The organism is Falsochrobactrum shanghaiense (assembly GCF_003149535.1).
Classification (GTDB): Bacteria; Pseudomonadota; Alphaproteobacteria; order Rhizobiales; family Rhizobiaceae; genus Brucella; species Brucella shanghaiense.
Map to the genome: position 1 here is coordinate 227,425 of NZ_QGDB01000004.1, position 115,343 is coordinate 342,767.

The window sequence follows — 115,343 nt, forward strand, 5'->3', positions numbered from 1 at the left end:
GCGTCTTGATGCGGATCTTCTCATCGGCATTTTCGCGTTTGGTATCGAGAAAACGCATGATGTCGGGATGATGCGCATGCAGATAAACCGCTCCCGCCCCCTGACGCGCGCCAAGTTGATTGGCGTAGGAGAATGAATCTTCAAGCAGCTTCATCACCGGGATGATGCCCGAGGACTGGTTCTGGATCTGCTTGATCGGTGCGCCCGATTCGCGAATATTGGTGAGGCTCAGCGCCACGCCGCCGCCGCGCTTGGAAAGTTGCAGCGCCGAATTGATGGAGCGGCCAATCGATTCCATATTGTCCTCGACGCGCAACAGGAAGCACGAGACGAGTTCGCCGCGCTGCTTTTTACCCGCATTGAGGAAGGTCGGCGTTGCCGGCTGATAGCGGCCCGAAATCACCTCTTCGACGATTTCGCGCGCCAGTTGCTCATTGCCGCGCGCAAGCGTCAGCGCAACCATGCAGACACGGTCTTCATAACGTTCCAGATAGCGCTGGCCGTCGAAGGTCTTCAGCGTGTAGCTGGTGTAATATTTGAATGCACCGAGGAAGGTGGGAAAGCGGAATTTCTTCGCATAGGCCTCATCGAACAGGTCGCGCACGAAATTGAAGGAATACTGGTCGAGAACCTCTGTCTCATAATAGCCTTCCGTCACCAGATAATCGAGCTTCTCCCGCAAATTATGGAAGAAGACGGTATTCTGGTTCACATGCTGGAGAAAATATTGCCGTGCGGCCTGCCGGTCTCTTTCGAGCTGGATATTGCCCTCGTCGTCATAGAGATTCAGCATCGCGTTGAGCGCGTGATAATCCAGCGACGTTTCGGCCAATTTTGTCTGGCCGCTTGCCGCCGATACCAATGGCTGCTGCTTTTCCGCTGAGGCGACAGTTTCGCGCTCGCGGATCAGGGTTGTGTCTGCCGTGTCCAAAATCGTTCCATCCCGTCTGTAACCTTGCCAATGTCTTCCGCGGTTCCCAAAAGTTCGAAGCGGTAGAGATAGGGAACCTGACATTTGGCGGAAATGATGTTGCCTGCGAGGCCGAAGGCTTCGCCGAAATTAGAATTGCCCGCAGCAATCACGCCGCGAATGAGGGAGCGGTTATCTGCATTGTTGAGAAAACGGATAACCGGCTTGGGGACCGCGCCTTTGTGGCCCCCCGCACCATAGGTGGGCGTCACCAGCACGAAGGGCTGATGCACACGCAACATGCCGGAACCGTCTTCATAGCTTTCCAGCGGAATGCGGGATGCCTGCATTCCAAGCCGCATCACGAAACGGTGCGTATTCTCCGAACGGCTGGAAAAATAGACGATCTGTCCCATGACAGGCTCCGCAAAACCGGGTTTTCGTGATGGGGTTCAGGCGAGCGCGCCGATCATGTCGGGACGAAATCCCGCCCAGTGGGTTTCGCCCGCAACGACAACCGGAACCTGCCGGTAGCCCATACCCTGAACCAGATCGAAAGCCTGCGTGTCGGCGGAAATATCGATGAGTTTATATTCGATACCCTGACGGTCGAGCGCGCGGGTCGTGGCCGTGCATTGCACGCATGCAGGCTTGCTATAGACGGTAATGGTCATTTTATCCTCACCAAGAGTTAGCCAACTAATTATGCGGTTTAAAGGGCGCAGAAAGTCGATGCGCATTTACATCTGCGCCCTATCGGGAATTGTATTGTGGAGGGCCGGATCAGCCGCGCTTGCGGCGGACAGACCGGCGGTTTCGCTCAAACAAAAAGCACAATGAACTAGACTGACTGGACATGCTCTTCACCCCGAAGCTTGTGGTGGGATATTCGGGGGCAGCAAACAGGCACGGCATATGATCGCCATGCTCGATTGCGCGCCATCCGGACACCCCGCCCGTGGACGTTCACGTTCAAGGCAGGTCTCCTGGCTTGCGGATCACCGCCCCGTATCCGCCTTCCCGGCAACGCCGGTGGCATATAGGATAAGGACTAACCGCTTACAGTTGCGGGGGCAGCTCCGGCATTGCGCTATCTGGACCAGACAGCCCGCACCGGATTCCCATCTTCGCTTTCGGCCCTTACGAATCGAAAGCACCTTGAACACAAGATATGGTATAGGAAGTTAAATAAGGGTCAACAGCTAGATATGAAAATACTCAAGGACCCACAACTCGATGCAGGCTGTGCTATCCGCGCGAGCGGCGGTGCCTGAGCAGCATGGGGGCATATTCCGCAATATAAAGGCTGAAAGCCGCCATCCATAACAAGGCCGATGCGGCAAGCAACGTATGGAAGAAGTCTGGTATCATTTCCGCAAAGGGACGGGTAAGTGCGGAGGCGACGATACACAGATAAATCAGCTGCGTCGTCGGCGAAGCGGTGAGCTCACGGCCGGTATGGCCACGGGTTGCACGGGTCATCACCGCCAGCATCATGCAGCCCATGACGCCGACCGTCATGACATGCAGGGCAGAATAGGGATTGAGCCAGCCAAGCGCGGAACAGGCAACGGCGATAAAGCCAAGGGGCACGAAAGCATAGGCGACATGCAGGATAAGCACTAGCTTTTCAGGCGTCGTGCTCCAGCCGCGCCAGCGATAAAGCCGTATCGCATGCAAGGCCCCGGCGATCAGGGCGAACACGACGGTCGGTGAGCTTTCAGGGGCCGCGATCCAGCCCAGGCAGGCGATTGCACCGATAAAAACACTCAACGCGTCATAGCGGTTGAACGGTACGGGAAAACGCGTTTCGCCTGCGCGATTGAGCCAGTTGCGGGTGAAGCTGGGGATGATCCGTCCGCCCATCAGCATGACCAGCAGCACGAAGGCGCTTACCCCGAAGCGGCTGGCCAGCGCCACGTCGCCATTGGTCAGCACCATATAATGAAAGACGAGATTGGCGATCATGACGAGAGCGACGCCGGACAGCACCTTGAGATTGCGCCATTGCTTTCCTGCAACGATCTCGCGCGCTGCAATGAAAAGCAGCAGGGGCAGAAACAGGCTCTCAACGATAATGCTTATGGAAATATGCATCAGGTCGGGCGCCAGAAAGACCAGTCTTCCGGCAAGCCACACCCCCACGAGGATCGCAAGCGGCGTTCCGGCAACCGGCAGCCTGCCGGTCCAGTTCGGCACGGCGGTCAGCAGAAAGCCTGCCAGTACCGCTGGCGCGAAGCCGAACACCATTTCATGCGCATGCCAGTTGACGCCGCCATAAGAACCGCCGATCGACAGCCCGAAGGTAAGCGACAGGATCCATAAAAGCATGGCCAGAATCGCCCAGATGGCCCCGCCAAAAAAGAACGGGCGGAAACCATAGCCTAAAATTGCCGGACCCGTCGTCTTCAGCCCGCGTGCGATGGCACCCCGGCGTATGAAGGGCGTTGCGTCCGGGCTGGCGGAGGCGGCTGGTGTGCCTTCCTGTGTGGTCATGGCTTCCTCATCATGCAGCCGACTCCGGGTAGGGTTCATAGCGCGGCCAGCAACGGGTCATTGTGCGCTGGCGAGAGCCTTTTCCAGCCGCGTCTGCACCACTTTCGGCTTCTTGGCCGCGATGATTGCATCGAGATTGGCGGGGTTTTCGCCCACTTCGATGAGCGCAATCATACCCATGGCATAATGCGGTGTACATTTGACAAGATAAGCGCCGGGCTGGGTGACGGTCAGCGTATAATTCTCATTGATCTTGCTTTTGAACTTTTCAGCACCTTCCGGGATCATGCCCTTGATCGACTCGACATTATGCCCCTTGTCCACGGGTATGAATGTGATCGTATCTCCGGGATTGGCCTTGATCAGCGCGGGTTCGAAAACCATGACGCCTTCTGCGCCCTTATTGAGCATCTGGACTTCAAAATTCTCGGCCAGAGCGGGGGTGGCCATCAGAAGGGAAAGTCCGGCAGCGGCGGCGAAGGGAATGGCAATATTACGCATTTGAGCTCGATCTCCATGTCTAGAGCGTTACCAGTTCAAGCAGAACCGTCGGAGCCGCTCTATTTGTTTTATGCATTTCCGGGCGCAAAACCGTTTTACACTTTTGCTGGAAATGCTTCAGGTCCCGGCATCGCAACGTGCCGGGCGGGCCGTACAAGTTGCAGACTAGAGCTGAAGGGGAACTGTTTCTTTGACCCGGATCAAATAGTCCGGCTATTGATCAGATTTCCGGGTCGGCAATCTGTCGCAGGCGACAAAGATCGCGAACGAACAGCGATTTACGCCCGCCTTCAACCCAGCCCTTGCTCTGCCATTGGCTGATGATACGTGAAACCGTATGCAGTGTCGTGCCGGTCAATTCCGCTATATCCTGCCGGGAAACCGGAAAATCGATCCGAATACCGCCCTTTTCCTTCACGCCCGCCTCGCCGAGCAACCGGATGATGGCATGCGCCACGCGCTGCTCTACTTCTTCCGTCGAAATTTCGCGGATGCGTGAATGGGCGGCATCGAGGCGGCTTCCGATCATCTGCATCGTATTGACCGCAAGCACCGGATTGCGCGCCATGAAGCCGCTCATCATCTCCATGGGCCAGGCAAGCACGCTGCTGTCCACCAGCGCGGACGGAGTGCCGGGATAATCCGTGCGCCCCAGCGCCATGGCAAAACCGAACAAGTCACCGGGATTGACGACGCGGACGATGATCTGCTGGCCATCCGCCGTCACCTGCGTGACCTTGAGCCTGCCCTGGATCAGAAGATAGAAAAGGCGGGCTTCTTCGCCCTGCTGAAAAACGGCACTGTTCTTTGGAACAATCCGGTGCGTGGCCTGGCTCATAAGCTGACTGAAGGCCGCTGCCTCCATGCCGGAGAAAACGGGCAGTTTTCTGACCAGCGTATGTATGATCGGTTCCATGACCCTCACGCTCTCCGCTATGCAGGAGAGGGTTAGCAGACCTTCCCGTGAAAGAAAACCAAATTTCGGAACAGGTAAAATAACGCTGTTTTATCCGCGAATTATCCCCGGTAATATGGCATCGCCGACAAACAGACCGGTAACGCCGGTCATCGCCCCCACAAGCTCGAAATCATTCAAACCGAAATCTGTTTTGATACCCTGATCTTCTATGATTTTCCGAATGCGGTGCAATATTTCAGTGCTGTCAATGCCAAGAGCGCGTGCAAGGCAATAGTCAGCCATCATGCCGTGGCAAAGACCAATTGAAGGACGTGCTTCACCCAGCCGTGCCGTGACGATTGCCATATCCGCAGCATAGGCTTCTTCCGGAATGTAAGGGCGGCACAGTAATCGCGAATAACCGATCCCCACGGAGCCATGGCACCAGGACGTACCGCAAATGTCATCTTTTCCAAGACGCGGCCAGCCCCGGCTTGTCCGGTATCTGGTTTCCCGTTCGATATTAGATCCAATAATTGCAATCGCCTCCCTGTCCTCTTGCCGAAAGCAGGTCATATATTCGGCCAGCGAAGCGGAAACCCCTGCGGTTCCATGTGCAAAGCCCAGCAATGTTGTTTTTTCATCAAGAAGCGCATTCGACATATGTTTCAAGAGCATGAATGCAGTATCGGCAAGCCTCCTGATCTTTTCGGCTATCGGATAATTGCGATAGAGCCCATGTAACCTTGACAACATGCTTAAAGTGCCACTGACGCCCCCCAGAAAGTCGAGCTGTTGATATTGTTCAAATTTCTCCGTTAGCAATTGGTAAGAAATTTTTGCCAATTCACGATCCAGCAGGGAAAGGCATCGCGTCAGCCGTGCCTGTTCGATAAGGCTCAAGCTCCATAAGGTCCCCGCCGTTCCGTTTAGCGCCCCCAGTTGCGCAGCCGGCATGTTCTCCAACTGCGCGGTGATCTGGCCGGCAAGCCTATGCGCAAACCCCATAAAACGGCTATTGGACAAACCTTGTCCGACAATGTGAAAGGCCAGAGCAATACCAGAAACGCCCTGATAAAGATCAAGGCCCGTTAAATCAGCACGGATTGTATCATCCATTACAGAAATGTTGCGCCAATAGATTTTTCCGTCCGCGTGCTGCGCGCGATCCATGACACTGTTCATGACGCTATGCGCCAACGCATCAAGCCACCGGTCATCGGATATTGCAGTGAGGTTTGCATAATTTTGCGGTTTTCCGGCACAAACGGTTTTCGTTCGCAGGCGATACACAAGGAATGCATATCGGGCATCTTCTAGGGTCTGCTCAATGAATGCTGGCGTTAGCCGTAAAAACTGGCTCTCCAGTTTGTTGAGAGGCGACTGAAAAACTCTCGTTGCAAGCGGTTGCCCAAGACTATTGGTCAGAATGTCTGCATCGAACGACATCTGAAAATACGGAATATCGCCGCGTTCCAAATCAGCAATTTCCGATTCCATAATATCGGCATCACGGGCAGGATCACAAAGAGCCCGCAAATCGCGGGCAGTAGTCCCCCTTATGAGAGATTCAGGATGGCGGCAATTATAGAGTATTTTTGCGTATTCTTCCGTCGCCTGTTTGACAATGCGCACCTGAGCGTGACGCATGGCGCCTTTTATCACGTCGAGAACATCGCGCCGGTTATCATGCAGAAACAAAAGTGTTTCCCGCATTCCATCCAGAATTTCCTGCTCATAGTGAAGAAAATCGACCGTATCGCCGTTGAGTATTACCCCGCTGGGGTAATTTCCGGTCACCAGTTTTTGCTTTTCCATTTTCAGTGAGGAGCGGCGTTGTTGCGGGTTGACCAGAATATCAATGGCTGTCTGCATTTGTGCACGGGCACTCAGCGGACTGATCTCTATCTCGTCATACATAGTTTCTGTAGGCAACAGAAGAGAAGCATATAGATGGTTGTTGGCCGGGATATGTTTTTCCGTTTCCAGCGTGCAGGAGAAAACAGTCTCCAGGTCAACAATGACCGGATATTCACCGTGGGCAACAATGTTTTCCATATGAAGATCTGTTGCAGAACATAAATGGGCGAGTGCTATGAGCGAGCCATAACGGCGGTAAAATGCACGCACCTGCTCTGGCGTTTCACACTCGCTCTGCAAGACGGCTTCCGCCCAGCCATAATCTCCCCGGTTAAGAACGCGCGGAACAGCATGATCGATTAAAAAATGACGGTTCCACCACCCAATGAGGTTATAAAAGCCTTCGTCAATCGTCATATCTCGCGGCTTGTAATAAAGAACACGCGAGCACCCTTCCTGATTGATATATTCCACCCGTGCAGTCTGCTGCATGCCTCTGTGCGGATCACCAATCATATGAATGTCGCTTATTCGGCTGACCGCGCTATCCCCATGAAAATAATCAGCCGCCATGCGGATGTCCAAAGCAATGCGATCAAGAAAGACTTTCAGGGAATTTGAATAGATCGTTATATCCCGCTGCCATGTTTCCCATAAGCGTGGATATTTTTTGCAAAGCGCCGTCAGATTTTCTTGCTTGCGGACCTCGCGAACAAAAAATAAAAACCGTTCAGCGTCAGATTGCCCTTGCAGCAATCCGCCCTGATCCGCGAAATTCATCTCCAGGATCAGCAATCTTTCCCATATCTTTTTGAGAACCGGGAAGCAGGCACGCTCAAAAAATCGCCTGAGCTCCGTTTCAGAAGCGGGCAAATCCCGCACATGCAGAACATAATCATAATGATCAGCCAGAAGATGACGATAAACATCAGCGAAAATATCATCGTCTAATGATAGACCCGTCATCGGCAAACCTTATCATGCTTGATGAAGCGCATTTTACCGGCTTTATTACTCTGCCTGAACGAAGCAGCCCGGCGGACAAAATATATGATGTAATAAAAAATACCCCTTATTGAACTTGCAATTTGCAAGCTCAATAAGGTTATTCTATAAATTAACTAACATGCTTTATTAAAGCAACTCTCGTAATTATCCACATACTGGTGAATAATAAATAGAACACGCAATAGATAATGTTTTACCATTACTAATGTTCACATTTAAACGATTGCCAATGACTTTTAAAGCAGTATTGTTATCATATTTTTCAGAGATCATATGAGCACCTATTTTGATTTTAACATGACTTCCAAGCTTCGCCTATCTCTTCATATTGCAGAGATAGTTTGCCATGTAGCCTCGTAATTAGCTGCACTTTTTTCAATAACCGGCCAGAAAGCCAGAAATACTTTACAACCGGCAAGTGAAAAACAGATTTTATAACAAAAATACTCTGTACGACGGACTAATTTAGATACCTCTTTCGAGGAACATTCAATTCCTAATAATTGCCCGCAAGGTCACGACCGATGATCGGTGGCGGCAGGTCGAACGCTGACGCGTAGATCTGCCGGCATGAAAGCAGATGGTTGCATAAAAGTGATCGAGATTTGTGTTGACTATTAACATTGTGTTAACCACAGTTTGTTGCAATGTGTTACAAAGCGTTACGACGCCCACATTACAGCGCCATATGAAAGGAGAACGGATTGAACATGCAGCGGCGGACCGGTCAGCATTTTTTGCCTGCAAAGGATGGATCTGCCGTGTCCTCCATGACTTCGTTCTGGGGGCTGATGCGCGCCTACTGGATTTCGGAGCGCTGGAAAGAAGCCTGGGGCCTTACGCTCGCGATTTTCCTTTTCACCGCCTTCATCAGCAAGACCACGGTCTGGGTGGCAGAAGCTTCAGGCCATCTGATGAATTCCATCGTCAATGTGAATTCCGCACCTGTGCAGAACCCGCTCATGGTGATTGCCGCCAATGCGGGCATTCTGGTCGTGTTGATGCTGGCCAAGGATGTATGCCTGGTCGGTTTCCGCCACCTGCTTTCCACGACCCTGCATCGCAAATGGCGCAAATGGCTCAACGACCGCTTTTCCGACGCGCTGCTCGACCGCAACCACACGCATTATCACCTCCAACAGGGCAAGGGCGACGCGCTGCCCGACAATGTCGACCAGCGCCTGCAGGAATCCATCAAGGGCATGACCGGCGGGGCCATCGGTCTCGTCATGGGCGTTGTCGGCGTGCTGCTCTCCGCCTTCTTTGTCGGCCAGAAGCTGCTTGAAATCTCCACCGAGGTCAGCGGCCTGGAGTTTCTCGGCTCCTATGGCGGTGCGATTCTCGCTTTTGCGGCGATCATCATCTATGTGCCGCTGGGAACGCTGGTTGCAATCAAGATCGGCCGCAGGCTGGAACGTCTCAATCTGGGCATGCAAAAGGCCGAAGGCTCCTATCGTGGCGAATGGACCACGCTGCTGCGCCGCAGCTTCCAGATTTCCGCGTCCGAAGGCGAAAGCGTGCAGCGCAGCGTCAACAGGCGTCTTTACAGCGATGTCGATAATACATGGAACCGCCTCAATCGGTTTGATGCCGCCTATCTCGCCTTTTCGCAGGCCTATGGCTTCATGTCGAACCGGATCGTCGCCTATATTCCGGGCCTGCTGCCCTATATGAGCGGGGCTGTCAGCTTCCGCAATTATGTGACGGGCGCGGAACTCGTCGCAGCCATGATCAATGATTGCTCGTGGTTCATTCAGGTCATGCCGGCCATTGCCAACCTGCGCGCCAATGCGGGCCGTGTCACTGGACTGGCACGGGCAATCGACAATGTGCAGGACCCGGCAGAATTCTACGGCCGCAGCGGCGTCAACCGTTTCAGCTTCACCCGGCAGCATCCGCGGTTCGGATTGTCGGTGCGCAATCTGACCCTGATGCATGGTGCGGACAGTGAAGCGCCCTTCCTTCGTTCCGGTGTCATCAATATCCATCCGGGCGACTGGGTCTATATGCGCGGTCCATCCGGCTCCGGAAAGACCTCTTTCATCAAGGCGCTCAACGGCCTCTGGCCTTTTGGCACCGGTGACATCATCTATCCGCAGGGCGCGACATCCATCTATGTGCCGCAGGAAGCAAAGTTTCCGTCAGTGAGCCTGAAACAGCTCGTCTGCCTGCCCGACAGTGAAGCAGATTTCGACGATCTGGCCGTGGCCGCCGTCCTGCATGAAGCAGGACTTGGGGAATTCATCGCACGCATGAAAGATGCCGATGCGGACGGCTCGCCCTGGGACATGGTGCTATCGGGCGGACAAAAGCAGAAGGTGATGCTGGCGCGAATCCTGCTGCACAAGCCTTCCATCCTCTTTCTTGACGAAGCCACCGGCGCTCTCGATCCGGCAGCGAAACTGCTTTTCCATACCGCGCTCAAGAACCATTGCCCCAAAGCCATCGTCATCAGCATCATGCATGAGGAAAAGCTGCCCACGCTCGAAAACGGCGCGGATGTTTATTCGCATGTTCTTGAAATACATAATGGCTATGCAGCCCTGCGTCCGATCCATTTCCCGGTTGTAAGCGAAGCACCGCTGATTGCCGCCGAATGAAGCGGGGCCTGCCACGAATGCGGCTTTGAAGCCGGGACCGCTTTTGATTGACAAGCCCCTTCGGGTCATTCAGTTTCCCTGAAATTCACAGGATCAGGCGGGGGCGGGTTGACCAGTTCGGTTTCATCTTTAGCAGACAGGCGGCCAGTATTTATCCGGCTGCTTCGCGCGCCTTTGTTCTGGCTTGTCTTCTCCCTCGTCATCCTTGGCACCCTGCTGATCTTCCCGATCGTCATTCCCATAGGGCCGATGTATTGGGATACCTATCTCTATCTGGATGCCGCGCAGCGCATCAGGACCGGCCAGATTCCGGCTGTGGACTTTCTCACACCCGTCGGACCATTGGGCTATTATCTTTTCGCGTGGGGGCTGGATATGCTCCCCCATGCACAGCCATTGTTGCTGGCGCAATGGTCCCTGCTTGCCGTCGCAGTACCGCTGATGGCCGTGGTGCTTGCGGAACCGGGACCGCAGAACCGCACCCTCGCCTTCGCCCTGCTGATCCCGTTTCTGGTATTTGCCATTTTCCCGGCCAATGTACAGTCTTTCCATTCCTATCCGGGTCTGGACGGTTTCGGCATTTATAACCGCCAGAGTTCGCTGCTTTTATATGTGCTGATGTGCGGGCTGATGTTTATGCGCGACGGGCGCAGGCTTGCGATCTTCTGCGCGCTCACCATGCTGAGCCTGTTTCTCATCAAGATCACCGGCTTTCTGGTGGGTGGTCTGTTCGGCCTGACAGCGCTGCTCGCGGGCCGCATTTCGGTCAAAAGCATCATAATCGCCGCCGTCATAGCCATAGCCGGATTGCTCGTTCTGGAAATGAACGGACAGATGATTTCCGCCTATATTGACAGCATCATCCAGCTTGTCGCAGCCAATGATGATGTGCTGCTGCCGCGTTTTCTCACTGTCATGTCCGGGAAGCTGGATGTCATTCTGCCCGCATCCCTCCTGGTGCTGGCACTGTTCTGGATTGAAACCGGCGGCATAATCCATGCAGGTCGTTTTCTCGATCGCGGCTCTGTCTGGCTGGCGATCACCCTGCTGGGCGGCATCATTCTTGAAACGCAGAATACCGGCAGTCAGGAATTCATCTTCCTGTGGCCTGTGTTGCTGATGATCTACCAGCGCCTCAAACATCTCCAAGCAAAGCCGCAGCTTGCATTCCTCATACTGGCCGCTTTTTGCACGATCCCGACTTTCGCTCAGGTTACCCACAAGACATTGCGCGCGATTGCCGTGGCCCCGACCTATGTGCAGCCGCCCGTCACAGAGGTTAAAAATCTGGCGCAGGTTTCCACGAAAAAAGAAATCATGGAACGCACGCTGCTGCTCAAGCAGCATTATGCCGACTATCCGCAGCCATACAAGGCGCTGGCCAGACAAGGGCAACTGGCAAGCTGGCGGCTTTATTCCGAACTCGATTATCAGATGTTCTGGATCATCGAAGCAGACGAGGTGGTCAAGGCCATCAAACAATTCGAAGCGCAGAACGGCATTCATCTCAACAGCCTGATGGCGCTCGATTTCGCCGATCCTTTTCCATGGCTTCTCGACCGCGAGGCAACCCGCGAAATCCAGATCGGTGCCGATCCCTTCCGCACCGTAACCGCAATGACACCCGAAATAAAAGCCGCAGTCGAAACCACCGATGGCGTCTTGCAGCCTACATGCCCGGCAACCTCTGCCCGGCTTGCCTTGCGCGAGATTTATGATGACGCATTGCAAGACCGGGAAGTCGTGCAACTCGATCCCTGCTGGAACCTGCTCCTGCGTCCCGGCCTTCTCAAGAAATAATGATGAAACGGACGCTTACGCGCCCGCTTCCTTACTTGATCTGCGCCTTCACGAAATCCTTGACGATGCGAACTATGCCGCGTCCGAGAACCTCATCAAGCGCCGCAATAAATTCGTCAACATGGGCCCGCTCGCAAATGAGCGGCGGCTCAAGACGGATCACATTGCGATTATATTCGGTGAAGGCCACCAGCACGCCATGATCGCGCAAAAGATGACTACCGATGAAGCCGGGTAACGAACCCTTGAGCTTGTCATCGAGCATTCCAAGCACTGGTCGTAGCACCAAGGGCATGGTCTGCGAAAAATCGTGGAATTCCAGCCCCACCATCATGCCCCGCCCGCGCACATCTTTCAAAAGTGCGGGATAGCGTGCCTGCAGCTCTTTGAGCTGCGCGATAAGATAATCGCCCGTTTCCGCCGAATTATCGATCAGATGCTCGTCATAAAGCACGTTGAGCGTTTCAATGGCGGTGATGCAGGCTTCGCCGATCCCGCCAAATGTCGCCATGGCATGGATCATTGCGGTTTTAGGCGTGCCATAGGCTTTCATGTAAATATCGCGCCGCGCGATCATTGCTGCCATGGCGGTCTTGCCGCCGCCGAGCGATTTCGCCAGCGCCGTCACATCGGGGATGACGCCATAATGCTCGAAAGCATAGAACTTGCCCGTCCGGCCCAAGCCGCACTGCACTTCATCGGCCACCCAGAGGACGCCATACTGGTCGCAAAGCTGGCGCAGCTTCTGCCAGAATTCCGCATCCGCCTGAATGATGCCGCCGCCACCCTGAACCGTTTCCAGCACGATGGTGCCGATTTCGGGGTCCGAACGGAAAGCATTTTCAACGGCTTCAATATCGCCGAACGGCACGCGGACGGTATTGTCCACAAGCTTGAACTCGCCACGATAAAGACCGCCATCGGTGATGGAGAGAACGCCCTTGGTTTTGCCGTGAAAGGAATTCTCGGCATAGACGATCTTCGGTTTTTTTGGTCCCGCCGCGCGTTCGGCAACTTTGATAGCCGCTTCCATGGCTTCCGAACCCGAAGACCCCAGAAACACCATATCCAGATCACCGGGTGAGCAGGCGGCTATGTCATAGGCCAGCGCCGCCGCATATTGCGACATGAAGGCAATGGCGATTTCATGGCGCATTTCTTCCTGAAATTTCCGGCGTGCCTCAAGGATGCGCGGGTGATTATGACCAAGCGCCAGCGAGCCGAAACCACCGAAGAAATCGAGTATCCTGCGGCCGGTCTGATCGTAATAATACATGCCTTCGGCGCGCTCGACCTTGACTTTGTGGAAGCCGAGCAGCTTCATGAAATGCAACTGCCCCGGATTGAGATGCGTGGTGAAAAGCTCCGTCATGCGCGGCAGGTCGAGCGCCTTGGCATCCTCGACGCTCAACAGGGCTGGCTTCGGTGTGTAATTGGCGGTATCGCGCAGATTTTGCGGTGTAACTGTCTTTGTCATAACCTGTCCCTCACGCTGCCTTCAATGCGCCGGAACGGCCATCGGCAAGCTTCTTGCGATATTCGCTATAGGCGGCGATCAGCATGTCCTCATCGCGATATTGCGGAATCCAGCCCAGTTCGCGCTCGCCCTTCGACACATCGAGCACGCACATTTCATCGGCAATCAGATATTGTTCCGGGTCCATCAACGGCATGTTGAGCCAATCGAGGAAATCCAGCGTCCGCTTGACTGCCCATGCGGGCGTCGGCACCAGAATAGATTTCGATCCCGCATGCTTGACCAGATCGCCCAGCAATTTGCGCACCGGCGGCGGATTGAGCGAGCCGAGATTATAGACCTCGTTGGGCACCCCTGCCTTATAGGCGGCATAGGCTGCGGAAGCGCAATCGAAGACGGAAATGAACTGATAGGGGTTCTTGCCCGAACCGATCATCGGCACCGGCAGATTGCTGTCGATCAGCTTGAACAGTTTTTCCAGAATGCCCAAGCGTCCCGGCCCGATGATGAGGCGCGGACGAAACAGCGAGATATTCATGCCGCGCGTGCGCCAGTCGGCAGCCAGTTCTTCGGTTTTCAGCTTGGAAAGCCCATATTCACCAAGCGGATTGCAGGGATGATCTTCCTTCTGCGGCCACGAATAAGTATGGCCATAAACCATGTCCGTGGTGAAATGGACCAGCGATTTCGCGCCTGCTGCATCCATCGCCTTGATGATATTTTCCGTGCCGTAATAATTGACCGGAAAGAAGAAATCATGCCGCTTGGCGCGCACCTGAATGGGTGAGAGCATCTTGGCCGAGAGATTATAGACCATATCATCGGCGCGAATGCCCAGAGCCTGTATCGATTCCGGCTTCGTCACATCCGTATGAATGAAAGCCGCGTCGCGATAATGTGCAAGGTCGCTCTTGACAATATCGGCGACGATCACCTCATGCCCATCCGCCAGAAGCGATGGCGCCAGATAGCGCCCGACAAAGCCGTCACCGCCAAAAATAATATGTCTCATAATCCAGCCCCAACTCTATATCTATATCGATGAACGTTCATGAACCGCAGCCGTTTGCCCGGCATCGGGTGCCTTGCTGCCGCTCTGGGCGATCAGCACGGTTCCGATGCAGATGAAGGCAATCCCCGCAATCTTGTAAGCACCCAGTTCCTCCTTGAACAAAAGCCATGCGAAAAGTGCGACCGCCACATAGGCAAGGCTGAGAAACGGATAGGCGAAGGAAAGATCGACCTTCGAGAGCACATAAAGATGCGACGCCATGGAAATTACGAAAGTGAACAGGCCCGCAAACACCCACGGGTTGAAGACGATCTGGAAGATACGCTGGACCAGCGTGTCCGCCGAGAAGCTGACTGGCCCGAGCGTGATCATGCCGTGTTTGAGCATAAGCTGCGCCGCCGCATTGGTCATCACCGTGAAAAGGATGAAAGGAATATATTTCATTTTCTGCCCTGCCTGATTTATTTTGCCCGCTAATCAATTATCCCGATGCCAGCGCTGTGCGCCGCCAGAAATCCGAACAAAAGCGCTCATCGCGCCATTGCTCAAACTGTTGCCATTGCGCAAAGCCCGCCTTGAACGTGGCCGCGCTCATGCGCTGATCCTTGTAGGGATTGACCCGTCCGCCTGCTTCGATGGTCATCCGGTCCAGAAGGGCAAGGAGATCAAGCGTCCTTTGCCCACGATTGGGAAAATCCATGGTCAGAGTGTAGCCCGGCTGGGGAAAGGATAGCAGCCCCGGCGAGCGCATATCGCCAAAGCGCTTCAGCACCGTGAGAAATGACGCCTGCCCGGCATCGCGGCTTGCAGCAAGCATGGCCGGGACCACATGCGGCGCCGCCTCTAAAGGCACGACGCTCTGGTGCTGATAAAGCCCGCGCGGCCCATAAAGCCGGTTCCAGTTACGTACACCGTCAAGCGGATAGAAAAAGCTGTCAAAACCGGTGAGATGAGGTTCCTTCTTGCGGGATTTCGCACGGAAATAAAGACTGTTGAATATGGTCAGGCTTGGCCGGTTCAGCATCGAAAACGGCAGATCGAACGGTACGGCAAGCTGCGTTTCGCTGCCCTGCGCATCACGATTGCCATTGGACGCGTGATTGCCGGTAATCAGAACGCCGCGCCCTTCCGAGCGCCCGCTTGCCAACTGGTCCACCCATGCAACCGCATATTCGTTCACCCGGTCCGCCGCCTCGGCAATAGCGAAATATTCGGACAGGTTGCCAAACGGCGTGATGCGCTGTTCGATGTCGAGAGAACCCACCGCCATCAGCCGGATACGCGCGCTCAATATCAGGCCCGTCAGGCCCATGCCGCCAACCGTTGCCGCGAATAATTGCGCATTTTCAGCATTGGAGCAATGATGGATCATGCCATCGGAGCGCAGCAGTTTCAGACTTTCGATATGACAGCCGAATGTCCCGCGTAAATGATGGTTCTTGCCGTGCACATCATTGGCGATGGCCCCGCCAAGCGTCACGAAACGCGTTCCGGGCGTCACGGGCAGAAAATAGCCGTGCGGCGCAGCCGTTTCGATGATTTCGCTCAGCAGAGCTCCGGCCTGCGCTTCCAGAATTCCGCTCTCTTCATCAAAGCCGAGAATCCGATTATGGGAGCGCATCGGCACCAGAAGCCCCGCATCATTGTGACAGCTATCGCCATAGGAGCGCCCATTGCCAAAGGCGAGCAGGCTTACGCCATCCAACGCCGCGCGGCCAAACATAGCTTTGGCATTTTCAAGCGCAATCGAACTGCGATCATGCCGGGCGATCCGCCCGAAACTGTCGAAAGACCATTCCATCACCGCATTCCGGCGGTAAACAGAAGTATTGCACCAATCACGATGACCAACTGGCTGCGCCAGTCATTGGCGATGAAAACGACCGGATCGTCGTCCATTTCCTTGCGGTGCGCCAATATCCACACACGGATAACGATATAAAGCACGATCGGCACCAGCGGCCAGATCAGCCAGGGATAGGTGTAGAGCGTGCGCACCGCATCGCTGTTGATATAAAGCGCAAGAACCAGAACGGCGGTAAAGGCCGAGGCCACGCCGCTCTGCCCGACAATATCAATATCTTCGGGGCGATAACCGCGACCCGCAATCTTGTCTTTCTCGGTCACGGTCGAATGCTGCAACTCGACATAGCGTTTGACCAGTGCCAGCGACAGGAAGAAAAACATCGCAAACGCCATCAGCCAGAAGGAAAGCGGGATATGGGTCGCCGCCATGCCCCCCAGAAGCCGCAGACTGTATAGAGCGGCAAGGCAGATCACATCAACCAGCAGCATACGTTTCAACACCAGCGAATAGGCCGTGGTCGCAGCCAGATAGGTCGCTATGACGAGCAAAAAGGCAAGGGGCAGATACAGGCTTATGATCCCCGCTGCGAGCAGAAGGAGAGCCGATACCGTCAGCCCGAACGGAATGCTCAGCACCCCGCTTGCGAAAGGCCGGTTCCGCTTTCTTTTATGCTGGCGGTCAAGCGGAAGATCGATGATATCGTTGATGATATAAATGGCCGATGCGGCTGCGGAAAAGGCAATGAAGGCCAGACAGGCAGCCATGAAAATGTCAGGCTCGGAAATATCGTGGGCAAGAAACGCTGGCACGAAGACCAGCAGGTTCTTGAGCCATTGATGCACACGCAGCATTTTCAGATAGGGCTTGATCCCGCGGGATTTGTTTGCAAACAGACGCCCGCCATTTGCCTTTTGAAAGCGCGCGGCGGTGCGGTCGGGCGCGACGATGATCGCTTCGCGCGCAGCCTGAAAGACAGCTATGTCCGCCCGGTCGTTTCCGGCATAGTCAAAACCGTTTGCGCCGTAATGCTCGGTCAGCGCGCGCGCCTTGCGGTGCGACGACAGATTATTCGTCTGCGTCGCATGAACCGCATCGAAAATGCCAAGTTCCGCGGCGACTGCCTGCGCCAAAGGCTCTGCCGCAGCGGTTGCCAGCACAAGCTTGCGCCCCCGGCTGTGTTCTTTGCGCAGAAACTCAAGAAAATCCTGACGATAGGGCAGCAGGGAGGCATCGATAGTGATACGGCGTGCAATCTCGCGCTTGAGATGTGCCTTGCCGGACAGAAGCCAGACAGGCAGCAGAAAAGCAAAGAAGATATTCTTTTTGAGAAGAACGAACAGGCTTTCCCACAGCAGATCGGTTGCAACCAAAGTGCCATCGAGATCTACTGCCAATGGCACATGTGTACCCTGTATCCGCTCGTTCATATGCACTCCCCGCCCATATATATATCTGGCCCGGCAGGCCCCGCTTCCTGCGCCGTTATGCAACGCATAAAACAAGAAACCAAATGAAGAATGAATATTTCTGCAATCGGTAATTGTTATTCAAAAAAGCGCCTTAACAAATGCACTCAATCATAAATATATAACGGCTTTGTCCCTGATGGCGCGAAAATCTCTTTAAGATCAGTCGTCAAACTTGATGACAGTCTTTCCGCGCGTAATATCCATTGCAAGACGCGACAGTTCCTCCCGGACGGCAATGGGCATGATGCCCGCCATTTCAACACCGTCTGCCGTAAAATTCTCCTGTTTGATCATGACATTATCCACCGCCGCGAGACGCACCTTTAATAATGCATGATCGGAGAAATCGCAGGCAAGCGAAAAGCCCACCACCGGGATCACTTCCGTCTTTTCCGCCTGCCGCAGACATGTAGCGGCAGTGCCGCCATAAGCGCGCATCAGACCGCCGCTGCCCAGAAGAATACCACCGAACCAGCGCGTCACCACCACCACGATATTATCGAGCTTCTGGCCATCGATGGCTTGCAGGATCGGCTTGCCCGCAGTGCCGGTCGGCTCGCCATCATCGCTGAAACGGTAATTCTGTCCCATGCGCCAGGCCCAGCAATTATGCGTTGCTGCAAGATCGGAATGCTGCGTCAGAAATTCCTTTGCCGCCTGCTCGTTCGTCACCGGGCCGGCGATCGCCAGAAAACGACTCTTCCTGATTTCCTGATCGAAGGTTTCGATGCGGCTGATGGTGAACATGACGCCCCTGTGACTATTTTCCCTGCGGCCTAACATTTTACGTTGCGGATGACGACCCCTTGACGTTTACACGGCATTGCGCGGGAAGATCGGACGGTATAAGCCAATCTGGAAATGAGCCGCTATTTCATGCTCATATCCAGATGAGTTATCAGGAGATTCGCCGATGTTCGACTTGATCGTGAGAAATGCAAATCTGCCGGACGGGCGCGAAAAGCAGGACATTCTGGTCAAGGACGGCAAGATCGCCGACATCGTTGCATCAAATGGCGAGCATCAGGCACCCCGTGAAATCGACGCGACCGACCGGCTGGTGACGCCGCCTTTTGTCGATCCGCATTTTCATATGGATTCAACCCTCTCGCTCGGTATGCCGCGCCTCAATATGTCCGGAACGCTTCTGGAAGGCATCGCGGTCTGGGGCGAATTGAAGCCATTGCTCACCCGCGAGGCCATGGTCGAGCGCGCGCTGCGCTATTGCGATCTCGCCGTCAGCCAGGGCCTGCTTGCCATCCGCAGCCATGTGGATGTCAGCGATCCGCGCCTTCTGACCGCCGAAGCGATGATCGAGGTGCGCGAAAAGGTCAAACCCTATATCGATCTGCAACTGGTCGCCTTTCCGCAGGACGGTTATTACCGCTCGCCCGGCGCCATCGATCTGGTCAATCGTTCTCTGGATATGGGCCTTGATATTGTCGGCGGTATTCCGCATTTCGAACGCACGATGGCGGATGGCGCGGCGTCGCTGGAAGCACTGTGCCGCATTGCCGCCGAGCGCGGCCTGCCGGTCGATATTCATTGCGACGAATCCGACGACCCCATGTCGCGCCACGTCGAATCTCTCGCGGCGGAGACAGTGCGTTTCGGCCTGCAGGGCCGCGTTTCGGGGTCGCATCTCACCTCCATGCATTCCATGGACAATTATTACGCGACCAAGCTGATTGCGCTGATTGCAGAAGCGCAGATGAACGCAATCCCCAATCCGCTCATCAACATCACCCTTCAGGGCCGCGCCGACACCTATCCCAAGCGCCGCGGCATGACGCGCGTTCCAGAACTCATGGCGGCAGGCGTCAATGTCGCTTTCGGCCATGACTGCGTGATGGACCCCTGGTATTCGATGGGTTCAGCAGACATGCTGGAAGTGGGCCATATGGCGCTGCATGTCGCACAAATGACCACGATCGAGGGCAAGCGTCAGGTTTTCGATGCGCTCACCGTCAATTCCGCCAAGGCGCTGGGGCTTGAAGGCTACGGGCTGGCAAAGGGCTGCAATGCCGATTTCGTCGTCTTGCAGGCGCGCGATCCGCTCGAAGCGCTGCGCCTGAAGGCGAACCGTCTGGCGGTGGTGCGGCGCGGCAAGGTGATAGCCGAAAATCCGCAACGAGCCGCCACGCTGCATATTGAAGGGCGCCCAACGCTGATTGACGCCGCCGATTATGCGCCGGTGAACTGATCGAAACAACTTGAATTCAGGTGCATTTGGGCAAGAATGCAATTGTTGCCTGTGAAGCCTCGTGCTCAAATGCGAAGCCTTGGGTTCAGAAAGAAGCAACCGGACGCATGAGTATGCGCACCGACAAATCATAAGAGGGGTCCACATGACCGATAGAACCAGAAAATCCGCATTCACCCGGCGCGACATTCTCGCCATATCAGCCGCTATTGGCGCAACCGCTTTCACTTCCCGCGTCCTTGCCGCCGACGAAAAGCTCAAAGTCGCTGGCCTGCACGCTTCGCCGGTCGAAAATGCCTGGAACTCGCGCCTGCATGAAGCGCTCCAGCAGGCTAATGATGAAGGCGCAATCGAATATGTCTTTTCGGAAGGGATTTCAGCGAGCGATTATCCCCGCGCCATGCGCGAATATGCCGAACAGGGCATCAAGCTCATCGTCGGCGAATCCTATGCCGTCGAACGCGAAGCCCGGCAGGTAGCGGGCGATTATCCGCAAACCACCTTCATCATGGGGTCTTCCGGCAAGCCGCATGGCGAAAACTTCGGCGTCTTCGGCACCTGGAATCTGGAGTCCGTCTATCTTGCAGGAATGCTTGCAGGTTCGGTGAGCAAGACCGGGACCTTCGGCGCGGTCGGTGCTGTGCCGATCCCGGAAGTCAATATGCTTATCAACGCTTTCAGGGAAGGCATCAAGGAAACCCGCCCGGATGCCAAATTCATGGCCTCCTTCATCGGCACTTTCTTTGATCCGCCAAAGGCGCGTGAAGCGGGGCTTGCCCAGATCGACGCGGGCGCCGATGTCCTTCTGGGTGAGCGTATCGGGACGGCAGACGCTGCCAAGGAGCGCGGCATCAAGGCTGTCGGCTCGCTGCTCGACTACACGCCGCGCTATCCCGATACGGTCTTTGCCAATGCCATGTGGTATTTCCGCCCGATCCTCAATGCAGCGATTGCCGATGTGAAGGCCGGACAGCCGACCGGCAAGGACTACACCGACTTCAGCAAGATGAAGGAAGGCGGCAACGACATCGTCTATGTCAAGGGCGTCGCCACGGAGGACGCCGAAGCCAAAATGGAAGCGCGCCGCGCCGAGATCAAGGCCGGCACCTTCACTGTGGAGCCGAACACGGCAGAGCCCAGCTAAACAGCAACGGCATGGGGCGGCACAGATATGGCGAATGATATGAAGCAGCAGGACGCGACCGCGCTCGCCCAGGCGATTGGCAATGGCGACCTGACTGCCGGTGAAGCCATGGAAGCCGCCCTTGCCGCCGCAGAAAAATGGCAATCGCTGGGCGCGATTGCCCATCTTGATGCAGAACTGGGCCGCGCCAATGCGGCCCGCTCTCATGCACGAAATGCCCCCTTCGCAGGCGTTCCCGCGCTGTTCAAGGATCTGGGTGGCCCCTGTGCGGGCCTGCCGATCCGGCTTGGCTCGCGCGCATTTGCAAATGCCTCGCCGCAACTCGATTCAGAACTTGCCCATCGGCTGCGCGAAGCGGGGCTGAATTTCTTTGGCACAACGACCGTGCCGGAATTTGGCCTTGCGCTGGCCAGCGAACCGGCAAGCGGCCCGATTGCGCGCCACCCCTTTGACGAAACACTCTCGCCCGCAGGCTCTTCCGGTGGTGCGGCATCCGCCGTAGCGCGCGGCATCGTCGCCATAGCCCATGCGACCGATGCAGGTGGCTCCATCCGCGTGCCTGCTGCAACTTGCGGCCTTGTCGGCCTCAAACCCAGCCGTGGCGCCATGCCGTCGGGTCCGCATTTTGGCAATTATCTGGCGGGAATTGCCAGCGAATTCGCGCTTTGCCGCTCGGTTCGCGATGCCGCCACCCTTTTTCCGCTGCTTGCAGGCAAGGCGGAAGGTTTTCTTCCTGATCCCGAACTGGCCGCAGGCAAACTGCCGCAACATCTTCGCATTGGCATCATCACCGGCGATCTGGCCGACTGGCCTATTGCGTCCGAACGCATGCAGACCGTTGCCGGTGCGGCGCGCTTTCTGGAGGCGCAGGGACACACCATCAGCGAAATCGATGCAGAGAGCTTAGCGCCGCTGGTCGCTGCCAGTGCGCTTGCTTTCGACCGCATCATTTCGGTCAATCTCGCTTGCGCGGTCGCGGCACTCGCGCTTGATGAAGACAAGCTCGAACCGTTAACGTATGCCGTGGCCGAGCGGGGTCGCAACTTCAATGCAACGACACTTTACGAGGCGATGAATGGTGCAGTCGCCGCCACCCATAGCCTCTGGCAGATTTTCCACGACATTGATGTGCTGATAATGCCGATGCTTGGCCGCGCGCCGCTTCCGCTTGGTTCTTTCCCGATGGACCACAATGACGTGGAAGCGCATTGGCGCAAAATGACCGCCTTTGCGCCCTATGCGAGCTTAGGCAATATTTCCGGCTTTCCGGCGCTTTCACTTCCCTTTGGCGAGGATGCGGCGGGCCTGCCGCTTGCCATCCAGCTTATGGCCCCGATGGGTGCCGACAGGATGCTTCTAGCACTGGGCGGACGGCTGGAGGAAGACCAACGCTGGCAGCACAAATTTCCCGTAGCGGGGTTGAACCAATGAGCAGCACAGTTCTCGAACTGCAAAACATCACCAAGCGCTTTGGCGCACTGACCGCCAATGATGATATTTCGCTCAAGCTCGAACGCGGCGAAATCCTCGCTTTCCTTGGCGAAAACGGCGCTGGCAAGACCACACTGATGAATATTCTCTTCGGCCATTATGTGCCCGATGAAGGCCGCGTCTTTGTGAAGGGAGCGGAAATTCCGCAAGGCAAACCGCGCGCGGCCATCGATGCAGGTGTGGGCATGGTGCACCAGCATTTCACGCTTGCGCCCAATCTCACCGTTCTGGAAAACATCATCACCGGGACGGAAAGCCTGTGGAAGCTGAAATCTGACCGCGCCGGAGCGCACGCGAAAATTGCCCGGATTGCCGAGCGTTTCGGCCTCAAGGTCGATCCCGATGCGCGACTGGGCGACCTTTCTGTCGGCGAGCAGCAGCGCGTCGAAATTCTCAAGGCGCTTTATAATGACGCCGATATTCTGATCCTCGATGAACCGACCGCCGTTCTCACCACGCAGGAAGCCGAAGGGCTGTTCGCGACGCTGAAGGAAATGGCGCGGCAGGGGCTTTCGCTCATCTTCATTTCGCACAAGCTGCATGAAGTCATGTCGGCGGCGGACCGCATCGTCGTGCTGCGCGGCGGCAGGCTGGTGGCGGAGCGAAAAGCGCATGAAACCTCCAAGGAGGAACTGGCCGAACTCATGGTCGGACGCCGCGTATCGCGCCCCGCACGCGCCGCAGCAATGCCAGGGGAAATCCTGCTCGAAGGCCGCAACGTTACCCTTATCGAAGAGGGTATCGCCCGACTGTCCGAGCTCAATTTTCACGTTCGCGCAGGCGAGACGCTGGGTATTATCGGGGTTTCCGGCAATGGGCAGGCAGCGCTTGGGCGTCTTGTTTCCGGCCTGAGCCAGCCTGCCAGCGGAGCGCTATCCCTGTTCGGGCAGGAAGTCGCGCAATTCGACCCACGCCGCTTCGTAGCCCAAGGGGTTGGGCGCATCCCCGAAGACCGCAATGCGGAAGGCACGATCGGCGATCTGACATTATGGGAAAATGCCGTACTGGAGCGCATACGCGACCCGCAATTTTCCAATGGCCTGCTGGTCAATCGAAATGCAGCCCGCGAATTTACCGATCGTATCATCAAGGGTTTCGATGTGCGCGGCGGCACGCCCGACAGCCGCATCCGCCTGCTTTCGGGCGGCAATATGCAAAAGCTCATTTTAGGCCGCAATCTTGAAACCGCACCGCATATTCTGATTGCCGCGCAGCCCACGCGCGGTCTTGATGAGGGGGCGGTCGCAGCCATCCACCAGCGAATATTGGAGGCGCGCGCCAAAGGAACGGCGGTCCTTCTCATTTCCGAAGATCTCGATGAAATCATCGGCCTTGCCGACCGGGTGCAGGCCATCGTCAAAGGCCGCCTGTCGCCGCCCATCGATGCGGAAATGGCAAACGCGCAAAGGCTGGGGCTGATGATGGCTGGTGAGTGGCAAGGAGCTGAATTAAATGACGCGAAAGGGCTGAATTGATGCGCATCGAACGACGCGAAACAAGGCCCGTGATTTTGGTGACGACAGCGCCGGTCATCGCCGTTCTGACTGCTTTCGTCCTCGCCGGATTGCTGATTGCGAGCGCTGGCGCGCCGGTTTTCGAATCCTTCCGCCAGATCGCTATCGGCGCTTTCGGCAACCGCCTTTCGATCAGCGAAACGCTGACCCGCGCGACACCTTTGATGTTGACCGGACTTGCCGCTGCCGTTGCCTTCCGCTCGCGGCTGTGGAATATCGGGGCCGAGGGACAACTCTATATGGGTGCGCTCGCGGTCGTGGCTGTGGGTATGCAATTGCAACTCCCCACCCCCCTGCTGATCCCGATGCTGCTTCTTGCCGGTGCTGTTGCGGGAATGGTGTTCCTGCTCATCCCGCTTGGGCTGCGCTTGCGTTTCGGTGTCGATGAAGTGGTCACGACCCTGCTGTTGAATTTCGTCGCCGTGCTGTTCGTCTCAATGATGATCGAAGGGCCGATGAAAGACCCGCTGGCCTTCGGCTGGCCGCAATCAGAACCCGTGCCCGATGCCGCTGTGCTGCCCAAGATCATGTCAGGCATGCGCCTGCATATCGGCCTGCTGATCGCTATCGCGCTGGCCATCATTCTCTCCTATGTGCAAAAATATACGGTGTTCGGCCTCGAAACGAAAGCTGCGGGGCTTAACCCTCAAGCGGCCCGTTTTGCGGGCATTCCGCTGGGGCGCACCTTGATCAAGGTTGCCTGCATCTCCGGTGGTCTGGCCGGTCTTGCGGGCGCAGTGCAGGTGATGGGCGTCAAAGGCTATGTCACCACCGATCTGTCGCCCGGTTTCGGCTATTCGGGCATCATTGTTGCCATGCTCGCCAATCTCAATCCGATTGGTGCAATCTTCTCCGCGCTTTTTGCCGCCGCCATGTTTGTCGGCGCTGACGGCATGAGCCGCGCCATCGGTATTCCCTCTTTCATCGCCGATGTCACCGTGGCGCTGTCACTTCTCACCATGCTGGTCGCGCTGTTCTTCACCCAATACAGGATCGCCCGATGAACGAATTGATGGATATTCTGCTCTCGGCGGGCCTATGGGTTTCGGTTCTGCGCATTGCAACACCGCTGATTTTCGGCACACTTGGCGCGCTTTTTTGCGAACGGGCGGGCGTGCTCAATCTCGGCATCGAAGGCATCATGACCTTCGGCGCGATGATCGGCTGGCTGACCGTCTATAACGGCGCTGATTTGTGGGTGGGCGTGCTGGCGGCGGCGGCATCGGGCGCGCTGTTTGGCCTGCTCCATGCCGCCCTCACCGTTCCGCTCGGCCTGTCGCAGCATGTGGTGGGGCTTGGCATCACGCTTCTTGCATCGAGCCTCTCCTATTTTCTGTTCCGCCTTCTGGTGCCGCTATCCTCGACGCCGCCGACCATCGTGCCGTTTCAGCCGGTCAATCCGTCATGGCTTGCGGAGATTCCCTTTATCGGGCAGGTACTGGGAACGCAGACAGCGCTGACATGGATTGCAATTCCGCTTGCCCTTTTGCTTGGGTATATGTTGTTTCGCACACCGCTCGGCCTTGCCATCCGCATGACCGGCGAAAACCCGCATGCCGCCGAAGCGCAGGGCGTCAACCCGATCCGGGTGCGCATCTTCACCATCATGTTCGGCAGTGCGCTGATGGCGGTCGGCGGGGCGTTTCTTACGCTTTCAGCCTTCAACAGTTTCTTCCCGACCATGATGCAGGGGCGCGGCTGGGTTTGTATCGCGCTGGTGGTCTTTGCCTCATGGCGACCAGCGCGTGCGCTTTTCGGCGCATTGCTGTTTGCTCTTTTCGACGCGTTCCAGCTTCGTCTGCAAACCGTCTATGGCAAGGCGGTGCCCTATCAGCTTTTCCTGATGATCCCCTATATCATGTCGATTGTGGCGCTGGCCGTCATGGCGCGGCGAGCGCGCGTTCCGCAGGCGCTCATGCAGCCCTACAGGCGTGGCGAACGCTAAAGCGCGTCGCGATCTTTCAGATTCACTCCTTGCGCTTCAAGTTGTTGTTTTTACGCATGTCGTTATCCCGAAACCGGTTCCCACTTTCGGGCGACATGCTCTAACCCACAAAAGAAACGGCGCCCGAAGGCGCCGTTTTATTTTAGAGTGGTTCCTGTTTATACGAAATCGCCGGAACCACTCTAAGCTTTTATTTATCGCATTATCCGACGCAAAACCGCTTCACACTTTTGCTGGAAATGCTCTGATTTATGCCGCGTTGGAGCGGGACTTTTCGAAGCGCTTGCGGTCGTTCGGGTCGAGGTAGAGCTTGCGCAGGCGGATCGACTTGGGCGTCACTTCCATCAGTTCATCGTCCTGAATCCACGACAGCGCACGCTCCAGCGTCATGCGGATCGGCGGCGTCAGCTTGACTGCCTCATCCTTGCCGGATGCGCGCATATTCGTCAGCTTCTTGCCTTTGAGAACGTTCACTTCCAGATCGTTATCACGGGTATGAATGCCAACGATCATGCCCTGATAGACCTTCGTGCCCGCGTCGATGATCATCGGGCCGCGATCTTCCAGATTGAACATGGCGTAAGCGACCGCCTCGCCCTGATCGTTGGAAATCAGCACGCCATTGTTGCGTCCGCCGATCTCGCCCTTATGCGGCTGATATTCGTGGAACAGGCGGTTCATGATCGCGGTTCCGCGCGTATCGGTCATCAGTTCGGACTGATAGCCGATCAGGCCGCGCGTCGGTGCATAAAACACCAGACGAACCCGGTTGCCGCCGGACGGACGCAACTCAACCATTTCTGCCTTGCGTTCAGACATTTTCTGAACAACGGTGCCGGAATATTCTTCATCGACGTCGATGACGACTTCTTCAACGGGCTCAAGCATCGTGCCGTCTTCAGCTTTCTGCAACACGACGCGCGGACGCGAAATGCTAAGCTCAAAGCCTTCGCGGCGCATGTTTTCGATCAGAACCGCAAGCTGCAATTCACCGCGACCGGAAACATAGAACGAATCCTTGTCTTCCGATTCCTCGATCTTGAGGGCAACCGAGCCTTCCGCTTCCTTGAGCAGCCGATCACGAATGACGCGGCTCGTCACCTTATCGCCTTCCGTGCCAGCCAGCGGGCTGTCATTGACGATAAAGGACATGGTCACGGTCGGCGGATCGATCGGCTGCGCCTTCATCGGCACATTGATCGAAGGATCACAGAACGTATCGGCAACAGTGCCTTTGGAAAGACCGGCAATGGCAACAATGTCGCCTGCCATGCCTTCTTCAATCGCTGTACGCTCCAGACCACGGAAAGCAAGAATCTTGGAAACACGGCCGGTTTCAAGCACTTTGCCTTCCTGATTGAGAACCTTGACAGCCTGGTTCGGCTTCAATGTGCCCGAATGAATACGACCAGTGATAACGCGACCGAGGAACGGATCGGCTTCCAGAATGGTGCCGATCATCGAGAACGGGCCTTCGGCAACGGTCGGTGCCGGAACATGCTTGATGATCAGCTCAAAAAGCGGAGCCAGCCCGCGATCGGACGGGCCTTCGGGATTTTCGGCCATCCAGCCGTTGCGGCCCGAACCATAAAGGATGGGGAAGTCGAGCTGTTCGTCATTGGCATCGAGCGCTGCGAACATATCAAAGACTTCGTTGACCACTTCCTGATGACGCGCATCGGCGCGGTCAATCTTGTTGATGGCCACGATGGGGCGCAGGCCGAGCTTGAGCGCCTTGCCGACGACGAATTTCGTCTGCGGCATCGGCCCTTCGGCGGAGTCGACGAGAACGACAACGCCGTCGACCATGCTCAGGATACGCTCGACCTCACCGCCGAAATCGGCGTGACCCGGCGTATCCACGATATTGATACGCGTATCTTTCCAGACCGCCGATGTCGCCTTGGCCAGAATCGTGATGCCGCGTTCACGTTCGATGTCACCCGAATCCATCATGCGTTCAGCAACGCGCTGGTTCTCACGGAACGAACCGCCTTGTTTGAGGAGTTCATCGACCAATGTGGTTTTGCCATGATCGACGTGTGCGATAATGGCGATATTACGCAATTCCATATCAGGATCACTTCTGTATGAGTTGGGAGCCGCGCCTGTGTGTTCGCGCGGAAAAGCAATGCGGCGCTCTTACAGGTTTTTTTGCCTTTTAGAAAGGGGCAGCGTCAAACCGCCCCTTATTTCTATGGCAAATAGCCTGTTAATGGCGTTTTATCCTGTCAATCTGACAGTTTTTTGTCAGATCCGCCTATAAGAGCGTTCCAGACAGGATCAGCATCGCCACGCTGAAATAAATCACCAGTCCGGTGACATCAACCAGCGTCGCAACAAATGGTGCGGATGCGCTTGCCGGGTCGAAGCCCAGCCTTTGCAGGATGAAAGGCAGCATCGATCCCGTAACCGAGCCGAAAGTGACGATACAGACCAGCGCCATGCCGATAGTTGCCGCAACGAGCACCCAGTGCTCGCCATAATCGTAAATGCCCAGCACCTGCCAGGCAAAGATACGGATTACGCCGATCAGGCCAAGAAAACTGCCCAGCACGAGACCAGAGGGCACTTCACGCAGCGCGACACGCCACCAGTCCCTGAGCTTTACTTCCTGCAAGGCGAGCGCGCGGATGATCAGCGATGTCGCCTGCGAGCCGGAGTTGCCGCCCGAAGACATGATCAGCGGAATGAACAAGGTCAGCACCAGCGCCTTTTCGAGCTGTAGTTCGAAATGCTGCATGGCGCTCGCGGTCAGCATTTCGCCGAGGAAAAGAATACCCAGCCAGCCCGCGCGCTTCCTGATCATCTCGCCAAAGCCGATGCGCATATAAGGCTTGTCGAGTGCTTCCATACCGCCGAAACGATAGGCATCCTCACTGGCTTCCTCGGTCATGGCGTCGAGCACATCGTCAACGGTCACGATACCGATAAGGTGCCGGTTGCTGTCCACCACCGGAACCGCCAGCAGGTCGTGCTTGCGAAACAGCCGCGCAACATCCTCGCGGCTCGTCTGCGCCGAAATGGTGATCGGCTCATCGTCGCGCGCAATCGACAGGATCGGCTCGGACGGCTCACGGATGATCAGGCGGCGCAGGCTTACCACGCCCAGCAGAACCCGGGTCTTGGGATCGAGCACATAGATGGCATAGACCGTCTCGCGCGTGCGTTCCACCTTGCGGATATGCTCAAGCGTCTGGCCGACATTCCAGTTCGAGGGCACGGCGATGAATTCGATGGTCATGAGGCTACCGGCCGTATTTGGCGGGTAGTCCATGAGTTTTTTCAGCGCTGTGCGGGTTTCGGGCGCCAGCAGCGGAAACAGATAGGCGCGCTGTTCGTCGTCCATTTCCTGGAAAACGTCGGTAGCGCGGTCGGCCGACATGCCGTCCAGCAATTTGCAGGCAAGGTCGGGGGAAAGGGTCGTGATGATTTCGGCTGCATGTTCCAGTTCGGGCTGGTCAAGCAGACGAACCGCATCATCATGCGAGAGCTGGCCGATAACAGCGATTGCATCATCGGCATCCAGTTCATTGACGATCTCGACTGCATCGCCGGTGCGAATATCAGCGAGACGGCTTGCAATCGCAGCCGCAGGGAGATTGGCCACATCAAGAACTTCCGGGGAGAAGTCGGTGTTGGTCATAGGCTTGCCTTTCTGTCGATCCGCCGTCGAAGGCAGACCGTGCAAACCGACCACAAGCGGTCAGATCACGATTTGCCTTGACGGCTGAAACAATCGACTATGACTGTCGCTTGGCATAAGAAGTTGAAACTCCGGTTGAAGATTGCAGTTGCGGCAAAATCCGGCTGCGGGGTTGATGTGCGCTGGCTGGTCCTCAAAGTCAACCCCCGGCCATAGCAGGCATCAATTTTTTTGCCCTCAGAACACGAAGCAATTCTCATACCCTTGCCCGTCGGGCGCTGAAATCCTAAGTCTGGAGCAATGATATTCCAGCGGAGTTTGCGCATGCCCGAAAAACCTTCCTGTAATCACGCCCTGACCGAATGGAACGGACCGCTCGGCCTGCCGGATTTCACCAAATTCAAGGATACGGATTTCGGCCCCGCCTTCGATGCGGCGCTGGCGCAGGATCTGGCGGAAGTCGAGGCAATCGCACAGACGACAAGCGAACCGACCATCAACAATACATTGAAAAGCCTGCAGCTTTCAGGAAAGGCGCTCGACCGCCTGTCCTCGGTTTTCTGGCTGCGTGCAGGCGCGCATACCAATGAGGCCATTCAGGCGCTGGAGCGCGAAATCGCGCCCAAACTTTCGCGGCATTATTCGCGCGTCGTGATGGACCCGGCGCTTTTTGCCCGCATCGATGCGCTTTACGAAAACCGCGATATGCTCGATCTCGATCATGAGACGAAGCGGGTGCTGGAAAAGACATGGAAAGGCTTTGTCCGCTCCGGCGCAAAACTCGATGAGACCGGAAAGGCGGAACTTGCAGCCATCAACGAAAAGCTCGCCGGGCTGGGGGCGCGCTTTGGCCAGAACGTGCTCAAGGATGAAGCAGGCTGGGCGCTTTTCATCACCGATGAGGCGGAACTTGCCGGATTGCCGGATTTTCTGCGTGCTGCCATGCGCAGCGCCGCTGCACAACGCGGCCAGCCCGATGCCTATGCGGTCACGCTCTCGCGTTCCATCGTTGAGCCTTTCCTCGCATTCTCGGAAAATCGCAATCTGCGCGAACGCGCTTTTCAGGCATGGGCAAAACGCGGCGAGAATGGCGGCGAGACCGACAATCGCGAGATTGTGCGCGAAATGGTCGAATTGCGCGAGCGCAAAGCGCATCTGCTGGGCTATGCCAATTTTGCCGCCTATAAGCTCGACGACACCATGGCCAAAACGCCCAAGGCCGTAATGGAATTGCTGGAGCCGGTCTGGGACAAGGCCCGCGCGAAGGCTGCGGAGGAAGAAGCCGAGCTTGAACGGCTGATCATAGCCGAAGGCGGCAATCACAAGGTCGCGCCATGGGACTGGCGTTTTTATGCCGAAAAACTGCGCTCGGAACGCTTCGCTTTCGATGAGGCGGAACTAAAGCCCTATCTGCAACTTGAAAAGATCATTGAAGCCGCCTTCGATGTGGCCAACCGCCTGTTCGGCATCCGCTTTGAAGAGCAAAAGGGCATCACAGCCTGGCACCCCGATGTGCTTGTATTTCAGGTTTTCAATGAAGATGGCAGCAAGCGCGGCCTGTTTCTGGGGGATTATTTCGCCCGCACGTCGAAACGCTCGGGCGCATGGATGAGTTCGCTGCAATCGGGTCATAAGCTCGATGGCGGGCAACAGCCGATCATCTATAATGTGATGAATTTCGCCAAGCCCGCAGCCGGCGAACCGGCGCTGCTCTCGCTCGATGATGCGCGCACGCTGTTTCACGAATTCGGCCATGCGCTGCATGGTTTGCTTTCGGACATCACATGGCCTGCCGTCGCGGGAACCGCCGTTTCGCGCGATTTCGTGGAATTGCCGTCACAACTTTATGAACACTGGCTGACCGTGCCGGAAGTGCTCGAAAAATATGCCGTGCATTATCGCAGCGGCGAAGCAATGCCGAAAGCGCTGCTCGACAAGGTGCTGGCGGCGCAGACCTTCAATGCCGGTTTCAACACGGTGGAATTCACCGCGTCCGCGCTGGTCGACATGGCCTTCCATACCGGCAAGGAGAAGATCGCCGATCCACTCGCCTTTGAAGCGGCGACGCTGCAAAAGCTTTCCATGCCCGATGCCATCATCATGCGCCACCGCACGCCGCATTTCACCCATGTCTTCTCGGGTGATGGTTATTCAGCCGGCTATTATTCCTATATGTGGTCGGAAGTGCTCGATGCCGATGCTTTCGCGGCCTTCGAGGAGACGGGCGACGCGTTCAATCCGGAACTGGCTGCAAAGCTGCGCCAGTATATTTATGCCGCTGGCGGCAGCCGCGACCCGGAAGAGCTTTACAAGGCGTTTCGTGGTAAGATGCCGACACCCGACGCGATGATCGAAAAGCGCGGGTTGAGTGAGAGCACATCCCGAAAAGTGTGAAGCGTTTTTCGGATAAGATGTGCAGCAAAAACAATGAAAGGCCGGGCAACCGGCCTTTTCCAATTTTCGATCAATATTCGCCGAGCTTGATGTCGGGCGTATAATCCACGCCGTCCACTTCCTTCACCACCGGCTGACCACACTGCATCACGCCGGTGGCTGCATTGAAGGCATAGGTGGGCGAGCCGTAAAGCTGCCAGCCCTTGTTGAGCGCCGCCGTGACCCGATGGCAAAAGGCGGAGTCGTCGGGTCCGGTAATGAATCGATAAAGCTTCATGGTGTTCTTTCCCTTGTTGTGAGTCCCGCCTTTGCAAGCAGGCGTTCGGCCATTTCCAGATGCAGTCGCTCGACCATCTGGCCATCGAGCGAAACCACACCTTTGCCGGAGTTTTCCGGGCGAGCAAAAAGATCGATCACGGCGCGGGCATGGGCCAGTTCTGCCTCGGTAGGTGAAAAGGCATGGTTTGCAGCCTCGATCTGCCCCGGATGGATTAGCGTCTTGCCGTCAAACCCCATGGCCGCACCCTGCTCGCATTCGGCCTTAAAACCGGCATGGTCGCGAAAATCATTATAGACCCCGTCGAGCACTGCCAGTCCGCCAGCGCGCGCAGCCAGAATGATCTGCATGAGCCACGGCACCAAATAAGGTCTTCCTGCCTGCGACCGCACGCCGGTTTCGCGCGCTATATCGTTTGGCCCGACAACAAAGCAGGCAAGCCTTGCCGCCGAACGATGGCCAAGAACCGCGATCTCATCGGCATTAAGAATTCCGCGCGCGGTTTCAATCATCGCCCAGATACCTATAGCCGGATCGGCATCGTTGCGATCAAGCCCTCTGGCTGCATCGATCACATCCTGCGGGCGTTCTACCTTTGGCAGCAACACGCCATCGATATGCATTTCTGCTGCCGCCGCCAGATCGTCCCCGCCCCATGGCGTTTCCGCCCCATTGACCCGCACGATGCGCTCGAATGCCACTTGCGGATTTGCCGCCAGGTGGGCTGCCAGTGTCGCGCGGGCCGCAGATTTGGCTTCAGGTGCGATGGAATCCTCCAGATCGTAAATGATGCAATCGGCGGAAAGCGTCAGGGATTTTTCAAGCGCGCGCTGGTTGGCGGCTGGTACGAAGAGGACGGAACGGCGGGGGCGGATCTGCGTTTTCATGAGAGATTTGTGCACTGAATAATGGCGCGGCGCAAGCAGGCAGGTATTGCTATCATGTGCCTTTCAGGTTGCGACCTATTCGGCACTTGTGGTCACAAAGATTGACTCTGTGCCATGCTGATGTAAACCAGTTCTAACTTGTAAATACGAAACTGACAGGCTCCGGACATGGAAAAGTTCACCAAGCTCACGGGCGTTGCCGCCCCCCTGCCGATCGTCAATGTCGATACGGACATGATTATTCCGAAAGATTATCTCAAGACGATCAAGCGCACGGGTCTGAGCAAGGGACTGTTCGCTGAAATGCGTTTCAATGAAGACGGGAGCGAAAACCCGGACTTCGTGCTCAACAAGCCCGGCTATCGCAATGCGCAGATTCTGGTCGCCGGCGACAATTTCGGCTGCGGTTCCTCGCGTGAGCACGCACCATGGGCTTTGCTCGATTTCGGCATTCGCTGCGTGATTTCGACTTCCTTTGCCGACATCTTCTATAATAACTGCTTCAAGAACGGCATTCTGCCGATCAAGGTCAGCCCGGAAGATCTCGAAAAGCTGATGGATGATGCTTCGCGCGGCGCCAATGCGACGCTGACCATCGATCTGGAAACCATGGAAATTCACGGGCCCGATGGCGGCACGATTTCCTTTGACGTCGATGATTTCAAGCGTCACTGCCTGCTCAACGGCCTCGACGATATTGGCCTGACCATGGAAAAGGCCGATAATATCGATACGTTTGAAGCGAAAAACGCTCAAGAGCGTCCCTGGGCATAATGGTTTATCCCGTTCCTGACCATTGGCCTGAAGCCCGGCGACCGAACCATTGATAAGCACCCGGTTGGCTGAAATGGCCCATGAAGATCAAAGCCGCGACTGGGGAGAGCGTCTCTCTCCGTCGCTTGATGCAATCGAATCCATCGCGATCGAAGCGCTTGCGCATCTTCCGCAGGAATTTCGTGTGCTGTGCGGCGATATTATCATCCAGATTGCCGATTTCCCCGAAGAACAGATCCTTGAGGATATGGGGCTGGAAACACCGTTCGATCTTCTGGGACTTTTCGAGGGCAACGGCATAGGCGAGCGTTTCAGCCTGCAAACCGGCGACGGCCCGAACCGGATAACGCTTTATCGCCGTGCAATTCTCGATTACTGGGCCGAACATGAAGAGACGCTGGGCGACATCATCACCCATGTCCTCATTCATGAGATCGGCCATCATTTCGGTCTCTCCGATGACGATATGGAAGCCATCGAAGCGCAAGCAGAATAATCACATTGCAAAAAAGCGCCGGAGTTCCCGGCGCTTTTGTTTTGTGATGGCTCAGGCTGCCAGAGCCTTTGGCGTGATCAGACCGCGCGCGATCAGAAGTTCCGCAATCTGGATCGTGTTGAGTGCAGCACCCTTGCGAAGATTGTCCGAGACAACCCAAAGCGCCAGCCCGTTCTCGACCGTAATGTCCTCGCGGATACGGCTGATATAGGTCGCATCTTCACCAGCGGATTCATAAGGCGTGATATAGCCGCCATCTTCCTGCTTATCGATGACGAGGCAGCCGGGAGCTTCGCGCAGGATTTCACGCGCTTCATCCGCCGAAATCGGCTTTTCAAACTCGATATTCACCGCCTCGGAATGGCCGATGAAGACCGGCACGCGCACAGCCGTCGCCGTCAGCTTGATCTTGGGATCAAGCATCTTCTTGGTTTCGGCCATCACCTTCCATTCTTCCTTGGTGTAGCCATCTTCCATGAAGCTGTCGATATGCGGAATGACGTTGAAGGCGATGCGCTTGGTGAACTTCTTCGTGGAGATCGGATCGGCGACAAAAACAGCGCGCGACTGCTCGAACAGCTCGTCCATGCCTTCCTTGCCCGCGCCCGAAACCGACTGATAGGTGGAGACGACGACGCGCTTGATCGTAGCTGCATCGTGCAGCGGCTTGAGCGCCACGACGAGCTGCGCGGTCGAGCAGTTCGGATTGGCGATGATGTTCTTCTTGCGGAAACCTTCGATGGCGTCGGGGTTTACTTCCGGCACGATCAGCGGAATATCGGCATCATAGCGCCAAGCCGAAGAATTATCGATGACGACGCAGCCCTGCGCGCCGATCTTCGGCGACCATTCCTTCGAGATCGAACCGCCAGCGGACATGAGGCAGATGTCGGTATCGGAGAAGTCGTAATTATCGAGCGCCTTCACCTTGAGCGTCTTGTCGCCATAGGAAACTTCGGTGCCCTGACTGCGGCGCGAAGCAAGCGCTACCACCTCATCGGCGGGGAAGCCGCGTTCTTCAAGAATATTGAGCATTTCGCGCCCGACATTTCCGGTGGCGCCGACGATTGCTACCTTAAAACCCATCTGTCTTCTCCTGTCTCTCCGCTTCCATAAACCCGCCGACCAGCGGGCCTTTTCCCAGGGCCAGACCCGGGGAGAGAGGGCGAGCAGGCCAAGGGATCAGACCGTTTTCGTGGTCGTTTTAATGCAAGTGGCCGTGGTGGTTTTGGAAACGGTCGCCAAGGAACAATGAATGGCGGCGAGGCCATTTATTCCCAACTGGCTGTGTGATGCGCGGACAGCGTTCACGAGAGAGTCTCCTTTTCCGTCTGCGCTTTTAAGCCCTTTAGAAAAAGAGTCAATAATTTCTCCCCATTTTATGCGCAGCCCGCCCAAGATCGGCGCAAAAAGGCCCACGCGGCAGGAAAACCGCCGAGGAAATCACATGGGCCAATCCCTTTCGTCAGTAAAGCAAACGCGTGCGGATGGTTCCGGGTATCTCGCGCAATGCCTGCAGCACATCATCGCTGAAATCATCCATGGCGTCGGCCTCGATCACGACATAGCCCACTTCACCGTCCGTCTGCAGAAACTGGCTGACAATATTGATATTGTTCGACGAGAAAATATTGACCAGCGAATTGAGAATGCCGGGGCGGTTTTCATGCACATGCATGAAGCGCGTGCCGGTCGGACGCGGCGGCAATTGCACCTGCGGGAAATTGACCGCGCCAAGCGTGGAGCCGACATCGGAATATTCCACCAGCTTGCGGGCGACTTCCGTGCCGATGCGCTCCTGCGCCTCTTCGGTCGAGCCGCCGATATGCGGCGTGAGGATGACATTCTCCACCCCCTGCAAGGGTGTCGAGAACGGGTCCTTGTTCGAAGCAGGCTCTGTCGGGAAGACGTCGATGGCCGCACCGGCCAGATGGCCGTCATTGAGCGCGCGGGCCAGAGCATCCAGATCCACCACCGAGCCGCGCGCATTGTTGATGAGGAAGGCCCCCTTCTTCATCTTGCGCAGCCGGGCTTCCGTAATCATCTTGGCCGTCGATTTGTTTGAAGGCACATGCAGGCTCACCACATCGGAAATGGCAAGCAGCTCATCGAGCGTTTCGGTCGGGATGACATTGCCATATTGCAGCTTGTCGGTGGTGTCGTAATAACGCACGTTCATGCCCAGGCTTTCGGCGAGATTGCCTACCTGCGAGCCGATATTGCCATAGCCGACGATGCCGAGCGTCTTGCCGCGCACCTCGCGGCTGCCAATGGCCGACTTCTCCCACCCGCCCGCATGAGCCTTGACGGAACGCGGGAAAATGCGCCGCATCAGCATGATGATCTCGCCGATCACCAGCTCCGCGACCGAACGCGTATTGGAGAAAGGCGCATTGAACACGGGAATGCCGCGTTTGCGCGCCGCTTTCAGATCGACCTGATTGGTTCCCACCGAATAGCAACCGACGGCGATGAGCCGCTGTGCGGCTTCGAACACTTCATCGGTCAGCTGCGTACGCGAACGAATGCCGATGATATGCGCGGACGCAATCGCCTCGATCAGTTCCGCCTTGTCCAGAGCTTTTGGCATGTGAACGATATTCGTATAGCCCGCCGACTTGAAATAATCGACAGCCGACTGATTGATGCCTTCGAGAAGAAGAACGTTAATGCGCTCACGCGCGAAGGAAAGACGTGTGGTCATGGTGGGGGCTTTCGAGATGAGTCTCAATGTTCACATAGCGACATAAATCAATCGGCCCATGTCGTCACTGCGATATTTTAAGCTTTTGCAACGAAAAGACCGGACAGGGCCATAAAATCTGCTTAACTTTCATTTCCGGGCGGGATTTATGCATGTTCACGACATGTAAACGGTTTTCGGCAAGGATATTCATTCCGGGCAGATTATAGGTGCAATTTGGCTTCCAGTGTCGATGCCGCAATCAGCTTTGCCGATTCCTTCTCTCATATGAGAATTATCAACGGCATGGGTATCAGCCTTTGCCTGTCGCGGCTGCTCATCTTTGCATCCAAATTCGTGCAGCATCCCACCCGGCATACGATTTCTTCTATGCATATCGGATGGGTTCTCGTCGTTTTTCTATGGATAATCCAGTTCTGGTGGAACTATCTTCTGGAAAGCGGCGCCAAGCAATATGATGTTTATACCTATATTCTTGATCTTCTTTACGTATTCGGCCTGTTCTTTGTCTGCGTGACGCTGACGCCGGATGAGGTCAAGGAATATGGCGGCTATGAGAGATATTTCCTCTCACGAAAAGCCTGGTTCTTTTCGCTTTTCATCTTTCTCAATCTGATCGAGTTTTTAAGCCAGATAAAAATCGATCTGGTTGCGCGCGACTACACGGAAATGAAGAGCGACGCCTTATTGTTCTCCGTGGAAACGGTCGGCATAATATTCGCCATATGCATAAAGCAGCGCGGCTTTCAGTTCTTCCTGATCGCGCTGCTTCTTTTTGGCATATTGGTCGATTTCGTAACGGCGTAAAGCGGCTCACTTCCTGATGAGATGAACCGCTTCTCTTGAACAAAAGCTTGGAGCGCCGATCTGATCCTATCAGATCGAAACGCATTCTAAGCCGCCAATGCCTTGAACTTCGCAAGGATCGCATCGCCCATTTCCGACGTGCTGATGCGGGTCGTGCCTTCCGACCAGATGTCCGCCGTGCGCAGGCCGTCATCGAGCACCGCCGCAATCGCCTTGTCCAGACGGTCGGCTTCATCGACCAGATTGAACGAATAGCGCAGGCACATGCCCAGCGATGCAATCATGGCGATCGGATTGGCAATGCCCTTGCCGGCAATATCGGGAGCGGAGCCATGCACAGGCTCGTAAAGCGCCTTGCGCTTGCCGGTCAATGCATCCGCAGCCCCCAGCGAGGCGGACGGCAGCATGCCCAGCGAGCCGGTCAGCATGGCGGCAACGTCGGAAAGCATGTCGCCAAACAGATTGTCAGTTACGATCACGTCGAACTGCTTGGGCCAGCGCACAAGCTGCATGCCACCGGCATCGGCCAGCATGTGCTCAAGCTCGACGTCCGAATGTTTTTCCTTGTGGCGGGCAGTGACGACCTGATTCCACAACACTCCCGATTTCATGACATTGCGCTTTTCCATCGACGTGACCTTATTGCGGCGCGTGCGCGCAAGTTCAAAAGCCACATCGGCGATACGTTCGATTTCGTAGGTGTCATAAACCTGCGTATCGATGCCGCGTTTTTGTCCATTGCCCAGATCGATGATTTCCTTGGGCTCACCGAAATAGACGCCGCCGGTGAGTTCGCGCAGGATGAGAATATCCAGACCCTCGATCACTTCGGGCTTGAGCGAGGAAGAATGCGCCAGCGCCGGATAGCAGATCGCCGGACGCAGATTGGCATAGAGTTCCATATCCTTGCGCAGGCGCAGAAGCCCTGCTTCCGGGCGCACTTCATAGGGCACATCGTCCCATTTGGGTCCGCCGACGGCACCGAAAAGAACAGCGTCCGAGACCAGCGCCTTTTCCATATCGGCATCGGAAATGGCCTGCCCATGCGCGTCATAGGCGCATCCGCCTACCAGACCTTCATCGGTTTCAAATCCGAGATTGAGATCCGAATTGAGGAAAGCGATGATCTTGCGGACCTCAGCCATCGCTTCAGGACCGATGCCATCGCCGGGCAGGAGGAAGAGTTTTCTGGATGCCATAATGCCAAGCCTCTGTTTTTCTTACGCAATAAAGCGCGTCGCGATCTTTCAGATTCGCTCCTTACGCTTTCAGTTTTTGTTTTAACGCGCATCTTTTCCGAAAACCGTTTCACACTTTTCGGAATGCGCTTCAAGTTTTCACGAGGGTTATAGAACCGCCCTGCCCGGCAGGCAACAACCAGCGCGCTGAAATTTATGAAAAAGAATGGCTTTCAATCCGAAATTATATAACGCCATGACCGAATGCCGCTAAAGCAGCATCCTTCAGTCCAGCGCCCTTGCTTCCGAGGGCAGCATGATCGGAATTCCCCCGCGAATGGGGTAAGCCAGCCGCGCCTTTTTGGAAATCAGCTCGTGATGTTCCGCATCATATTCGAGCGGCCCCTTGGTCAGTGGACACACCAGCAGTTCGAGCAGTTTCACATCGAGATTGTCACTTTTTTCGCTTTCAGCCATTTTTCATTTCCCGAGCATCATTGCAGGCGCGAACTATAATCGTCCCTGACCTTGGCCAGCATCATTTCCGTAATCGCAATCAACGTCGCCGCCCGCGTTTTAAGGTCTGCCGCCTCCAGCAGCGCCTGCTTTTCCGCAGGCCCGAACGGCGACATCATCGACAGGGCGTTGACCAGCGTTTCATTGCCCGCGCGCGCAATGCTGTCCCAGTCCGCTTCCAGATTATGGGCTTCAAGATATTCACGGAAAGTGCGCAGAAGGGCTTCGCGGTCGATATTGGCACCATCGCGCGCGTCTTCAAGATCGGCAAGGAAGGGCGCGATGCGGCACTGGCGATAGGGGCGGCGACACTGGATCTCTTCAAGCATGCGAAAGCGGCAAATACCGTCCAGCGTAATCAGAATGCGCCCGTCGCCGGTCTCGGAAAAAGTGGTTATGCGCCCCATGCAGCCGACCTTGCTCAAGGCAGGCTTCGCCGCCTCGTCAAACTCGTCGCTTTCCTCGTCATCCGGGCGGATTTGCGGCTGGATCATGCCGATGATCCGGTTGCCCGACATGGCATCGTCCACCATTTCAAGATAGCGCGGCTCGAATATGTTCAGTGGCAGCTGCCCGCCCGGTAAAAGCAAGGCACCGCGCAACGGAAAAACCGATACTACAGCCGGTATGTCTTCACCCGTCCGGTAACGGGCATTGCCCACTTGCATGGCTATCTCCCTTGTAATCCCGCCACCGACCCATTCCCGGCCCGTCCTGCGGCCTTTCCGGTCAGGAGAAGAGCAGTGACGAGAGTTTGCGGCGAGCGCTGATCGTTGCCGGGTCGCTGTTGCCCCAGGCTTCGAAGAACTGCAAAAGCTGCATGCGCGCGCCATCGTCGCTCCATGTGCGATCGGCTCGCATGATCGCCAGCAATTCATCGGCGGCTTCATCGCGCCGACCCTGCGCATTGCGCACCTGCGCCAGATCAAAACGCGCCTGATAATCCTTACCATCCGCCTGAACGCGGCGCTCCAGCTCTATCGGATCGCCAATGAGCTTGACCTGATCGGCCAGCGCCAGCCTGGCTTCAAGCCCGCGCACCGCTGGCGTATCTTTCTTGTCGGCAGGCAGGCTGTCGAGCATTTCGCGCGCTTTTTCCGCGTCTCCCGATTCCAGCACGCATGTGGCAAGGCCAACGACCGCTTCGACATTGTCGGGCGCGACCTGAAGGATCGAGGAAAAGATTTTACCCGCCTGCACATAATCCCCGCTCTCAAGCAGTTCGGTGGCCGCCTTCATGGCCTCGCCGAGCGCTGCTTCCTGATCGCTGGGACCGCCGATCTTGGCGATGAATTCCTTCACCTGCGATTCGGGCAATGCGCCCATGAAGCCATCGGCGGGCTGGCCATTGACGAAGGCTATGACGGCGGGAATCGACTGGATGCCCAATTGACCGGCAATGGCCGGATGGTCATCGATATTCATCTTGACCAGCTTCACCGCGCCACCTGCCTGACGCACGGCATTTTCAAGCACGGGCGTCAATTGCTTGCACGGACCACACCAAGGCGCCCAGAAATCGACAAGCACCGGCTGTTTACGCGATTCGGTCAGAACATCCGCCTGAAAACCCGCAGTGGTCGTGTCCTTGATCAGATCCGCCCCTGCCGGCGCAGCGCTCGCACCGCCGAAAGTAACATTGGCCGACATTTGCCCACTGGCGCTCGAATAGGGATTGTTCTGGCTCGTCATCGGATTTCCTCATATCTGCCGGCCCACATGAAAGCAGGCGTGACCGGTTTTGGTATTTCAGGTCGTGGTTATGCTTCCCGATTTCAAGTCAGCCGGGCGAACAAACATTCCGCATATAGTCTATACCGAAGCGGCCGACTTCGCATCCTCCGAAACGGGGAGAATACGCGGCTTGTGGCCGGTTTCTTCCAGAAAACGTATCAGGTCGTCGCGCGCAATCGAGGTCGTGGCTTCATTGCTCAGCGGATGGCCGTTGATGATATCGTAGCGCATCAGGGCTTCATCGAGAATGATCTCGACATTATGCCCCTTGTCATTGACCGCGCCGAATACCGTCACCGCTCCGGGAATGACGCCAAGATATTCGAGCAACTTTTCCGGCTTGCCGAAAGACACCCGGCTGGCCGCACCGATGACGTGGTGGATTGATTTGAGATCGACCATTGCGTCTTCTTCCACGGTAACCAAAAAGAAATTGTCTTTCTTGTCCTTGAGAAAAAGATTCTTGGTGTGACCGCCGGGAATTTCTCCGCGCAGGCTCTGCGAATCAGCCACCGTGAACAGGGGCGGATGCTCGACCGTTTTCACCTCGATGTGAAGGTCGCGCAGATAATCGTGCAAATCTTGTGGCGTTAAAGGCATATCTGTTCCTTCTCCCCCGGCAGCAGTTGGCCGTCTTGATGTCATTGATCGGCAATCCTCGATAGGGCTCACCCTCCTATATCACCACCTTGGCAAAACCTATATCAGCCCCGGATAAAAGGCGAATAAGGCAACAGGCGCTTTCTTTGCGGGTAACGGTATTTTCCTGCAATTTCCCTGTTGCAATCAGCCGATGGTTGGTCCATATAGCGCCTGCCTGACGGAATCGCTGGCGCGAGCGGGTGTAGCTCAGGGGTAGAGCACAACCTTGCCAAGGTTGGGGTCGAGGGTTCGAATCCCTTCGCCCGCTCCAGTTTTCCGTTAAGTCTCAGGCAACAAAATCCCGGTTTCGTCCGGGATTTTTGCTTTCTGGAAAAGCGCAGCGCCTATATTTTCAAAGCTTGCTTTATCCCCGGTCAATCCGGGAGACGGGCAATTTTGCTCCGGCCAGATGACGCTCGGAGAGCGCGCGTTCTTCAACGATGGAATAGCGGAAACGGAACAGTTTTGCCGGGCGGCCACCAGTTTCACTGTCGCTTTCGCCGGTTTCTTCAACCAGATCCTGCTGCTCGACCAGACGGCGGAAATTCTGCTTGTGCAGGCGCAGACCCGCCAGCGCCTCAATCGAACGCTGGAGCTGCAAGAGTGTAAAACTTTCCGGCATCAATTCGAAAATAACCGGGCGATATTTGATCTTGCCGCGCAGCCGGGCGATGGCGGTTGCAAGAATGCGGCGGTGATCGGCAAACATGTGCAGGCCGTTCCCCTCGTCTCCCCTGCCCGCCTCACGCACAAGCCCCGCCTCGTAGAGAAGTTCATAGCGCTGAAGCGTCAGGTCTTCGTTCCAGCGTTCGCCGTTGAGGCCGAAAGCAAAAGCAATGCGGCGCAGGCGCTGTTCTCTTGTCCCGGCGCTTGCGGCCTGATGCGCCCATCCATGCAGGCCGTCGCTTAAAGGCCCGAGGATTTCCGGCACACCGCCACGATGATCTTCCCATGGCAGATAGTCATACCAGCCGCACCAGCCAGCCTGTTCGACGGTTGCCTGATTCTCGCGCACCAATCCCAGATAGCTGATGGAAATGATTCGCTCCCCCTGCGCGTGACGATCGCGGTCAGCAAATGTGTAAAGCTGTTCGAGGTAGCCCACCGGATGTGCGGTCTCCGCCTGCACCCAGGCGCGCAAGCCCATTTGCAGCGAGCGATGTTCCGTTTCAAATGGCCCCGAAGGCAAGGCGTAGCCCTGTCGCACAGTCATGACGCGCGGCTGCTCACGGGTAATGGCGACAAGCACGGCGATAAGTTCGGTATGGGCAATATCGTCAGTCAAGAGCAATTTCTTCCGTAAGGCAGCAGTCACAACGGCAAGGAAAACAAGCCACGAAAAGAATTACAACGCGCTATCATTTCCAGAAAGCTTTATGCCAGAAACGCATTCCTCCCAACGAAATAACATCCATCTATAAACAGAATTCCTGTCGGCATTTTGTGATTTACGCACCTCGCCACTACCCCTATGTTTGAACTCCATATTGTCCATTGGTCGACCAGCGCCCCGCCTGCCAGACCGGAACGGAGTTGCTATGTATCTTGGCCTCGATCTTGGAACATCCGGCGTCAAGGCGCTGCTGATTGACGATGCGCAAAAGCCCATTGGCTCGGGGCATGGCGCACTGGATGTTTCGCGACCGCAGCAAGGCTGGAGCGAACAGGACCCGGCGCAATGGGTGAAGGCCTGCGAAACGGCCATCGATGAGCTCAGATCCTCCTTTCCAAAGGAATTTGCGGCAATCGTCGGCATCGGCCTTTCTGGCCAGATGCATGGGGCGACCTTGCTCGATACAAATGACGAGGTCCTGCGTCCCTGCATTTTGTGGAACGATACGCGCAGCTATCAGGAAGCAGCCGAACTTGACGCCGATCCGGCCTTCCGCGCCATTTCCGGCAATATCGTCTTTCCCGGCTTTACCGCGCCCAAGCTTGTGTGGGTGGCTCGCAACGAGCCTGATATTTTTGCGCGCATCAGCAAGGTTCTGCTGCCAAAGGATTATCTGCGTCTCTGGCTGAGCGGCGAATATGTCTCTGACATGTCGGATTCCGCAGGAACGAGCTGGCTTGATACGGGCGCACGGCGCTGGTCGCCGGAACTGTTGGCAAAAACCGGCCTTGCTGAAAGCCATATGCCCAGCCTTGCTGAAGGCTGCGATGTGACAGGACGATTGCGAGCGGAACTGGCCTCCAGATGGGGACTGGCCAATCGCCCCGTTATCGCTGGCGGTGCGGGTGACAATGCGGCCTCCGCCTGCGGTATGGGAACAGTGAGACCGGGACATGCCTTCATCTCGCTTGGCACGTCGGGGGTGCTATTTGCCGCCACCGCCTCTTATCAGCCCAAACCGGAAAGTGCCGTACATACATTCTGTCACGCATTGCCCGATACCTGGCATCAGATGGGTGTTATTCTGTCTGCGGCAAGTGCGTTCGAATGGTATTCGGGTATTGTCGGTTCTACGCCGCGCGAACTCGATCGGGCACTGGGCGAGCATTTGAAAGCACCCGGCTCGCTTACTTTCCTGCCCTATTTGTCCGGCGAGCGCACACCTTATAATGATGCGAAAATTCGCGGAGCCTTCACCGGTCTTGAGCATGAGATGGATCGCAACGCCATGACACAGGCCGTTCTTGAAGGCGTAGCTTTTGCCATTCGCGACAATCTCGCAGCATTGCAATCAGCCGGCGCAGAAATCAGCGCCCTCACTGCAGTCGGCGGCGGATCCCGGTCGTCGTATTGGCTTAAAGCAATCGCGACTGCACTCGATCTTCCAATCCTGCTGCCTGCGGAAAGTGAACTTGGTGCAGCCTTCGGTGCAGCGCGTCTTGGGCTGATAGCCGCAACCGGCGCCGATCCTCTGGCGATTTGCAGCGCGCCTTCCACAGCCCGCGCAATAGAGCCTGAACAGGCTTTGCTTGCCTCTTATGATGAAGCCTATCGGCGCTATCATGCCCTCTATCCCGCCTTGCAGGGACTTGCATAATCAGGCTCCCATTCATTGCAGACTTCGGTTCTGCCCATATCTCGTCTGCTTATGTCTGGCGCTAATCAGCAAGGCTTTGGCGCAAAAGGCCCCTTCGGCAGCTTTTTGCGTAAGGATGCGCAGATAGCCGCTGGTCGAGCGAATAGTCTCATAGCGTTCAAGAAGACAGGCGATCACAATGGCCGTATTCAACGATCCAAGCACTTTCAAAGCATTTTCGTAAAGCTTCGTGTCGATGCCTATGAAGCCGCGAATTTTCTCCGTGGTTTCGAGTAAGTCCTGCCAGTGTCGGATAGGACCAGATGCATAATTGGCTAGTTCCGGACAGGATCGAAGAACGAAATCGAGTGAAATTGTATGTTCGGCATCCGGCAAGGGTTTTGACGCGCGTTGGCTGTTATCCGTTTCTGCTAGATTTCTATCAAAATATGAATCTGGTTCTGATTCATTTAGCTGCCGCTCAATATGAGATTCATTGCCGCTCATTTTCTCTGTTTTATATTGATTATTCAATAGCTTACCCACAGAGACGTGGATATCGCGCAATGCTTCGACCAGCGCGCTGAGTTCTTCGTATTCCGCCCGGCGAGGAATGGAGTCGACGATTGTTCTGTAACGGGCTTTCAGATCAACCCATGGACCGGGCAGTTCTTCCTCAAGCCCATATTCGAGCATCTTTGCAATGTCGCGGCGCAGCAGGGTGAGTTGCTCGCGTATTTCACGCAAAGCGGCTTTTTGCTCCTTTACCTGTTCTGCGGCGGTTTCGATTTCCTGGGCACGGGCCAGAAGCGGTGCAAGGGAAAAACCGAAAGCAATCTTGAGTTCGCCGGATTTTGTGCGACGGGCATAACGCTTGCCATTTGGGCTATCCTGGCGGCTGATAAGACCTGTTTCGACGAGCGCAGCCAGATGTCGGCGCAAGGTTGCATCCGCCATGCCGTGGGCACGCAGCGCCAGTTGCTTGTTTGATGGGAAAACCACAAGACCGCCAGTTTCATTGAGAACGGCCTCGGGATGAAAGGACAGCAAGGCTGACAGCACCGCAAGCGTACGGTCGCTGATGCCGATAATGCTCTTGCCTTCACACAGCCAGCGATAAAGCTGCCACTTGTCAACAGTGGCACCCTGCGCGACTTCTCTGGTTTTTCGATGCGCTGCCAGCAAGGCATGCGTCATCCTTTGACTGCCAAACGGCGTCAAGCCAAATTGAGACTCCATTTTCTTTCACCTTCCACAAGGCAAAAGATATCCACCCGCCAAAATGACGCTAATTACACTTGACACTGATTCGTGGATTTGCGATTCTCTAGCTGCTAAACCAATGAGAAGGGCTTCCACGCGGCGACGTTTGGGGGCCTTTTTCTTTTGCTCTGTTTGCCTTTCTTCAAATTCTGCAAGCGACCATCGCCTGCCTCCTTTGCCTTTATACGCTTGAGCGTGTCGCGTTTAACCTGACGCATTACGCTCGCTCCAGATTACTCAAGTGGCGCATATTCGCGAAGGCTAAACGAAGCCGTCTAGCCGCGATATGCTTTAGGCTGAAAAGGAGGAGACAAGTCCCCTCGCCTTTCTACTCATACTCATTTCTCGTCATCTTTGAACGACGCATAAAGCGTATCCAGATTGCGAGAAATCCATTGCGCAAAACGATGCCCATTTGCAGCACTCATGGCCAAAGTGGCCGTTTTGCTATTTTGCCTGATAACGACATTCACGCTTTTATCCGTCGCAACCCAGGTCGCTCCGCTGCGTGAATCGGCTTTGGTTACAGGCCGTTTTTGCCTGCTGCCCTTGAGATAGGCGTAAAGTTGCTCGAAGCGGTCGCTGGACTGCGCCTCTTTGAATGGCGCACTGGCGATCAGCTCGCGCGCCGCATCCGCCTTGCCCGGCATTTCGATCAGCTTGCGCAATTCAAGCCAGCGGTCACGCCCGATGCCTTTTGCCGGACCGATGGCCATCAGCATGTCTTCAGGGATTGCACGCGGTATGGTCAGCATCTTGGAAAGTGTTTGATAATCGACAGACAAGGCAGCCTGTATCGCTTCGCGGTCGAACTGTAATGCTTCCAGGCGCGCTGCAAAGAGCACACGCTCGATAAAACTGAGATTTGCACGGGCGGAGTTTTCCTGCCCCTGGCTAAGAATATGTTCCAGATCGGCGAGGGGCTTGATAACCGCCTTGACCTTTATGCCCAGTTCCTGCGCCACGCGCACCCGGCGATGGCCGAAGACGATCATATAGCGGCCGTTGTCCTGCGGATGCGGGCGAACCAGAATGGGGCTATCCTGTCCGCGTTCGCGAATGGCCGTCAGAAGCTCAAGATATTCCTGATCATCGGCCTGGGGCAGGCGGTCCGCGACGAAGGAAACATCGAGATCGGCCGGATCAAGCTCGACGACCGCTTCGCCATCCAGCTGTTGCGCGGCCTGTCTGGCAAGCTCGTCAATAGAAGCCGAAAGCGACTTGGCGGCACCGAACCGACGCGTCACGGTTTCTGCCGGCGCGCTGGCGTCGGTTCCGGTCGGTTCCGTTTGCATTACGCTTCTAAAGATGTTCTTCCGTGCCATTTTTTCGTCCTCAAACCAGCCATAGGACTGATTTCACTTCATATTTCCTATATTAGACCGCCGTCTAACGCCCCCAGGCCGTATGAATAAGCCCTCTTATCTCTGAATTGACGGCTTCCATGGAATCCATGGCGCGATCATAGGTTGCCCTGTTCATCGAAGAGCGATCAACCTCGTAAAGCGTCTGCTTGGTAAGTCCTGCATCCGAAATAGCGGTTGATTTGAGCATCTGGTTCTTGAGCATATGCGAAGCAAGCATGCTCTGCATGAAGCCGACCATTTGCGCCTGTGGTATGTCCATCGGCTCATAGCGTGTGACCAGGTATCTGAACCAGTCGAGATGAACGGCTCCGCCTGCCTGCCGCACGGTTTTGAGAATATCTCCCAGCATGAGCAGGAATTGCGACATGGACATCAGGTCGAGCATTTGCGGATGCACGGTGATGAGAACCGCCGTTGCCGCGGATAAGGCGGTGAGCGTCAGATAGCCAAGCTGCGGTGGGCAGTCGATGACGACAATATCGTAATCCTGATCGACCTCCGCCAGAACGCGCGCAATGCGATTCCAGAAGCTGCGGCCTTCGCCGCCATTCTGCATCGCCAGGGGCGTGTCATATTCATATTCCTGCAATTCCAGCATGGCCGGGATAATATCGAGGCCGGGGAAGTTCGTGTGGCGGATGACTTCACGAATTGGCTTGCGTTCGGAATCATAACGGATGGCTTCATAAAGGGAGGGGAACTCGTCGAGCTCCGGCTGAATGCCATGCAGCGCCGATAAGGAAGCCTGCGGATCGAGATCAATCGCCAGAACCCTGTGTCCTGTGAGGGCGAGATGCTGCGCAAGATGGGCTGCGGTCGTCGTCTTGCCCGACCCGCCCTTGAAGTTCACCACGCCGACGACCTGCAATTTTTCATCGCCGCGCCGATGCGGGACATAGCGTTTGACTTCCGCCCGGCCATTCTGGTCGAGCCAGTGCCGCAATTCCTGTATCTGTTCGATCGTATAGGCTCTGCGTCCTCCCGAAAGAATGATAGGCTCGACGGACTTGCCTTCGAGATGCAGCTTCTTGAGGTTGCTCGGAGACACGCCGAGGAAATAAGCCGCTTCAGCCATGGAGAATTGCCGCAAGCTCTTGCGGGCATCGGGGGGGAAGTTCTCATGGCGCAGCAAATTGAGCTTGCGAGAAATCTCTCGCCCTTGCATCAATATCGTGTCATCAAACGACAACGGAGCTGCCGGGTTCGCGGTATTCATCGGTTTCAATCCCCAAGTGACGGCACTGAAACTAATACCGCCAGAATACCGTCATTATGTCCGATTCTTATTTTGCTGCAAGTGCCCTCTCTTAACAAAAGGTTAGCATCAACGGCGATGCGTTGTAATCGGCTTTCATTACGAATCTGTATTATCTTATCATGCTGATTTTGAAGGGGCTTTTTGAAAATAGACGGCAGTCTATAATTTGCGGCGACGAATCCAGATATTTTTGCGTGGCGTATCCGGTCTATTTGCCTCGCCATTGACGCTGGGCGCGAGGTAGAATCAATCTGGTCTTTCCCCGAAGGCTGACAGATAGGTCAGATATTCCGTTTCCGAAACGATATGACCAAAACGCCGCCCTGATGAGAGGCGATGGATTGTTTGCGCGGCATTCTTTCAGATAAGAGCGTTCGCTTTCAGATAAGGGCGTTGGATATACCGCGCACTTCCCGTTGCAGGCAGTTGCATCCTTGCGTTCAATATTGCCGAAGCCTGGTGTGATTGAGCGGGGAGGGGTCGGCATATGCATCACTTTATAGGCGCAGCTTTTAAGGTCGCTATGGCATATGAGGGTTCTCGGTATGGCCTTTAGCAAAGAGGGTGGACTTTTTTAACCAAATCATCCTATATTGGCTCACGCAGCCTTCTAAGAGGGCGGTCGTGATTTCGAGAGAGCGCAGAAGCCGAATTTGGCAATTAAAGACCGTCGCTCCAACAAAACAAAATCACCAGATAGCTTTCGCCAAGCAAAATAACGCAATTATTTTCAGGTCTATAGATGATCAGCTTAATTAGCTGGAAAGCCTATGGATCGTAACCGGGGCAAATCGGTTGGCACTGCCTTCAAAGCAGGCACTTTGATGCTGTTTTGTCGGTCAAGCCCTTGGGGGCGGCGGGTAATGGCGTGGACCAGGTGCAGAGACGTTGCCGGTTCGTTTCGGTGCAGGCTTTTCTAATGTAATGCGAGCGGGGGGCATCGCGTCGGTTCGCGAAGTACCTTGTTGCAAATCAGGCGAACAGACCCGCTTGCTGCAGGCTCAGCGGCAGATAGACACCAGGGAGAAAGAGGATAGAAGGCTAGGTTGGCTCAGGCTTTCGCCAGCACCAGTGCAGCCAGCGGCGGGACAGCTTTGTCGGCAATGCCCAGCCGGTCACCCAGAAAGTGGTAGAAGGAAACGCCAAGCTTCCGGCAGGTTTTGAGCAAGCCCAGCATGGTGTCACGTGCCATGCGGCCATCCCGGCTCATCGTGCCGCCGGAGATCTTGCGCTTGGTGACGAAAGTGCGCAGATCGTTCTCCGACGCGTTGGTGTGCAGCGGCGTTTCCGGTCGTTCCAGCACTTTAAGCAACTCGTGCTTGCGCCGGTAGAGGCGTGCCAGAAGCCGATCCAGTTCATTATAGCCGGTGCGTATGGCAAAGATGCGATCGAAACGTTTGTGGAATGCGGCAATGCTGCCAGGCGAGGGCTTTTGCGGGAACGCCTTCAAAGCCTTGTAAAACCGCCAGATCAGATCGCGCATCGTCTCCACCCAACGAGCTTGCCTGGGTGTGGCGGGCATCAGCTTTTGCAATAAACGCTCGGCATGAACCCAGCAAAGCGCGTGATTGCCAACCCGGAACTGGCCGGCATCGTCGGAGACAATGACCGTATTGCCCAGCAAACCATGGTGACGGATCGAGCCCCATATGCCAGCTTCCCCCAGCATGCGGATCAGCGGTTTGTCAAAGACATCGATCTTTCGGCCCACCAGGTGCTTGAGGAACTGCGACTGATTGGAGAACAACTGCAGCTCAAGCGTTTTAAGCCTGGCCACAAGAGCAGGGTCAGCCTTGCGGCTTTGCAGATACTCAAAAGCGGCATCGTTTAGCACATAATCCCGGTAACTGCCGCGCAGCAGCGACAGGAAGTTCAGCCGCGACTTTGTCGATGTGGTGCGGAAGGCGGTAAAATGTTCGCCGCCGATCTGCGTCGTATAGCCATTGCCATGGGCATGGCTGGCGCCGGTATCATCAACCGTCACATAAGGTGCTGACACCAGACCAGCATGCAGCACGGCTGCATCTTCAGCGATAAAGCCATCCAGGTTCATGGTCAGCAGACGAACAATCTGTCGTTTCGAGATATCCACGCCGATATCGTTCAACAGCGTCGATAGTCGTTCCATCGTCACCTGGCCCTGTGCGTGCAGCATTAAACAGAGCCGCCGCAAATTGGGGCCGTAGCTACCGACAATGCCTGCGGGTAGGGGCGCAAGAACGGTCTTGCCCACAGGTGTTACCCAGCACACGCGCCGGTAATGAATAACCTCAGTGCGCAAAACCACATCCCTCACGTAACAGCTTTTGTAGCCCTTGAAGCGTGATCCAGCCGGAGCATCGGCATTAAGAACAACATCACGTTCAACGCGTTTGACATCCAGTTTTGCTCCACGAGGTTTCTTCTTGCTTGCCTGCTTATCCTGAGCCTTCGCGTCGGTTGCTTTGTCCATGCCCGATGGTTTGAAAGGTGGCCGCGGCGGCAGGTTTTTCAGCCGCGCAATTTCATTGCGAAGGAGTTGGTTCTCAACTTTAAGCTGGGTGTTTTCCAGACGAAGCTCGGCATTCTCCTTACGGAGTGCTGCATTCTCAGCTTCCAGCTTCTCAAGGCGAACTTCTGCAAATTCTGCTTTCTCAACCAGACCTGTGACCAGACTGCGCAACGCATTTAGTGAAAGCGTGTCAGCATGCTTGGGCGAGGGAAGCGTTCTCTTCGGCATCTCAACACAGAATCATGATTTGCCAAAATCAGGAATCCCATATCCATGAAATATCGATGCGAAACTCGCAATATGCACAGTGTTTAATATTTCTGACTTCGACGCAAAACAAAAAACGCCAACAAATATGCCCCGATTGCGGGTATCGGGTATCGGGTAACCGGGTGAACCGGAACCGACCGCTGCGCGTCAGTGCACCCTTATCGACCAGATCTTGCAGATCGCTGGTGGCCGTAGCGCGCGAGGTTTTTGTAATGGCCAGATAATTGTCGGCGCTCAAGCCGCCGACAAAGCCTTCGGGCCCGGCTTCAAACAACCGTGCTACGACTTTTTCCTGGCGTGGATTGAGGACACCGCGAAACCGATCATAAAAATGCGCTTTAGCGATATAGAAGCCAACGCGATCCAGTGTTACCTGTTGTGCCGGAGGCGTCGCCTTAATCTGGGACCGGACGCACTTCTCTCCGCAGGCCGTCTTTCATGCACTGATCGACATGGCGATGTCTTGCCATGTTGCGATAACGTGGGAGCGAAGTTTTCGATGATCTGCGGCGAAGAGATGTTTGAGGTGAAGAAGGAAGAGATTGGCGATCTGGCCATGGACTGAGACGAAACGCTGGCATTGCCGGGCCGATTTGAAGCGCATCATACGCCGTTCCCGTCGTTGCACGGGAAGATGTGAATTCTCTGCCCGATTGTTGATGCCCTTGTGAGATCAGCGCTCGACACCCGGCATCAGTTCCGCCTTCGCTACAGCGTAGGACCGCAGCTTGTCGGTGACCATGACCCGTGGGGCGATGCTTTGGCCTTTGAGTATCTCGCGCAGCAGCCGGAGAGCAGCTTTGCTGTTTCTGCGGGTTTGTAGAAGCGCATCAAGAACGTAGCCATTGGCATCAGCGGCGCGCCAGAGCCAGTATTTCTTTCCCTTGATCGACACCACCATTTCATCAAACTGCCATTTGTCAGCAAAGTGGCCCCGCGAGCGCCGACGAAGTTGGCGGGCGAATTCAAGGCCAAACTTTGCAGCCCATTCCGAGACGGTCTGGAACGAAACCTCAATACCGTGCTCGGCAAGCAGATCTTCAACGTTGCGAAAGCTGAGCGGAAACCGGTAATAGAGCCAGACCGCATAGGCGATAATCTCGGCGGGAAAGCGGTGGCGTCGAAAATGAGCAAGATGGGGTTCGGTCATAGCCATCGAATATCAAATCGTTCCAGACTATTCCGTTAACACGCCGCCACCATGCCGACTGAATGACGTTCGCGATCAGGTTAAAGTAACGGTGCCCGCCAGTGAGGGCGAAAGTTCGCCCTCACTAAAGCGCAGCTGCGTCTGGCCTAGGCATCAATGGCTCAGCGCGACTCTTCTGGTTCCGAACTGTGCAAGGAACTGAAGATCGAGCGCATTACCCGCTATCGCTACGCTGGCCCGAAAGGCTAACTCAGGGACTATGGAAAGCGCGTGCTCGGCTTGGCATAGGATTTCGCCCCCTCCCGCAAATAACCCGCATTTTTTCTTTTAGATAAATATGGTTAACCCGCTATAAATGGCCGCAGATATTTGGTAATGATTCGGCGAGCATGGATTGTAATGGCACAGGCCGCTCCGGCGCGAGACGATCCAATCCAGATATGCCATGACAAATTATGGGGCGGTAATTGAAAGTCTGGTATCTCTCTGGAGCGTTGTTTCTGTGTCTGGCGCTGGCTTCTTGTGCAACGGGTGACCCTGTCAGTCTGGCCAGCGGGAAACAGCAGGTCAGTGTGGCGGAGGCCTTTATCCTTCCGGGAGACCGCCCCGTATCCGGCGTCGTTCAGGAGCGGGCTTCGAATGCTATAATTCAAAAGGTTATCCTCGGCGCCCATTCCCGCGTAGCCGGGGAAAGCTATCTCAAATCTGTTTTCTTCGGTCCTGTCAATTCTGTAGGCGCCACCGAAAAAACGGTTTCATATCAGCTACTTGACGAAGCCAGAATCGCGCGCGAACTCCGCGCGGAGCTGCCCGGAGTCAGGATGACCCGTTCCCCGTTCTATGTTCAGAATAATTACGGGCCCTTCGGCTACGCGACCGGTACCAGCGCGGCTGGCGATACCTGCCTATATGCATGGCAGCAAATCCGCTCCCCGGCATATAACCAGAATCTTTTCCAGAACCTTGGGCGGATAGATGTCCGGCTGCGTATCTGTGAAAATGGAGCGCGTCCGGAAGCGCTGCTTTCCACCATGTATAATTATACCATCAATGCGACTATTTCGGGCGCTGGGTGGAATCCTTTTGGTGAACCCGCTGGTCCTTCGGCCGATCTGGGGCGTCTTGGCCGGCCGATCTACGCTCCGGCGGTGAGCGATCCTTATGTGGCTAATTATCCAGACGATAACAGCCCCCCGACGAGAAAACGAACGGCTGCGCCGTCCTCCAGTGCAGCCGCTGCGGCACCCAAACCGGCGGCAGGTTCTCCCGTTGCTAAAACCCGGACGGACAATGCTGTTTATCCGGCAAATGCTGCCGAAGCATTTCCGCAAGCTCCGATCGTTCCGTTGCCGCAGCAGGTAAATCCGGCGCACCCTTTAGCGTCCGTCCCCTCATCTGCCGCGCACAATGCATCATTGAACCAGTCTGCGCCAGCGGCGGCACCAATGGTGCCTTTTCCGGCCGCAGCATCTTTGAAAGAAAGCGAGGCCACTGTCGTCGTGCCTTCTCCCTGTAACGTCGTAGAAGGCCTCCGGTCTTCCGATCGTAGCGAAACGATGAAGGCAGCCTGCCCATGAGAAGAGAAGGAACCATGCGGTTGCGCATATTGATGGATCAGACAGATGGCTAGGCTTGGGGTTTTCGTCTGCTGGCTTCTCTCTGCGGCATGTGTGCTTCTGGTCACCTTCATGCCGATCAGCCTGTCCACGCAACTCATTTTGGGCGTGAGCCTTCTCGTCCTCGTTGCCGTACTCAAGCATTTTCGTGTCGGCGGAAAATGGCGTCTCGTCGTATTGGCGCTCGGCACTGCAATCGTGCTGCGTTATGTCTACTGGCGCACGTCCCAGACGCTTCCCCCCATCAATCAGCTACATAACTTCATTCCCGGCATCATGCTTTATCTCGCTGAAATCTACAGCGTGATGATGCTGGCGCTGTCCATGTTCGTGGTTTCTTTTCCACGCACTTCGCCTCCCGCCGTCGCCTTATCCCCTGATGACATGCCTACGGTCGATGTCTTCATTCCCACCTATAATGAAGACAAGGAATTGCTTGCCAATACGCTTGCTGCTGCCGTCAACATGGATTATCCGACGGATAAGCTGAATATCTGGCTGCTGGATGACGGCGGCACCGACCAGAAATGCGATTCCGCCAATCTGCTGGAAAGCAAAAAAGCGATTGCTCGCCGCAAGGAACTGCAAGCCCTATGCGCTGATTTCGGGGTACATTATCTCACGCGCGCGCGCAATGAACGCGCCAAGGCAGGCAATCTGAACAATGGCCTTGCGCATTCCACGGGACAGCTCGTTGCTGTTTTCGATGCGGACCATGCGCCCGCCCGCAATTTTTTGACCGAAACGGTTGGTTATTTCAACGAGAACAGCAAACTGTTTCTGGTCCAGACGCCGCATTTCTTCATCAATCCCGATCCCGTGGAGCGCAATCTGCGCACCTTCAATCTGATGCCCAGCGAGAACGAAATGTTCTACAGCATGATTCAGCGCGGGCTGGACAAGTGGAATGCGGCTTTCTTCTGCGGCTCTGCTGCGCTGCTTCGACGCGAAGCGCTGCTTGTAACGGATGGCTTCAGCGGCGTCAGCATTACCGAAGACTGCGAAACCGCCGTCAATCTACATGCGCGCGGATGGGACAGTCTTTATATTGACCGTCCACTGATCGCCGGGCTGCAACCCACGACATTTGCGAGTTTCATCGGACAACGCAGCCGCTGGGCACAGGGCATGATGCAAATTCTGCGCTTCCGTTTTCCGCCGCTGCTTCCCGGCCTCTCGCTGCCGCAGCGGCTTTGCTATATGTCGTCCACCCTTTTCTGGCTCTTTCCCTTCGCGCGTATGACCTTCCTTATCGCGCCACTGTTTTATCTGTTTTTCGATCTTCAGATATTTGTCGCTTCCGGCGGCGAGTTCATGGCCTATACCTTGATTTATCTATGCGTAAATCTGATGCTGCAAAACTATCTTTATGGCAATTATCGCTGGCCGTGGATTTCCGAACTGTATGAATATGTGCAGTCAGTGCATCTGCTGCCTGCGATCATTTCGGTGATCGCCAACCCGCGCAAGCCGACTTTCAATGTCACCGCCAAGGACGAAAGCATTCTGGTCAGCCGCCTGTCCGAGATTGCCCGGCCATTCTTCATAATATTCTTCCTGCTGATTATTGCCCTCATCGTTGCCGGTTACCGTATTTATACCGAACCCTATAAGATAGACGTGCTGCTTGTGGTGAGCGGCTGGACACTTCTCAATCTCGTGCTTGCCGGCTGCGCGCTCGGCGTCGTCTCGGAACGCGGAGAAAAATCCTCCAGCGTCCGCGTGAAAGTGACCCGCCGCTGCGAGGTGAAGGTCGGCGAGGAATGGGGCCAGTCGACGATCGATGACGTTTCCGCAAATGGAATGCGGATCACGATCTATGCGAACGATATTTCTGCTCCCACGGTCGGCAGCGGGATTTTTGTCCGATTTATCACCCATTCCGGTCAGGAAAGCGGTGAGTTACCTGTTGAAGTGCGCAATATCGAGCGGGATGGCGATCTCATTTCGTTCGGCTGTCTCTACAAGCCGAAAAATGCCGGACACCAACGGCTGATCGCGGACCTCAATTTTGCAAATTCAGCCCGCTGGAGTGAAATCCAGAAAAAGCGCCGCACCGATCCCGGCGTCATTCGCGCGACTTTATGGTTCCTGGGCCTGTCGTTTTATCAGACTGGCAGAGGACTGTCCTATTTCTTCGGCCTGACGAAGACGGTGGACAGGCTTTCCGAGGCTCCGGGTAAATCCGCCGTGCCGGGTGAGGCCCAAATCGTCAAGGAAGGAAGCGAGGCATGATCAGCCCTGCACAAAAACGCTTCCGTTCCGGCCTTCTTGCAGCCTGTATCTGCGCGCTCCATCCGTTCTCCCCCGCTTTTGCGCAAAGCGGGTCATCTTCGGCTGCTCCTTTCGATATGTCTCCCGAAGGGGGCGCGGTAACAGCACCGGCGGCTCCGCGTCCTTCAATAAGCATTCCTGCTATCGAAGGAGGAGGCACAACAGCGTCCAGCAATAATATCCGGCCCTGGCGGCGTTATATTATTCCTTTCGACCTTCTAACCCTGCAAGGCGAAGCAGACCGCCATAGCTGGACTATCAACCTGACCGCAGAGGAAGCCAGCGCCCCGGCCCAGCTTAATCTTGGCTATCAGAGCGCCATACTTGTTGCGCCGGAAACGTCGAGCTTCACAGTCAGCCTGAATAATGTCGAACTGGTCAAGCAAGCGATCAGGGCGACAGGTGATCTGGGGGAATTACATATAGATGTGCCGCAAGGGCTTCTCAGAAGCGGCGCCAATACACTCACCATCAGCGTCCAGCAACGCCACCGTACGGATTGCACGATTGAATCCACTTACGAACTCTGGACGAATATCGATCCTGCGAAATCCTATCTCACTTTTGACCTGCCTTCAGGCGCTTCCATCAGGAAGCATGGATTCCTGACGAAGGAGGATATTCAGGCAATTGGCGTCAATGAAAAAGGAAGCACGCATTTCAATCTGGTCGCGCCGGGAGCGGGAAGTGGCGACAGCGGTATCAGCCTGCTGAAATTATCGCAGGCTCTGGCGCTGATGAGCAACATGCCCAACCAGATCTTTGCCATCGAGAAGACGCTGCATCCGACCCTGATCCATCAGGACGGTGTGCGTTCGGGTGAATTGACGGTTCTGATCGGTACGGATACGCAACTGGCAAGCGCCTTCAACGATTTACGTATTGCCCCGAGCGAAGCGGATGCCGGTCCGATCCGATTTGTTTCCAATCAGGAAACCGGTGAGCGGTTTCTGCTGATCGGCGGCATAAACGCAAGGGAAGTCGAGCAGAATATCCAGCGTCTGGTTGCGCAGGTCGAAGGGGCTGACGATGGGCAGCGCACGACCATCCATACGCGTAACTGGCAATTGCCGAATGCGAAAATACTCTATGACGCCACTTCGCTGCCATTTGCGGAATTAGGCGTCAATACGCAGCAATTTAGCGGAAGACGGCTGCGCGAACAGTTTACCATCGGCATTCCAGCGGATTTCTATGCCGAAGCCTATGGCTCGGCGACCATTCTGCTGGACGCGGCCTATTCCCCCGAAGTCCTGCCCGGCAGCCATATCGATATTTATGTCAATGGCGATATTGCCACCACGGTGCCGATCACCAATGAGGGCGGCGGCGTGATGAAGCAATTGCCGATCAAGGTTACGATGAACCATTTCCGGCCCGGCCTCAACACGATTTCGCTTGAAGCTGTTTTGATGACGGATGCCGACAAGAGCTGTATCGTCGGGGGCATATCCTCGAACACGCCGCGCTTCGCGCTGTTTGACACGTCGAAATTCGTGATGCCGTCCTTTGCACGACTGGATCAGGCGCCCGATCTCTCCGCCACGGCGGGAATGGGTTATCCCTACGCCACATCAGCGAATGAAACCACTGTTTTTGCCGATATGAATGACACCAACGTGCTTTCGGCTGCTGCAAATGTCATAGCCCGGCTGGCGGTTTCCTCCGGGCACCCGCTGAAATTGAAGTCCGGCGATACGCGCGATGATCTGCGCAACGGCCATGCGCTGTTCATCGACGCGATTTCTCACATGGACCCCGCAATTCTTACCCAGGCAGGCATCGATCCGCAATCACGCAGCACCTGGAGCGGCGACGATGTGGACGATAATGTCGAGCGCAATCACAGTTACACGCTCAATGACTGGCAGGCGCAATTCCAGACCGGCTGGTATGCCCGCCTGCAGGGTTTCTTTCAAAGAATGGGCGAGACTTTCAATCTGTCGGGGTCCGGTTTCATCCTGTCGCCCGACAGCGATAGTCCCTTCAATCCACCTTTGGCCACGTCCCTTGTTACCGCTCAGGGAATGGACCCGGACAAGGAACGTGTCTGGACGGTCGTGACTGCAAAAGATACCGTTGGTTTACGAAAATCCGTGGAAATGCTGGTCCGGGAGGCCAATTGGGGGCGGCTGGACGGACGCCTGAGCGCCTTTGATGACAATGCGCAGGCGGCGGAAGTCGTTCCGGCGACAAAGATCACCTATATGGCCCTGCACTCCCTTTCATTTGAGAATTTGCGGCTTGTTGCAACCAACTGGTTTTCTAAAAATGGCCTGTTCTATGTGATCGCCGTGGTGATTGCCCTTGTTCTGCTGGAGCTTTCCACTTCGGCCCTGCTTGCTCATTCCGGGAGACGAGAGGGTGAGGAATGATGATAAATCGCATGTTCCCGGTTTGCATTCTGCGCATCCTGACGATCCTCCTGTTCTGCATGGGGCACAAGGCGGTGGCAAATGACAGTCCTGACCAGATCATGAGCCTGCAAGCCCCGACAATCAGCGCGAGCGAATGGTCCGCCTATGCCGGAAGGTTTCTTTCCGAAAATGGTCGCATCATTGATGATGCCAACGGCAATATCAGTCATAGCGAGGGGCAAGGATACGGATTGTTGCTGGCGGTGCTGGCCGATCGGCGGGCAGATTTTGAACTCATCTGGCGATTTACCGAAACCGAACTGCTCATCCGCCGCGACGGGCTGGCCGCATGGAAGTGGGATCCGATCGCGCGCCCGCATATAACCGACACCAACAATGCGTCCGACGGCGATATATTGATCGCCTATGCGCTGGCATTGGCGGCACACAAATGGCAGAATGAGATTTACTGGGACAAGGCTGCCACGATCGCCGGTTCCATCCTGAAAAAGCAGGTTATCGAGCATAATGGCCAGACTATCCTGCTTCCGGCCATGCGTGGATTTTCGCCCGAAGAGCGCTCCGATGGTCCCATCGTAAATCTTTCCTACTGGATTTTTGAGGCGCTGCCGGTGCTCAACCAGCTTTATCCTTCGACACTATGGGAGAAGCTGGGGAAGGACGGTGTCGAACTTCTTGGCGAGGCGCGTTTTGGCAGCAAGGGCTTGCCCGCCGACTGGACAAGCATTGAGGGCAAGCCGCAGCCTGCGTCGGGTTTCCCCGACGAATTCGGCTATAACAGTCTACGCATCGTGCTTTATCTCGTGCGGGCGGGATCAGGAAAAGACGTTATAACGCAGCAGCTGGCAAAAGCCATGCGGGGTGCGGATGGCGATGTGGAACTGGTCAAGCTGTCGAGCGGAAAGAGCACGGCCTCATTGAGCGATGCGGGTTACAAGGTCATCCCCGAACTTGCTGACTGCATCCAGTCGGGAACGCGGCTTTCCCCGGCCTTGAGCACTTTCGCACCCACATCCTATTACCCCTCTACCCTGCATCTTCTAGCGTTGTCCTTTGCACGCCAAAATCATCCGGAGTGCTTATGAAAAAGCTGTTCACGGCATTTGTTCTGGCAATCATTGCATTGGTCGGCATCTTTTTCTGGCGAGACGGCGTGGATGGCGTCGCTGACGGCAAATTCGCCTTTTCCGATACAGACGCGTCAAAATCGGAAACGCTGATCAAAGGCATCTTTCGTGCCGCACAGGCGGGCGATCAGCCAGCGACGGCTCCGCAAGTCGACGAAAGCGCCCTGCGCTATTTCGCTTCCCAAGGCGATACGGCAAGATTCCAGGCAGAAATCAAGCGCCTCAAGACACTTTATCCCAATTGGACTCCTCCCGATGATCCTTTGGCGCCGGCGGACAACCGTGACGAAAAGCTCGATGAGCTTTGGGCTCTTTATGGGGAAGGGCGATATGCTGAGCTGCGCAGGCTTATCGCGTCGCGCAAGGTAGAAGATGCTGCATGGGAAGCACCAGCAGAACTGCTTCAGAAACTTGAACACGCAGAAAAACGCCAGCGGCTGGTCAATGCATCCGACAACAAGCAATATGACATGGTGGTAAGCCTCGCCGCAGAAGCGCCGGAATTGCTGGTCTGCGGGGAAGTCGATGTCTTGTGGCGGCTGTCTGAAGCATTTGCGAAACTTGGAAAAACCGATCGCGCGCGCGATGGTTATATCTATATTCTGGACAACTGCACGGTTCAGGAAGAACGTCTGGCAACGATCCAGAAAGCGCTTGCGAACCTGCCTTATAACGAGGCTCAGGAGGTTCTGGCACATCAGAAAAACGGCACGGACGGCAAGGAAGAATTCGCGCCGCAAGCTGCCGATATTGCCCGCCATTTTCTGGCTTTGGCCGCTGGCGATCCTGAAATCAAGCTCGATCCGCACTATCTTTCCACTGTGGAGGCGCTTGCAGAGCAACAAAAACTCGCATCAGACGCAGAGATGCTCGGATGGTACTACTTGCGCCGCAATGATATGAAGCCCGCCGAAAACTGGCTGCTCCGGGCGCAGGAAAAGGATGATAGCCCCACCATCGCGCAGGGGCTGGCACTGGTGTTCAGCAGCCAGGCTCAATATGAGCAGGCTGAAAATGTCATGTATCCCTGGCGCGAGCAGTCGCCAGAAGCAGCTTCACTGTATTTTTCCGCGGCTACCAATTTGCTGGCTTCCGATCCTCCGATCAAAATGCCTGCCAATATTCCCCAGAATGTAATGACGCGCATTGCGGCTGCGACTATAGCGGCCAAAAATGCCGATACCGCGCAGCAACTGGGCTGGTATGCGCGTTCAGTGGGGCAGCATGCGTCCGCCATGCAGTGGTTCCAGACGGCTTTGGCGTGGGAGAAGTCCAATGAGCCTGCCGCCTATGGCTTGGCTCTGAGCCTTCATCTGGCCGAGGATCAGGCGGCACTCGCCAGTCTTAAAAATACATGGTCCGGGCATTCACAGCGCATAGCGGATGTCGGGACGGAGCGCGCTCGACACAGCAATCCGGCGATTGCTTCGGCTGTCCCGGAAAAAGCGGCGGCGCGGCCCGCCCAATCGGCTTCTGCAACAAAACACACGGTCGCGGAGGCCGCAAGACGCCGTGCCACTCCGGCAAGCGCCCGCAAAACGTCGACAGCCAATATCCGCGATTGCCAGCAGCCCCTTGCAGGCCCCTTGCCGACCGGCGGCAGCGCCGTCGCGCTTGGCTGGTGTCAGATGGACCGCAACAGACCGGTGGAAGCTGTGAAGAGTTTTGAATCCGCTCTTGCCAGTGGAACTTCGGCCGAACGCTCCGACGCAGCTTATGGACAGGCTCTTGCCTATCTGAGGCTCGGACTGCTCGATCAGGCTGCCGCAGCTTCGATCAAGGCACCCTTGAGCAAACAACGGCAGAAGGAATTGCGGGTTGCAATCCTGTCTGATCGTGCTCTTGCGGCATATGAGGGCGGCAATTTCCGCGAGACATTATTGTTGCTGGAGCAGCGCTCGCAACTTGCGGCTCCACGCAAGGACCTGATGGGATTGCAGGCGGCGGCCTATCTCAGGCTCAACCGGCTCAACGATTCCCGTATCGTCTATGAAGCTCTGGCCGCATCCGGTGACCGGGAAGGTATCCGTGGGCTGGCGGTGGTCAGGGAATTGATGGGGGAAAACTAGAACATTTCCCTCAAAAGCGTGAAGCGCTTTTGTCTGGAATAATACGTAAAACAAACAGATAAGGCGGTTTCGAGGATTGTGTTCAGACTGGAGCCGCTCGAAGCGCCGTTTTCAGGATGACGGATTTTCTGATCCGTGAGGGCTCGACATGCGCATAAGAAGCAGACAGAACAATATGTGGAAAGCTTCTGCCCGTTTAAGCTGCGGTGTGGTTCTTTATGCAGGGATTGCGACCGGCTGGATAGCTCTCGATAGTGGAAAGGCACAAGGTGCCGAGCCATTCCAGATACGCGCAGGCGATCTGCGGACGGACCGGCTGGCACATTCAGCAGAGCCCGCGCCATTTCAAATTCTGGAAAGCGATCTTGACACCAGAACCATGGTTTATTCCGGCACCCAATCGGCAGGCGATGCGCAGATTACCAATAATAGCGGCGAACAGATCCAGTTCAGAGATGACAGCACGGCATCCTCGGCGGCCATAATCAATAATACCGGCGGTGCGACGGATTTTCATGATCAATCGACCGCCGCTTCCGCCTTCATTACCAATAATGCCGACGCCCGTCTGTCATTCAACCAGAACGCCACCGCCGCAGATGCCCGCATCACCAATAATGGCGCGGGCGTGCTCCTATTCAACGATGGAGCGTCGGCGGGCGATGCAGTCATCACCAATAATGGCACCGCCACATTCAATGGCCATTCCAGCGCTGACAATGCGTTGATCACCAATAATGCGACCGGCCAGATTGATTTCAACGATCGGGCACAGGCCGGGCGGCGTAATATTTATAATAATGGCCAGATTCGCTTCAATGGCCAAAGCAGCGCGCAAAACAACCAGATCGAAAATAATCAAACGGGCCGGATCAGCTTTTCAGGCGACAGTTCCAGCGCAAACGCCATGGTCAATAATAGCGGTGGGCTTGAATTTACCGACGCTGCCACCGCCGGGCAGACGGCAATCATCAATAACCAGACCGGCTCGATTGCATTCAGCGGAACATCAAATGCCGCAGATGCAACGATTACCAATAATGGTTCCGTCAGTTTTTTCGGTGAAAGCCACGCCCGGGACGCACGGCTGATCAATAATGCAGGTGCAGCTTTGGCATTTCGCGAGCAATCGGGCGCTGATGCCAGCATGATCGTCAATGCGGGCGATCTGACCTTCAGCGACAGAAGCTCGGCCGGATCGGCGACCATATTGACCAGCGAAGGCGGTGTAATACGGTTTCAGGATCAGGCGGATGGCGCAAGCGCGTCGCTTCACATCGACCAGAAGGGCGCGCTCGACACCAGCCTGTTGTCAACGCAGCACCTATCACTTGGCTCATTGACCAGCGCAGGCGACATCAATCTTGGTCGAACGGTTCTGAATGTGCAGAACAAGGCGGTTCTGAACGACACATCCAGAATGAGTCTCGTGCTCGGCTATGGCCAGCTGATTGCCAATGATGTGGAACTGCAAAATGGCATGCTGGCAATCACGCGTGCCGACGATTTCCTTTATGCGATAGGCGAAACCTATGAGATCGTTTCCGGCGCGACTTTTTCCGGTTCCGGCTTCTCTTCCGCTGTGGCCCATGACTTTGCCTTTGTTGATCCGCGTCTGAACACGCCCGGCACCGCGATCACACTTGATCGCAATGATGTGCGTTTCGAGGCGGTCGCCGAGACGCGAAACCAGCGTTCCGTCGCCGCCGCTATAGAGAGCATGGAGCAATCCGCATCTGTTTATCGCGCGATCATCAGCAGCTCGCGGCCGCAGGCGATGGATGGCTTTGATCAGCTTTCGGGCGAAATTCATGCGACATTGATTGGCACTATTCCCGATCAGGGCAACCTGTTCAGGATGAACCTTCTTGAGAATGCCAATCATGCGGCCGTCGCGAGCCTTGGCGGATTTCAGCCATGGCGAAGCTGGCTGGCCGCGAGCGGCTCAACACATACCTATGATGGCGATACACTGTCCGCAAAAAGCGAGCTTACAGGTTATAGCATTACCGGAGGTTTCGACCGGGCGATTACAGATGGCTTTGCGCTCGGATTTGCCGGAATATATGAGCAGAACACGCTGAAAATATCGGGGCGGGCAAGCAGCGCCGATATACGCTCATTTGGCGCAGGCATCTATTCCGGCTGGCAATATGGTGATTTCGGGCTGCGCGGAGGCGCTACCTATCAGCACCATGCAATCGACACCCGGCGCGGGATCACCTTGTCCGCCTTGAATGGTTCTTTGCAAAGCGACTATAATGCATGGACAGGACAGATTTTTGCCGAAGCGGGCTATAATATCGGCCTGGCCGGTTTTCAGGTCGAACCATATCTGGGCGTGAGCTATCTTCGCAGCCGTTTCGATGGTTTTGCGGAATATGGTCTTGGAGATGCTGCGTTGAGCGGGCCATCACAGACCGCCGACAATGCACTTGGCATGGCTGGCCTGCGCATCAACAAGCGCTTCGATCTCAATAATAATTTCCGCCTCGACACGCGCTTTGCCGTGGAGTGGAACCGGGCATTTCATGAATATAGCCGGGTGCGCTATTTATCCTTCAATTCCGGCCTGCCATTTGAAACCGCCGGTTCCGATGTCGGTCGCGACAGCGCCGCACTCAGCGCGCAATTGTTGTTCTCGCGCTCCGATAGTCTAGAGTTTGGCGCATTCTATAATGGCCTGATCGGCAAGAATAAAAGCGGCCATCGTTTTGGCGCCAATGCAACAGTGCGGTTTGGCACCGATACCCCCCGGACATGGGAGCGCTGATCCAAACCTGGCTCTGGAGAAATGAAAATTTTGCAGCAAAGCTCGCTCGCATGCGACAAATTTATGACGAACTCATAAACGCGCTGAAAACAATTGGCGGTGTAGGTTCCGGCGCATGATTCCAGCAGATTACCTTCGTGGCAGGAGATTATGATACCGCAATCCGCCTTAATTGCACCAGTCGACCTTCAACCCGCGGGCGCCGCTATCAGGAACAGAGGCATTGAGGGGTTTCTTCGCGGTGAAAATGCCAGGCTTGACCTGCATGTCCTTTACAGGAACTGGCGCACCGCGAAGAGAGCAAGCCACTTGCCGCTTTACGATGAAGCCGTTCTGGGCCGCATCGGACGCGCGGGCAATCATACGGCACTTGTTCGCGCCCTATCGGATGGCACCTTCGTCTTTGCACATGCCGGTCCCGCTTTTGAGGAATGGATCGGCGAGGAAGCCTCAGGACGCACTGTCGATGCGTTGCAGCCCGGTTGTGCCCATCTCCTTCTCGAAGGCATGCAGGATGCGTTGCGTCAGAAGCAGCCCATTCATCTCGTCGCCTATCCCGAGCACAGCGGTTATGTCCGCGCCCATGACCTGGTCATCTTTCCGCTATCGAGCCGCTGGGGCGGTTCGCTACTTCTCGCCTACGTCTGCCCGCGCCTGAAAAAATACAGCCTCGTAGACGCGATCTTCGCTTCGACCACGAATGGTCTCATGGCGCTGACGCCGGTGCGCAGCCGGGAAGGCATTGTCGATGATTTCCGGCTCGTGGCGCTCAATCAGGGTGCCGCCGATCTCGTTCGGCAATCGATCGATGAATTGCGCTGGCAGCGTCTCACGGACCTCTTTCCGCATCTGCGCAGCACAGGGGTCATAGTTCAACTGGTTGAGGCGTCGCGAACCAAGGTCGCCGTTGATTTCGAGTTCCCCTATCCCTCATCGCATCGCGGTGTACGATACTTTTCGATGCACGCTTCCGCCATGGAGGATCTGGTCTCAGTCAGTCTGGTCGACGTCACCGAAATCCGGAATCGGGAAGAATCCTTCCGCCTGCTGTTCCAGGACAGCCCGCTCCCGATGTTCGTCTATAATCCCGAAACCATGCAGATGCGGGATGTCAACGTAGCCGCCGTCGAGCATTATGGCTATGGCCGCGACCATTTCCTTTCCATGGGCCTGTTGGACATTCAGCCACCTGAGGAAAGGGAACGTGCGCGCCAGATTTTGGCTCAGCCATCAATCCCGACGGACACAGGCGATATCTGGAAGCATATCAAGGCCGATGGCTCCATCATCGAGGTCCGAGCCTATTCCCGCCAGGTTGATTATAAGGGACAGCCGGCGCGTCTGGCGGTGGTTGTCGATGTCACCGAACAGCGCCAAACGGAAGCACGCATCAGCTTCATGGCGCATCACGACGCGCTGACGGCACTGCCGAACCGGGTGCTCTTCCTCGACGAACTGCGCCGCACCCTGCGCCACTTCGAACGCCACAACCAGCCGGCAGCGATCCTTTGCATCGATCTCGACTATTTCAAGGACGTGAACGATACGCTTGGCCACCCCATCGGCGACAAGCTGCTGCAACAGGTGAGTGAACGCCTCCGCGGAGCCCTGCGCGACAATGATCTCGTCGCCCGCCTTGGTGGTGATGAATTTGCCGTTATCCAGCGCGATCTTGCCGAGCCCGGCGATGCCGGCGCGCTTTCGGATCGTCTGATTTCAGTGCTGTCCCAGCCCTATGACATAAATGGCCATATGATGGTGATCGGCGCCTCGATCGGGATCGCCCTTGTGCCTACTGACGGCGATAGCGCCGACACGCTTCTCAAGAATGCCGATATGGCTCTCTACCGGGCAAAGGATGAAGGCCGTGGCACTTTCCGCTATTTCCAGCCGGAGATGGACGCGCGGGTGAAGGCCCGCCGCGCGCTTGAAGTCGAATTGCGCAGGGCTCTGGTCGCGGGCGAGTTTGCCCTTCACTATCAGCCCTTTGTCTCGATCGAAACCGGCAGGATCAACGGCTTTGAAGCGCTGTTGCGCTGGCACCATCCCGAGCGGGGCATGGTGCCGCCAATCGAGTTCATTCCTCTGGCAGAGGATATCGGTCTCATCGTTCCGATCGGCGAATGGGTGCTGCAACAGGCCTGCCGCGACGCGGCCAGATGGCCGGACGACACGCGCGTCGCCGTCAATATCTCGGCAGTGCAGTTCAAGGGTCAGAAACTCGCCAATGTCGTGAATACAGCCCTGGCCATGTCCGGCATATCGCCGGGGCGTCTCGAACTCGAAATTACCGAGTCCGTATTGCTGCATGACAGCGAAGCCAATGTTGCGATGCTGCACCAGCTCCGGGCCCTTGGCGTCCGTATCTCGATGGATGATTTCGGCACCGGTTATTCCTCGCTGTCCTATCTCCGCTCGTTCCCATTCGACAAGATCAAGATCGACCAGTCCTTCGTGCGCGAGATCGTCAATAGTTCCGGCGATGCGGCCATCGTCAGCGCTGTTGTCGGCATGGGTACCAGCCTTGGCATCTCGACAACGGCAGAGGGCGTTGAGACTATCGAACAGCTTGAGCGATTGCGAGCCGAGGGCTGTACGGAAGTCCAGGGCTACTTCCTGGGCCGCCCCATGCCCGTAAGCGACGCGCAACAATTGCTGGCGCATCAGATCTGACTTGGATCTTTGCTCCAAAACCCATCCGCGCCATCGCTTGTCGGTGTGTCCGGGGCTCTGATGGGATGGACGCCCCTCCGACGGCCTTCATGTGGCAGAATGGGTGCGTTTAGCACCATTGAGGAGGATGCGGCCATGGAAGAGATTACTACAGTTGGTTTGGATCTGGCGAAGAATGTATTTCAGGTCCACGGAAGTGACAGTGACGGACGAGTTCTGTTGCGCAAGAAATTACGACGAGAGCAATTGCTGCCATTCTCCGCCAAACAGCCTGTTTGCATGGTGGCGATGGAAGCGTGTTCCAGCAGTCATCATTGGGGCCGAGAGATTGGCGCTCTGGGGCATACAGTTCGATTGATCCCGCCAGCTTATGTGAAGCCATTTGTGAAGCATCAGAAGAATGATGCGGAAACGATCTGCGAGGCAGTTTTGCGTCCTACGATGCGGTTTGTGCTGTAAAAAGTGAACAGACCCAAGCTGCAGCTATGTTGTTTAAAGCGTGTGGCATCTATTCGACCTCATACCCTGCGGCTTTGAAGAAGTTTTTGCATTCATCGACGGAGAATAGGCTGATGATGCCACCGATGGCTTGCGTGATGGTATCGAAGCTGTGTGCGGCTCGCTTTCGCAGAAGCGCCTTGAGTTTTGAGAATGCCATTTCGATGGGGTTGAGGTCTGGCGAATAAGGCGGCAGGAAGAGAAGCCATGCGCCTTTCGCTTTGACCAACAACTCTGCTCTTTCGCTTTTATGGAAGCCGACATTGTCGAGGATGACGATGTCGCCGGGCGAGCGTGTCGGCACAAGCTGTGTTTCGATCCATGGCGCGATCAGGCCATGGCATCGCAGACCAGCAATAAGTGCCTGGGTTTTCCAGTGACCGAATGGAGCATAGGCGGCAAAACAGCTGCCTCTGGCAGACCATCCGGTGCGTTTTGACAGGCGTGTGTTTGTTGAAGAAAGGCTTTCGGCGATTGATCCATAGATCACGTGCCCTAGCGTCTGGCGACGACGCCTGTCGGCTCCGTTGATCGGGCAATTTCTGCTCGCACTGCAGGGGTCGTTCGCGCTTGAGGATGGATTTGCATCATCACAGGGCCTCATTGATCATGGTTTCGAAACGCCACGCATTTTCAGCAATAGCCCAACCTACCTCATCCCAATGACGTTCCGCAACCGAACAGCTAGGGGTATTACAACGCAAAGAGACAAACGCCGTTAGCTGAGCAGTGGTGAAACGGCTAATGTCTTCTCTTTAAAAAGGCCCAGATAAACTGTGAACTGATGGGGTGAGATTGGGGACAGGGAAGCATAAAACAACGTGATGAAGAAAATACAGGAGTTCAATGCATCGCCGCATCACGACGCAGCGATGCGGATATCCGCAGATACCATATGGCAATCGGTGTGGGCCAGACAGCGCAATGCGCAATTACGAGAGGATGGTGCGCTGATCTCCAGCAAGGAATTAGGGCGGCAATTGCGGCTCGGATTGTCCGAACGGCTCAACTAGCTCCCGGGAAGAAGTTGAGCCTTCTGCCCTTGCTGTATCAGCAAATCCACCGCCTGTTTATCGAAAGACACAAAAGTCTCGCCGCCTAGCCAGGCGCCCTCATAGGCTATAACGCCATCTACAAAGTAGCCACCAGCCTCAAGGATGGCAAGCCCGGCCTCAACAGCGGGGCGGTTCATCACGACATTCCCGGCATCCAGCAGGTCGCGGAGCGTTAAGGCAACATCTTCTTTTGGCAGCTTCGCGCCCCGGCGCAGTATCCATACAAGCGCACAAAGGCAGGGTAATGAAACCGCAATAAGTGACGCTTTTTTCAGAAGCTTACTCGCAGCACGGCCTTGCTCGGCATCGTCCTGCAAAACAGCGCGAGCCAGCACGTTAGTATCGACAGAAATCTTCATTCTTCGCCAGCCCAGCCTGCGGCGACTATCTCATTCATTTCCTCAATCGTCATCGGATTTTTGACCTTGCCTGCATGCCGACCGATGAAACTATCAATCGTACCGGTTGCCCGCGCCGCCTTTATCCGAAGTTCGCCACCCGGCAGCTTGTCAACTTCCATCCGCTCTCCCGGCTTGATGCCGAGGTGTTGCAGCAAATCCCGCTTCAGTGTGACCTGACCTTTCATCGTTACTGCCAGAGAAGTCATAGCAATTCTCCCGTTTACTGAATTTGCCATTATAGTAATTGATATTTTCATTACTATCAACTGCGATTTAGCATCTTAATATCGGGCCCCCCCCCGCTCCCGCTTCGCAGGCTCCGCAACCAGAGCCTCCGCAGGCAGAGACGGTGCGCTCCACAGCTGAAGAATGTTTTCCGTCGCATTGCCGTCAGCGTTAGCACTATAGAGGTGGCTTGGAGAATCTGAACAGTGGGGATAAGTGGAATTTCTGCCTGATTTTGGCTTTGATGCCGGGAACAGGAGATACCGTGACGAGACGACCACGCCGGAACCATAGCCCGGCTTTCAAGGCAAAAGTTGCGCTCGCTGCAATCAAAGGTGAGCAGACGCTTGTGGAGTTATCCCAGCAATTCGACGTGCACGCGAACCAGATCAAGCAATGGAAAGACCAGCTCCTTGAGGGCGCGACCGGCGTTTTCGGTGACGAGACCAAGGCGGAGCCAGCGGGGCCTACCGTCGACGTCAAAACGCTTCACGCCAAGATCGGCGAGCTAACTCTGGAGAATGATGCTTCGCTTGGGGCTTACGCGGCCCCACTGGGGCCACGGTCCCCGCTACGATAGCCGGAGCGCTCGGCAAGGCGGGATTGCTGAGTGGAAAGAAATGATCGACCGCACGCACAAGCTGTCGGTTGCAAGGCAGGCCCGGCTTCTCGGGTTCAGCCGCAGTAGCGTCTATTATTCTCCGCGCCCGGTATCGGATGGCGATCTGGCACTGATGCGCCGGATTGATGAACTGCATCTGGAATATCCATTCGTGGGAAGTCGGATGTTGCAGGGGCTTTTGAAGGGAGAAGGGCTTGAAGTTGGGCGAGTGCATGTCGCCACGCTGATGAAGAAGATAGGCATCGAGGCGATCTACCGCCGACCCAACACGTCGAAGCCCGCACCTGGACACAAAATTTATCCCTATCTCCTGCGCAAGCTGGCGGTCATCAGGCCCAATCAGGTCTGGGCCATGGACTTGACCTACATCCCCATGGCGCGTGGGTTTGTCTATCTCTGCGCCGTCGTGGACTGGTTCAGTCGCCGGGTTCTGTCTTGGCGGTTGTCGATTACGATGGAGGCGGACTTCTGCATTGAAGCAGTCGAGGAGGCACTGGCCCGGTATGGCAAGCCAGACATCTTCAACACCGACAGGGCTCGCAGTTCACCTCGATGGACTTCACTGCCGTGCTAAAGAAAGCGGAAATCGCCATCTCGATGGATGGCAAGGGCGCTTGGCGCGACAAGGTCTTCGTTGAGCGGCTATGGCGGTCGATCAAATACGAGGAGGTTTATCTGCATGCTTACAAGACGGTGCCCGAGGCGCGCTGGCATCAGCTGATATCTGACCTTTTACAATAGCCGACGCCCACATTCATCGCTTGACCGGCAGACACCGGATCAGGCTTACTTCAACGCGCTGACGCCAATGATGGTGGCGGCATAATCGAGGCGGAAATCCACTTAACGAAACGCCCGAAACTGTCCAGGCAAACCGAACCACTTCTCTCAATCGGCACCTGCAAAAACGCCCCCAAACTGTCCGCGGTTTAATGAGATCGCCGTCCGCAAATTACTGAATTCAGTGTCCGCACATCACTGAAAAGACTGTCCGTGGATTACTGAAACCCACACCTCAAGGAAATTGCAAGGGACGCTCACTCTGCTGCTGCTGACGGTCGACTATCTGCCGTTCAACGATCCTGAAAACCACGTCCTGTCACCGCATTACGCGGGCGACAGAACGACGAAGAAACCTCGAAGCGGGAGCCGCCAATATCTTCGCTACTGCATCACTCATGCCATTCGCCGCTATATTCGTGCCAATATGTAGGTTAGGATCGGAGACCTTTCACCGGATCGAGGCTTGCTGCCCGTGCGGCGGGAAAAATTGGTGCTAGCAGGGACACAAGAAGTGAAAAGACGATAATTAAAGCTGTCTCAACAGGATCCATTCTGGCGGCTAGGCCCGCAAAAAAATTTGACTCCGCGGCGGATCCTGATGTTTGAAGCAGATAACTTATAAAAGCTCCGATAAACTGTATATTCAAGCAAACGGCTACGCCTATTGCAGCGCCTATCAGTGTACCAACAATTCCAATCAGCGAACCAGTCATCATAAAGACTCGCAGAACTGCGGATCTGCTTAGCCCCATAGTTTTCAATATGGCAATATTTTGCGTCTTCGACTTCACTAGCATTATCATCCCAGAGATAATGTTAAGTGCAGCTACAACAATTATAAGAGAAAGAATTATAAACATGACATTTCTTTCAATCGATAATGCAGAGAACAGAATCTTATTACGCTCTTTCCAATCGATAATTGTCATATCGTTACCAATTGCGTCTTGCAAAAGTGGTTTAATGCTGGCGGTTTCTTTTTGATCTTCTAGGTACACCTCAATTAAATCGGCTTTTCTTCCAATGCCCTTTAATTTTTGAGCAGAAGAAATATCAACATAAAGTGAGTTTGCAGCTTCGTCATTGTTTCCACTGGAGAGAATGGCAGCAACGGTGAAACTTTTGATACTTGGTGTAAAGACGTCTTTCCAAAAGCCTTCCGGAGCAGTCAGTATGCTTATATTATCACCAACTGTAATCCCAAGCCCCATTGCAAGGCTACTTCCAATAAGTGCTACATCGCCATCTGCGAAACGGGTATCGTCACTTTTGGGCAGCGCATTCGAGAGTGCTTCAATTTTACGAATATCTTCAGCGGAAATACCCTTCAGAATACCACCCGTGCTTATCTGACCGCTTTGAGCGAGAACCGTTCCGTATACATAAGGTATGGCAGATTGTACGCCGGGAAGATCAGTTATGGCTTTGGCTTTGGTTGTGTAGTTATCGATTAATTGGGATTGTTTGGATTCCACGAAAACGTGGCCACTTATTCCAAGAAGTCTTGACGTAATGTCTTCCCGAAAGCCATTCATCACGGCCATTACGATCACGAGTGTAGCAACCCCTAAACAAACACCTAGGAATGAAAATACTGCGATAACTGACAAAGCAGTGCCGCTGCGTTTTGAGGTGAGATAGCGCCAAGCAATGAGGCGCTCTAAGCGTGAAAATGGTCGATTTTCTGAACAGTTAATCCTCAAAACGAGCGACCCTCACGGAAACAATCATAAGTAATAAAAAATTCATAAGTAATTAAAAGGAACGAATGTCGATATTTATTTTAAACCATACTTATTGCCTAATGTGCAGCATACCATTGAAATTCGCGATAAACGTCTCCAATATTCTTGATACCATCGGCTGATCGTATCATGGGGCTTTGATCGCGAGGACATTGTGGTGCTGCAGAGCGTATTTTGAAAATTCTAATGTCCCGCCGTTCGATGAGTGGTGCTGATATTCCCTTTCCCCCCGGATGGCATTGTTTACATGTAGCACGACATTGGGCCATGCAGGTATTTAAGCAACTTTGAATATCAACTGCATTAACACATTGGGCAACGCAACGATAATTGCAAGAAGCCATATCTCCCGAAGCAAATGCCTGGCCTGAAAAGCCATAAATAAATAAAGCTACCATTAATAATTCCCTGAGCATTTAAATATTCCTATCCCGTAAACAATCCGGGAAGGGTAGCAAGCATATAATTTGGGAAATATACCAATTTATGGGCCGCAACTTCAACGCTGCCCACTCTTTCGCGCGCTTTTTCGATTTGCTGCTGACGCTGTTTTTCAGCTTCCTGTTAGCCGGAACTGTTCAGATGATCGCCTGCCGGACTCGTCCGGAAACCCACTCGGAAAACACGACCGTGACCAGGATGACGGCGAAGATCACCGCGATCTCCGACCAGGCGAGGCGCGCCAGCGACGATTCGAGTTGCACGCCGATGCCTCCGGCCCCGACAAGCCCGAGGATGGTCGACTCGCGGATGTTGATGTCCCAGCGGAAGACGGAGATGCCGGCGAAGGCCGGCAGAACCTGCGGCACGATGGCGTAATCCATCACCTGCATGCCGGAAGCGCCCGTGGCCCGCACGGCCTCCACCTGCGCCGCGTCCACTTCTTCGATCGCCTCATAGAGCAGCTTGCCGATGAAGCCAATCGAGCGTAGCGCGATCGCGATAATTCCGGCCAGCAGGCCCGGCCCGATGATGGCCACCAGCAGCAGCGCCCAGATCAGCGAATTGATGGAGCGGGACGCGACGATGATGAAAAGCGCCAGTGGCCGCAACAGCAGCTTGCTTGGCGTGGTATTGCTCGCTGCGAGGAAGGCCACGGGTACGGCAATGACGATACCCAGCAGCGTGCCCAGCGTCGCGATGTTGAGCGTGTCCCAGAGCGGCGCCCATAGCCGGTCGAGATAGGACCAGCGCGGCGGCCACGCGCGGCTCAGCAAGTCCGCCGCCTGCTGCGGCGCGTCCTCCACGAACACCCACATAGTGTTGCGGTTCATCACCTGCCAGCACCAGACGGCGGCAATGGCGAGCGCAAGCCAGCCGGCCCAGATAGCCCATTGCCGGACGGTTGTGCGGCGTCGCCAGACGGGACGTGCGTCGATCTTCTGCACCGGCATCACTGCACCTGCCTGCGGATTTGGCTGGAAGCATATTCAGCCAGCATCACGATGACGATGATCAGGATGAGAACTGCGCCGGCGGTGTCGTATTCGTAACGGTCCATCGCCGTGTTGAGTGTCGCACCTATTCCACCCGCGCCGACGATGCCGATAACCGCGCTCTCGCGGAAATTGATGTCCAGGCGATAGATGCTCAAACCGATCAGACGCGGCATGACCTGCGGCTGGATGCCGTAATTGAGCACCTGCCACCAGCCGGCGCCGGTGGCGCGAATGGCTTCAGCCTGCGAGCGGTCGATGTCCTCGATCTCCTCCGCCAGCAGCTTGGCCATGAAGCCGATCGTTGCGAAAGTGAGCGTGAGAAAGCCTGCGAACGGCCCGAAGCCGAACATGGCCACGAACAGGATCGCGACGATGATCTCCTGGAAGGAACGCGACACCGCGACGATGGCGCGGCAGGCGGCATAGACCGGTAGTGGCGCGATGTTGCGCGCGGCTCCGACGCCGATCGGGATCGATAGGATCACGCCCGCGACCGTGGAGGTCAGCGTCATTGTGAGGCTTTCGACCATGCCCTGCCAGATGTCGCGGCTGCGCGTGATGAAGTCGGGCGCGAGGAAGCCCTGCACGAAGCGAAGGCCGCGCTCCAGCCCCTCGTAGATGCGGGTCCAGTTCACCTCCACGCTGGAGATGGCCAGCGCCAGATAGAGCAGCGCGCCAGCATAGACGGCCCAACGCAGCCTCGGGTCGGCTATGAGCATAGGCGACCGCTTCCAGCGCCGCGAGGCGACGGTAGCCATCAGGCCCACCCCGCCAACGGCTGGTGTGATGGTATCGGTGCGGGCGTCGGTTCGGCGTCTTCCGCCTCATCCTCGGAGAAAGCGCCGGCCTTCCAGTCCTCCTCGCCGTAGATGAGGGTGAGCGCTGCGTCGTCGAGCGCGCCCGGTACGTCGTCGAACACGACCTCACCGGCACGCAGCCCGACGATCCGATCGACGAACAGTTTTGCCAGCGCGACGTCGTGAATGTTGATGATGGCCGGCAGGTCGCGCTCGCGGCAGATTTCCAGAATGAGCCGCATGATCTGCCGCGATGTTTTCGGGTCTAGCGAGGCAGTCGGCTCGTCAACCAGCAGCAGCTCAGGGTCCTGCTCAAGCGCACGCGCAATGCCCACGCGCTGGCGTTGTCCACCCGAAAGCGCATCCGCCCGCTTGTCGGCGTGGTCCGCAAGTCCGACGCGCTCCAGCAGGATGAAGGCCTTGTCGACGTCGTTCTGCGGGAAGCGCCGAAAGAAGGAGCGCCAGAACGGGACATAGCCAAGCCGGCCCGACAGCACGTTCTCCATGACCGAGAGCCGCTCGACCAGTGCATATTCCTGGAAGATCATGCCGATGCGTCGGCGCACGCGCCGCAACTCGCCGCCACCAGCTGCGGTGATGTCACGATCGTTGAGCGCGACGCGGCCCGAAGTGGGCTCGACCAAGCGATTGACGCAACGAATGAGTGTGGACTTGCCTGCGCCCGAGGGTCCGATCAGCCCGACGACCTGCCCGCCCGCGATCTCGAACGACACGCCCTTCAGCGCGTGGTCGCCGGTCCTGTAGCGCTTTGCCAGTCTCTCGATCCGCAACATGAGACCACCTCAAAAGTTCGAGCGGCTCGGCATGGCCGGACCGCTCCCAGGTTTCGGATGATGGCGGCTTACTGGCAATCGTAGGAGACGCCGGTCGCCTCGTCGATCGCGCGGATCACCGACCAGTGTTCCTTGAAGGAGATCGGGATGAACTTCTCCTGCGGCGGTTCCGAGCTCTGGAACTCCTCCAGAAGCTTCGAGCCGGTCCAGTCGAAAGTGAAGAACGCTTCCTTGATCTTCTCCTGGAGTTCCGGCTTCAGATTATAAACGACACCGTAGCCGGTCGTCGGGAAGGTCTGGGAGGTGTAGATGGAGACGAGTTGCTCCTTCTTCACCACGTCGCGGGCCAGCATGCGGTTGAGCACCGAATTGGCGATCGAGGCTGCAGCATAGTCCTTGTTCGCCACGCCGAGGATCGAATTGTCGTGCTTGCCGGAAAAGACCGGCTCGAAGTCGACATTGGCTTTCATGCTGAATTCGGATTCGAGGATCGCCGACGGCGCCTTGAAGCCGGAATTGGAGGTCTCGGAGGTGAAGGCCAGCTTCTTGCCCTTGATGTCTTCGACCTTCTCGATACCGGAGCCCGGCCAGGTGATGATCTCCATTTCGTAGCCATAGGCGTCGCCTTCATTGGCGGCCATCATGGCGAAGGGACGGAACCCGGCACAGGCAACGGCCAGCGGATTGCCGCCCGTGTTGAAGCCCGCCACATGAAGACGGCCGGCGCGCATGGCCTCGATCTGGGCGGCGTTGGACTGTACGGGGAAGAACTGCACATCCTTGCCTGTCACTGCTTTCATGTGATCGAGGAACCCTGCCCATACCTCGGCATAAACCGCGGGATCCTCGACCGGAGTATATGCGAAAATCAGGGTGGACGGGTCGATCTGTTGCTCGGCATCAGTCGGGATGTCGGCTATCATGTCGCCGTCGGCATCCTGATAGCGTTGATCGAGCTTGAACTCCGCGAAGGCCGGCGTGACGATTGAAGTCGAGATCGCAAGGGCGAGTAACAGTTTTCTCATGAAGCATTTCCCTACAACAGTGAACATTTTCGTACAATCTACGAAACGGTTGTAACAACCCGGTGACAATCCGTGTGATGCGCGTGCCCGGCTGCTGAACTCAAAAAGCTCCGTCGAGAGAATGAGATATTGCGCCAGAAGCGGGATATTCTGAAGAAGGCGAAGGCTTTTTTCATCAGGGAGGGAAGTCGATGAGATTTCGTTTCATCGATCAGGCAAAGAAGGAATTCCCCCGCATATCGTCTTTGCCATGTCATGGGCGTCAGCCAGAGTGGGGATACTTTGCCTGGAAGGGATGGTTGGCCTGGTCTCTCACGAAGGAAACTTATCGCAGCCCTCATATGGCGGGGAGTTAGAGGATCAGGGTTCCCCTGTCGTTATCGACCTCTTCGCTCGTCGTGCCGTTGGTTGGGCGGTTAGTGACCGTCTACGCCGACGGGCCGGCTCTTCAAGCTCTCGAAAAGGCCATAACGATGCTGCGACCGCCAAAGGGCCTGATCCATCACTCGGCTTCTTTGTGGGCCGACACTCAAGCGTGCCGAACGCTATCGTAACCGGCACGTTGCGCCGCCTTAATCTGGGACCGGACGCACTTCTCTCCGCAGGCCGTCTTTCATGCACTGATCGACATGGCGATGTCTTGCCATGTTGCGATAACGTGGGAGCGAAGTTTTCGATGATCTGCGGCGAAGAGATGTTTGAGGTGAAGAAGGAAGAGATTGGCGATCTGGCCATGGACCGAGACGAAACGCTGGCATTGCCAGGCCGACTTGAAGCGCATCATACGCCGTTCCCGTCGTCGCACGGGAAGATGTGAATTCTCTGCTCGATTGTTGATGCCCTTGTGAGATCGATACTCGACACCCGGCATCAGATCCGCCTTGGCTGCAGCGTAGGACCGCAGCTTGTCGGTGACCATGACCCGTGGGGCGATGCCCTGGCCTTTGAGTAGCTTGCGCATCAGCCGGAGAGCAGCTTTGCTATTTCTGCGGGTTTGCAGAAGTGCCGGATGGACCCCGGAGTCGAGGGCACGGAGCACGTAGCACGTAGCAGGAACGGCTTTCGCACGCGAGGTCTTCGCGGCAGCCCAAAACGCTCTCAAGGCGCAAGGTCGGAAATAATCAGGCATGAGACGGAGGGGATATGTTGCAAACGTTTTGTAGCCATCGACAAAAATCAGGGATAAACCATTGTGAACATCTGAAAATTTCGTTTGATTCAGATAGCCACTTTCCAGATTTCTGGATTCTAGAGGGAGTAGTCATATGCCTGCAGAGCCATCTGACGGTGATCGGTCTATAGCGGCTGAATCGAGCAAACAGGTATCTGGCGCGAAGCTGAAATCATTTCCGAGCCTTGAACGTAGCCAGTTTGGCGGCACTTCACGCAGAAACGAGCATTTGTCCGATGACGATACCCCCGTGTCACGTAGCGATCTCAGCAAGGGACCCGAAGATCTGCTTGAGCACGAGACGGTCAGCATAAACTGGTGGGTGCTCGTGACCTCGTCGGTGGTGATCCTCGCCTTCTCCATCTGGACCAGTCTCGTTCCTGTTCACGCGCGCGACGTAATGAAACTGACCGTCGACTGGATCGCCATAAATCTTGGCTGGTACTACGTTATAACAGTCACGTTCGTGATCGGTTTCGTGCTGTGGGTCGCCCTTTCCAAAGCGGGCGATGTCCGGCTTGGTCCCGACCAATCCAGGCCGCAATACAAGCTCGTAACATGGGTATCGATGCTGTTTGCAGCGGGCGTTGGAATCGATATGCTGTTTTATTCCGTTACCGGACCCGTTGCACAATACCTTCATCCCCCATCTGGGGACGGCAGTACGCCTGATGCGCTTCAGGACGCGGTTGTCTGGACAATGTTCCACTATGGCATCGCTGGCTGGTCGATGTATGCTCTTCTCGGTATGGCCATGGGGTACTTCGCCTACCGCTGGGGTATGCCGTTGTCGATACGCGCTGCGCTTTACCCGCTATTCGGCAAACGTGTACGCGGGCCTTTTGGGGATGTGATTAACATTATTGCACTGGTCGGCACGGTGTTCGGTATCGCCACATCCATGGGAATTGGCGTTGTACTGCTGAATGTCGGTTTCTCGTTGCTCTTCGGCTTTGAACAAGGCCTTTCTCTGCAGATCGCACTGGTTATTGGGGCGGTGATACTGACAATCGCCGCTACGACGTCTGGCGTAGACCGTGGAATCCGGTGGATATCTGAACTGAACCTTTGGAGCGCCGCTGCGATGATGGTCTACATCCTAGTAGCCGGACAGACCGCCTTCCTTTTGAATGCGCTTGTAGAGAATATTGGCCGGTTCTTTGTGACACTTCCCGCGCGCATGCTGCAGACCTTTGCTTACGAACCTGACGGTGCCGATTGGATGAGCAAATGGACGCTGTTTTTCTGGGCATTCTGGCTCGCATGGGGACCGTTTGTTGGCGTTTTTCTCGCCCGGATTTCACGCGGACGTACTCTCCGCGAATTTGTGATTGCGGCGATCACTGCGCCAGTGCTGTGCGATTTCATCATGGTCTCGCTGTTTGGCAACTCGGCATTACATCATGTGCTTCAGGGCAACACAGCCTTTGCCGAACTCGCAGTCCAGAGCCCGGAACGTGGGTGGTATGCGCTTTTGGAAATGTTCCCTGGTGCAACGTTTCTTATCGGTCTGGCAACGCTTTCTGGATTGCTGTTCTACCTGACAAGCGCAAATTCGGGCGCAATGGTGACGGCGAACTTCTCAGCCTCGATCCCCAATCCATCACATGACGGACCCAAATGGCTGCGTATCTTCTGGGCGGTGTTAACTGCGGTTCTGACCGTCGCGATGCTCCTTGCCGGGGGTGTGACCACAATGGAATACGCGACACTCATCTTTGCGCTGCCAGTCACAATTATTGCTTATCTGGTCATGGCGTCTTTCTATAAAGCACTGCGGATGGAACGCGCCGAGCGTGAGGGGGTCGTACTCAGAAGGCCGTCCATCGCTCCGATCGGCGGACATTTGCCGGAGCGGTCGTGGACGCAGCGGCTTGAACGGATGCTCTCCTTCCCAACATTTCGCCAGGTCAGGCAGTTTCTGGAGGAAACAGTGCGGCCTGCTCTCGATGAGGTGGCAAATGAGTTTATCAAACAGGGATACGACGTCGAACGGAGCACGGTCATTGACGGATATGGTGTTGAGGAACCGCTGCTTCGGATATCGATGGAAGAATTCCGCGCTTTCCACTACCACGTCGCAATCGTAGAAGCACCGGTACCGATGTTCAGCGGTCGCATGACGCGCGAAACTGATGTCTACTATCGGCTGGAAGTATTTACGCAGACCGGATCGGGTGGCTATGATTTGATGGGCCTTACAAAACAGCAGGTGATTGACGATATTCTGGAACGCTACGAGGCGCATTTAGCTTTCCTCACGCATTCCACCGAGACTGATACCGCATCAGTGCTCACGCCACGCATGCCCCTGTCGGACCCGCAATAAGGGATCGGAACAAGGAACCGTTACAGTTATTGATCAACGGTCGGGGAGATTGTTTCCCGGCTTTCAACGAGCTGAAAATCGTTGATGCACAAGATTGTCAGTTTGATCAGTCCGTGTGCTTATGTTGCGAAATTTTGCGTAGATTAAAGGCGTCCTTATAACCTCTACGACAGCGGTGCGTCCATGGGGGGGTCGGGCCCGACGTTCTGATCCTGCCGCCCAGTCTCGATTCTCCGGCGATGGTCGAGATTGCCGCGCCATACCTCGCCTGGTTGCGCGATCGCCACGCCGTCGGCTTCATTCTTGCATCCGTCTGTGCCGTTTCCGCAAGGCAATTGGCATGACGACGTCGGAATATGGGCAGCGGCTACGGGTCAGCAAAGCCTGCGAGATATTGCAATTCAGCACTTTTGCCGTCGAGCAGATCACCTGGGAGACGGGCTATGGCGACATAATCAAACAGCGGCGCTTGAACCATCACGCCAAAGCAGTTTAAATCATTCGATGACGGACACTCATTTGATCGCAGGCAATCCGCCCGCAAAAACAAGGACATCGCAGTTCACGAGACTCATGGATCTTCCCGTCCAAACATGACTTCGCCAACAGTATCAAATATGCGGACGAACTCCTGATTGTCACCGCGTAGCTAAACCGTCCCTGTAGGGCATGGTGCTGTCGTCTGACGTTCTACGAGCTTAAAGCCGACATCGATGCAAGAGGGACTGATAGACAGCGACGATTTTTCAATCTTATCAAACAAATCGAGCAATAATTCGCCTGCCCGCACCCCGATAGATGCAGCATCGACCCCCATGGTGGTTATCGCGGGGACCGATTGACTTGCAATATCAAAGTCCCCAAAGCCCATTAATGAAAGCTGGCCCGGTACGTGGATGCCGCGGCGATGGCATTCCATGAGGGCGCCAAAGGCGGATACATCCGATACGGCGAAAACAGCTTCCACGTCTGGCGCGCGCTCCAGCAATATGGACATCGTGCGCGCGCCGTGCTCATGAGAAACCGGTGCAGTTCCTTCGCGCACAATCAGTTCATCGCTGATCCCAGCTTCCCGTAGTGCGGCTGAAAACCCGGCGAGCCTGCGTTCGCCGCGCAAATCGATTGCTTCAGCATCCGTCCTCGATCCAAGTGCACCGATGCGTCGGTGGCCGAGCGACAAAAGATAGCGAGCGGCGGCGCGTCCTACTTCATAATTGGAAAATCCGACTGAATGGTCGATTGGCTTGTCGGGTTTGCCCCATATTTCGACAATGGGTATAGCTGCGCGAAGCAACATCTCCGTGGCTGCTTTCGTATGAACCGTACCCGCTACCACGATCGCATCGGGGCGCCGCTCCAGCATCGCGCGGATAATGCGCTCTTCTTCGGCCAGCTTGTACATCGTAAAGCCGATAAGCAGTTGATAGCCCTTTGGCCGCAATGCTTCCGCCAGCCCCTGCGCCGTATCGGCAAAATTGGAGTTGGTCAGGGTCGGCAGAATTGCCGTGACAAAATTGGTGCGTCGAGAGGAGAGGCTGCCGGCCACCCGATCCGGCACATAGCCCAACTGTTCAATTGCCTCCATCACCCGCTTGCGTGTTGTTTCCGTCACCCGCTCCGGTTCGGCAAGAACACGCGATACGGTCATTTGCGATACGCCCGCCAGGCGGGAAACATCACGCATTGTCGCTTTTCTGGGAGGGGAAGCGATCATGGATTCCTGTCCGTATCGTTGGAGCGCGTTTCAATCTGGTGTTTCAATCTGATTGAATCAGGCCGGCGCCCTAACTGTTTGTTTTGTGCGCATCTTGTCCGAAAACCGTTTCACACTTTTCGGGATGCGCTCTGATGCGGCCGTGATCTGCTTATTGTCCGTCTGTGGGAATCTGCTCATAAACCACATGATAAAAACGGCCATCGAACATTTCCATCATCTTGTCGGTGATAACACGGCCCTCCAGCCGCACCGGCGAAGCAAGGGCTTCCTCCACTGCCGCCAGCGACGGATAATCGATCTCCTGCACCATGGCGATGGGAGGGGAGCCGGGATCGGTATTCAACACCCGCATCACCCGAACGGCTTGCGCATTCGGCATCCGCTTCCACACCGGAAGCAGCTGATCTTTCACAATGCGAAAAAACTCATCTTCGCGTCCCGGATGGATTGTGCCTTCAAAAATTGCTGAGCGTGTATGCATAAGCGGTCCTTCGACACGATATTATTTTATGTTGCAATGATACCGCTAACATGCACTATTGCAAGCGACAAACATAGGTTCCAATATCTTCAGCGACCATGTTTGTGAGGAAAATTGCAGGCAGGCATGGAAAGCCCGGTTAAACGGGCCTATGAGGCGTATACAGGGCGATGGGGATCGAAGATATAAGCGGGGATTGTTGAAAATTTAAGAATGTCATATCGCGATGTTATCGAAAACATGTTATAGAAGATGAACGATAACGGATATTGATGCTATCGCGCTTCCACCCGAGGAGGATCGTGTGGAAGCGGAGAACTGGAGGAGAGTCATGCATATCCTGAAGGCAATTCGTACAACTGCCGTAGCCATGGGGCTGGCGGCAGCTGGTATGTTCGGCGTGGCCGACGCCCATGCGGTCACGCTCAACGATATTACCCAGCGCGGTTCCGTCAAAATCGGCGTTCTGACCGGTGCTCCGCCGATGGGCATGGTCGATGAAAAAGGCAATCCGACCGGATATGATGTCGACGTGGCCAATCTGCTCGGTACCTATCTCAATCTGCCGGTTGAGCTGGTTCCGCTGACCCCGCCCGCACGTATTCCCGCGCTCCAGACCGGCAAGGTCGACTTTCTGGTTGCAACCCTTTCGCCAACCGGTGAGCGTGCCAAGACGGTAATGTTCACCCAGCCCTACAATGCTTTTAATATGGACATTATTTCCGGTCCCGATGCGAATTTCGCAAAGCTGGAAGATCTGGCGGGCAAGCGCGTCTCGGTCAATCGTGGCTCCACGCAGGAAACGGCTCTGCGCAAGGCAGCGGTTCCGGATCTGGAGATCGTGGTCTATGAAGACGATTCAACCAGTGCGCAGGCATTGATTGCGGGTCAGGTCGATGCGGTCGCTTTGCCGTCGACTGTTGGTGAGGCCATCATCAAACAGCGCCCGGAAGCGGGTCTCAAGGTCGGTTTTACCTTCTTCAAGCAGGGCAATTCCATGGCTACCAAGCTTGAGGATTTCGAGCTGCGTCAATGGCTGAACACGGCTATTTATCTCATGAAGATCTCGGGTGATCTCGATGAAATCGCCGTAAAGTGGACGGGACGTCCGATGCCCGACCTGCCGTCATTCTAATCGAACTTCCGCCGGTGCCGCGAGGCCCCGGCGGGTTTATCCATCTTGCATAATTCGTCCGCGCAAGCGCTGACGTTCAGCGGGAGGCCGGAAATTGTCCTACACTTTTCAGTTCGGTGTCATCGCGCAATATCAGGATGCGCTGCTGGCAGGCATTTGGCTGACAATCAAACTCTCCGTCATGTCCATTATCCTGGGCTGTGCGGGCGGCATTCTGTTTGCCTCCCTGCGCTCGATGAAAAGCGGTTTCATCCGCTTCCTGATCAATGCCTATGTTGAAATCATCCGCAACACACCGTTTCTGGTGCAGTTGTTCATCATCTATTTCGGCCTGCCTGTCATTGGCTTCCGTGTTGGAGCGGAAACAGCAGCTCTGATCGGCATGACCATCAATCTCACTGCCTATTCGACCGAAATCATTCGCTCAGGAATAGAGGCGGTGCATAAATCCCAGATCGAGGCGGGAGAGGCTCTGGGTTTCACGCGGCTGCAAATCTATCGCCATGTCATCATTCTGCCGGCACTGGCAAAGGTTTACCCCGCCTTGTGCAGCCAGTTCGTGCTGATGATGCTCGCATCCAGTATCTGTTCGGTCATTTCAACCAATGAGCTGGCCGCATCCGCCGCCTATATAGAATCGCAGACCTATCGCTCGTTTGAAGTCTACATTGTCGCCACCGTGATCTATCTGGGGCTGGCATTGTGCCTGCGGGCTGTTCTCGCTCTGATCGGATTGTGGCTGTTCGGACGCCGCGTCGCCCGCCGCTCGGTCGTAGCAATTGCGGAGGCGTCAGCATGAATTTTCGCAGCTTCGGACCGGACGAATTCCTGTTCCTTCTCACCGGCCTGCAATGGACGGTATTGCTGACTGTAATCACCTTGATCGGCGGCGGCATTGTCGGCTTCATCATAGCGCTGGCCCGTGTTTCGACGATGAAGTGGCTGCGCGTGGTCGCCGGAACCTATATTCAGATTATTCAGGGCATTCCGGTTCTGATGATCCTGTTTCTGTCTTATTACGGCCTGAGCCTTGCCGGGTTCGACCTGCATCCGCTGCTGGCTGCCGGGGCATCGATGACGGTTTACGCATCGGGCTATCTGGCGGAGATCTGGCGCGGCTGCATCCAGTCGGTGCCCAGGCCACAATGGGAAGCGTCAGAATCTCTCGCCATGACGCGCGGCCAGCAATATCGCTATGTGATCTTGCCGCAGGCAATCCGCATCTCGCTGCCATCCACGGTCGGCTTTGCCGTGCAGGTGGTCAAGAATACTTCGATTGCGTCGATCATCGGCTTTGTCGAATTGGCCCGCGCGGGCACACTCATCAATAATGCAACGTTCCAGCCGTTCCGGGTGTTCGTGGCGGTGGCGATTCTCTATTTCGCGGTTTGTTACCCGCTTTCGCTGCTCGCACGCTGGCTGGAAAGGAGGCTCAATGTCTGAAGTCATCGTCAAAAACGTCCATAAGAGCTTCGGCGATGTCGAAGTTCTCAAGGGCATATCGCTGAACGTGGAACGTGGTGAAGTCTTTGCGCTGATTGGCCGTTCTGGCTCAGGTAAAAGCACATTGTTGCGCTGCCTGAACGGTCTTGAAAAGATCAATTCCGGCGAGATTGAAATTGCGGGTCACAAGGTGACAAGCGACCCCGCGCAATTGCGCAGATTGCGCAAGGATGTCGGCATCGTCTTTCAGAGCTACAACCTGTTTCCGCATCTCACCGTTGGCGAAAACATCATGCTCGCACCCAAGATCGTCAAGGATGTGCCCAAATCGGAGGCGCGCAAAAAGGCGGAGGAAGTGCTGCATATGGTGGGGCTTTCGGAAAAATTCGATGCCTATGCCGATCAGCTTTCGGGCGGGCAGCAACAGCGCGTCGCTATTGCCAGATCGCTCGCAATGCAGCCCAAGGTGATGCTGTTTGACGAAGTGACGTCCGCGCTTGATCCGGAACTGACCGAAGAAGTGCTCAATGTGATGGAGGAACTGGCGCGCGGAGGCATGACCATGATCCTCGTGACCCACGAAATGGCGTTTGCACGCCGTGTCGCAACCCAGACGATTTTCATGCATCAGGGGAAGATTTGGGAAGAAGGACCGTCCGCAGAGCTTTTTGCCAATCCAAAGACGCCGGAACTGCGCCAGTTCGTCAAATCGGACGTCAAATAGACCGCATCACAATCATATAGAGAAGCAGCATGTCCATTGAAATACTTCAGCTTTGCCCGCTGACCCCGGCATTGGAAGCAAGTCTCAACGAGCAATATAAAGTCCATCGCTGGTTTGAAACCGAAGATCAGGACGGCTTGTTGAAGGCTCATGCAGATGCGATCAAGGCCGTCGTTACCGGAGGCCATATCGGCATTCCCAACGATCTGGCGGATCGCCTGCCTCATCTGGAAATCGTGGCCATCAACGGCGTGGGCTTTGACAAGGTGGATCTGCACAAAGCACGCAGCAGAGGCTATCAGGTTTCCAATACGCCCGATGTATTGACCGCGGACGTCGCCGATACGGCTATCGGCCTGATTATCGCCCAGGCGCGCCATATTGCGAGAGCGGATGCACATATACGCAAGGGCGAGTGGCCGAAGGCCGAAATCGGTCTTGGCACGCGCGTAACCGGCAGGCGCTACGGTATTTTTGGCCTCGGACGCATCGGCAAGGCGATTGCCAGACGGCTGGAGGGATTTGACGCCCGGATCAGCTATACGGGCCGCTCAAAACAGGATGTCGCCTATAGCTATTATCCAAGCCTGCTCGAACTGGCGCAAAATTGCGATGTGCTGGTCATTGCTGCCGCAGCAAGCGCTGAAACGCGCCACGCCATCAATGCGGATGTGCTTGCAGCACTTGGCGCCAATGGCGTGCTGATCAATATTGCACGCGGCTCGCTGGTTGATGAAACCGCTCTGGTCCAGGCTCTCAAAGCGGGGCAAATCGGCGGCGCGGGGCTGGACGTGTTTGAAAACGAGCCGACCGTTCCAGCTGAATTGTTTGACATGCCCAATGTCACACTGACGCCGCATATTGGCAGTGCAACCCATCAGACGCGCAAAGCAATGGGGGATCTGGTGCTGGCCAATCTGGCTGCGCATTTCAGCGGCAAGGAACTGGTGACGCCCGTGGTTTAACGGGCGTCTATTCCATCGAGCAGCCGCATCATTTCTGCTGAATCCTTGTCGCCCAATCCGGCAGCGCAAAGAAGCCGATGAATTTCCACCACCTGACCGGTCATCGGCAGCGGGGTTTTCGTTTTCATTGCAAAGGCTTGAAGCGAGTCGAGATCTTTGAGCATATTATCGATGCGCCCGGTCGGGCTGTAATCGCGCGCGGCGAATTTTGCCATGAATTCCTGCATGATGCGGCTATCGGCGCGCCCTCCGGCCAGCGCCTGCGGGATTGCCGCCGGATCGACGCCGCCCGCTTCGGCCAGCTTGACCGCCTCGGCAACGGCCTGAAACGTTACCGCGCAGAAAAGCTGGTTGATAAGCTTGGTCGTCTGTCCGGCTCCGCTTGGCCCCATCAGCGTATAATTGGCGCTAAGATGCTGCATCACCGCATAAGCGCGGTCAAAATCTGACCGATCCCCACCAGCCATGATGGTCAGTTCACCCGACAGCGCACGCGGTGCGCCACCGGATAATGGGCAGTCCACCCATTTCATGCCGGTCTCCGCCGCCAGTTGCCCTGCCATCTGCGCCGTATCGACCGGATCGATCGACGACATGTCGATCAGCAATTTTTCCGCATCGGCAGATTGCGCAACGCCATCTTTTCCAAATACTGCACTGCGGACGATATTGGCATGATTGAGGCTGAGAATGACAAAGCTGCTTTGTGCCGTTGCTGCTGCTGGCGACGTTGCAGCCTGTGCGCCTCTGGCAACAAGATTATCAACCTTGCTGTTATCCAGATCGAAAACCGTGACAATATTGCCGGTTTCCAGCAGGCGCGTTGCAATCGCGGTTCCCATGATCCCGGCACCGATCATTGCAACTGTTTGAGCCTTGCTCATGGCAAAAATCCCCTTTTGCGTCATACGCTGGCTGTCATTCCGCCGTCCACATGCAGAACCTGACCATTGACGAAAGAAGAGGCGTCGCCGCTTAGATAAACGGCTGCACCAACCAGTTCTTCGACATTGCCCCAGCGCCCCGCCGGGGTGCGCTTTTCCAGCCAGCCGGTGAATTCGGGATTATCCACCAGCGCCTGATTGAGCGGGGTCTTGAAATAACCCGGCGCGATAGCATTGACCTGTAGCCCATATTTGGCCCAGTCGGTCGCCATGCCGCGCGTGAGATTGCGCACCGCGCCCTTGGTTGCAGTATAGGGCGCGATGGAGGGGCGCGCCAATTCGCTCTGTACCGAGGCAATATTGATGATCTTGCCGCGCTTGCGCGCGATCATATGACGGGCAACAGCTTGCCCCACATAGAAGACGCTTGAAATATTGGTTTCGAGCAGAAGCTGCCATTTGTCCTGCGGAAAATCTTCAAGCGGCGCGCGAAACTGCATACCGGCATTGTTAATGAGAATATCGATGGCCCCGCGCTCCCGCTCGATTGCATCCACCGCCGCCTTTGCGGCCTGCGCGTCAGTCACATCGAAATTTGCGGCATAGGCCGTGTGGCCCTTTTGTGTGAGCATCGCCATTGCCGCATCGACTTTTTTCGGATCGCGGCCATTGATGATCACGGCTGCGCCATGCTCGGCCAGCCCTTGTGCGAGCGCCAGCCCGATGCCCTGACTGGAACCGGTAATCAGGGCAAGTTTGCCCGTCAGGTCAAAAAGCGGAAACGTCATCAATCTCTCCCGTTTTTGGTGCGGCGCAGCAGTTGCCGCCAGCATCCAGATGATTATCCTTGACTTAAATGTTATCGGTAACATATGCAAGTTTGATCACGGAGGAAGCTATGAAAACTGTCGTTATCCACGCCGCAAAAGACCTCAGGATCGAGGACCGGGAAACCGAAGCCGTCGGGCCGGGGCAGGTGGAGGTCGCCATTCAGGCGGGCGGCATTTGCGGCTCCGATCTGCATTATTATCATGAGGGCGGCATTGGCGCGATCCGTGTGCGTGAACCGATGATCCTCGGCCATGAAGTGGCCGGAACCATTACGGCGTTGGGTGCCTCCGTCAACGGTCTGGCAATTGGCGACCGGGTGGCGGTATCGCCCAGCAGGCCGTGCAGTGCCTGCGATTATTGCCTCAAGGGCATGCAGAACCATTGCCTGAATATGCGCTTTTACGGCAGCGCAATGCCGATGCCGCATATTCAGGGTGCGTTTCGCCAGAGACTGGTGGCCGAAAGCTGGCAGTGCCATAAGGTGGCCGACAATGTTTCCATAAACGAGGCGGCATTCGCTGAACCCCTGGCGGTGACGCTTCATGCGGTTGCGCGTGCCGGATCGCTGCTGAACAAGCGCGTTCTGGTCACGGGGTGCGGGCCAATCGGCGCGTTGATCATCATTGCTGCCCGGGCCCATGGCGCGCGGGAAATCGTGGCAACCGATGTGATGGAGCCGGTTCTTGCGAAAGTGCGCGAAATCGGTGCCGACCGGACGATCAATGTGGCTGAAAATGCCGAGCAACTGGCGGCATATTCTGCCAATAAGGGCTATTTCGACGTGATGTTTGAAGCGTCGGGCAATGAGCGTGCCATGCGGTCCGGGCTTGAGGTGCTCAGGCCCCGCGGCATTCTGGTGCAGGTCGGCCTTGGCGGTGATGTTTCCATTCCGCAAAATCTGGTGGTGTCAAAAGAAATCGATATGCGCGGCTCATTCCGCTTCCATGAGGAGTTTGGCCTTGCCGTCGATATGATCAACCGCCGGAGGGTCGATGTAAAGCCGCTTCTGAGCCGAACCTACCCGCTTGAGGAAGCCATCGCGGCCTTTGAAATCGCAGGTGATCGTAGCCAATCCATGAAGGTCCAGCTCTCCTTTGAATAGGCGGATATCTGCATGACATTGTGCGTCTGACCGGGGACCCGGGAACAAAGAATATGAAGAACCGTTTCATACTCCTGTCAAAAAGGATATATTGCGGGCTTCCTGTCACGAAGAATGACAGCTTTCATCCCGCAGACGATCAATCGAGCTTACACCAAACCACAGGGAGGACCCCATGCCGAATACTATTCGCCTGCATCGTGTCATCGCCGCCAAACCGGAGAAGCTTTATCGCGCATTTATCGAACCCGATGCCATTGCAAGCTGGCTTCCGCCATACGGATATCTTTGCACCGTACATGAACTGGACGCAAAGGTTGGCGGCAACCACAGAATGTCGTTTCGCAATTTCACCACAGGCCGCGGCCACTCTTTTGGTGGCACCTATCTTGAACTCGTTCCCGGCGAACGCCTCGTTTATACCGACAGGTTCGACGACCCCAACCTGCCGGGCGAAATGAAAGTCACGATCAGTCTGAAAGCGGTGTCGGTCGGCACCGAAATGCATATCGAGCAGGAAGGCGTACCAGATATTATCCCGCCGGAGGCCTGCTATCTTGGCTGGCAGGATTCATTACACAAGCTCGCGAAGCTGGTTGAGCCTGAAATCAATGAATAGGCACGCTTCATGCGTCAATCCTTGCGTTCGAAAGGGATGATGATAGTCATTCTTTCTTCCCGTCGAGCCTCCGGATGTCGTCCGCGTATGCGCTCGGAGTGGTGTTAGTCACGGCCAATATCGGGGAATTCTCACGCATCCGTGCTCTGAAGGTCGAAAACTGGCTACGCGACTGAGCGCTGCTGTTGTCCGCTCATACCGCAGATAAAGACTGGTTTTCCGCTGATGTCTGCTATGAATGTGGTTGCCGAATCTGAACAGCAAGTGATGCCCTGACGACTGATGACGACCGACCCGCTCCACATTCTCAAAACCATTTATGGATACGATGCTTTCCGTGGCCAGCAAGCGGATATCGTATCGCATGTGATCGCAGGCCATAATGCATTCGTGCTGATGCCGACGGGCGGCGGCAAATCGCTATGCTATCAGATTCCCGCCCTTGCGCGCCCGGGCATGGGGATCGTGGTTTCACCGCTTCTGGCGCTGATGGCCGATCAGGTCTCCGCGCTCCGGCAGGCGGGTGTAAAGGCAGCGGCGCTCAATTCCGACCTTGCTGGCGATGACAGGCTTGCCTTGTGGCGTGATATCCATGCTGGGGCGCTTGATCTGCTCTATGTCGCGCCTGAAACCCTGCTCAGACCGGATACATTGCAACGCCTGAGCGATGTGCCTCTCTCGCTGATCGCTATCGACGAAGCCCATTGTCTGTCGCAATGGGGGCATGACTTCAGGCCATCCTATCGACAGCTTGATGTGTTGATGACGCAGTTTCCCGATACGCCACGCATGGCGTTGACCGCAACCGCCGACGAACCGACACGTGCGGAAATCCTGTCGCATCTGTAGATTGAGGAGCGCGATGCCTTCATCGCCGGTTTCGACCGTCCCAATATTCGCTATGCGATCATGGAGAAGAACAATCCCCGCGTGCAATTGAAACGTTTTCTACAGGATCACCAGGGCGAAAGCGGCATCGTTTACTGTCTTTCGAAACGGAAGACAGAAGAAACCGCCGAATGGCTGCGTAGCCTAGCATTCCAGTTGCGTTTTTAATTTGATGTGTGCTTGTTGTGCGGCTGCTTGATGAGCTCGTCGCCAGAGCGACCAAGCGATGATGTATGAAGGTTCGATGCGCGCCCGTGCGAGGCGGGTTGCAATTCGGCGGATTTCCTGGATCGACCAGCGGATCAGTGCCGGTGCTGCGTCCGTTTCATCATGCTTTTTGGCGGCGGTGCGGCATTGGCATGGCGGCGGATCGCCGCCATCATGGCGAAAGCGAGCATGACCAACGAGACATGGCGATGCCAGCGCCGGCTTGGTGGCGAAGCCGGTATTGTTCAGCACATGGGCCCTGGCCATATGCCCGGCATCGTCCGCCCAGGCCTTCGGCAGATAGAGCGCCCGGTCAATGAAGGTATGGCCGTGGCGTGAGACGTAGGAAGCAAACACGCCGATCTGACAATTGGTGATCTTGCCCGCCGAGCCGGTGTATTGCCGCCCAACCCCGCACGACGCCTTGCCCTGCTTGAGAAAGCCGGTTTCGTCGATCACAAGAACCGCATCGTCGTCGGCCAGCGTTTCAAGGGCATAGTCGCGTACGATATCGCGCAACGCAGCCGCATCCCAGCGCCCCCTACCCAAAATAGCCTGCTGACGCCATGGACCGGGATCGCCGGCCGCCTCCGCCCGCATCCATCCGGTCTTGCGACGTTCATCCCCGAGCAGCCCGTCCATAAACCGTTCCGCCGAAACTCCCACCCGTTCCTGCGTGAACAATGGACGCATCCGCTTCTTCACATCGCGCAGCGAAGATGCCCAAAGCACGCCGTTGACGAAAGTAAGGTTATCACCTCCCGAACGGCCCGGATCACTGGGCTTGCCGGGTAGCAAATGCCCGATCCGCCGCCATTGTTCAGGCGTCAGTTCATACCGCTTGGGCTTCGACATCAGGGATCTCCAGATCAATGAATCTGGAAATCCATGAATCACACTCCTCGACAGAAATGAATCCTGAATGTCGATTCAACCTAACAGATGGTCGAAACCTCTTTGACAAGCCAATCGCGAAAGAGCTGCAATGCCGGGTTGGAGGCAATGTTTTCGTGGCTACATATAAACTTGTAGGATTCCTTGGGCTCGAAATATTGCTCGGACACGATACAGAGGCTTCCGCGCTGCACGTCGCTTTCGACCAGAGGTCGATGAGAAAAACCAATGCCCTGTCCGGAACGAGCAGCCGCCAACAATGTGTGCTGATCGTCAAAAAAGAGGTTCGAATTGGCGGCTAAATCATCAAACCCGTGGTGGGATATCCATCTTTTCCAGTCATTTGCGTCTCGATAATGCAAGCGAGGAATGTCAGGATTTACGAGGAGATCTTCTGGATTTGTCGTGTTGGCCAGAAGTGAGGGGCTACAGACAGGCACCAGTCTTTCTTTTAGAAGCTCGATGCTGTACATGCCCGCAGGCGGATGCAGGCAATATTTGATCTGTGCGTCTTCTCTATCCTGGGCGCTGGAATCTATATCGAGATTATTCAGGTGAAGCTGGATACCTGGATTTTGCTTTAAGAAGCCAGCTATCCTGCTTGCGATCACTTCCATTGCAAAAAAGGGACCGGCACGAACCCGAAGAATTTGGGCCTTGTTGTCCTGCCCGATCAGCGTCGTAACTGCACTAATTTCATCAAATGCCCGAGCACAAACCTCCAGCAGCAGTGCGCCTTCTGCGGTAACGGATACACCGCGTGAGCCGCGAATAAGCAACTGACAACCCAAAGCCTGTTCCAGCAACTTGACTTGATGGCTCACAGCGCCCTGACTGACTGCAAGCTCTTCTGCGGCGGCAGTGAAGCTTTGACAATACGAAACTGCTTCAAAAGCTCTTAAGGCTCTCAAGCTTGGGAGTCTTCGTCGTTTCGCGCGTAAAGTCATATCATTATGAATTTTTCTAATATCATTGAATAGATCTTTTGCATTGATCGACCCCCGGCACAAGCATAATCGTCAATAATCAAAAACGCCCTTCGGTATCGAACTCATCTGGTCCTGATCACGGGCGACAGTGCGCGTCTGTGCAGCACGAGGCAAGGGCATATAAAGGGCATATAAAAGGAGAACGAAACGTGTTTAAGCAAGCTAAAATGGGAATTATTGCCGCTCTTGTCGCCGTATGCGGTACCCTTCCAGCCCATGCCGAGGAAATCCGCATGGGAGCCGAAGGTGCCTACGCCCCTTTCAATTATCTGGATCCGAGCGGGCAGCTCAAAGGCTTTGATATCGACGTCGGCAATGCGATCTGTGAAAAACTGAAAGCTGATTGTGTATGGAGCGCCAACGAGTGGAGCGGGATTATCCCGGCGCTTCAGTCAAAGAAGTTCGACATCATGGCATCATCGATGGCTATAACTGAATCGCGTATGCAGCAGGTCAACTTCTCCGATCCGTATTACTACAACACGATGCGGTTTGTTGCCTTGAAGGAACTCGGCCTGAAAGATGTGACGCCCGAAAGTGCCAAGGGCAAAGTCATAGGCACCCAGACGGGCTCTATCGCAGTCGATGCTTTGCAGCGCTTTTTCCCGGATAATGAGCTAAAGCTCTATCCGACACTGGAAGAAGCCTTCCTGGATATAGAAAACGGGCGCATCGACCTCTTGCTTGAATCCAAGTTTGCGCTCAGCGACTGGATGAAGAAGGGTGCGGATTGCTGCGAATTTGTCGGCAAGGAGTTCCTTCTGGATGGAACGCTGGGTGCCGGAATGGCCTTCCGCAAGGATGACGAAGAACTGCGCGCGCGTGTCAACAAGGCACTTGCAGAGATCATCCAGGACGGGAGCTACGACAAGATCAGTGCAAAATACTTTGATTTCGACATCAGGGAAAAGCCGAAATTCGCGAGCGAAATCTTCGCGGAGTAGTTCGTTCCACCCCCACACATAGAGTACCTGATTTGAGACACCACATCAGATCAGGCACTCATTGCGTGTGAGCAAAGTCAATTTTCAGCCATTTCGTTTCGACCAACCCAGACTGGTCTTCGCCGACAAAAGAAAGATCGATCCGTGTCCTATCGTGTTGCGATCATCGAATTCATCAATGAAAGTAATACTTTCACGCAAAATCGCACGAGCATCAGTGATTTTCGGGCGTCGCATTATTTCAAGGGCGATGAGATTCCGGCCAATTTCCGAGGCACAGGCTCCGAGGTCGGTGGCGCGATAAAGGTCGCGGATGAAAAGGGCTGGACACCTGTTTACATCACCGCAGCCCATGCGGAGCCGAACGGACCAGTGCTTGAAACTGCGCGTCAGGAAATCACCGGCGAGTGCCTGCGGCGGCTGAAGCAAGCCGGACCTTTTGACGGCATATTTGTTGCCCTGCATGGGGCCATGGTGACGGAGACGGATCAGGATGGAGACAGCCAGTTTCTGCGAGAGATCCGGTCCGTGGTCGGGTATGATGTCCCCATTGCCATCACTCTCGACCTTCACGCGAATACCTTCGATGAACTGGCTGATCTGGCGCAGATCGCCGTTTCATTCCGGACTTATCCCCATATCGATATGAGTGAGGTCGGGGTCGAGGCCTGTTCTTTGCTGGATCAGGCGATGAAAGGGGAAGTCGAACCTGCGCTGGCCATTGCGCGCCCACCAATGCTTCTGGGTTGTGATGATGGTCGCACGACAGATAACGGTCCGATGTGCCGCCTGCTCGAAAGTGCAGGCCGTGAGATGCAGCAACCGGGTATCCTGAATGTGGCGGTCAATGCCGGGTTTACCGATGCTGATGTCTGGGCGGCCGGGCCAAGTGTCATCGTGACTTTTGATGGTAAAAGCGTTAGCCGACAAACCGCTTGCGATCTAGCGGGCAAGATGTGTGATGAAATCTGGACCTATAAGGACCAGTGGTCGCAGCCGATGCCCCTTGATGAATGTATCCGGCAATTGAAAGAGGCTCGGGGCGCTGAAGGCACGATTGTTGTTGCCGACTTCTCCGACAATCCCGGCTCGGGCGCCTATAGCGATTGCACCGCGCTTATTGCAGCGATGCTTCAGGCCGGTGTGACCAATGGCGCCGCAGGCGCGCTTCTCGACCCTGAAGCGGTGGCGGAGATTGCAGCCAAGGCGATAGGTGAGACTGTCACGGTGACGATTGGCGGCAAGTCCGATCCATCCGTCGGTGGCGGTCCTTTGACGGTGACGGGCCGTGTCATGTCGGTCAGCGATGGTGCCTTCGTCTTTGAAGGGCCGATGTTCACAGGCCTGCCTGGAACGACCGGAAAAGCCGTGTGCCTGCGTGTGGAGGGAATCGATATAATGATCGTGTCGGAACGCATGCAGATGCTCGATCAGAACATCTTCCGTATCGTCGGCATCGAGCCGAAGGAAAAATCCGTTCTGGCGGTTAAGTCGATGCAGCATTTCAAAGGCGCGTTCGGCCCGATTGCATCACAGATCATCGTTACCGATGCTGGCGGTCTGAGCTCACCGGATCTGTCGAGACGGATCTATGCTCGCCTGCGTCGTCCGGTTTTCCCTCTGGATACACTGCCGGGGCAGCATCAGTAGGAGTGCGGTCGAATCTATTGGACTTTTGCCAGCGAACAGGGAATTTAATTGGGCCGAGGAGGACAATCAGGATGACGTTCCGTCACCATGAAACTCCTGAACCCGATCGATTATTTGTACTCACGGATGGAGTATCCAATGCACACAACGCCAATTTTCGCCGGGTTGAAAATCGAAGCGGCTGAAATACGGGTCATACGTCTGCCGCTGCTCGTGCCTTTCGTGATTTCTACCGGAACAATGACCGAAAAGATCATTCCGATCCTTACTCTGCGGGCTGAGGGTCTGGAAGGCTATGCCGAAGGCGTGATGGATCCGTTGCCGGATTATCTGGAAGAAACCATCTCCGGTTCGCTCTCTTTCCTGCGCGACGTTCTGCTGCCGCAAATCGTTGGGAAACGCTTCGCTGGCCCGGCGGATCTTTTCGCAATCCTTGATCCGTGGCGCGGACACAGAATGAGCAAGGCCATGGTCGAAATGGCCGTGTGGGACCTGTGGGCGAAAGCACTGAACCTGCCGTTGAGCGTTGCGCTTGGTGGCGTTCGCGATGCGATCGATGTGGGTGTCAGCCTTGGCATTGCCGATATTCCAACGACGGTTGACCGGGTCGCAGCCTCGCTCGATGCCGGTTACAAGCGCGTTAAGCTGAAGATCAAGCGCGGTCATGATCTCGCTATGATTGAGGCGGTGCGCGAGCGTTTCCCCGAAGCCAGGCTGACGGTTGACGCCAATACCGACTACCGGCTTTCCGACCTGCCGCTTCTCAAGGCTATGGATGCTTTCGCACTCGATTATATCGAACAGCCACTGGCTTTCGACGACATTACCGATCATGTCCATGTACAGGAAAAGCTGCTGACTGCCATCTGCCTGGATGAGAGCATCCGCTCTTCGGTGGATGCCCGCAAGGCGCTTGTCGCAAGAGCTTGCCGTGTCATCAATATCAAGGTGGGCCGCGTCGGTGGGCATAGTGCATCACGCGCAATTCACGATGTCTGCGCAGCCTTTGATGTGCCTGTATGGTGCGGCGGAATGCTTGAAGCAGGCATTGGTCGGGCGCATAATATTCACCTGTCCACATTGCCAAATTTCACCAAGCCGGGGGACACATCGTCCGCCAGCCGCTACTTCCCGCGCGATATTGTCAACGAGCCGCTGGAAGCCGAAAACGGCCGAATGGCCGTTCCCAGGCACGGTCCGGGTATCGGTGTGACCCTGGACCATGCATTTCTCGATACGGTCACCAGCCATCGCGAGGATTTCGTCGCATGAGCGAAATATTGGTCCGTGAACTCGCCTCTCTCGACGAGATGAAGGATTCGGAGACCGTGCAACGGCTGGTATGGGGAGAAGACGACCCTGTCGATGCCTCCGACCTGTTGCTTGCGATCCAGCACGAAGGCGGCCTTGTCGCCGGAGCGTTCGATGGCGGGAAGATGATAGGCTTCATCTTTGGTTTCCCAAGTGCAACGCCGGGCGTCCAGCATTCTCACCGTCTGGCGGTTCTTCCGGAAGCAAGAGGCTTGAAGCTTGGTGCGCGGATGAAGTGGTTCCAGCGTGATTGGTGCCTTGCGAGAGGCATTACACATGTGCGCTGGACCTATGATCCGATCCGGGCGGTCAATGCCCGTCTGAACATTGCGAGCCTCGCGGCCACATCGTCTATCTATCATGTCAATTATTACGGCCCTATGGTCGGTATCAATGCTGGCCTGCCTTCGGACAGAATCGTGGCTGACTGGCAATTGGACGATCCGCGTGTGGAAGCTCGATCTCAAGGCCGGAAACTTGAGTTTCCCGCAGATGCTCGACGTGTGAAAATACCGGGCGACATCGACCATCTGCTTGCAACTGATCCGGCAGAAGCGATGAATGCAAGACTGTCGCTTCGCGAGCAGCTTGTGGCTGCCTTCGGCGAAGGTAAGCGTATTGTTGGATTCGATCTCCAGACCATGGAGTACTTATTGGTTTAAGCTGATAGCTTAAACTAGAGCGGTTCCTGTTTAAACGGAATCATCGGAACCGCTCTATCTATTTGTTTTTACGCATTATCCGGACGCAAAACCGTTTCACACTTTTGCTGGAAATGCTCTAGACGCGAGTCGGATACGGCGTTCGTCACCACGACCTGGTTTCATATCAGGAATCGACGACCGCATGCCGCGCTTGCGTGCCTGTCCCATTCTGGCCCGCTGGTCGGCACGGATATTTCCAGCGTTATGTGCCTTCTCGCCGTTATGCCGACTGCTGTGAAAAAGAAAAACAAAGGGGTTATTGACATCCAAACTGACATGTTACATGTCTATTTAGGAAATGGGAGGAAACCATGCGAAACTATCTTCTGGGCGCTACCGCCCTGTGTGTTATTGCCTTGTCCAGTCCGGCTTCGGCTGCCTGTTCGGATGCTGATCGCGTCGAGATTACATGGTCCACGATTGCCGGTTTTTACACCGACGCCATGGCGCAGCTCGTCAACGACTTTCAGGAAAAGGAATGCGCCAAGGTCAATGTCATCAACATCGATAATTCCCAGCTCTATAACAAGCAGGTTATCGAGATGGTGGGGCAGACCGGCGCCTATGATGTCGTGACGCTCAACAATGCGGAATATGCGGAATTTGCTGAGAACGGCTTTATCTTGCCGATGACGGACTTCCTCAAAGACCAGCAGAACATCGTCGATGATATTCATCCCACCCTTGCCAACATGACAATCCGCTACAAGGGCGATCTGTGGGGTCTTCCTTATTATACCTATTCATCGGGCTTCTTCTATCGCGCGGATCTTTGGGAAGATCCAACGGAGCAGGCGGCATTCAAGGCCAAGTATGGCTATGATCTTGCGAAGCCTGCCGACTGGAAGCAGCATCGCGATATGGCCGAGTTTTTCACGCGTAAGGCAGGTGAAGAACTCAAGGGAGAAGTTCTGAAGAAGGACTTCTACGGCGTTGGGCTTATGGCCGGTCGTTTTCCCGATATTCAGGACGAATTGTCGGCACCCTTGTGGGGCATGAAGTCCGACTGGCTCGACAACGAAGGCAAGGTTCCTGTCGACGATGTGGAGAAAATCCTCTCCGATTATATCGAGCTCTTGAAATTCGCGCCTCCTGCGGCTTTGACCGTCACTTATGACGGTGTGATGAACCAGATGCGCGACGGCCAGATTGCGATGACGCATAATTTTTTCCTCGACCAGTGGCCGAATGCGGTCAAAACCGAGGAGAGCGTGCCCGGAGCGAAAATGGCCGTCGCGGAGGCGCCGGGCAAAATGTCATATGTCGGCGGCTTCCTTCTGGCGGTTTCGTCGAGTTCCGCGAATCCGGATATGGCAATGAAGTTCATCTCCTATATCGGCGGGCCGGAAGCGCAGGCGAAGTTTGCGTCCTATGGCGGCGCGACGACACTGATGTCGATCCTCACCGATCCGAAGTTCCAGACGCCTGAAGCGCGCAAGACCAACGGCGAATATGCAACGCTCGCCAAAGTTTTCGAGAGCATGAACGGTTTCACGTCCAATCTCGTATCCTCACCATTCGGCGCCAAGATCTACAACACGATGCAAATCCCATTGCAATCAGCGGCGGCTGGTCAGTTGAGCGCACGGCAGGCGGCTGAAAGCCTTGCGGCTGAAGTCGAAAAGATCTGCGGCGGTCCTTGCCCCATCGGTAAGTAAAACAAGATCGTTGTCGGAATAAGCACCGGCAACGGGTCAACCGGTATGTTTCGTGGAAGCAGCGAGCCTTCCTGCCGAAATGTCCAATATCTATCCGGAGCGGCTTCCGTCCGACGGCACTTGCGATCCGCTTCGGTACCCCTATTCAGAAAACAGTCTGGATTCCTGTCATGAACAGTTATCACGCCCCGCCTGCAAAGGTGGCGTCCGACCGTGCTTTTTCGGTCCTGCTTATCGTTCCTGCGATGCTGGTCATCGTTATCTTCGCGCTATTGCCGCTTTATTATGCGGTGGATGTATCTTTCCGGTTTGCCGATCTCTCGCGCGGTAAACTGGGGGATTATGTCGGGCTCGACAATTTCCGCACCATATTTGCCGATCAGGCCTTCTGGGCTGCGGCCTGGATCACGCTGAAATTCACCGTCGTATCGGTCGGCCTGCAAATGTCGCTCGGCATCGCGATAGCCTTCCTCATCCATGGAGCCACTTACGGCAAGGGTCTCATCCGGTCGATCATGATCCTGCCTCTGGCGACATCGGCTGCCGTGACGGGTCTGTTCTGGCGTTATCTTTATGATACGCAATTTGGCGTGGTGAACTGGGTGCTGGGCGCGTTCGGCCTGCCGGAGCCCAACTGGCTCGGCGATTTCAATATCGCGCTCTGGTCGGTCATTATTTTTGACGTCTGGCAATGGACGCCCTTTGTTGCCCTGATCGTGCTGGCCGGGCTTCAGGCGCTGCCGAAGGAACCGTTCGAAGCCGCCGAACTGGACGGCGCATCCACATGGCGCGTCCTGCGCACGCTGACCTTTCCATTGCTCAAGCCGGTTCTGTTCCTCATCCTCGTGCTGCGGACCATAGATTGCGTTCGTCTCTATGATGCGGTCGCTGTGCTGACCCAGGGCGGTCCGGGCACCTCGACGGAAACCATGACATTTTATCTCTACCGCACCGGCCTCAAGCTTTTCCGCATGGACTACGCTTCGACCATGGCTGTCTTTTTCCTTTACGTGATGCTGGTGGCGTCGATTTTCGCGCTCAAACCTTTGCTCAAGCAGTTCACCGATCGTGCAGGGGAGGCATGAGATGTTGCAACACAAGACATCACCACTGAAAGAAATTCTCCGCTATGCGGCGATCCTCGTTGTGCTCCTGTTCTTTTTCTTTCCGATTTTCTGGATGTTGCTGACGAGCTTCAAGCCGGAAGCGGCGATCATGGTGTCGCCGCCCCGGTTCTTCTTCACGCCGACACTGGAAAACTATCAGCATGCGCTCTTTGACAAGGGTTTCCTTTTCTATGTGCGCAATACGCTCATCATTTCGGTGATCTCGACTGCAATCGTGATCGTTGTCGGCTCGCTCGCGGCGTATAGCTTCGCACGTTATAATGTTGGCGACGGCCATGTGCTGTTCTTCATCCTGTCCACCAAGATGATGCCGGCCATTGCGGTGATCCTGCCCTACTTCCTGATCTTCCGCGATATAGGGCGCACCGGCTTTGGCAAGTTCATGCATCTGGGACTCGACCAGCATGGCGCATTGATCGTGTCCTATGTGATGTTCAATCTGCCGTTCGCCATCTGGCTTCTGGTCAGCTTCTTTCAGGATATTCCGCGTGAACTGGAGCAGTCGGCGCGAATGGACGGCCTTAGCCGCCTGAAAGTGCTGCGCAAGGTGACCCTGCCGCTGGCTGCACCCGGCATTGCCGTGACCACGGTTTTCACCCTGATCTTCTGCTGGAACGAGTTTCTCTTCGCCTATATTCTCACCCGCAAATTTGCTTCCACGGTGACAGTCGGCGTCGAAAGCTTCTTCACCTTGCAGGGCATCCTCTGGGGCCCCGTCGCCGCAGCGGCAACAATCTCGGTGGCGCCGATGCTTCTCTTCGTTCTTTTGATGCAGCGCTATATGGTCCGTGGACTGACCTTCGGCGCGGTGAGGGGGTAACGATGTCTTTTTCACAAATCTGGGACACCGGCTTCAAATCCATCATGATCTATATCGGCGTCGTCTTCGCGTGGCTTTGCTTTCTTGAAGCAAATTTCCCCGACCGTGGGGTCTCCGTCACGATCATGAATATCGTTGCCGCAGTCCTTGCTATAGGCTTCTTCGTCTTCGCCCGCCAGCGCTGCCTCAAGGAGCGCGCACTGGCTGAAGCGGAAATCGCTGCCCTCCTGAAAGAGGTGGACTGACCATGTATAGTTTTGTCAACGTCCATAAGCGTTATGGTCTGCGCACCGTCGCGCTGCGCAAGCTCAATCTGGATATTCAAAAGCGCAGCTTCTTCGTTCTTTACGGTCCTGCCGGTGCGGGAAAGTCGACGATGCTCAACCTTCTGGGCGGCATCACCAGGCCGACATCGGGTGACATTCAGCGCGATGGCGTTTCCCTGTTGCCATTGCCGCCGGAACGGCGTGACGCTGCGATGGCCTTCGAAAATTACGCGCTTTATTCGCATTTGAGCGTGGGCGAAAATCTTGCTTTCCCGCTCAAGGCGCGCAAGATGACGCGCTCGGAAGTCGAGGACAGGGTCAAGCGGGTCTCGGGGATGCTCGGCATCGGCCATCTGCTCGATCGCCGTCCGGGCTTCCTGTCCGGCGGCCAGCGTCAGCGCGTGGCTTTGGGGCGTGCCATCATCCGCCCCGCAGATATTTATCTTCTGGACGAACCGATCGGCCATCTTGATGCAAAACTGCGGCATCAGATGCGGGCCGAACTCAAGGCGCTTGCGCAGGATCTCAACGCAACGGTTGTCTTCACCACGACCTCCAGCCGTGAAGCATTGGCGCTCGGCGATCGTATCGCAGTGCTCAATCTGGGCAAGCTTGAACAGGTGGGAACGCCTGCGGAGCTTTATCACAAGCCGGAAAACGCCTTTGTCGCTTCATTCATTGGCGATCCGCCGATGAGCTTCGTTTCCGTGCGGGTGACGGGGGAAGGCAAGGCTGTCGGATTGACGAGCCTCGCCGGTGAAAAGATCGTTTCCGACGAACATTTCAGCCGTTTTGGCAAGCTGGATGATCTCAAGGCCGGTTTCCGTGCGGAAGCCGTCTCGCTAGGCGAAGCGGGTACGCCCGGTACGATTGCAGGACAGGTCAGCGTTGTCGAGCATCTTGGTTATGCGAATATCGCCGTCGTCAATGTGGGCGCGGATCAGGTCTCGATCTCCTTGCCGACATCGACATCTGTGCGGGCGGGCGACCGGGTCGGCGTTGCAATCGACCCCGACAAGTTTCAGTTGTTCCAGGGCGAAAAGGCTCTGGAAGGAAGGGCCTGACAAATGGCATCGATAAGAGCGGAAAATCTCGTCAAGCGGTATGGCAGTGTTGAAGCCGTGCATCCGCTGAATTTCGAGATCAATGACGGTGAATTTGTCGCTATTCTGGGTCCTTCCGGCTGCGGCAAGTCCTCGACCATGCGTATGATTGCGGGTCTGGAAACCATCTCCGATGGCGCGATCTATTTCGACGGCAAAAAAGTCAACGATGTGCGCGCTCGTGATCGCAACGTCGCCATGAGCTTTGAGAATTATGCGCTTTATGCGCCGATTACCGTGTTCGAAAATATAGCCTTTCCCCTGCGCGCATCCGGCATGGCGGATGCGGAAGTGAAAAAGCGTGTGCGTGACATCGCATCCAAGATGGAGCTGGAGCCTTTGCTCTCATTGCGTCCCGGCGGTCTGTCGTCCGGTCAGGCACAGCGTGTTTCACTGGCGCGCGCATTGGTCAGGAAGCCGTCGGTCTTCCTGCTGGATGAACCCATCAGCCATCTCGACACGCGTCAGCGTTATCGTATGCGGCGGTTCATCAAGGCGATCCATCAGGAATTTGCCCATACGATGATCTATGTGACCCATGATCAGGAAGAGGCTCTCGCACTCGCCGATCGTATCATGGTCATGAGCAACGGCAATATTCAGCAATTCGACGTTCCCTCCGAGATTTACCAGCGCCCGAAAAATGCTTTTGTGGCGGGCTTCGTGGGCGAGCCTCCGATCAATTTTCTTCCCTATAAAGTCGCTTCGGACCGTGCGCTGGATGTGGAAGGCAATCGTATCGAGCTGCCCGAACACCTCCTGCCGCGCCTGCACGATGTTGGGCCGCAAGGAAACATTGCGGTGCGTCCGCATTTCCTCAAACTCGGCGCACATGGCCCGATCCAATTGCAAGCCAAGGCTTTCATCACCGAGGAACTACAGGATCACAGCATCGTCTTTGCCGATGTCGGTGCGACGCGCATATCCATCGTCACTCCGCCGGATATTCGTGTAGGGCGCGGTGAGGCGGTCACGATCTCCATCGATCCGTCCCAATTGCTCCTGTTTCACGCGGCAAAGGAAGACCAGTTCAAATGACGCGCAAGGCTTATGATTATATCGTCGTCGGTGGCGGTACGTCCGGTTCCTATATCGCGGCCAAGATGGCCGAACAGGGCGCGAGCGTTCTGGTTCTCGAGGCTGGCGGGTCGGATCGCAATCCGCTGATCCAGATGCCGGCAGGTTATGTGAAGCTTCTGAATGCTGCGCGCTATATGTGGTTTTTCCAGTCGATACGACAGGAACAGCTCAATGGACGCACACCGGTCATTCCATCGGGCCGCGTTATCGGCGGCGGGTCTTCGGTCAATGCCATGGTTTACATCCGTGGCCAGTCCACCGATTATGACCGCTGGGTGGAAGCGACCGGCGACGAGGGCTGGCGTTACGAGCGCCTGTTACCATTGTTCCGCGCTATTGAGGGCAATAATCGTTTCAATGACGATCTTCATGGCAGCGAAGGGCCGATGAAAGTATCAGACCCGCTGCATGTCAACGAGCTGTCGCGGGCTTATGTGCAGGCGGCGCAGGCAACAGGATTACCGTTCAAGGCCGACTTCAATCGCGGTCACCAGACCGGAGCGGGGTTTTTCCAGCTCAACACGCATAATGGCCGCCGCTGTTCGGCCGCAGATGCTTTTCTCTACCCGGCGATGAAAACCGGCCTCATCGATATTTCAAGCGGCAGTCTCGTTCATCGGGTGCGTATTGAAAATGGACGCGCAAAGAGCGTGATATTCTCGCGCGGCAATGCGATGACCGAGATCGAGGCGCAAAAGGAAGTGGTGCTGTGCGCAGGAGCTATCGCCACACCTAAAATCCTCATGCTGTCGGGTATCGGTCCGCAGCAACAGCTGAAGGCGCACGGTATTGACGTTGTGCTGGATCGTCCGGGCGTGGGCGAAAACCTTCAGGATCACACCGAGGTGCCGGTCCTTGCCTTCTGTAACGGCAAATATGGCTATTTCGGACAGGACAGGGGCTGGAACCAGATCCGCAACGGCCTGCAATATCTTCTGTTCAAAAGTGGCCCCGTCACATCGAACGGGGTGGAAGCCGGTTCGTTCTTCGACCCGGACGATTTCTCAAACGATGCGAAGATACAGCAGTTCTGTATTCCGTCGGTCTATCTCGACCGCGGCACGACGGATCTGAAGCCGAGCTATGGTGTTACCATCAATTCCTGTGTGCTGCGTCCGGCATCCAGAGGAACGGTCCGTCTTGCTTCCGGAAAGGCCGGCGAACAACCGCTTGTGAACCCGAATTATCTGTCCGATCCCGAAGACTTGCGCTTGTCTATCGCCGGCTTGCGTCAGGCGCGCCGGGTGCTGGATTGCGCACCGCTCAAGCATATGGTCGATCGCGAAATCTTTCCCGGTATGGGCAAGGATACGGACGAAGAGCTGGCCAAACATGCCAGAGCATTCGTCAAAACAGTTTATCATCCGGTCGGAACGGCACGAATGGGGCGTGAGGGCGACCCGAACGCAGTTGTGACCAGCGATCTCAAGGTGATGGGTGTCGAAGGCTTGCGAATCGGCGATACTTCCGCAATGCCGAATATCATCAGTGGCAACACCAACTCGACGACACTTGTGATTGCGGCAAAGGCAGTCGAAGCGATGAGCGGTACTGTGAACGGTGCCATGGGGAGCAGGCGGGCAGGATGATATGAGAGCCAAGAAAACGATTGCAAGGATTGTCCGACCGAAACCGGTATCTGAGATCGTGCTGGAACGACTGCGTGCCGATATAGTCAACAACGAATTTGCACTGGGCGAGAAGATTTCTGAAGGGCAGCTTTCGGAACTTTATCAGGTCACGAAGGCACCGATCCGCTCCGCCTATATCCGCCTTGAAGCGGAAGGGTTGATTGAAATCCGGCCCCAGTCGGGGACTTTTGTTTTCAAGCCGACGCCGCAGGAACTTCAGGCTCTCTCCGAGCTGCGCACGGCGCTGGAACTGGAGGCAGTCTCGCTTGCCATGCAGCGCAGCCTGCCCGTCCTGCAACGCAGCGTCAGCGAAATTTATGACGAGATGGTCGATTGCACGCGGCGCGATGCAATTGACGAATATCAAAAGCTCGATACGAGGCTGCATCTTCTGTTCGTGGAGCGCGCGCAGTCGCCTTTCCTGGAGGAGACGTTTACCAGCAAGGTCAATAGCCGTTTTGCAGCGCTTCGCACGCGTTTCAGCCAGCAACCGCAGCATGTCGAGCATTCGCTCAACGAGCACAAGGGGCTGCGCGATGCGATCAGCGCCAATGATGTGGAAGCGGTGCAAAAGCTTCTGCGCCAGCATATCGGTTATTCCGAAGTCTATTATGCCGGCCTGATGGAAGCGTAATGCTATGACAAACCGAGATCAGATTGCAGAAAATTCTAACATGTTACATGTTTCAGAAGAGTCGCTGATGTGGGCCGTCGTGTGCGATACACCCGATGAGGCGATGAACGGCGTTAGCCTGCGCCGAATTCCACGCCCGCAACCGGCAAAAGGTCAGGTCCGCATCCGCGTCGAAGCCGCTTCGCTCAACCCTGTGGACTGGAAACTCGCGACCGGTTTTGCGCCATGGTGGCAGGGAACCGGCGCGCATGTCGTCGGGCTCGACGGTGCCGGTGTGATCGACAGTGTGGGGCCGGATGTGACGGGCTGGAAGAGCGGAGATCGCGTCGTATGGCACAGCGACCTGAACCGGCAGGGTGTGCTGGCCGAATTTGCACTGGCCGACAGCCATGTCCTGTCGAGACTGCCGGATGATATTGCGGCGACGTCTGCGGCGGCACTGCCCTGTGCAGGCCTGACCGCCTATCAGGCATTGGTGCGTAAGGCGCGCGTGGAAGCGGGGCAAACGGTTCTCGTTCAAGGCGCAAGCGGCGCTGTGGGCGGCTTTGCCATGCAGATTGCCAAATCCAGAGGTGCGACCGTCATTGCTCTGGCACGCAAGGATCAGGAGCCGCGCATAAGATCGCTCGGCGCTGATTACGTCTTGGACCGGCACGCGAAAGACCTGAAGGAACAGGTCCGTGCGCTCACCGGCGGTTACGGCGCCGACATCATGCTGGAAGTTGCCAATCCCGGCGATGCGCGGCAGTCACTGGACCTGATCCGTTATAACGGGCATCTGCTCTGCATCGATCCCATGCCGGTTCTGAATATGGTTCCGCCTTATACCTATGCGGCCTCCATTCATGAGGTTGCGCTGGGTGGCGCTTATGCGGCCGGCCACATTCCGACCCAGAGAGACTTTGCCGTGATGGGTGACGCAATGCTGGCGCTTTTGCAGCAAAACAAGCTCGACCCGATGATCGAGCAGGTCATTTCGCTGGAAGCAGCGGTCGATGCGCTCAAGAACATGCGTGAATGCACCGTATCAGGGAAAATTGTGGTCCGGATCGGAGGAGGTTCATGAGCGTCACCGCCACCCTCCATGGTATTCGCTTTCCGGGCCGCTATATTCAGGGACCGGACGTCTTCGCGCAACTGGGGCAACACAGCCGTGAACTCGGTTCCCGACCGCTGGCTCTTCTGGATGGGTTCCTTTTCCCCGAATTGCAACCGCGTCTGCGTTCTGCTTTCGGCGAGGATATGCATCCGGCGGCCGTCAGACATGGCGGTGAGTGCTCGGAAACAGAAGTCGAGCATGTCCACGAACTGGCGGTCACATCCTCCTGTGACCTGATCGTGGGGATTGGCGGAGGCAAGGTGCTCGATACGGCCAAGGCGGTCGCGCACCGGCTTGGGGTTCCGGTGGTCGTCGTGCCGACAATTGCCGCATCCGACGCACCGTGCAGTGCGCTTGCGGTTGTCTATCGTGACGACGGAACAGTCGCTTACGATCTGTTCCTGCCGCGCAATCCCGATCTCGTCCTTGTCGATACGCTGCTGATCGCGCGCGCGCCGTCCCGCTTTCTGGCGGCGGGGATCGGCGATGCCCTGGCAACCTTCTATGAGGCTGACGCCTGCCGCCGAAGTGGTGCGCATAATTGCATGGGTCTGCCCGGTGCCAGTCTGGCTTATGCCATCGCTTCCAGATGCCGCGATGAAATCTTTGCCTTTGGCGAAGAAGCGCTGGCGCAATGCGACCGCAACGAGGCGGGACCGGCGCTGGAACGTGTTGTCGAAGCCAATATTCTCTTGTCCGGCATCGGTTTTGAATCGGGTGGTGTCGCAGCCGCCCACGCTATTCACCATGGGCTTTGCGAACTGGACGATGTGCATCATCACCTGCATGGTGAAAAGGTTGCCATCGGCGTGCTGGCAGGACTGCTCATGGCCGGCGAAGCCGAAGAATACGAACGCGTGTGCAGTTTCTGCCGATCGGTACGCCTCCCGACCTGCCTGTCCGACATAGGCATTACGGAGGTAACGCAAGAAAAGCTCGCCATCGTGGCGAGACGCGCCACCCGCGAAGGCGAGATTATTCATAACGAACCGATGCCAATTACAGCCGACATGGTGGTTTCGGCACTCAAAGCATTGGCTTCGTGATTTCAAGGACTGAAGAGGAGGTTATATAAAATGGGTGCAAGCACATTCGCAAAGCCGGTCTTCGACGGCAAGGTCGTGATCGTTTCCGGTGGCACCAGCGGCATCGGTCTTGCCATGGCGCGCGGTTTTGCCGAAGCCGGTGCGACTGTCATTGCCACCGGCAGTTCCGAACAACGTATTGCAGAAGCCGCGCAATTTGCGACCGACCGGCTTTCATTCCAGCGTCTGGATGTTCGCGACGCGCCGGGTGTCGATGCGTTTTTTGGCAAGCTTGGGCGCCTGGATGTTCTTGTGAATTGTCAGGGCATTTCCCGCCCCGACAAGGAATGGGACGAAGACACATTCCTGAATGTGATCGACATCAACCTGTCGAGCGCCATGCGTCTCGCCCGCAGCGCTTATCCTCTTTTGAAGGCGAGCGGCGGCAACATCGTTAATGTGGCTTCGATGCTGAGCTATCTTGCCGACGAAACCGTGCCCGCCTACACCGCGAGCAAGGCTGGCATTGTCGGTCTGACCCGCGCCATGGCGCATAAATATGGACGTGACGGCGTGCGCGTCAATGCCATCGCGCCGGGTTATCACAAGACGGACATGACAAAGGATCTCTGGCAGGTCGAGGGCAGCGCGGACAAGATTGCACAGCGCGCAGCCCTGAAGCGCTGGGGCACGGTGGAAGATCTGGTCGGCCCGACGCTCTTCCTCGCTTCGCCTGCGGCACTCTTTGTCACCGGCGCCGTATTGCCGGTGGACGGCGGGTATCACAGCGGCTGACATAATTCCCAAGGCAGACGGTTCCGCAGATGATGCGGAACCGTCTGAGCAATAAATGACATGTTACATTTCTATTTACATCGTCATGTTTTGCAACGGACAGCGAGTATTTGATGAAAAGACGTTATTACGCCGGTTGGGATTTCAAGCGCGCCCGCAGCATCGAGGAGTTGCGTCTGATTGCACGCCGTCGAACGCCGAATTTCTGTTTCGAATACGTTGAAGGCGGAGCGGATGACGAAGTAACATTGCGCCGTAACCGGGAAGTATTCGAACAGATCGGCTTTCTGCCGCGCACGCTTGTCGATGTGACCGACCGTGACCAGTCGGTTGAACTCTTCGGTCAGCGCGTGGCGAGCCCGTTTGCGATCGGACCGACCGGTTTTAATGGAATGCTCACGCATCAGGGCGACCTGAAGCTTGCGCGTGCCGCTGCGAAGGCGGGCATTCCATTTACGCTCAGCAATGTCTCGAATACCTCGTTGGAGGATATTGCCAAATATGCGGGCGGCACCTTGTGGATGCAGGTCTATTTGTACCGCACGCGTGAATTCGTTCGTAAAATTGCGGAACGTGCCAAGGCTGCCGGGTTTCAGGGGCTTGTGGTCACGACGGACATTCCCGTTTACGGCAATCGCGAATGGGACCTGCGCAATTTTCGCCGCCCCATGAAACTCAACTTGCGCAACCTCATCGATACGGCTTTGCATCCGCGCTGGCTGCTGGACGTGCCGATCCCGCATGGGTTGCCACGGTTCAAAAACCTTGGCGATCTCTTGCCGCCGGGACAGGACTCCGCCAAGGGCGCGTCGGCTGTGCTGGCGCGCGAGCTTGACCCATCCCTTAACTGGGACGACATTCGTTGGTTGCGCGACCTCTGGCCGGGAAAACTCATTGTGAAGGGCATCTCGACGGTTGCGGATGCAAGACTGGCGCTCGATTGTGGTGCAGATGGCATCGTGATTTCCAATCACGGCGGGCGTCAGCTCGACGGCGCGGTTTCAGCCTTGGAAGTGCTGCCGGAAATTGCCGCCGATTTGAAGGGCAAACTCGCCATATTGCTGGACGGCGGTTTCCGGCGCGGCACGGATATTCTCAAGGCGAAGGCCCTGGGGGCTGATCTGGTGCTGATCGGCCGGGCCGGGATTTATGGCCTTGCCGCAGGAGGCGAGGCGGGCGCGCAGCACGCCATTGGCATTCTGGCTTCGGAAGTGGACCGTGGACTGGGGCTTCTTGGATGCCCGGACATTGGCGCTCTGAACGAGGATGTCCTGAGGTTTCGCCCGCCGCTGCACCATTATTCTGCGCCGCAAGAATAGGGCAGGGCGTTTGAGCTGTTGAACAATTCATGCGCTAAAGACGCAAAGGTACTGAAAGGGAGTGAGACATATGGAGAATGATGCCAAATTGAGGGCGGCGAAAACAGTGATTGTGACGGGCGCCGGTGGCAATTTGGGTGCGAAGGCCGTCGCCGCACTGGCGGCAGCACCCTGGTGCAAGAAAGTCATCGGCTTCCATTCGCCCAATCGCACACCGCCCAAACCGGAAAACGACAAGATCGAAGTCGTCGTTGCTGATCTGACGGATGCAAATGGAAGCTGGCGGCAGCATCTGAAAGACGTGGATGCCGTTGTCCATTTTGCCGCGAAAAATCCCGTGCCGGATTCCACATGGTCCGAAGCCGCTGCTTCATTCGACATGACCGTCAATCTCGGGCTTGCCTGTCTCGAACACGGCGTTGCTCGCTATGTCTTCTGTTCGTCCAATCATGCGATGGGCGGTTACAAGGACGGTGAACTCGCCGCCGCCATGTCGCCCGGCGCATTGCGTGAGGAATTGGCGCCGGCCCCCGGCACCCGGTGGAACGATGGTACGAAAGACATCGACTCCACCGCCTATGGTTCATCCAAGATCATGGGCGAGCGTTTTGTTGCCGGTCTCGCCGCAGGCTCCAATGGACGCTTGAGCGCGGTGTCGTTGCGTGTCGGCTGGGCGTTACCGGGTGATAATGACCCTGCCGACATCAGCACCTCCGGCTCCCCGAGCGGGCAGAGTTCAACCACCGCGGTCGACGTGGAGGAAGCACGCACATTGCGATGGTTCCGCAATATGTGGCTATCCAACGCGGATTTCGAGCAGCTCGTATTCACCAGCGTTACCGCATCGAGCGATGGCTGGCCGGAGCCAAGTATTGTCGTCAATGGCGTATCGGCAAATGCCGGCTCGGACTGGAGCCTTGAAAATGGCAAGCGGTTCCTCGGTTATCAGCCGCAGGACGATCTTTACGCCCGTATTGGCCAATGAATGGAAAAGAACCCTGTCATGACCGAACAGAATAACAATCCGGACGAAATCACCCTCCTCATCGGCAGCTATACGGATTCACTCCCGCATGTGCAGGCGCGCGGGCAGGGGATCAGCGTTCTGCGCCTTTCCAAAGAGAGCGGTCGTATCACACCGGTTTCGCAATTCACCGAACTCCGCAATCCGACCTATCTCACGCTCTCCGCCGATAAAAAAACGCTTTATTCCGTCGAAGAGCTTTTCGGCAGGGATGGCTCCGCTGTCGCAGCACTCAGTTTCGACAAGGCATCGGGCGCCATGCGTGTGCTCGGACGTGTCGATGCTGAGGGCGACTGGCCTTGCCATGTCGCGCTGGACAAAACCGGAGACAGGCTTTTTGTCTCCAATTATTTGAGCGGGAATTTCGTTACCTGCGAACTTGACGCTTCCGGTGTGCCGACCGGCGTGACAGTCAATATTCAGCGTAGCGGGACGGGCCCGAATGAGAGCAGGCAGGAAGGCCCGCATGTCCACTGTGCTGCGGTTACACCCGATGGCGGCCACGTTCTGGTCTGCGATGCGGGAACGGATGAAATCGCGCGCTATTCGCTTGCCAAAGGCTTGATCGAAACGAGTAGCGATCTTGTGGTGAAAACCAGAGGCGGTTATCTGCCCCGGCATCTGGCGCTTTCGACCGATGGATCGCAGTTCTTCGTCGTGCACGAATTGGGCTGCTCGGTGAGCGCCTATGCTTTTGATGGCGACGAAATACGCCTGATCCAGGAAATTTCCACCTTGCCGGAGGATTTCACCGGTGAATCGGCTTGCGCCGCGATACGCGTTCATCCGAATGGACGCTTTGTCTATGCTTCCAATCGTGGTCACGATTCAATCGTCGCTTTCAGGGTAAATGCCGACAGCGGGCAAATGGAAACTGTTGGCTGGTATTCGACGCAGGGTGAGACACCGCGCGATTTCGCAATCGATCCGAGCGGACACTATCTGGTCGCAGCCAATCAGGACGGCCATTCGCTTGTGGTCTATAAGATTGATCAGACCAGCGGCGCGCTTTCGCCGTTTGGCGCAACCTATGAGATCGGCAGCCCGGTCTCTGTCGTGTTTGCGTGAAGTGCCATTAAGCTTGGAATAAGGCCCCCATTTCAGGGGTTATCAGCATCTAAACAGGGGGCTGATGCAATCTCGATGACATCAGGGTGTTCCGACGATACGTGCTTCGAGCAGATCAAATTTTCCTCGGCCGTACATTTGGCGTTTGATCTGCCGGACCCGGAAGATGTCGGTGCGCTGACCACGGACGGCACTGCGAACTCTCCACGCGATCACTTCTGGGTGAAAATGAGCAATCTGCGGGCAAGCGGAGGAGGTGTTGCATTTCAATGCTATAGGGAGTGACTGATTTTATCCCGTATCCAGTCTCCAACGATCGCAAACGATAAGGTCGTCAATACGATAGCGAGGCTGGGTGCGGCGGCCATCCACCACGCCGTAACGATATAGTTGCGGCTTTCGCTGACCATAAGGCCAAGGGATGTCAGTGGCGGCTGGACCCCCAGGCCAAGAAAACTCAAGCCGGTCTCCAATAGAATGCTTTCAGGGAAGCTGAGCGTCATCTGAACGAGAAGCGTGCCCAAAATGTTGGGGAGGATGTGCAGAACATAAATTCTGGGCGTTTTAGCGCCAAGAATACGTAGCGCCCCAGCATAGCCATTTGCCTCTGCATCCAGCACCAGTCCGCGCGTCAGGCGTGCATAGCGCTCCCAGCCCGCGAACCCGATGATGATGACAATCAGCCAGAAGGACTTGCCAAGCAGCCCGACCGCAATGATGGCAAAGATCAGGAAAGGCAACGAAGCCTGAATGTCGACCATCGTCATGATCGTCTCGCCCAGCCAGCCCCGTCGACGCGCTGCGATCATGCCAAGCGTAATCCCGAGCATAGCGCCGATCAAAGTGCCCAGCACGGCGAGCGTTATGGAAAAACGGATGGCGAAAATCGTGCGGCTTAAAACATCCCGGCCCAGATGATCGCTGCCGAGCCAGAAATTTGTATCGTAACCCAGCAGGCTCGGCGGGGACAGTCTTTGCAGCGGCTGCTGTTCGGCAAAACCGTAGGGAGCCAGCAATGGAGCAAAGAGTGCCGCAATCAGCATCAGCGCCAGCCAAATAGCGGCAAGCGTTACGAGCGGGGTATTTGAAACCAGAGAGATACGCCAACGACGGGCGGTGCTCCGGGTCATTGATAACTCAGCCAAGGCCGCCTGTCCTTATTCTCGGGTTGAGAAAACCGTAAATCATATCGACCGCAAGATTAGCCATCGTGATGGCGATGGTGAAGATCATTACCAGGGTCTGAACGACGGTAAAATCGCGCTGGCCCACGGTATCGACCAGAAGCCGACCGATTCCCGGCCATGCAAAGACCTGCTCCACTATGATCGAGCCGCCCACCAGCCCGCCGACGAGAAAGCCCATGATGGTAATGATCGGGATGGCAGCATTCGGAAGCACATGGCGCAGTATGGTCTCACGGGGAGTTTCACCGGAAGCCAGTGCGGCACGTATATAAGGCTCATGCAGTACATCAAGGACTGCCGAGCGGGTGAACCGGGCAAGGACCGCTGTACCGGACAGGCCGAGCGTCGCGACCGGCAAGATCATATGCGCCCAGGTTGCGCTGCCGGAACTCGGCAACAGGCGAAAACTCACTGCCAGAAGATAGACAAGTCCAATGCCGAAAACGAAGTTTGGTATGCTATAGCCGATTGTGGACACCGTCATCAGGGACTGGTCGAGCAGGGAGCCGCGCCTCAGCGCCGCAATAATGCCCACCGGCAGGCCAATCAGCAACATCAATACAAAGGCCGTTCCCGTAAGCAATAGCGTCGCCGGAATTCTTTCGCTCGCGACCGTTATGGCGGGCCTTCCATTGGCTATGGAAATGCCTCCGTCGCCCGTCAGCAGATTGGCTAGATAGTGCATGTACTGCACCGCAATCGGTCGGTCGAGGCCCCATTGCGCACGAAAGGCGGCGATCACTTCTTCTGTGGCATTATCAGGCAGCAATTGGGCTGCGGGATCACCTGTCAAGCGAAGCATGACAAAGGTCAGGGTCATTACTGTCAGTATGGTGAAAACCGTACGGGCGGTACGAAAAAGGATGAACCGGATCACACTGTATCCTTCAGTTCGACCGTCAACGGCTGATGATCGGATGCATCGGCATCTTTGAGCACTTCCGCTGCAACAAGCCGGTTGGCAAGGCCCGCCGACACCATGATGTAATCGATGCGAATGCCGGCCTTGGCATCCCAGTCTCGGTAAAGGGTGGCTCCCGCTGTCTCGCTGTAACCGAGCGCCGACCAGCTATCGACAAAGCGATCAGGTTCGAATAGTCGCCCATAATGGGGATGAGAGGCGCCTACCAGTGCTGAATATACCGGCCCGCCGGGTTGAGCGTTGAAATCGCCCATCAGGATTGCTTCGCCGGGCACGGCTGGCAATGGATCTTCAAGCCAGCTTCGGTCCGGGTGATCACCGGAGCTTGCAGGACCGTTCAATGCA

The 115,343-nt window shown here is 55.9% G+C and carries 95 protein-coding genes, 1 tRNA gene, 10 pseudogenes and 1 riboswitch (2 of these 107 only partly in view); of the genes and pseudogenes, 55 read left to right on the forward strand and 51 right to left on the reverse strand.

Annotation, left to right across the window (positions count from 1 at the left end):
* The 7 genes from nrdE to DKP76_RS12140 all read right to left on the reverse strand — a co-directional run.
* Positions 1-1,015, reverse strand: partial view of a class 1b ribonucleoside-diphosphate reductase subunit alpha gene (nrdE, locus tag DKP76_RS12110; protein ID WP_425349394.1) — the beginning only. 1,289 nt of this gene lie to the left of the window's left edge; only the first 1,015 of its 2,304 coding nucleotides appear in the window; the start codon lies at positions 1,013-1,015; the stop codon falls past the left edge of the window.
* Positions 907-1,326, reverse strand: a complete 420-nt coding sequence (gene nrdI / locus DKP76_RS12115; RefSeq protein WP_109706993.1) for a class Ib ribonucleoside-diphosphate reductase assembly flavoprotein NrdI — start codon at positions 1,324-1,326, stop codon at positions 907-909. Before nrdI ends, nrdE begins: the two co-directional genes overlap by 109 nt.
* A gap of 36 nt (positions 1,327-1,362) precedes the next feature.
* Positions 1,363-1,584, reverse strand: coding sequence for a glutaredoxin-like protein NrdH (gene nrdH, locus DKP76_RS12120; RefSeq protein ID WP_109706995.1), 222 nt, complete (start codon positions 1,582-1,584; stop codon positions 1,363-1,365).
* A 285-nt stretch (positions 1,585-1,869) separates the two neighbouring features.
* Positions 1,870-2,086, reverse strand: a riboswitch (cobalamin riboswitch).
* 72 nt (positions 2,087-2,158) lie between these two features.
* Positions 2,159-3,406 carry an NnrS family protein gene (locus tag DKP76_RS12125; protein WP_109706997.1) on the reverse strand — a complete coding sequence of 416 codons (1,248 nt, stop codon included), beginning with the start codon at positions 3,404-3,406 and terminating at the stop codon, positions 2,159-2,161.
* A 57-nt stretch (positions 3,407-3,463) separates the two neighbouring features.
* Positions 3,464-3,907: a pseudoazurin gene (locus tag DKP76_RS12130; protein ID WP_109706999.1), complete on the reverse strand. Its 444-nt coding sequence runs from the start codon at positions 3,905-3,907 to the stop codon at positions 3,464-3,466.
* 220 nt (positions 3,908-4,127) lie between these two features.
* The gene (locus DKP76_RS12135) at positions 4,128-4,823 is read right to left on the reverse strand and encodes a Crp/Fnr family transcriptional regulator (protein ID WP_109707001.1); all 696 of its coding nucleotides are present in this window, start codon (positions 4,821-4,823) and stop codon (positions 4,128-4,130) included.
* 90 nt (positions 4,824-4,913) lie between these two features.
* Complete coding sequence (locus tag DKP76_RS12140; protein WP_109707003.1) at positions 4,914-7,631, reverse strand: type 2 lanthipeptide synthetase LanM family protein; 2,718 nt, start codon at positions 7,629-7,631, stop codon at positions 4,914-4,916.
* Between the two features lie 803 nt (positions 7,632-8,434).
* Here DKP76_RS12140 and DKP76_RS12145 point away from each other — a divergent pair.
* Complete coding sequence (locus DKP76_RS12145; RefSeq protein ID WP_199224802.1) at positions 8,435-10,273, forward strand: ABC transporter ATP-binding protein/permease; 1,839 nt, start codon at positions 8,435-8,437, stop codon at positions 10,271-10,273.
* A 174-nt stretch (positions 10,274-10,447) separates the two neighbouring features.
* Entirely contained in the window at positions 10,448-12,073 is a 1,626-nt protein-coding gene (locus tag DKP76_RS12150) for a hypothetical protein (protein ID WP_425349395.1), read from the forward strand.
* 31 nt (positions 12,074-12,104) lie between these two features.
* Here the strand turns inward: DKP76_RS12150 and DKP76_RS12155 are convergent, their stop codons facing one another.
* The 6 genes from DKP76_RS12155 to DKP76_RS12180 form a co-directional block, all read right to left on the reverse strand.
* Positions 12,105-13,550: an aspartate aminotransferase family protein gene (locus DKP76_RS12155; RefSeq protein ID WP_109707007.1), complete on the reverse strand. Its 1,446-nt coding sequence runs from the start codon at positions 13,548-13,550 to the stop codon at positions 12,105-12,107.
* A 10-nt stretch (positions 13,551-13,560) separates the two neighbouring features.
* On the reverse strand, positions 13,561-14,562 hold the full coding sequence (locus tag DKP76_RS12160) for an NAD-dependent epimerase/dehydratase family protein (protein WP_109707009.1): 1,002 nt from the start codon (positions 14,560-14,562) through the stop codon (positions 13,561-13,563).
* 21 nt (positions 14,563-14,583) lie between these two features.
* Positions 14,584-15,006: an EamA family transporter gene (locus DKP76_RS12165; protein ID WP_109707011.1), complete on the reverse strand. Its 423-nt coding sequence runs from the start codon at positions 15,004-15,006 to the stop codon at positions 14,584-14,586.
* 37 nt (positions 15,007-15,043) lie between these two features.
* Positions 15,044-16,363: an FAD-binding oxidoreductase gene (locus DKP76_RS12170; protein WP_109707013.1), complete on the reverse strand. Its 1,320-nt coding sequence runs from the start codon at positions 16,361-16,363 to the stop codon at positions 15,044-15,046.
* Entirely contained in the window at positions 16,363-17,796 is a 1,434-nt protein-coding gene (locus tag DKP76_RS12175; RefSeq protein WP_109707014.1) for a UbiA family prenyltransferase, read from the reverse strand. The genes DKP76_RS12170 and DKP76_RS12175 overlap by 1 nt, the downstream gene beginning before the upstream one ends.
* A gap of 201 nt (positions 17,797-17,997) precedes the next feature.
* Positions 17,998-18,585 (reverse strand): IMPACT family protein, encoded by a 588-nt coding sequence (locus tag DKP76_RS12180; RefSeq protein WP_109707016.1) that lies wholly within the window; start codon positions 18,583-18,585, stop codon positions 17,998-18,000.
* 166 nt (positions 18,586-18,751) lie between these two features.
* Between DKP76_RS12180 and DKP76_RS12185 the strand changes: the two genes are divergently transcribed.
* The 6 genes from DKP76_RS12185 (at position 18,752) to DKP76_RS12210 (ending at position 26,135) form a co-directional block, all read left to right on the forward strand.
* Entirely contained in the window at positions 18,752-20,041 is a 1,290-nt protein-coding gene (locus DKP76_RS12185) for an amidohydrolase family protein (RefSeq protein WP_109707018.1), read from the forward strand.
* Between the two features lie 145 nt (positions 20,042-20,186).
* Complete coding sequence (locus DKP76_RS12190) at positions 20,187-21,185, forward strand: BMP family protein (protein ID WP_109707020.1); 999 nt, start codon at positions 20,187-20,189, stop codon at positions 21,183-21,185.
* A gap of 27 nt (positions 21,186-21,212) precedes the next feature.
* Entirely contained in the window at positions 21,213-22,616 is a 1,404-nt protein-coding gene (locus tag DKP76_RS12195) for an amidase (protein ID WP_109707022.1), read from the forward strand.
* Entirely contained in the window at positions 22,613-24,151 is a 1,539-nt protein-coding gene (locus DKP76_RS12200) for an ABC transporter ATP-binding protein (RefSeq protein WP_109707023.1), read from the forward strand. The genes DKP76_RS12195 and DKP76_RS12200 overlap by 4 nt, the downstream gene beginning before the upstream one ends.
* Entirely contained in the window at positions 24,151-25,194 is a 1,044-nt protein-coding gene (locus DKP76_RS12205; protein WP_109707025.1) for an ABC transporter permease, read from the forward strand. The genes DKP76_RS12200 and DKP76_RS12205 overlap by 1 nt, the downstream gene beginning before the upstream one ends.
* The gene (locus DKP76_RS12210) at positions 25,191-26,135 is read left to right on the forward strand and encodes an ABC transporter permease (protein ID WP_109707027.1); all 945 of its coding nucleotides are present in this window, start codon (positions 25,191-25,193) and stop codon (positions 26,133-26,135) included. The genes DKP76_RS12205 and DKP76_RS12210 overlap by 4 nt, the downstream gene beginning before the upstream one ends.
* 249 nt (positions 26,136-26,384) lie before the next feature.
* Here DKP76_RS12210 and typA read toward each other — a convergent pair whose 3' ends face one another.
* The 3 genes from typA to DKP76_RS19615 form a co-directional block, all read right to left on the reverse strand.
* Positions 26,385-28,208: a translational GTPase TypA gene (typA, locus tag DKP76_RS12215; protein ID WP_109707029.1), complete on the reverse strand. Its 1,824-nt coding sequence runs from the start codon at positions 28,206-28,208 to the stop codon at positions 26,385-26,387.
* A 187-nt stretch (positions 28,209-28,395) separates the two neighbouring features.
* Complete coding sequence (gene mgtE / locus DKP76_RS12220; protein WP_109707031.1) at positions 28,396-29,781, reverse strand: magnesium transporter; 1,386 nt, start codon at positions 29,779-29,781, stop codon at positions 28,396-28,398.
* A gap of 65 nt (positions 29,782-29,846) precedes the next feature.
* Positions 29,847-30,107, reverse strand: a complete 261-nt coding sequence (locus DKP76_RS19615; protein WP_245410221.1) for a hypothetical protein — start codon at positions 30,105-30,107, stop codon at positions 29,847-29,849.
* On the opposite strand from DKP76_RS19615, the gene DKP76_RS12230 reads away from it, so the two are divergent.
* On the forward strand, positions 30,106-32,175 hold the full coding sequence (locus tag DKP76_RS12230; protein WP_109707033.1) for a M3 family metallopeptidase: 2,070 nt from the start codon (positions 30,106-30,108) through the stop codon (positions 32,173-32,175). The genes DKP76_RS19615 and DKP76_RS12230 overlap by 2 nt on opposite strands.
* Positions 32,176-32,245: 70 nt before the next feature.
* Here the strand turns inward: DKP76_RS12230 and DKP76_RS12235 are convergent, their stop codons facing one another.
* On the reverse strand, positions 32,246-32,452 hold the full coding sequence (locus DKP76_RS12235; protein ID WP_078336905.1) for a DUF1737 domain-containing protein: 207 nt from the start codon (positions 32,450-32,452) through the stop codon (positions 32,246-32,248).
* Positions 32,449-33,339, reverse strand: a complete 891-nt coding sequence (locus DKP76_RS12240) for an HpcH/HpaI aldolase/citrate lyase family protein (RefSeq protein ID WP_109707035.1) — start codon at positions 33,337-33,339, stop codon at positions 32,449-32,451. Before DKP76_RS12240 ends, DKP76_RS12235 begins: the two co-directional genes overlap by 4 nt.
* A 168-nt stretch (positions 33,340-33,507) precedes the next feature.
* Here DKP76_RS12240 and leuD point away from each other — a divergent pair, with 168 nt between their 5' ends.
* Both leuD and DKP76_RS12250 read left to right on the forward strand, forming a co-directional pair.
* Complete coding sequence (gene leuD, locus DKP76_RS12245; protein WP_109707037.1) at positions 33,508-34,113, forward strand: 3-isopropylmalate dehydratase small subunit; 606 nt, start codon at positions 33,508-33,510, stop codon at positions 34,111-34,113.
* A 73-nt stretch (positions 34,114-34,186) separates the two neighbouring features.
* Positions 34,187-34,609, forward strand: coding sequence for a metallopeptidase family protein (locus DKP76_RS12250; RefSeq protein WP_109707039.1), 423 nt, complete (start codon positions 34,187-34,189; stop codon positions 34,607-34,609).
* Between the two features lie 51 nt (positions 34,610-34,660).
* On the opposite strand, the gene DKP76_RS12255 is transcribed toward DKP76_RS12250, so the two are convergent.
* A complete protein-coding gene (locus tag DKP76_RS12255) occupies positions 34,661-35,695 on the reverse strand; it encodes an aspartate-semialdehyde dehydrogenase (protein ID WP_109707041.1) in 1,035 nt (344 codons plus the stop codon).
* 379 nt (positions 35,696-36,074) lie between these two features.
* Complete coding sequence (serA, locus tag DKP76_RS12260) at positions 36,075-37,313, reverse strand: phosphoglycerate dehydrogenase (RefSeq protein ID WP_109707043.1); 1,239 nt, start codon at positions 37,311-37,313, stop codon at positions 36,075-36,077.
* Between the two features lie 216 nt (positions 37,314-37,529).
* Here serA and DKP76_RS12265 point away from each other — a divergent pair, with 216 nt between their 5' ends.
* Complete coding sequence (locus DKP76_RS12265) at positions 37,530-38,120, forward strand: hypothetical protein (RefSeq protein ID WP_109707045.1); 591 nt, start codon at positions 37,530-37,532, stop codon at positions 38,118-38,120.
* An 86-nt stretch (positions 38,121-38,206) separates the two neighbouring features.
* Here the strand turns inward: DKP76_RS12265 and leuB are convergent, their stop codons facing one another.
* The 5 genes from leuB to DKP76_RS12290 all read right to left on the reverse strand — a co-directional run bounded on the left by leuB (position 38,207) and on the right by DKP76_RS12290 (position 42,148).
* A complete protein-coding gene (gene leuB / locus DKP76_RS12270; protein WP_109707047.1) occupies positions 38,207-39,319 on the reverse strand; it encodes a 3-isopropylmalate dehydrogenase in 1,113 nt (370 codons plus the stop codon).
* Positions 39,320-39,583: 264 nt separating this feature from the next.
* Entirely contained in the window at positions 39,584-39,775 is a 192-nt protein-coding gene (locus DKP76_RS12275; protein WP_109707049.1) for a Trm112 family protein, read from the reverse strand.
* A 17-nt stretch (positions 39,776-39,792) separates the two neighbouring features.
* On the reverse strand, positions 39,793-40,482 hold the full coding sequence (locus tag DKP76_RS12280) for an LON peptidase substrate-binding domain-containing protein (protein WP_109707051.1): 690 nt from the start codon (positions 40,480-40,482) through the stop codon (positions 39,793-39,795).
* Between the two features lie 61 nt (positions 40,483-40,543).
* A complete protein-coding gene (trxA, locus tag DKP76_RS12285; protein ID WP_109707053.1) occupies positions 40,544-41,506 on the reverse strand; it encodes a thioredoxin in 963 nt (320 codons plus the stop codon).
* A gap of 120 nt (positions 41,507-41,626) precedes the next feature.
* Positions 41,627-42,148, reverse strand: a complete 522-nt coding sequence (locus tag DKP76_RS12290) for a prolyl-tRNA synthetase associated domain-containing protein (RefSeq protein ID WP_109707054.1) — start codon at positions 42,146-42,148, stop codon at positions 41,627-41,629.
* Positions 42,149-42,386: 238 nt separating this feature from the next.
* Between DKP76_RS12290 and DKP76_RS12295 the strand changes: the two genes are divergently transcribed.
* A tRNA-Gly gene (locus tag DKP76_RS12295) sits at positions 42,387-42,461 on the forward strand.
* A gap of 93 nt (positions 42,462-42,554) precedes the next feature.
* Here the strand turns inward: DKP76_RS12295 and DKP76_RS12300 are convergent.
* Positions 42,555-43,475: an NUDIX hydrolase gene (locus DKP76_RS12300; RefSeq protein WP_109707055.1), complete on the reverse strand. Its 921-nt coding sequence runs from the start codon at positions 43,473-43,475 to the stop codon at positions 42,555-42,557.
* Between the two features lie 253 nt (positions 43,476-43,728).
* Here DKP76_RS12300 and xylB point away from each other — a divergent pair, with 253 nt between their 5' ends.
* Complete coding sequence (gene xylB / locus DKP76_RS12305; RefSeq protein WP_109707057.1) at positions 43,729-45,180, forward strand: xylulokinase; 1,452 nt, start codon at positions 43,729-43,731, stop codon at positions 45,178-45,180.
* Between the two features lie 12 nt (positions 45,181-45,192).
* Here the strand turns inward: xylB and repC are convergent, their stop codons facing one another.
* From repC to DKP76_RS12335, 6 genes and pseudogenes are all read right to left on the reverse strand, one after another.
* On the reverse strand, positions 45,193-46,398 hold the full coding sequence (repC, locus tag DKP76_RS12310) for a plasmid replication protein RepC (protein WP_109707059.1): 1,206 nt from the start codon (positions 46,396-46,398) through the stop codon (positions 45,193-45,195).
* Between the two features lie 362 nt (positions 46,399-46,760).
* Positions 46,761-47,747, reverse strand: coding sequence for a plasmid partitioning protein RepB (repB, locus tag DKP76_RS12315; protein ID WP_109707060.1), 987 nt, complete (start codon positions 47,745-47,747; stop codon positions 46,761-46,763).
* Between the two features lie 64 nt (positions 47,748-47,811).
* Entirely contained in the window at positions 47,812-49,005 is a 1,194-nt protein-coding gene (repA, locus tag DKP76_RS12320) for a plasmid partitioning protein RepA (RefSeq protein WP_109707062.1), read from the reverse strand.
* Positions 49,006-50,098: 1,093 nt separating this feature from the next.
* Positions 50,099-51,766 carry an IS66 family transposase gene (locus DKP76_RS19390; RefSeq protein WP_199224803.1) on the reverse strand — a complete coding sequence of 556 codons (1,668 nt, stop codon included), beginning with the start codon at positions 51,764-51,766 and terminating at the stop codon, positions 50,099-50,101.
* A gap of 28 nt (positions 51,767-51,794) precedes the next feature.
* Complete coding sequence (locus DKP76_RS19840; protein WP_199224804.1) at positions 51,795-52,082, reverse strand: hypothetical protein; 288 nt, start codon at positions 52,080-52,082, stop codon at positions 51,795-51,797.
* 162 nt (positions 52,083-52,244) lie between these two features.
* Positions 52,245-52,958, reverse strand: a pseudogene (locus DKP76_RS12335) (IS6 family transposase).
* A gap of 105 nt (positions 52,959-53,063) precedes the next feature.
* On the opposite strand from DKP76_RS12335, the pseudogene DKP76_RS19400 reads away from it, so the two are divergent.
* From DKP76_RS19400 to DKP76_RS12375, 9 genes and pseudogenes are all read left to right on the forward strand, one after another.
* A pseudogene (locus DKP76_RS19400) lies at positions 53,064-53,207 on the forward strand (recombinase family protein); the annotation flags it as partial.
* Between the two features lie 323 nt (positions 53,208-53,530).
* Positions 53,531-54,535, forward strand: coding sequence for a cellulose biosynthesis protein BcsN (gene bcsN, locus DKP76_RS12340; protein ID WP_245410232.1), 1,005 nt, complete (start codon positions 53,531-53,533; stop codon positions 54,533-54,535).
* 45 nt (positions 54,536-54,580) lie between these two features.
* Positions 54,581-56,809, forward strand: coding sequence for a UDP-forming cellulose synthase catalytic subunit (gene bcsA, locus DKP76_RS12345; protein ID WP_109707066.1), 2,229 nt, complete (start codon positions 54,581-54,583; stop codon positions 56,807-56,809).
* Positions 56,806-59,223, forward strand: a complete 2,418-nt coding sequence (locus DKP76_RS12350) for a cellulose biosynthesis cyclic di-GMP-binding regulatory protein BcsB (protein ID WP_109707068.1) — start codon at positions 56,806-56,808, stop codon at positions 59,221-59,223. Before bcsA ends, DKP76_RS12350 begins: the two co-directional genes overlap by 4 nt.
* Positions 59,220-60,311, forward strand: a complete 1,092-nt coding sequence (locus tag DKP76_RS12355) for a family 8 glycosyl hydrolase (protein WP_109707070.1) — start codon at positions 59,220-59,222, stop codon at positions 60,309-60,311. The genes DKP76_RS12350 and DKP76_RS12355 overlap by 4 nt, the downstream gene beginning before the upstream one ends.
* Positions 60,308-62,422 (forward strand): cellulose synthase, encoded by a 2,115-nt coding sequence (locus DKP76_RS12360; protein ID WP_109707071.1) that lies wholly within the window; start codon positions 60,308-60,310, stop codon positions 62,420-62,422. Before DKP76_RS12355 ends, DKP76_RS12360 begins: the two co-directional genes overlap by 4 nt.
* Positions 62,423-62,597: 175 nt before the next feature.
* The gene (locus DKP76_RS12365; protein WP_158279440.1) at positions 62,598-65,195 is read left to right on the forward strand and encodes an autotransporter outer membrane beta-barrel domain-containing protein; all 2,598 of its coding nucleotides are present in this window, start codon (positions 62,598-62,600) and stop codon (positions 65,193-65,195) included.
* A gap of 309 nt (positions 65,196-65,504) precedes the next feature.
* The gene (locus tag DKP76_RS12370) at positions 65,505-67,868 is read left to right on the forward strand and encodes a putative bifunctional diguanylate cyclase/phosphodiesterase (RefSeq protein ID WP_158279441.1); all 2,364 of its coding nucleotides are present in this window, start codon (positions 65,505-65,507) and stop codon (positions 67,866-67,868) included.
* Positions 67,869-68,003: 135 nt separating this feature from the next.
* Positions 68,004-68,365, forward strand: a pseudogene (locus DKP76_RS12375) (IS110 family transposase); the annotation flags it as partial.
* 11 nt (positions 68,366-68,376) lie between these two features.
* Here DKP76_RS12375 and DKP76_RS12380 read toward each other — a convergent pair.
* Positions 68,377-68,856 carry a transposase gene (locus tag DKP76_RS12380; protein ID WP_245410222.1) on the reverse strand — a complete coding sequence of 160 codons (480 nt, stop codon included), beginning with the start codon at positions 68,854-68,856 and terminating at the stop codon, positions 68,377-68,379.
* A 331-nt stretch (positions 68,857-69,187) separates the two neighbouring features.
* Between DKP76_RS12380 and DKP76_RS12385 the strand changes: the two genes are divergently transcribed.
* Positions 69,188-69,379 (forward strand): hypothetical protein, encoded by a 192-nt coding sequence (locus DKP76_RS12385; RefSeq protein WP_146198931.1) that lies wholly within the window; start codon positions 69,188-69,190, stop codon positions 69,377-69,379.
* Here DKP76_RS12385 and DKP76_RS12390 read toward each other — a convergent pair.
* Both DKP76_RS12390 and DKP76_RS12395 read right to left on the reverse strand, forming a co-directional pair.
* Complete coding sequence (locus DKP76_RS12390) at positions 69,376-69,780, reverse strand: type II toxin-antitoxin system VapC family toxin (RefSeq protein WP_109707078.1); 405 nt, start codon at positions 69,778-69,780, stop codon at positions 69,376-69,378. The two genes, DKP76_RS12385 and DKP76_RS12390, sit on opposite strands and share 4 nt — an antisense overlap.
* On the reverse strand, positions 69,777-70,028 hold the full coding sequence (locus DKP76_RS12395) for an AbrB/MazE/SpoVT family DNA-binding domain-containing protein (protein ID WP_109707080.1): 252 nt from the start codon (positions 70,026-70,028) through the stop codon (positions 69,777-69,779). Before DKP76_RS12395 ends, DKP76_RS12390 begins: the two co-directional genes overlap by 4 nt.
* Positions 70,029-70,291: 263 nt before the next feature.
* Between DKP76_RS12395 and DKP76_RS12400 the strand changes: the two are divergent.
* Positions 70,292-71,495, forward strand: a pseudogene (locus DKP76_RS12400) (IS3 family transposase).
* A gap of 388 nt (positions 71,496-71,883) precedes the next feature.
* Here DKP76_RS12400 and DKP76_RS12415 read toward each other — a convergent pair.
* The 5 genes from DKP76_RS12415 to phnD form a co-directional block, all read right to left on the reverse strand.
* Positions 71,884-73,155: an ABC transporter permease gene (locus DKP76_RS12415; RefSeq protein ID WP_109707084.1), complete on the reverse strand. Its 1,272-nt coding sequence runs from the start codon at positions 73,153-73,155 to the stop codon at positions 71,884-71,886.
* A 620-nt stretch (positions 73,156-73,775) separates the two neighbouring features.
* A complete protein-coding gene (phnE, locus tag DKP76_RS12420) occupies positions 73,776-74,591 on the reverse strand; it encodes a phosphonate ABC transporter, permease protein PhnE (RefSeq protein WP_109707085.1) in 816 nt (271 codons plus the stop codon).
* Complete coding sequence (gene phnE, locus DKP76_RS12425; protein WP_109707086.1) at positions 74,591-75,394, reverse strand: phosphonate ABC transporter, permease protein PhnE; 804 nt, start codon at positions 75,392-75,394, stop codon at positions 74,591-74,593. Before phnE (DKP76_RS12425) ends, phnE (DKP76_RS12420) begins: the two co-directional genes overlap by 1 nt.
* Positions 75,394-76,227: a phosphonate ABC transporter ATP-binding protein gene (gene phnC / locus DKP76_RS12430; RefSeq protein WP_109707088.1), complete on the reverse strand. Its 834-nt coding sequence runs from the start codon at positions 76,225-76,227 to the stop codon at positions 75,394-75,396. Before phnC ends, phnE (DKP76_RS12425) begins: the two co-directional genes overlap by 1 nt.
* A gap of 68 nt (positions 76,228-76,295) precedes the next feature.
* On the reverse strand, positions 76,296-77,252 hold the full coding sequence (phnD, locus tag DKP76_RS12435; protein WP_109707090.1) for a phosphate/phosphite/phosphonate ABC transporter substrate-binding protein: 957 nt from the start codon (positions 77,250-77,252) through the stop codon (positions 76,296-76,298).
* Between the two features lie 90 nt (positions 77,253-77,342).
* Between phnD and DKP76_RS19845 the strand changes: the two are divergent.
* Positions 77,343-77,761, forward strand: a pseudogene (locus DKP76_RS19845) (transposase family protein); the annotation flags it as partial.
* Positions 77,762-77,865: 104 nt separating this feature from the next.
* Here the strand turns inward: DKP76_RS19845 and DKP76_RS12445 are convergent.
* Positions 77,866-78,294, reverse strand: a pseudogene (locus DKP76_RS12445) (DDE-type integrase/transposase/recombinase); the annotation flags it as partial.
* Positions 78,295-78,517: 223 nt separating this feature from the next.
* On the opposite strand from DKP76_RS12445, the gene betT reads away from it, so the two are divergent.
* Both betT and DKP76_RS19220 read left to right on the forward strand, forming a co-directional pair.
* Positions 78,518-80,752 carry a choline BCCT transporter BetT gene (gene betT / locus DKP76_RS12450; protein WP_109707092.1) on the forward strand — a complete coding sequence of 745 codons (2,235 nt, stop codon included), beginning with the start codon at positions 78,518-78,520 and terminating at the stop codon, positions 80,750-80,752.
* Positions 80,753-81,092: 340 nt separating this feature from the next.
* Entirely contained in the window at positions 81,093-81,248 is a 156-nt protein-coding gene (locus DKP76_RS19220) for a hypothetical protein (protein ID WP_158279443.1), read from the forward strand.
* Between the two features lie 153 nt (positions 81,249-81,401).
* On the opposite strand, the gene DKP76_RS12455 is transcribed toward DKP76_RS19220, so the two are convergent.
* Entirely contained in the window at positions 81,402-82,436 is a 1,035-nt protein-coding gene (locus tag DKP76_RS12455; RefSeq protein ID WP_109707094.1) for a LacI family DNA-binding transcriptional regulator, read from the reverse strand.
* A gap of 181 nt (positions 82,437-82,617) precedes the next feature.
* Complete coding sequence (locus tag DKP76_RS12460) at positions 82,618-82,950, reverse strand: EthD domain-containing protein (RefSeq protein ID WP_109707095.1); 333 nt, start codon at positions 82,948-82,950, stop codon at positions 82,618-82,620.
* A gap of 331 nt (positions 82,951-83,281) precedes the next feature.
* On the opposite strand from DKP76_RS12460, the gene DKP76_RS12465 reads away from it, so the two are divergent.
* The 5 genes from DKP76_RS12465 (at position 83,282) to DKP76_RS12485 (ending at position 87,217) form a co-directional block, all read left to right on the forward strand.
* Positions 83,282-84,085: a transporter substrate-binding domain-containing protein gene (locus DKP76_RS12465; protein ID WP_109707097.1), complete on the forward strand. Its 804-nt coding sequence runs from the start codon at positions 83,282-83,284 to the stop codon at positions 84,083-84,085.
* A gap of 94 nt (positions 84,086-84,179) precedes the next feature.
* Entirely contained in the window at positions 84,180-84,884 is a 705-nt protein-coding gene (locus DKP76_RS12470) for an amino acid ABC transporter permease (protein WP_109707098.1), read from the forward strand.
* Entirely contained in the window at positions 84,881-85,528 is a 648-nt protein-coding gene (locus DKP76_RS12475) for an amino acid ABC transporter permease (RefSeq protein ID WP_109707100.1), read from the forward strand. The genes DKP76_RS12470 and DKP76_RS12475 overlap by 4 nt, the downstream gene beginning before the upstream one ends.
* Positions 85,521-86,252, forward strand: coding sequence for an amino acid ABC transporter ATP-binding protein (locus DKP76_RS12480; RefSeq protein WP_109707102.1), 732 nt, complete (start codon positions 85,521-85,523; stop codon positions 86,250-86,252). Before DKP76_RS12475 ends, DKP76_RS12480 begins: the two co-directional genes overlap by 8 nt.
* A gap of 29 nt (positions 86,253-86,281) precedes the next feature.
* Positions 86,282-87,217: a 2-hydroxyacid dehydrogenase gene (locus DKP76_RS12485; protein ID WP_109707104.1), complete on the forward strand. Its 936-nt coding sequence runs from the start codon at positions 86,282-86,284 to the stop codon at positions 87,215-87,217.
* Here DKP76_RS12485 and DKP76_RS12490 read toward each other — a convergent pair.
* The gene (locus DKP76_RS12490; RefSeq protein ID WP_109707224.1) at positions 87,214-88,101 is read right to left on the reverse strand and encodes an NAD(P)-dependent oxidoreductase; all 888 of its coding nucleotides are present in this window, start codon (positions 88,099-88,101) and stop codon (positions 87,214-87,216) included. The genes DKP76_RS12485 and DKP76_RS12490 overlap by 4 nt on opposite strands.
* A gap of 20 nt (positions 88,102-88,121) precedes the next feature.
* On the reverse strand, positions 88,122-88,889 hold the full coding sequence (locus DKP76_RS12495; RefSeq protein ID WP_109707106.1) for an SDR family oxidoreductase: 768 nt from the start codon (positions 88,887-88,889) through the stop codon (positions 88,122-88,124).
* 110 nt (positions 88,890-88,999) lie between these two features.
* On the opposite strand from DKP76_RS12495, the gene DKP76_RS12500 reads away from it, so the two are divergent.
* From DKP76_RS12500 to DKP76_RS12515, 4 genes and pseudogenes are all read left to right on the forward strand, one after another.
* The gene (locus DKP76_RS12500; protein ID WP_109707108.1) at positions 89,000-90,034 is read left to right on the forward strand and encodes an L-idonate 5-dehydrogenase; all 1,035 of its coding nucleotides are present in this window, start codon (positions 89,000-89,002) and stop codon (positions 90,032-90,034) included.
* A 175-nt stretch (positions 90,035-90,209) separates the two neighbouring features.
* Complete coding sequence (locus DKP76_RS12505) at positions 90,210-90,653, forward strand: SRPBCC family protein (RefSeq protein WP_109707109.1); 444 nt, start codon at positions 90,210-90,212, stop codon at positions 90,651-90,653.
* Positions 90,654-90,736: 83 nt separating this feature from the next.
* Positions 90,737-90,829 (forward strand): annotated as a pseudogene (locus DKP76_RS19625) (PIN domain-containing protein); the annotation flags it as partial.
* A 106-nt stretch (positions 90,830-90,935) separates the two neighbouring features.
* Positions 90,936-91,682, forward strand: a pseudogene (locus tag DKP76_RS12515) (RecQ family ATP-dependent DNA helicase); the annotation flags it as partial.
* 276 nt (positions 91,683-91,958) lie between these two features.
* Here DKP76_RS12515 and DKP76_RS12520 read toward each other — a convergent pair.
* The 3 genes and pseudogenes from DKP76_RS12520 to DKP76_RS12525 all read right to left on the reverse strand — a co-directional run.
* A pseudogene (locus DKP76_RS12520) lies at positions 91,959-92,480 on the reverse strand (IS701 family transposase); the annotation flags it as partial.
* Positions 92,472-92,603, reverse strand: a pseudogene (locus DKP76_RS19630) (IS5-like element ISNeu3 family transposase); the annotation flags it as partial. The pseudogenes DKP76_RS19630 and DKP76_RS12520, both read right to left, overlap by 9 nt.
* Positions 92,604-92,683: 80 nt before the next feature.
* Entirely contained in the window at positions 92,684-93,589 is a 906-nt protein-coding gene (locus DKP76_RS12525) for a LysR family transcriptional regulator (protein ID WP_109707111.1), read from the reverse strand.
* A 140-nt stretch (positions 93,590-93,729) separates the two neighbouring features.
* Here DKP76_RS12525 and DKP76_RS12530 point away from each other — a divergent pair, with 140 nt between their 5' ends.
* The 18 genes from DKP76_RS12530 to DKP76_RS12615 all read left to right on the forward strand — a co-directional run bounded on the left by DKP76_RS12530 (position 93,730) and on the right by DKP76_RS12615 (position 112,889).
* Complete coding sequence (locus DKP76_RS12530) at positions 93,730-94,575, forward strand: ABC transporter substrate-binding protein (RefSeq protein WP_245410224.1); 846 nt, start codon at positions 93,730-93,732, stop codon at positions 94,573-94,575.
* A gap of 144 nt (positions 94,576-94,719) precedes the next feature.
* Entirely contained in the window at positions 94,720-96,225 is a 1,506-nt protein-coding gene (locus tag DKP76_RS12535) for a M81 family metallopeptidase (protein ID WP_245410225.1), read from the forward strand.
* A 138-nt stretch (positions 96,226-96,363) separates the two neighbouring features.
* Positions 96,364-97,497, forward strand: a complete 1,134-nt coding sequence (gene menC, locus DKP76_RS12540; RefSeq protein ID WP_109707118.1) for an o-succinylbenzoate synthase — start codon at positions 96,364-96,366, stop codon at positions 97,495-97,497.
* Positions 97,494-98,198: a GNAT family N-acetyltransferase gene (locus DKP76_RS12545; protein WP_109707120.1), complete on the forward strand. Its 705-nt coding sequence runs from the start codon at positions 97,494-97,496 to the stop codon at positions 98,196-98,198. The genes menC and DKP76_RS12545 overlap by 4 nt, the downstream gene beginning before the upstream one ends.
* 353 nt (positions 98,199-98,551) lie before the next feature.
* Positions 98,552-99,898, forward strand: a complete 1,347-nt coding sequence (locus tag DKP76_RS12550; RefSeq protein WP_109707122.1) for an ABC transporter substrate-binding protein — start codon at positions 98,552-98,554, stop codon at positions 99,896-99,898.
* 170 nt (positions 99,899-100,068) lie between these two features.
* Positions 100,069-100,983: a carbohydrate ABC transporter permease gene (locus DKP76_RS12555; protein WP_109707124.1), complete on the forward strand. Its 915-nt coding sequence runs from the start codon at positions 100,069-100,071 to the stop codon at positions 100,981-100,983.
* Position 100,984: 1 nt separating this feature from the next.
* A complete protein-coding gene (locus DKP76_RS12560) occupies positions 100,985-101,845 on the forward strand; it encodes a carbohydrate ABC transporter permease (protein WP_109707126.1) in 861 nt (286 codons plus the stop codon).
* Positions 101,846-101,847: 2 nt separating this feature from the next.
* Positions 101,848-102,090 (forward strand): hypothetical protein, encoded by a 243-nt coding sequence (locus DKP76_RS12565; protein ID WP_109707128.1) that lies wholly within the window; start codon positions 101,848-101,850, stop codon positions 102,088-102,090.
* Between the two features lie 2 nt (positions 102,091-102,092).
* Positions 102,093-103,175 carry an ABC transporter ATP-binding protein gene (locus tag DKP76_RS12570; protein ID WP_109707130.1) on the forward strand — a complete coding sequence of 361 codons (1,083 nt, stop codon included), beginning with the start codon at positions 102,093-102,095 and terminating at the stop codon, positions 103,173-103,175.
* Positions 103,176-103,178: 3 nt separating this feature from the next.
* Complete coding sequence (locus tag DKP76_RS12575; protein ID WP_109707132.1) at positions 103,179-104,252, forward strand: ABC transporter ATP-binding protein; 1,074 nt, start codon at positions 103,179-103,181, stop codon at positions 104,250-104,252.
* Positions 104,249-105,883, forward strand: coding sequence for a GMC family oxidoreductase (locus DKP76_RS12580; protein WP_109707134.1), 1,635 nt, complete (start codon positions 104,249-104,251; stop codon positions 105,881-105,883). Before DKP76_RS12575 ends, DKP76_RS12580 begins: the two co-directional genes overlap by 4 nt.
* 1 nt (position 105,884) lies before the next feature.
* A complete protein-coding gene (locus tag DKP76_RS12585; protein WP_109707136.1) occupies positions 105,885-106,559 on the forward strand; it encodes a GntR family transcriptional regulator in 675 nt (224 codons plus the stop codon).
* A gap of 40 nt (positions 106,560-106,599) precedes the next feature.
* Positions 106,600-107,625, forward strand: coding sequence for a zinc-binding dehydrogenase (locus DKP76_RS12590; RefSeq protein WP_245410226.1), 1,026 nt, complete (start codon positions 106,600-106,602; stop codon positions 107,623-107,625).
* Positions 107,622-108,704 (forward strand): glycerol dehydrogenase, encoded by a 1,083-nt coding sequence (locus DKP76_RS12595; protein ID WP_109707138.1) that lies wholly within the window; start codon positions 107,622-107,624, stop codon positions 108,702-108,704. The genes DKP76_RS12590 and DKP76_RS12595 overlap by 4 nt, the downstream gene beginning before the upstream one ends.
* Before the next feature lie 30 nt (positions 108,705-108,734).
* The gene (locus tag DKP76_RS12600) at positions 108,735-109,478 is read left to right on the forward strand and encodes an SDR family NAD(P)-dependent oxidoreductase (protein ID WP_109707140.1); all 744 of its coding nucleotides are present in this window, start codon (positions 108,735-108,737) and stop codon (positions 109,476-109,478) included.
* Positions 109,479-109,591: 113 nt separating this feature from the next.
* Complete coding sequence (locus tag DKP76_RS12605) at positions 109,592-110,797, forward strand: alpha-hydroxy acid oxidase (protein ID WP_109707142.1); 1,206 nt, start codon at positions 109,592-109,594, stop codon at positions 110,795-110,797.
* Positions 110,798-110,867: 70 nt separating this feature from the next.
* Entirely contained in the window at positions 110,868-111,782 is a 915-nt protein-coding gene (locus tag DKP76_RS12610) for an NAD-dependent epimerase/dehydratase family protein (RefSeq protein WP_109707144.1), read from the forward strand.
* 18 nt (positions 111,783-111,800) lie between these two features.
* Positions 111,801-112,889 carry a lactonase family protein gene (locus DKP76_RS12615; RefSeq protein WP_158279444.1) on the forward strand — a complete coding sequence of 363 codons (1,089 nt, stop codon included), beginning with the start codon at positions 111,801-111,803 and terminating at the stop codon, positions 112,887-112,889.
* Between the two features lie 272 nt (positions 112,890-113,161).
* Here the strand turns inward: DKP76_RS12615 and DKP76_RS12620 are convergent, their stop codons facing one another.
* The 3 genes in view from DKP76_RS12620 to DKP76_RS12630 are tightly spaced (at most 7 nt apart) and all read right to left on the reverse strand, a layout consistent with a single transcriptional unit that may run on beyond the window.
* Complete coding sequence (locus DKP76_RS12620; RefSeq protein ID WP_109707148.1) at positions 113,162-114,019, reverse strand: ABC transporter permease; 858 nt, start codon at positions 114,017-114,019, stop codon at positions 113,162-113,164.
* Between the two features lie 7 nt (positions 114,020-114,026).
* Positions 114,027-114,953: an ABC transporter permease gene (locus tag DKP76_RS12625; protein WP_109707150.1), complete on the reverse strand. Its 927-nt coding sequence runs from the start codon at positions 114,951-114,953 to the stop codon at positions 114,027-114,029.
* On the reverse strand, positions 114,950-115,343 hold the final stretch of the coding sequence (locus DKP76_RS12630; RefSeq protein WP_158279445.1) for an endonuclease/exonuclease/phosphatase family protein. It continues 503 nt past the right edge of the window; 394 of the gene's 897 nt are visible here — the last part of the coding sequence; its start codon lies off the right edge, out of view — the gene reads right to left on this strand; its stop codon occupies positions 114,950-114,952. Before DKP76_RS12630 ends, DKP76_RS12625 begins: the two co-directional genes overlap by 4 nt.

Coding starts and splice junctions, on each gene's coding strand:
- serA (WP_109707043.1), bottom strand. CDS start 37,313: ATGACCACACGTCTTTCCTTCGCGCGTGAGCGCATTAACGTTCTTCTT.
- phnD (WP_109707090.1), bottom strand. CDS start 77,252: ATGAGAAAACTGTTACTCGCCCTTGCGATCTCGACTTCAATCGTCACG.
- DKP76_RS12565 (WP_109707128.1), top strand. CDS start 101,848: ATGTCTTTTTCACAAATCTGGGACACCGGCTTCAAATCCATCATGATC.
- DKP76_RS12355 (WP_109707070.1), top strand. CDS start 59,220: ATGATGATAAATCGCATGTTCCCGGTTTGCATTCTGCGCATCCTGACG.
- bcsA (WP_109707066.1), top strand. CDS start 54,581: ATGGCTAGGCTTGGGGTTTTCGTCTGCTGGCTTCTCTCTGCGGCATGT.
- DKP76_RS12525 (WP_109707111.1), bottom strand. CDS start 93,589: ATGACTTTACGCGCGAAACGACGAAGACTCCCAAGCTTGAGAGCCTTA.
- DKP76_RS12125 (WP_109706997.1), bottom strand. CDS start 3,406: ATGACCACACAGGAAGGCACACCAGCCGCCTCCGCCAGCCCGGACGCA.
- DKP76_RS12475 (WP_109707100.1), top strand. CDS start 84,881: ATGAATTTTCGCAGCTTCGGACCGGACGAATTCCTGTTCCTTCTCACC.
- leuB (WP_109707047.1), bottom strand. CDS start 39,319: ATGGCATCCAGAAAACTCTTCCTCCTGCCCGGCGATGGCATCGGTCCT.
- DKP76_RS12130 (WP_109706999.1), bottom strand. CDS start 3,907: ATGCGTAATATTGCCATTCCCTTCGCCGCCGCTGCCGGACTTTCCCTT.
- DKP76_RS12175 (WP_109707014.1), bottom strand. CDS start 17,796: ATGAACGAGCGGATACAGGGTACACATGTGCCATTGGCAGTAGATCTC.
- DKP76_RS12230 (WP_109707033.1), top strand. CDS start 30,106: ATGCCCGAAAAACCTTCCTGTAATCACGCCCTGACCGAATGGAACGGA.
- phnC (WP_109707088.1), bottom strand. CDS start 76,227: ATGTTGCGGATCGAGAGACTGGCAAAGCGCTACAGGACCGGCGACCAC.
- DKP76_RS12595 (WP_109707138.1), top strand. CDS start 107,622: ATGAGCGTCACCGCCACCCTCCATGGTATTCGCTTTCCGGGCCGCTAT.
- DKP76_RS12580 (WP_109707134.1), top strand. CDS start 104,249: ATGACGCGCAAGGCTTATGATTATATCGTCGTCGGTGGCGGTACGTCC.
- DKP76_RS12615 (WP_158279444.1), top strand. CDS start 111,801: ATGACCGAACAGAATAACAATCCGGACGAAATCACCCTCCTCATCGGC.
- DKP76_RS12605 (WP_109707142.1), top strand. CDS start 109,592: ATGAAAAGACGTTATTACGCCGGTTGGGATTTCAAGCGCGCCCGCAGC.
- repC (WP_109707059.1), bottom strand. CDS start 46,398: ATGGAGTCTCAATTTGGCTTGACGCCGTTTGGCAGTCAAAGGATGACG.
- leuD (WP_109707037.1), top strand. CDS start 33,508: ATGGAAAAGTTCACCAAGCTCACGGGCGTTGCCGCCCCCCTGCCGATC.
- DKP76_RS12555 (WP_109707124.1), top strand. CDS start 100,069: ATGAACAGTTATCACGCCCCGCCTGCAAAGGTGGCGTCCGACCGTGCT.
- mgtE (WP_109707031.1), bottom strand. CDS start 29,781: ATGACCAACACCGACTTCTCCCCGGAAGTTCTTGATGTGGCCAATCTC.
- DKP76_RS12140 (WP_109707003.1), bottom strand. CDS start 7,631: ATGACGGGTCTATCATTAGACGATGATATTTTCGCTGATGTTTATCGT.
- DKP76_RS12505 (WP_109707109.1), top strand. CDS start 90,210: ATGCCGAATACTATTCGCCTGCATCGTGTCATCGCCGCCAAACCGGAG.
- DKP76_RS12180 (WP_109707016.1), bottom strand. CDS start 18,585: ATGTTCACCATCAGCCGCATCGAAACCTTCGATCAGGAAATCAGGAAG.
- DKP76_RS12165 (WP_109707011.1), bottom strand. CDS start 15,006: ATGAAATATATTCCTTTCATCCTTTTCACGGTGATGACCAATGCGGCG.
- nrdH (WP_109706995.1), bottom strand. CDS start 1,584: ATGACCATTACCGTCTATAGCAAGCCTGCATGCGTGCAATGCACGGCC.
- DKP76_RS12560 (WP_109707126.1), top strand. CDS start 100,985: ATGTTGCAACACAAGACATCACCACTGAAAGAAATTCTCCGCTATGCG.
- DKP76_RS12495 (WP_109707106.1), bottom strand. CDS start 88,889: ATGACGTTTCCGCTTTTTGACCTGACGGGCAAACTTGCCCTGATTACC.
- betT (WP_109707092.1), top strand. CDS start 78,518: ATGCCTGCAGAGCCATCTGACGGTGATCGGTCTATAGCGGCTGAATCG.
- phnE (WP_109707086.1), bottom strand. CDS start 75,394: ATGGCTACCGTCGCCTCGCGGCGCTGGAAGCGGTCGCCTATGCTCATA.
- DKP76_RS12620 (WP_109707148.1), bottom strand. CDS start 114,019: ATGACCCGGAGCACCGCCCGTCGTTGGCGTATCTCTCTGGTTTCAAAT.
- DKP76_RS12350 (WP_109707068.1), top strand. CDS start 56,806: ATGATCAGCCCTGCACAAAAACGCTTCCGTTCCGGCCTTCTTGCAGCC.
- DKP76_RS12190 (WP_109707020.1), top strand. CDS start 20,187: ATGACCGATAGAACCAGAAAATCCGCATTCACCCGGCGCGACATTCTC.
- DKP76_RS12250 (WP_109707039.1), top strand. CDS start 34,187: ATGGCCCATGAAGATCAAAGCCGCGACTGGGGAGAGCGTCTCTCTCCG.
- DKP76_RS12390 (WP_109707078.1), bottom strand. CDS start 69,780: ATGAAGATTTCTGTCGATACTAACGTGCTGGCTCGCGCTGTTTTGCAG.
- DKP76_RS12155 (WP_109707007.1), bottom strand. CDS start 13,550: ATGACAAAGACAGTTACACCGCAAAATCTGCGCGATACCGCCAATTAC.
- DKP76_RS12160 (WP_109707009.1), bottom strand. CDS start 14,562: ATGAGACATATTATTTTTGGCGGTGACGGCTTTGTCGGGCGCTATCTG.
- DKP76_RS12200 (WP_109707023.1), top strand. CDS start 22,613: ATGAGCAGCACAGTTCTCGAACTGCAAAACATCACCAAGCGCTTTGGC.
- DKP76_RS12590 (WP_245410226.1), top strand. CDS start 106,600: ATGTTACATGTTTCAGAAGAGTCGCTGATGTGGGCCGTCGTGTGCGAT.
- DKP76_RS12480 (WP_109707102.1), top strand. CDS start 85,521: ATGTCTGAAGTCATCGTCAAAAACGTCCATAAGAGCTTCGGCGATGTC.
- DKP76_RS12195 (WP_109707022.1), top strand. CDS start 21,213: ATGGCGAATGATATGAAGCAGCAGGACGCGACCGCGCTCGCCCAGGCG.
- phnE (WP_109707085.1), bottom strand. CDS start 74,591: ATGCCGGTGCAGAAGATCGACGCACGTCCCGTCTGGCGACGCCGCACA.
- DKP76_RS12550 (WP_109707122.1), top strand. CDS start 98,552: ATGCGAAACTATCTTCTGGGCGCTACCGCCCTGTGTGTTATTGCCTTG.
- DKP76_RS12280 (WP_109707051.1), bottom strand. CDS start 40,482: ATGCAAGTGGGCAATGCCCGTTACCGGACGGGTGAAGACATACCGGCT.
- nrdI (WP_109706993.1), bottom strand. CDS start 1,326: ATGGGACAGATCGTCTATTTTTCCAGCCGTTCGGAGAATACGCACCGT.
- DKP76_RS12610 (WP_109707144.1), top strand. CDS start 110,868: ATGGAGAATGATGCCAAATTGAGGGCGGCGAAAACAGTGATTGTGACG.
- DKP76_RS19220 (WP_158279443.1), top strand. CDS start 81,093: ATGACGACGTCGGAATATGGGCAGCGGCTACGGGTCAGCAAAGCCTGC.
- DKP76_RS12360 (WP_109707071.1), top strand. CDS start 60,308: ATGAAAAAGCTGTTCACGGCATTTGTTCTGGCAATCATTGCATTGGTC.
- DKP76_RS12600 (WP_109707140.1), top strand. CDS start 108,735: ATGGGTGCAAGCACATTCGCAAAGCCGGTCTTCGACGGCAAGGTCGTG.
- trxA (WP_109707053.1), bottom strand. CDS start 41,506: ATGACGAGCCAGAACAATCCCTATTCGAGCGCCAGTGGGCAAATGTCG.
- DKP76_RS19615 (WP_245410221.1), bottom strand. CDS start 30,107: ATGCGCAAACTCCGCTGGAATATCATTGCTCCAGACTTAGGATTTCAG.
- DKP76_RS12235 (WP_078336905.1), bottom strand. CDS start 32,452: ATGAAGCTTTATCGATTCATTACCGGACCCGACGACTCCGCCTTTTGC.
- DKP76_RS12500 (WP_109707108.1), top strand. CDS start 89,000: ATGAAAACTGTCGTTATCCACGCCGCAAAAGACCTCAGGATCGAGGAC.
- repB (WP_109707060.1), bottom strand. CDS start 47,747: ATGGCACGGAAGAACATCTTTAGAAGCGTAATGCAAACGGAACCGACC.
- DKP76_RS12170 (WP_109707013.1), bottom strand. CDS start 16,363: ATGGAATGGTCTTTCGACAGTTTCGGGCGGATCGCCCGGCATGATCGC.
- DKP76_RS12575 (WP_109707132.1), top strand. CDS start 103,179: ATGGCATCGATAAGAGCGGAAAATCTCGTCAAGCGGTATGGCAGTGTT.
- menC (WP_109707118.1), top strand. CDS start 96,364: ATGCACACAACGCCAATTTTCGCCGGGTTGAAAATCGAAGCGGCTGAA.
- DKP76_RS12185 (WP_109707018.1), top strand. CDS start 18,752: ATGTTCGACTTGATCGTGAGAAATGCAAATCTGCCGGACGGGCGCGAA.
- DKP76_RS12210 (WP_109707027.1), top strand. CDS start 25,191: ATGAACGAATTGATGGATATTCTGCTCTCGGCGGGCCTATGGGTTTCG.
- DKP76_RS12465 (WP_109707097.1), top strand. CDS start 83,282: ATGCATATCCTGAAGGCAATTCGTACAACTGCCGTAGCCATGGGGCTG.
- DKP76_RS12205 (WP_109707025.1), top strand. CDS start 24,151: ATGCGCATCGAACGACGCGAAACAAGGCCCGTGATTTTGGTGACGACA.
- DKP76_RS12290 (WP_109707054.1), bottom strand. CDS start 42,148: ATGCCTTTAACGCCACAAGATTTGCACGATTATCTGCGCGACCTTCAC.
- DKP76_RS12460 (WP_109707095.1), bottom strand. CDS start 82,950: ATGCATACACGCTCAGCAATTTTTGAAGGCACAATCCATCCGGGACGC.
- typA (WP_109707029.1), bottom strand. CDS start 28,208: ATGGAATTGCGTAATATCGCCATTATCGCACACGTCGATCATGGCAAA.
- repA (WP_109707062.1), bottom strand. CDS start 49,005: ATGAATACCGCGAACCCGGCAGCTCCGTTGTCGTTTGATGACACGATA.
- DKP76_RS12570 (WP_109707130.1), top strand. CDS start 102,093: ATGTATAGTTTTGTCAACGTCCATAAGCGTTATGGTCTGCGCACCGTC.
- DKP76_RS12485 (WP_109707104.1), top strand. CDS start 86,282: ATGTCCATTGAAATACTTCAGCTTTGCCCGCTGACCCCGGCATTGGAA.
- DKP76_RS12240 (WP_109707035.1), bottom strand. CDS start 33,339: ATGAAAACGCAGATCCGCCCCCGCCGTTCCGTCCTCTTCGTACCAGCC.
- DKP76_RS12585 (WP_109707136.1), top strand. CDS start 105,885: ATGAGAGCCAAGAAAACGATTGCAAGGATTGTCCGACCGAAACCGGTA.
- DKP76_RS12490 (WP_109707224.1), bottom strand. CDS start 88,101: ATGAGCAAGGCTCAAACAGTTGCAATGATCGGTGCCGGGATCATGGGA.
- DKP76_RS12255 (WP_109707041.1), bottom strand. CDS start 35,695: ATGGGTTTTAAGGTAGCAATCGTCGGCGCCACCGGAAATGTCGGGCGC.
- DKP76_RS19390 (WP_199224803.1), bottom strand. CDS start 51,766: ATGCCGAAGAGAACGCTTCCCTCGCCCAAGCATGCTGACACGCTTTCA.
- DKP76_RS12395 (WP_109707080.1), bottom strand. CDS start 70,028: ATGACTTCTCTGGCAGTAACGATGAAAGGTCAGGTCACACTGAAGCGG.
- DKP76_RS12275 (WP_109707049.1), bottom strand. CDS start 39,775: ATGGCTGAAAGCGAAAAAAGTGACAATCTCGATGTGAAACTGCTCGAA.
- DKP76_RS12455 (WP_109707094.1), bottom strand. CDS start 82,436: ATGCGTGATGTTTCCCGCCTGGCGGGCGTATCGCAAATGACCGTATCG.
- DKP76_RS12545 (WP_109707120.1), top strand. CDS start 97,494: ATGAGCGAAATATTGGTCCGTGAACTCGCCTCTCTCGACGAGATGAAG.
- xylB (WP_109707057.1), top strand. CDS start 43,729: ATGTATCTTGGCCTCGATCTTGGAACATCCGGCGTCAAGGCGCTGCTG.
- DKP76_RS12135 (WP_109707001.1), bottom strand. CDS start 4,823: ATGGAACCGATCATACATACGCTGGTCAGAAAACTGCCCGTTTTCTCC.
- DKP76_RS12365 (WP_158279440.1), top strand. CDS start 62,598: ATGTGGAAAGCTTCTGCCCGTTTAAGCTGCGGTGTGGTTCTTTATGCA.